Origin of the sequence: Pseudomonas idahonensis, assembly GCF_037903935.1 — a bacterium.
Classification (GTDB): Bacteria; Pseudomonadota; Gammaproteobacteria; order Pseudomonadales; family Pseudomonadaceae; genus Aquipseudomonas; species Aquipseudomonas danubii.
This window is the reverse complement of sequence record NZ_CP149586.1, coordinates 2,699,834-2,809,852: the sequence shown is the minus strand read 5'-3', so window position 1 is coordinate 2,809,852 and position 110,019 is coordinate 2,699,834. Positions and strand designations below refer to the sequence as shown.

Below are 110,019 nucleotides of genomic sequence, written 5' to 3'. Positions count from 1 at the left end.
CCCTCGGTGGCCGCGCGGATGGCCAGGTCCAGAAGGTCGAACTCATAGCCGCCCTGAGTATCGACCCCGGTGATCCGCGCGGCATCCAGCCAGTGCTTCCAGGTCAGGTAGCGCTGGTCCTCCCGGGCCAATACATGCAACAGGGTCATGCGCTTGAGATCGACGCCCTGCTCCGCCGATTCCCGGGCCAGCAGCGAAGGCGCGCAGACGGCGATGTGCCGCTCCTGGAACAGCAGCGAACTGTCCAGGCCATCCCACTCACCGTCACCAAAGCGGATCGCGCAATCCAGGGTCGCGGTTTCCGCCAGGCTGTCCTGCAAGCGCGTGGTCAGGCTCAGCTCCAGCTCCGGATGCTGCTCGCGCAAGCGCCCCAGGCGCGGCAGCAGCCAGCGACTGGCGAAGGTCGGCGGCGCATTGAGGTGCAAGCGATTGGTGTGGGATTTCTGTGCGATGCCGCGCAACGTCAACTCGATCTTGTCGAAGGACTGGTGCAGGGCCCGCAGCAGCACACGCCCGGCGCTGGTCAGCTCCAGGTGATGATGGCGGCGTTGCAGTAGGCTTTCCCCTAACTGCTCCTCCAATTGCCGGACCTGACGGCTGACCGCGCTCTGGGTGACGTTGAGCAATTCGGCGGCCCGGGTAAAACTGCCGGTGCTGCCGGCGACCTCGAAGGCTTTGAGCGCATTGAGCGCAGGCATCTTGCGTTTCACGACAGTCTCTCTGTGATGGCTGCAGGAAGCGCAGAGCATCGCATGCCATCGCAGGCGGAATCTATGGGACTAACATTCGTTTTAGTCATGCCTTGGCGATGAATAAATCGTTTGTCGAGCCAGGAGCAGATAGCAACACTGCAGGCACATTACAAAAACAACAACGAGTACTGCCCATGCCTCCTTTCCCGCTTGTCTCGATGATCGCCAAGGGCTGAAGCCCTAGCGTTCACCCCACTCTCAATTCTTTCACCCTTGGCTGCAGCCCTTGCCGCGGCCGGTTTCATCGCACCCGACAATAACAATCCGGGAGAAAACCCCATGCTTTACAAACGCTCTGGCCTACTGTGCAACTTCGCCCTGCTGGGCAGCCTCGCCACCCCCGCTCTGGCCGTGCAAGTCACCGACCACCTGGATCTGGGCGGCGCGGTTCGCGCGCGCTGGGACTACGACCCGGACCGGGATATCCAGACCTTCAACTTCGACACCGCGATCTTGAGTGCCAAGTACAGCTCCGACACCTGGATCGGCGCCGCCAAGTACCGCTTTTACGGCCGCGCCTACCCCTACCGCTACACCGACAAAGTGGGCGACATCGCTTTCGCCGAGAGCGCCTGGATTGGCTACCGGTTCAACCCCGAGCAGCAAGTGCAGGTCGGTCTGAACCAGATTCCCTTCGGCCTGCAACCCTATTTCGGCAGCACCTTCTTCGAAACCCTGGGCAACGTGGTGGGCCTGGAGGACATCGAGCAAATCGGTGCCAAGTACATCCAGCAGCACGGCGACTGGAACCTCCAGGCAGGCTACTACCTGCGCCCGGCCTGGCAGGGCAAGGGCACCAGCAACGGTCGCACCTATTCCAGCGTGGTGTCTTCGGCCGATAGCTACGTGGCCGACGGCAGTGACAACCGCGAACGCAACACCCTGGTGCTGCGGGTGGCGCGGGCCGTGCAACTGGGTGACTGGGCATCGGAAGTCGGCGTCTCGGGCCTGACCTCGACCCTGAAAAACAACGACACCCACAACGACGGCAGGCGCAATGCCTTGGCCGTCCACTACCGGGGTAAGAACGGCCCGTGGGGCGTGCAATTGCAGGCGGCGCGCCAGCAGATGTCGCCACGCAATCCGGGCACCGATGAGCTGATAACCCTGGGCGGCTACGACGGCACCTTCAACGTCGCCAGCCGCGGCAACCTGTATGTCGCCGACCTGAGTTACGACGTCGACGGCAAGTACCTGTTCGACCAGGTCAGCGGGGTCAAGCTGTACGCCAACTACAGCGCCTTCGACAAGTCGGCCAGCGCCTACAAAACGTCCCAGCGGATGATCCTCGGCAGCTCGTTCTCGCTGAGCAAGCTGTGGATCGCTACCGAATGGCTGTTCGGCAAGAACGATCCGTACATCGGCGGCAGCAGTTATGCCCAGAGCCTGGGAGCCGGTGGCAGCAACCAGTGGGAAAACCAGGTGTATGTGAATATCGGCTACTACTTCTGAATCCTTGCTGGCCCTTTCGCTGGCAAGCCAGCTCCTACAGTTGGCAGGAAAATATGAATCTCTCTGTAGGAGCCGGCTTGCCGGCGAAAGCGACCTCACGGACCTCTTGGCGGGCAAGCCAACCTCCGCAAAGGGCTCCTACAGGCTAAGATGGGCGCCCTAGATGAAGTGCCCTACAACAACAATAAACCTGCCCCGCCACTTCCAGCGCTCAGCCCGCCAGGCGCGGATCGCTACAGCCTGGCGTCAGGTGCGGAGTCTGCCCGCCATGCGTCAACTGCCCTCCCTGAACATGCTCCGGGTCTTCGAGGAAGTCGCCCACCACCGCAGTTTCAGCCAGGCCGCTGTGGTGCTCAACGTCACCCAGGGCGCAGTCAGCCGACAGATCAAGCAGCTCGAAGACTACCTCGGCGTGGCGCTGTTCAGCCGCTCCCCTCAAGGGTTGGCGCTGACTGAGGCCGGCGCGGCCCTGGCGCCGAACCTGGGCCAGGCCTTCGATCACATCGAGCGCGCCCTGCAAGCCCTGCGCGTCCCCAATCTGCGTCAACGCCTGCGCATCATCGCGCCGCCGACCTGGGCCACCCGCTGGCTGTCGGCGCACCTGCGGGACTTCTGCCAGCGCTACCCGGATATCAGCCTCAGCGTGACCCAGCACAACCATCACGACAGCCCGGCCGAAGTCGATTGCGAGATCCGTTTCGGCCTGCAGGCCGCCCCCCATTGCCAGAGCCAACTGCTAGTGATGGAGCGGCATATTGCCGTGGCCAGCCCGGAGCTGTTCAGCGCCGGCCAGGCGCCGGACCTCGGGCGCTTTCCGCTGTTGCACATCCTGCATGCCGGCAAGCGTTTGCAGGTCTGGGAGAACTGGCTGGCGGCCATGGGTCGCAACGACGTCGACGCCCGGGCAGGCCTGGAGTTCAGCACCTTGGACCAGGTGATCCACACGGCCCTGGCCGGTGGCGGGCTGGCGGTGATCGACCGGCAGATGATCGAGGGGGAACTGGCGGATGGACGCCTGCTGCCGATCACCTCGGTGGAGGTGATCGGCCCATATGGCTACTGGCTAGACGTGGCGAATGGCAAACAGGGGCTGTCCAAAGTGCAGCTGTTCACCCAATGGCTGGGGCGGGTGAGCAATCCCTGACGACGCGTGGTTTCTACGATGATGCGGGGCGATATCAGATCGGCGAGGCGACCTTCGGCAGGTCGTTTTTGCTGGAGCCAACAGCGCTGGCGCTGCACGCCTGACTCAAGGTCAGGGACTTGGTTTCTGGCGCCCAGGCCCAGGAAATCAGTGCTCCCAGGGCCAGGATCCCGGCGAGGATGCCCATGGTTGGGCTGAGGCCGATCCCGGCCACGCTCACCGGCAGCAGGAAGGTGCTGATGGCCGAGCCCAGGCGACTCACCGCGGTGGCCAGGCCAATGCCGCTGGCGCGCACTTCGGTGGGAAAACTCTCCGCGGGAAACACCCCCACCAGGTTGCTCACCGCCGACAGCACCAGGGTGAACACCCCGAACAGCAACACCATCAGCCACGCCGCGCTGCCCGGCAATACCGCCAGCAGCAACAGTGCCACCGCCAGGATAATGAAGGAGTTGATCAGGAACCCCCGGCGAGAAAACTTCACCGTGCACCAGATGCCAATCAGCGCACCAATGATCAGCAGCAGGTTGAGCATCAGTTCGGTGCCGAAGCCCTCGGCCAGGCCCATCTTCTGCAGGATCGACGGCAGGAAGGTGTAGATGGCGAAATACGGCATGACAATGCACACGAAGAACAGGCAGTTGAACGCGGTGCGCTTGCGGTATTCGGGGCTGAACAGCACAGCGTAGCCGGAGCGGCTCTGGCCGCTGGGTTGCTCGTCCAGCACCACGTTGGCTCCCAGGTGCTTGTGCACGATGGCCCGGGCCTCGGCAATGCGCCCGCGGTTGACCAGCCAGCGCGGCGATTCCGGGGTGCCGATGCGCGCCAGCAGGATCAGTCCGGCGGGAATCGCCGAGGACGCCAGCATCCAACGCCAGGCATCGTCGCCGAGGCTGAGCATGGCGGTGCCGACAAAGGTCGCGGCGACATAGCCGAAGGTCCAGATCACGCTGAACGAACCCAGCAGCACGCCACGCTGCTTCTTCGGCGCGAACTCGGCGAGCATCGCGTGGCCGACGCTGAAATCGCCGCCCAGGCCGATGCCGATCAGCACCCGGCAGGCAAACAGGCCCATGGCCGTCTCGGCATAGAACTGCATCACCGAGGCCAGGGTGATCAGCACGAAGCTGACCAGGAAGATCTTCTGCCGCCCCAGGTGATCGGAGATCCAGCCGAAGAACAGGCTGCCGATAAACAGCCCCATCAGCGCCGAAGCACCGATCAGGCCCTGCCAGAACGCATCCAGCTGCATCTGCGGACTCAGCAGGGTGAAAGCGATGCCGATCAGGCCGAGGATGTAGCCGTCGGTGAAGTGCGCGCCGAAGGTCAGGCCGGCAATTTTCAGGTGGAACCGGCCAATGGGCAGGTCATCGATCTTGACGGTTGCAGTGCTCATGTTCGTCTCCATTTATTGTTCTTGGATAAGAGATGAATCGAACCACGCAGGAGCCGGCTTGCTGGCGAAAGGCCCCTTGGACCTTGCGCCATTTCGCTGGCAAGCCAGCGCCTGCATCGGAGGGTGTGAGGGCTAGAGGCCGCCCATCAGCAGGTATTTGATCTCCAGGTAATCGTCCAGGCCGTACCTGGAACCTTCGCGGCCGAGGCCCGATTCCTTGATCCCGCCAAAGGGCGCCACTTCGGTGGAAATGATGCCTTCGTTGATGCCCACCATCCCTGCCTCCAGGCCCTCGGCCATGCGCCAGACCCGGCCGATGTCGCGACTGTAGAAGTAGGCCGACAAGCCATATGGCGTGTCGTTGGCCCGCTGCAGCACCTCGGCTTCGTCCTTGAAACGAAAGCAGGCCGCCACCGGGCCGAAGGTTTCTTCCTCGGTGATCCGCATCTGGTCGCTGGCCTCGGTAAGGATGGTCGGCTCGTAGAAGGTGCCGCCCAGGGCGTGGCGACGACCGCCGCAGAGCAGCCGAGCGCCCTTCTCCAGCGCATCGCCGACATGCGCCTCGACCTTGGCCAGGGCCGCCGCGTTGATCAGCGGGCCCTGCTCGGTATCGCCGTCCAGGGCACTGCCGACCCGCAGCGCGGCAACCGCCTCGGCCAGCCGGGTGGTGAACGCCTCATACACGCCATCCTGGATAAAGAAGCGGTTGACGCAGACGCAGGTCTGCCCGGTGTTGCGAAACTTCGAGGCCATGGCGCCCTTGACCGCGGCGTCCAGGTCGGCGTCGTCGAAGACAATGAACGGTGCGTTGCCCCCCAGTTCCAGAGAGACTTTTTTCAGGGTGTCGGCGGACTGACGCATCAGCAGCTTGCCGGTGCCGGTGGAGCCGGTGAACGACAGCTTGCGCACCACACTCGAAGCCTGCAGCGCCTGGCCAATGGCCTGGGCATCGCCAGACACGATGTTCAACACCCCGGCCGGGATACCCGCCTGCTCTGCCAGCACCCCGAGGGCAAAGGCCGATAGCGGGGTTTCTTCCGAGGGCTTGAGGATCATCGTGCAGCCGGCGGCCAGGGCCGGGCCGACCTTGCGCGTGACCATGGCCAGGGGGAAGTTCCACGGGGTGATCGCCGCGACCACACCGATGGCTTGCTTGGTCACGATGATTCGCGCGTCAGCCTTGTGGCTGGGGATCACATCACCGTAGGCACGCTTGGCCTCCTCAGCGAACCACTCCAGAAAGCTCGCGGCATAGACCACCTCGCCCATGGCTTCAGCCAGGGGCTTGCCCTGTTCGCGGCTGAGCAAGGTGGCCAGTTCGCGCTGCTGGCCGATCATCAGTTCGCTCCAGCGCTTGAGCCGCTGACTGCGCTCCTTGGCGGTGAGTGCGCGCCAGGCCGGCAGCGCGCGTTGGGCGGCGGCGATGGCCAGGCGGGTTTCCTCGGCGCCGGCCTTTTGCACCTGGGTGATCAGCTCGCCATTGGCCGGGTTGTACACCGGGTAGCTGGCGCCGCCACTGGACCAGTGGCCATCGATGAAATGGCCAGTACGGATCAATGCGCTCATGCCAGTGCCTCACTCAGGGAAAAGCGCTGCAGCCCCGGACGGGCCACGCGCAGGATACGTTTGCCGGCGGTGTAGTCGTTGATCACATCGCAGGGGGTGTAGTTGCGCTCCAGCTCGTGCAGCTCCTCGGCATCCAGGGTGGTCTCCAGGGCCGCCAGGGCACTATCGAACTGCGCGGTGGTGTCGGCGCCCACCAGCATGCAATCGACCCCGGGGTGCTTGAGCACCCAGGCCTGGGCCACCTGGGCGTTGGACAGACCGCGGGCGCGCGCCACGCGCTGTACCGAGCGGGCAATCTGCAACGAGGCCTCATCGCTGTACATCTGCTGGGTAAAAAAGTCCGTCTGGTTGCGGGTCGACTGCACGTCACCGGTAAGCAAGCCACGGGCCAGGGGGCTGAACACCGAGATGCCCAAGCCTTGGTCACGGCAGAATGGGATCATCTCGCGCTCTTCCTCGCGGTAGGCGCAGTTCAGTTGCAGCTGCATGTTGATCGGCTTGACCCAGCCATGGCGCTCGCAGGCCATGAGCAGCTTCGCCAGTTGCCCGGTGAGCATGGTGGAGACGCCGATGTAGCGGGCCTTGCCGGCACGGACGATGTCGTCCAGCGCCTGCATGGTTTCTTCCACTGGGGTGTTCACATCGAAGTAATGCAGCATGAACACATCGACGTAATCCATGCCCAGGCGCTTGAGCGAGGCATCGATGCTGTCGAGGATATGTTTGCGCGAATGACCGCTGGCATTGATCCCGCTGCGGGTGCCGTAGCCGACCTTGGTGGTGATCACCAGGTCCTCGCGGCGCGCCAGACGCTTGACGATGCGTCCCACCACCTCTTCACCGACGCCTGCGGAATAGAAGTCCGCCAGGTCGATGAAATTCACCCCGTGATCCAGGGCGTGAGCAACGATGGGCTCACTCTGTTTTTCATCGAAGATCCAGGGTTTCCAGTCCGGGGTGCCCATGTTCATGGTGCCCAGGCACAGGCGCGAGACTTGCAGGCCGGACTGGCCCAAACGAATGTATTGCATGCTGCGCTCCTCAGGCCTTGGGGGTGTAGAACGGGTTGCTGATCTGGTTCACCACGTCCGCCAGCTGGGCGCGCTCGGGCTTGCCGGTCAGGGCTGCGCGAATTGCCGTGCGGCAGGCGCGGTAGTTGTTCTGGTAGACCGCATCCAAGTCGTCGCAGTCCGGGTTGACCCAGTTGGCGGTGACGATTGCCCACTGGTTCTCGGCCTCGGCCGGCAAGGTGCCGTCCAGCAGCGCTTCGAGCACCGCCTTGGCGATCCCGGCCTGAGAGGCGCCCCAAGTGGCCTGGCCGTGCAGCTCACTGACAATGGCTGCCTTGTTCACGTACAGGGTCATGGGCTTGACCGGGATGTTCGGCTGGGCAATTACCATGAATGGGCAATGGCCCTGGCTCGGCGAAGCCAGGCTGCTGGCGAAGGCCTGCCCGGCAGGGCCGTTGCGCGGACCGATGAGGATATTGATATGGGCGGCATTGACGCCCGGGCCTTCAAAACCTTCACCAATGTAGAGGTCGAGTGGTTGCATGGATGCTTACTCTTTGAGGATGCAGGGAACAGGAACCGGATCAGCCAAGCTGAAACCGGACCGGGTGGAAAATGCAGGTAAAAGAGCGCAGCCAGAGATAGGTGCAGCGCGAACCGGGAAGCCCGGCAGGACGGGATGAAGTCATGGCCAAACGCTCTTTGTTGTTATGGATGAGCTGGTTTGGCGCTGTTGTATCACCGGATTTTCAGGCAGCCGTAACCATTAAAAGTCATGTGGCCATGAGCTTTAGTCATACCCCTGGTGAAGGGCGCTCCGCGGCGGACCAAGCGCCCGGCGACCTGCTCGCTCCCCCTACGCCAGCGTCACCCTGGACCTGCTGCCAGTCACGGGACCGGAACTGCCCGCCGGCGTCAAAGCCCTGTTGAGTTACCCATCGATCGGTTACCAGAGATCCCCCCAGGTCCTCGATCAGGTCCTTGCTGTGCCTTGAAAACATGCCGGACGTGGTAAATTCGCCCATCGGCCATCAGCGCCGCATGTTCAGAGACCCAGCCATGAACCAAGCGTTGTACCAGGGCGGCTGCCTGTGCGGGCAGATTCGCTTCGAGGCCCGAGGGCCTGCCGCCAATCCCCATACCTGCTCGTGCAAACTGTGCCAGCGCCACAGTGGCGCGCTGACGCTGGCGTGGGTCGAATTCCCCCGGGAACGGGTGACCTGGACCGGCCCTGGCGGCGCACCGGCGACCTTCAGGTCGTCGGACTATTCGAGCCGGGCCTTTTGCCGGGAATGCGGCAGCACGCTGGGGGCTGTCGATGACGAGCCGACCCTTGCCCTGCTGCTGGGCTGCTTCGATGACAACCGCGACCCAGCCCTGATGCCGGCCAGCCATTCGTTCAGCGACCGCTGGCCCGAGGGCTGGCAGCCCGCGCCGACAACGCAGGATAAAGGCGGACAGCATGAGTGAAGCACCTTCGCACTGCAGCTCCCCCCTCGCCTCGAACGTCTGGACCTGGTACGGCCAGGACGAATACCGAAGGATCATCCTGTTGGGCGAACTGGGCATGGCCCTGGAGTTTCTCGCCCTGGACGCCAAGCGACAACGGATGGAGGTCGGTTGCTGTGCCGAGTGCAATCTGTGGTCTGGCTATCTGGATTATCTCGCTGGTTTTGTGAAGCATTTTCCGCTGTATCTGGCGCCGCATTTGCTGTCGCGCTTGCAAGCACTGTTAAGCGGCTGTGAAGCACTGTGCCGGGAGGCCTATGGAATGACCCTGGAAGACAATGGCTTCGAACACCCGCAATGGCGACCGCTGCGAGAAGGCGCCGGCGAGGCACTGGAGATATTGGGTTGGCCGCAGGTACGGGAGCATATGCCGGAGCTGACCGAAGAATGCCGTGTGGCCTTGAAGAAATGGCCGGATTGACCGGCCCTGTCGACAAAGGCAACAGGACCTTGCCTGGCGATTTCCCGACGGACCTCTGGCGGCGTTCAGCTCGCCGCGTCTCCTGCGGAGCCGATCGCAGCCTGCGGCAGCGGCTACAGGACGCTGGGCAGGACCGGCTGGGAGAGGTCATTCGACGCATGCCGATAAGGCGGGGTGCGGGGCAAGGCGCGTTTGTGGGCCGTTCGCAGGTAGGCACGTTCGATCAGGTGGCGCACTGCGTCGGTGACGGGCTCGCCCATCAGGTAGCCATCGATTTCTTCGTAGCTGCAACCATAAGCCGTTTCATCCAGCTTGCCCGGGGCCAGTTCTTCCAGGTCCGCGGTGGGCGCCTTGTGCACCAGTTGGCCAGGAGCGCCAAGGGCGTCGGCCAGCAGGCGTACCTGGGTCTTGGTCAGACCCGACAGCGGGGCCAGGTCGCAGGCGCCGTCACCGTACTTGGTGAAGAAGCCCATCAGCGCCTCGGCGCCGTGGTCGGTGCCCACCACCAGGCCGTTGCTGAAGTTGGCCACGGCGTACTGCGCGATCATCCGCGCTCGGGCCTTGACGTTGCCCTTGGCAAAATCGCTGAGGGCCGCCGAGGGTTGCAAGCCGTCGATCTGTAGCTGATTCATCATTCCATCGACGCTGTCGGCAATGTTGCAAGTACTGACGCTGTCCGGGCGAATGAAGTCCAGGGACGCCTGGGCATCGCTTTCATCCGCCTGGCTTTTGTAGGGCAGGCGCATGGCGATAAATCGCGCCTCCTGCCCTGCCCCGCGCAGTTGCTCCACCGCCAGCTGGCACAGGCGGCCGGCCGTCAGGGAGTCGACTCCGCCACTGATGCCCAACACCAGGGTCGTGCAGCCGGACTCGCGCAGCACTTGCTGAATGAAGTCCACGCGCCGGGCGATTTCTAGGGCCTCGCCACCACGCACCAGTTGCCGGTCGATGCCCAGTTCCCGGGCGATGCGTTCTTGGGTTTGGTTGCTCATGTCAGGCCTCCAGGGGCGAGTTGGCAAGATCAACGTTGAACACCTGAGCCGCATAGCGCAGGAACGACGGGTCTTCACAAACGTTCTTGATCGGGTCGTCGGAGAACTTCACCACCGGTTCACCATGCACCCGCACCAGTTTCATCACGATGCTCAGTGGCTCCACGCCTTCGACGTCGCAGGCCAGGCTGGTACCCATGCCAAACCCGAACCTGGCCTGGCCACGCACGTGGCGCAGGATCGGCAGGCATTTCTCGAAGTTCAGGCCATCGGAGAACATCAGGTCCTTGGTCCGTGGATCGATGCCCAGTTCGCGGTAGCGGGCCAGGACCTTGTCGGCCCAGAGGATCGGGTCCCCGGAATCCTGGCGCAGGCCGTCGTAGAGCTTGGCGAAGTACAGGTCGAAGTCCTTGAGGAAAAAGTCGGTGCTGATGCAGTCGGTCAGGGCGATGCCGAGGCGTCCGCGATACTCGTGCACCCAATTCTCCAGGGCGGCGTTCTGGCTCTCCCGCAACCGCCCCAGTTGCTGGTGCACCATCAACCACTGGTGGGCCATGGTGCCGATCAGCGGCAGGTCGAACTCGTAGGCCAAGTGCGCATTGCTGGTGCCGACAAAGACCCCAGGGAAATCACTGCGCATGATCTTCACCACTTCGCGCTGGGCCTTGAACGACAGGCGCCGGCGGGTGGAGAAATCCGAAACGCGGAACTCGGCAAGCTCGTCGCGGCTGGCGTTTTTCTCCAGCCATTCGAACTTCTGGTAGAGCCGGCGAGTGACATCCTCAAGCTCCACCTCGGGGTACTTATCGCGGTTGCGCAACTCGCTGACCATGGCCAGCACCGGCTGCTCGAACATGATGCAGTGCAGCATCGGACCACGGACGCGGATGCTCAGTTGGCCGTCGACCGCCGCCACGTGGATGTAGCGCAGGTTGAAGCGGAACAGGCCGAGGAACTGTTCGAAGTCCGGGGTCAGGTACTCACGAAAACGCTTGTTGAACAAAAAGCGCTGCTCGCCTTCGCGCATCTGCAGGCCGGCGAGCTTTTCCAGTTCCTGGCGGATCTCGGGGATCAGGTGCACCAGGGACTCTTTGGAGCGGACGATGAACTGGTATTCCACATCGACATTGGGGTGCTGGTGCAGCACCGCCTGCATCATGGTGAAGGTGTAGTAGTCGGTGTCCAGCAGGCTCTGAATCACGCCGTTGTTACGGTCGAATGCACTTTCCATGATGACTCCTCAGGCCTTGGCCAGTCTGGCGGTTGCTTCGCGGGTCGCGGCAACCGCGATGCCCGCTCGTTGCATGTCGTCGATCGCCTGGGTAGCACCCTCGGCGCTGATGGCGCGACAGGCCGGCAGGTGAATGATCACCTTGAAGCCGGCCGCGGCCAGTTGCAGGGCGGTGGTCTTGACGCAGAAATCCAGGGCCAGGCCGCCGACGATGACTTGTTGCACGCCCTGGCTGTTGAGGTACTCGATGACCCCGGTGGAGAGCTTGCCGTGCAGGTCGTGATAGCAGGCGCCATAGGGGTGCAGGTCCGGCTCCACGCCCTTCCACACGAAGTAGTCGTAGTCGTAAGGCGTGGGCAACTCGTCCAGCAGGGTGAAGCCTGCGGTGCCCGGTACGCAGTGGCTGACCCAGGTCAGGTCGGCGTGTTCCAGGCCGGTGGGCTGGAGCATCTGTGCGTGCTCGGCCACCACCCAGGGAGCCTGAGGGCTGTGGGCGTCCTTGCTGCCGATACGCAGGCTGGCCAGGGTCGCCATGAAATTCAGCTCGCCGCCGATGCGATCGCCTTCGGCCACGGGCAACTCGTTCGGGCACAGCGGGGTAAAGCTCTTTTGTGCATCGACATCGAAGGAAGCGGTCTTCATCGTTTGGCTGTTCATGCTGGGTCTCTCCTCTGCATGGAGCACAAAGTACATGTCATGTACTTTCATGACAAGCCCCTATGGATTTTATTTTTATCAATCGATCTTCAATCAATCTGCAATAACAAGGTGCACAAGGAGGTTCTCCGCCGACAAAAGCGATGCTAAGGTACACGTCATGTACCAATCAAGGAAAAGCAGATGTTTGAACTGGCCCTCTATGGCGGCGCCTTCAACCCGCCCCACGCCGGACACGCCCAGGTGATGCTCGAAGCCGCTCGCCACGCCCGCCGGGTACTGGTAGTCCCGAGCTTTCGCCACCCGGATGGCAAGCGCATGGCCGATTTCGAGCAACGGGCCAACTGGTTGCAGGCGATCACCACGCACTTGCAGCCCGAGTGCCAGGCCGAGTTGGCGGTCAGCCGCCTGGAGCGGCAGCTGGCCCTGGCCGATCCGGGTCCGGTCTACAGCTTCACTCTGCTGCAACGCCTGGCCGACGACCTGGCCCTGGACGGCAAGCGCATCGCCCTGGTGGTGGGTGAAGACGTGGCGCGACAGTTGCCCAGGTTCCATCGCGGCGAAGAATTGCTGCAACGCTTTTCCATCCTCTGCATCGAGGAACAGCCCGGGGTCCGCAGCAGCGTATTGCGCCAGTGCCTGGCCCGCGGCGAAACACCGCCCAGCCAATGGCTGGCACCGGGCATGAATCCGCTAAACTACGGCCTCTACGCCGTCCACGGAAGTTGATATGCACGATCGCACCACCCTCCCCAGCGCCTACCTGCACACCATCGACCTGTGCCTGCTGCGCTACAACCGCGAGCGCTGCGAGCTGGAAATTCTCCTTCACCAACGGGACAGCGAGCCATTCGCCGGACACTGGGCACTGCCGGGCATCGTGGTCAACGGCGATGTCGAGGACCGCAGCCTGAATGACGCGGTGGAACGCCTGCGACGTTCAAGCAAAGTGGACATGCCCCTGGCCTGGCTGGAACAGGTGGGCACCGTCGGCGACGCCTTCCGCGACCCGCGCTGCTGGTCGTCCTCGACCTTCTACCTGGGGATCGTCAGCGACCCGGTGCAGCCCGGCCCGCAGCAGGGTTTCTTTGCCCTTGGCGAGGTGGCCAGCGGCGCCTTCAAACTGCCTTTCGACCACAACAACCTGGTAGCCCAGACACGGGAGCGGCTGTTTTCCAAATCCCTGTACAGCAGCCTGCCGCTGATGTTTCTCGGCCAGGAATTCAGCGCCCCCGAGGCGGTGAGCATCTTCTCCCTGGTGCTGCAGCGGCCAGTGCTCAAGACCAGCATCCGCCAGCGCCTGCTGAAGATGAGCGAGGCCGGTTACCTGCAGGAAACCGGGCGCAAGAAAAGCGGCGATGGCGGCCGCCCTCAGGCCACAGTGGAAAGCCTCAAACCCACCGAGTTGTACCTGTTCGATCGTTGTTTTCTGGAGTAATGCCGCCCATGAGTTCCGTCACCGAAAGCCAGTGCCTGCTGCAAACCCCGTACTTCAAGGTGGTCCGCGAAAACGGCTACTTCATCATCAAGGAAGCCCAGGCGGTGAACGGCGTGGTCGCCGTACCGACCCTGGCCGATGGCCGGCTGATGCTGGTGGACCTCAAGCGCCGGGCCATTGGCGGCCAGTCCATCGAGTTTCCCCGGGGCGCCATCGATGCCGGGGAAAGCGCCTGTGACGCCGCAGCCCGGGAACTGCTGGAAGAGACTGGCTGGCAGGCATCGCAGGTCCGCCAACTGGGCTTGCTGCACAGCAACACTTCGCTGATCGCCAGCGCGGTGGCGGTGTGTCAGGTCGAGATCGCCGACCAGCAGAGCGCCGCCACCGATGGCGAGGTGGACCATGTACTGTGGGTCAGCCGCCAGGAGTTGCTGGCGATGATCGCCGCCGGCCAGATCACCGACGGTCACACCCTGTCGGCAGCAATGATGTTGCTGGCCGCCGAGTCGGCCTGACGCCCCCACTTCTCCAGGGCGAAGTCGACAAAGCTGCGCAGCTTGGGCAGACGATAGCGGTCCTGGGCATACAGCAGGTGCATCGTCCGAAACGGCAACTGATAATCCTGCAGCACCGGCACCAGCCGGCCCTGCTGCAGGTCCTCCTCCACCAGCGCATCGGGCATCATCACCAGCCCCAGCCCACCCCGCGCCGCCCGGTGCAACCCGGACGAGGTGTTGGTCAGCAACGAGCCGGACACCGGAATCAGCACATCCCCCTCGGGCCCGCGCAACGGCCATTGGGTGGCGGTGGAGCTCCACTCGTCACCGGCCGGGTAGGCAAATGCCAGGCAGTTGTGCTGCTGCAGATCTTCTGGAACCTGCGGGGTGCCGCAACGCTCCAGGTACTCCGGAGCGGCGCAGATGGTCAGGGTGTAATCCTGCAGCGGCCGGGCAATCAGCGCTGAGTTGTCCAGGTTGCCCAGGCGCACGGCCACATCGAAGGCGCCGTCGCTCAAGTCGAAACGCTGATTGGCCAGGGTCAGTTCCACCTTGACCTGCGGACAGCGCTCCCGGAACTCGCTCAGGGCCGGAGCCAGGCGCTCGGTGCCGAAGGTCAGCGGCGCGGTGATGCGCAAGGTGCCGGAGGGCTCGCCTTGAGCCTGCTCCGCCAGGCGCTCGGAGTCCGCTACCAGGCCCAGTACCGCCAGACAACGCTGGTAGTACTCGGTGCCGAATTCGGTAAGGCGCTGGCGTCGCGTCGTGCGGTTGAGCAGGCGCACCCCAAGGCGCTGCTCCAGGGCCCGCAAGTGATTGCCCACCATGGTGGTGGACATTGCGCATTCCCGGGCGGCGGCCGTCATGTTTCCCGCCTCCACCACCTTGACGTACACCGACATTGCCTGGAACAGATCCATTATCAACCCTGACTTCAAGATGATTAAAGAAATGGCGAGTTTATCTAGCCTGAATGGCTAACGATACTGGCAGCACACCCCCTGAGATGGAGTCGCCCGCCATGACCGCCGCCTGCCTGATGAGCACCTACCAGCCCCTCGCCCTGAGCTTCTGCAAGGGCCTGGGCAGCCGCCTCTGGGACCAGACCGGGCGTGAGTACCTGGACGCCATCGCCGGAGTCGCGGTGACCGGTATCGGCCACTCTCATCCACGCCTGGTCAGCGCCATCCGCGAACAGGCCGGCCTGCTGCTGCACAGTTCCAACCTCTATGACATCCACTGGCAGCAGCAACTGGCCGCCAAACTGACCCAGCTGAGTGGCATGGAGCGGGTGTTCTTCAACAATTCCGGGGCCGAAGCCAATGAAACCGCCCTCAAGCTGGCGCGCCTGCACGCCTGGCACAAAGGCATCGAGCAGCCCCTGGTGGTGGTCATGGAAAACGCCTTTCATGGCCGGACCCTGGCCACCCTGGCCGCCAGCGACGGCCCGGCAGTGCGCCTGGGCTACGGCCAGTTGCCGGACGGTTTTCTCAAGGTGCCGTTCGGCGATCTGGCCGCCCTGGAATCGGTCGTTGCCAAGCACGGTCCGCGCATCAGCGCGGTGCTGATGGAGCCGATCCAGGGTGAAAGCGGCATCCAGCTGGCTGCGCCCGGCTACCTCAAGGCCGTGCGTGAGCTGTGCACCCGGCGCAACTGGCTGCTGATGCTCGACGAGATCCAGAGCGGTATCGGCCGCACGGGGCGCTGGTTCGCCTGTCAGCACGAAGGCGTGGTACCAGACGTGATGACCCTGGCCAAGGGCCTGGGCAATGGCATTCCCATCGGTGCCTGCCTGGCCCGGGGCAAGGCCGCCGAACTGTTCACACCAGGCAGCCATGGCAGTACCTTCGGCGGCAATCCCCTGGCCTGCCGGGCGGCCTGCACCGTGCTGGACATCATCGAGGAACAGCAGTTGCTGACTAACGCCGAGCAACGCGGCGCCCAGTTGCTAGGTCGGTTGCGGGAGGAACTGGCGGGACATCCGGCGGTACGGGAGATTCGCGGGCTGGGGCTGATGGTGGGTATCGAGCTGGTGCAGCCGGCCCAGCAGTTGGTGCAGATCGCCGCCCGTGATCATGGCCTGCTGATCAATGTCACCCGGGGCACGACCATCCGCCTGCTGCCCCCCTTGGTGATCGATGCCGCAGAAGTGGAGATGATCGTCGACGGGCTGCGCCAAACCCTCGAGGCGCTGTCATCGCGCCAGGGCTGACGCGATGACGCTGGGCAAGTTCCGGGGCGCGCAGCGCCTGCCCCGGGCTAGCCGGCTATGCATTTCAGTCGTCCAGCGGCTTGGGCGCCGCCGCCGGCTTGGCCGCCTTGCCGGCCTTGGCATTGGCCGGTTTGGCTTCCGGCTCGGGAGCCGGAGCTGGAGCCGCCGCCTGTTTCTCCGCCGCCGGCAGCTGGTCGACCGCGCTGAAGACTTCCTTGAGCTCGATGCTTCCGGAGTGCTCGAGCTTTTTCTCGCCGTCCTTGCCCACCAGGATCACCTTGGTCTGGGCCCCCGCCCCCAGCTTGAGGCTGCGGATCAGGGCCATGGTGGATTGCGGGTCGATGTCCTTGCCATCGCGCTGGCCGATGGTGTTGATCACCGTGTACAGGACCATGTTGCGTTCGTTGAAGGCTTGACGGGTCGCCGGCTCATCCAGGGATTTCTTCAGGCTCACCAGGGTCGGGTCCACGGTGCTGGGGGCGATCACGATCAATGGCCGTGACTTGCCCAGGTCCTGAGCCAATGGGCCGTCGTTGTCGGCCGCCAGGACCGGGCCGGCGACAGCGAGCAGAGTAGCGAGGGTCAATGGCCGAATGAACATGCGTCTCTCCTTATGTTTTCCACGCAGTAATGATTGCGCATTGCAGGAAAAGGTCCAGGCCGGGACTCAAAATCTGACATTTTTTTGCCCGGCCGGCCGGGCCTGCGCCTCGTGGTCTATAGGCGGCGGGAAACAAGGGCTACAGGGTTGGCAGCGATCATAGAAGTGCATTCCACGGTAAGGTTTTGTTGCATATAAGCGGGCTGTACGGAATATCGGAACAGCGGTTGCGCCGAAACTTTCACGCCCTCCTCCGGCAGCAGAATATGCCGTCTTTCATACCACCGTCCCTGACCAGCTCGTACATCAAGCGTATTGAACGGCAGCATTTTAAAGTTGCTTGCAAAGTGTCATTTTGCAAACGCCAGAAAACAGGCACAACGGTTCACTGACCTTTAACAACCTTTCTATCTCGGGGCTTTCGATGCTTTCAGCATCTCGCTGAACTCACCCAGCAATGCAAAGGGAACAACGCATCGAGGCACAGGCTGATATCAGCCGAAAGTTGCAACTCGCTCTGCAGTTCAATGCACAGAACAATGATCTGGAACAAATAACTCAATGAACGCCGACTTGTTCTTCCATTGCCGACCGAACTATAGTGCGGCGCGGCACGGACAGCCCGTTACACCACCCTTATTGCGCGGCAACTCGTTACATTCCTGAACGTTATCCAACGGCGGTTTTTTCGAATGAGCGTCCGACCCCGATGATCCCTCTCCTCGTCTGCGATGACTCGAGCATGGCCCGCAAGCAGGTGCTGCGGACCTTGCCCAGTGAGTGGCGGGTGTCCGTGACCCAGGCCTGCAACGGCCGCGAAGGCCTGGAAGCCCTGCGCCGGGGGCTGGGCAAGGTGGCGTTGCTGGACCTGACCATGCCGGTGATGGACGGCTACCAGGTCTTGAGTGCGGTACAGGAAGAAGGCATCGACGCACAGATCATCGTCATCTCCGGCGACGTCCAGGAAGAAGCGGTCCGTCGCACCCGCGAACTGGGGGCCCGGGCCTTCCTGAAGAAGCCCTTCGATCCCCAGCAGTTGCGTGCACTGCTCAACGAACTGCAACTGCTGGACAGCCCTGGCGCATCCCCCGTCGCCCCCCTGTCGCCGCCACCCCTGGTGACCTTTCGCGACGCGTTCCGGGAAACCGTCAACGTCTCCATGGGCTACGCCGCGGCGCTGATCGCCAAGGTCCTGGACGTGTTCGTGCACCTGCCGATCCCTCACGTCAATGTGCTGGAGGCCGGCGAACTGCAGATGCTCCTGGCCGATGCCAATCGCGCCCGGCAACTGACTGCCATCTGCCAAAGCTATATCGGCAGCGGCATTGCCGGCGAAGCGCTGCTGATGTTCTACGACTCGGAAGTGGCCGACATCGCCCAACTGATGGAACAGGGCACCGATCCCTATCAGGAAATGGAAGTGCTGATCGACCTGTCCAGCGTGTTGATCGGTGCCTGCTTGAGCAGCATTGCCGAGCAGTTGGATGTGTTCTTTTCCGTGGGTCATCCCCAGGTGCTGGGCGAACACACCACCATCGATGAATTGATCGTGCTCAACCAGCAACGCTGGAACAGGACCCAAGCGGTGGAGATCAGCTACAGCCTGGAAGAACAGAACATCCACTTCGACCTGTTGCTGCTGTTCACCGAGAGCTCCATGGCCTTGCTGGAACAGAAGCTCGCCTACCTGATGAATTGAGCCATGCCCAAACGAATGGATTTCAGTGAACTGCACTGGCTGCTGGCGGTGGTCCAGAGCATCGATGTGGGGATCGTGGTGCTCGATCTGGAGTGCCGGGTCCAGGTGTGGAACAGCTTCATGGAGAACCGCTCCGGCGTGCCCTCCAAGCAGGCCATCGACCAGTCCTTTTTTGAGCTGTTCCCCGAGGTCGAGCGACCCTGGTTCACCCGCAAGGTCGGGCGTGTGGTGGCCCTGGGCACACCGGCCTTTACCATCTGGAAGCAGCGGCCGTACCTGGTGCATTTCAACAATTACCAACCGATTACCGGCCAGGGCGAGTTCATGTACCAGAACACCACGCTGCTGCCGCTGCGTTCGTCCAACAGCGAGATCCATCATGTCTGCCTGGTGATCTACGACCTCACCGACGTGGCGATCAACAGCCTGGCGCTGCAGAAGGCCAACCAGCAGTTGCAGCACCTGTCACGCGTCGACCACCTGACCCAGCTGTTCAACCGTGGCCACTGGGAACAGCGCCTGGCGTTCGAATACAGCCGCCACGGCAACGCCATTGCCCTGCTGATGCTGGACATCGACCACTTCAAGTCGATCAATGATCGCTACGGGCACCAGGCCGGCGACGCGGTGATCAAACGCGTGTCGCAACTGATCCACGAGCATGTGCGCGACAGCGACGTGGCCGGGCGTTATGGCGGCGAAGAGTTCGCCATCCTCCTGCCCCACACCGATCTGGCCGGTGCCCACACCCTGGCCGAGCGCCTGCGCCAGTCGGTGGAAGCACAACAGGTGATCCACAACGGCCAGGCCATCGCCTTCACCATCAGCCTGGGCATCGCCTGCCTCGACCGTCCGGCCCGGGACCACCGTTGCCTGATCGAGTGGGCCGACCAGGCGCTGTACGCCTCCAAGCACGCCGGGCGCAATCGGGTCAGCACCTACGCGCCTTGAACAGCGGCACTCGGGCGCCTTGAACAGGGGCACTCAGGCCCCTTGAAAAAAAACCGCCGCCAAGGGATAAACTGCGCGCTTTTCCGGTCCATCCCCCGGTCTGCTACGCCTTTTCCAGCGCCACAAGGAGTCCTGCGCGCATGTCCCAGTCGAATTCGAACCTGTCCCCGCAACAGCAATGGCAGCAAGCCGTGCTGACCTATGCCCGCGACATCAACCGCTATGTCGAAACCGGCACCCGCGAGGGCTGGAAGGGCTTGAAGGAACCGAACATGCCCGACACCGAGCACCTGTTGCAGGACTGGCAAGCGGCCCTGGAGGCGAGCAATCAGTGCCCCCATGATGAGGCCGCGCGCCAGGCGTTCCGCCAGGACTGGCCGCCGGCACACTTCCCACTGACGCCGCGCCTGGAAAGCCAGGGGCGGATGATTCCGACCCTGGCCCTGTTGCCGGACGGTAGCCTGCTGGCACGCATCGGCGCGCCCTATGAGGCCGGCTTCGTGGTGCATATCGACGATGCGCGGATCCAGACCCTGGAGCAGGTGGAGTGCTTCGGCATGTGCCCGCAGCGGCGTTACTTCGCCTGGGGCCGGGCCGACGGCATCCAGGTCACTGACGGCTGGAACGGGCCTCAGGTCGCCAGCTTTCCCTGGCCCGCCCCTCACGCCGGCCTGCCGGCAGGTCTGGAGCTTGAAGACAGCGGACGCCCCTCTGCCACCAGCCTGATCCCTTTCCCCGACGGGCGCCGGGTGCTGCTGGTGAGTGCCGACGGCATCTTCGTCCTGGCTGCCGATGGCGCCACCCGCCTGCTGCGCAGCCTTGAGGACATCCAGCAGGACCTGGCCGACGGCGTCGCCGCCGAAGACCTGAGCATCGGCCTGAGCATGGAACATGGCGCGGTGTCGCCCGATGGCCAGTGGATCGCCATCGGCGAGCAAAGCGGGATGCACCTGGTGTTCGATGCAAGGTTGCAGCAGGTCGCGCAGATCGGCCCCGCCAGCGAGTACCCGCACTTCGCTCACTTCAACCAGCGCGGCGACCGCCTGCTGCTCAATGCTTGCCACTTCTATGGCGGCGCCAGCGTGGGGGTGGCGGTAGCCGACCTGCCGGGGCTCTCCACCGACTTCTACAGCGACGACCCGCGCACCCCGGTGCTGCAAGAAGGCGCCCGGGTATATGCCGCTGCTTCACGGGGCGACGAGTTCATCATCGGCGACGCCTACGGTTACCTGCGGGCCATCAGTGAAACCGGCGAAGAGCGCTGGCAGCACTACATCGGCTCGACCCTCACCGCCATGGACATCAGCGTCGACGGCAAGACCCTGGTGGCCGCGACCTATGCCGGGATCATCGTCCAGATCGCCCTGGATAGCGGACGACCGGACTGGCAGATCGGCACCGGCGAGCACCACGAACTGCGGCGCTGGCTGTTCTGGAAGGACTTCGCCAAGCCCCTGCTGTGGTGAGTGTGTTTTAAACCGGCGGGCGCGAGAAACTCACCTGCAGTTGCAGGTGATCCGGATCATCGATCGCCCGCAGGTACTCCTCGACACTGACCTCGCCAGCACTGGAGCGCGCCCCCGAGACCGGCACATGGCCGGCCAGCAGCTTGTGCACCAGGGCCACCGCAGCGCAACTGGGGATCTCCGGGCCGTGATCGTGGGTGGCGGTCAACTGCGCGTACATCGACAGCGGCTGACCGTCCTGGCCCAGGCCATGCACGTCCACGTACATGGCACTGAGGCCGTCGCCGAAACCTTCAAACCAAGTGCCGCAACGATGCAGACGCGCCGCCCAAGGCGCCGGGTCGTCGATCAGCCCGAGCTTCACCGCCTGAGCCAGCAGGGCGTTGGCCAGCCCGGCGATCTTCAGCCCGGCACCCGCCTTGAAGCTCAAGGTGTGGGCGCCATAACGCTCGGCGAACAGGTCCAGGTCCGGCACATCGACATTGGCCACCAGCCGCGTGCCCAGCCTGGGCAGCTTGCGCAAGGTCAGGCCCTGCCAGCCGATCACGGGGAGCGGCTGGCCGTCCTTGAGTTGCAGGATCGGCCGGCCGGCGTAGGCCAGTACACCCTGGATGGTGGACAAGCCGGGCATTTTCGCCGAGGAGGAAATACCGTGCTCGATCCGATCGATGCGGGAGAACCGCTCACGGTGCTCATCGATGATCGCCGTCGACAGGGTCGGCACCGAACTGCACCCGCTGAGGAGGGTCACCCCGGCGGCCCGAGCCGCTTCATCCAGGGTGCCGATACCGCGCACGAACTGGCGGCAGTCGGCCAGGTCGCAGTAGTTGACCCCAGCCTCGATGCAGCCCTGGGCCACCGCGTAGGACTGGCCCTGGAACGGCCCTGCGGTGTGGATCACCCAATGCACATCCAGGGCCTTGAGCGCCGGCACCCACTGCGGGCCCATGGCATCGCCGCACCAGCCTTCGCAGGGCTGTCCAGCCTCGGCTTGCAGCGCCTGAACCTTGGCCGCGAGCTTGCGCGGGTCACGCCCGGAAATCAGCAGATGCACCCCGGGCGTCTGGATCAGATAGCGGCAGACGATGCTGCCGAAATTGCCATAACCACCGACCACCAACACCCTGAGCGTCATTACCTGCATCCTTGAACCAAGCCATTGCGCAGCTGCCAAGCTGCCATTCGAGGCGCGGCAGCTTGGTGGATTTGCCAGGGATCGACAAGCCCCCGGTTGCCTGCGGCGGCCTCCTCAACCACCCTCGGCGAAGCGTCGTAATATTCAGTTAGAAAAAAAATGCCAATGCCGGTCCGGCATAATGCTATGCAAATTCCTCATCAACTCGGGCCTTGGAGCGTGTTAGCCTCGTCCTGCTATGTCGGCTTCGCATAATAAACTTGCCGGTTCACGCAACCGAGTGAGACCCAGACGCCTTGTTACCCCCCTTTGCTTCACCTTCATCTGCCCAACTAACGTTTCGCTGCGAGCCCTTCAATCATCGGCTCGCCAAGGGAACTGATTGCAAAATCTGACTCGACCTCAAGGTCGATCTCTCGATCCTATCTCGGAGCTGTTATGTCCAGGCTTTCCCATCAAGATTTGCGCCGCGGTTTCCGTGAACTGATCGCTTCCAACTCCTGCTACCACACCGCTTCCGTGTTCGACCCGATGTCTGCCCGTATCGCCGCCGACCTGGGTTTTGAAGTGGGCATCCTGGGTGGCTCCGTGGCTTCGCTGCAAGTGCTGGCGGCCCCTGACTTCGCCCTGATCACCCTCAGCGAATTCGCCGAACAGGCCACCCGCATCGGCCGCGTGGCCCAGTTGCCGGTGATCGCCGATGCCGACCATGGCTATGGCAACGCGCTGAACGTGATGCGCACCGTGGTTGAACTGGAACGCGCCGGCATTGCCGCGCTGACCATCGAAGACACCCTGCTGCCGGCGCAGTTCGGGCGTAAATCCACTGACCTGATTTCGGTGGCCGAAGGCGTCGGCAAGATCCGCGCCGCCCTGGAAGCCCGGGTCGATAACGAACTGGCGATCATCGCCCGGACCAACGCCGGGATTCTCCCGGTGCAGGAAATCATCAGCCGCACCCAGCAGTATCAGCGTGCCGGCGCCGACGCCATCTGCATGGTGGGCATTCGTGATTTCGAGCAACTGGAGCAGATCTCCGAGCACCTGAGTGTGCCGCTGATGCTGGTGACCTACGGCAACCCGGCCCTGCGCGACGACGCACGCCTGGCGGAGCTGGGAGTGAAAATCGTGGTGGACGGCCACGCCGCCTACTTCGCCGCGATCAAGGCCACTTACGATTGCCTGCGGGAACAGCGGCAGATCTTCACCCAGGCCTCGGACCTGAGTGCCACCGAACTGGCTCATACCTACACCCAGCCCGAGGACTACATCGTCTGGGCCAAGGAGTTCATGAGCGTCAAGGAGTAACACCGGCGATGGGCCGGGGTGAGGCGCAACGCCTCAACCCTGGGCCGATTTCAGCGCGCCTTCCACGCAGTCGAGGATCTGCCCGATGGTCCAGGGCTTGCGAATGAAGGACACCGGATAACGCACCCCGGAACTCTCGGGGGTCTCGAAACCCGACATGACCACAATGGGCAGCGACGGCCAGTGCTCACCGCACAGGTTGCTCAGGCTGGCGCCATTGAGCCGGCCGGGCATGGTGATATCGGTCAGCAGCAGGGCCACGTCCGCGGCATGTTGTTGCAGGAACTCCCAGGCCCGGTCGGCACTCTCCATGGCCTCGGTGGAAAACCCCTCGTCCTGCAGAATCTCGCAGAGGAACTCCAGCACCGTCGGTTCATCCTCCACCACCAGGATCAAACGGGAGGTGGCGTCTGGGTTGACGGACGAGGCTGGGCACATGGGGTAACACTCCCTGAAGGTTTGAGGACTCTACGGACAGGACCGCTGACAAGAGTTATGAGCGGCGGCTTGACGATAAATTCATTCCCGATGCGCGCGCAGTGTTTTTTTCGGACAGGTCCGAACCGGCTGGCGATAATGCGACCCCGATATCAGCGTAACAAGGGAGACAGGTCATCCATGGAGTTCGATCCCCAACGCCTGGCCCAGGCCCGCCACCTGGTGGTGTTCAGTGGCGCCGGAGTCTCGGCCGAAAGCGCCATCCCGACCTTTCGCGACGCCCTGACCGGGTTGTGGGAGAACTTCGACCCGGCGCGGCTGGCCACGCCCCAAGCCTTTCGCGAGGACCCGGCGCTGGTCTGGGGCTGGTATGAATGGCGCCGCATGAAAGTGCTCCAGGCCCGACCCAACCCGGCCCACCTGGCGATTGCCGAACTGGCCCGACGCGTACCGCGCCTGACCCTGATCACCCAGAATGTCGATGACCTGCACGAGCGCGCCGGCAGCTCCTCGGTGCTGCACCTGCACGGCAGCCTGCACCACCCCAAGTGCTTCGCCTGCAACCGCCCCTTCAGCGGCGAACTGCCAGAACCCCTGTTGCCGGAGCAGGGTTGCAGCCTGGAGCCCCCCCGTTGCACCGGCTGCAACGGCAAGATCCGCCCCGGGGTGGTGTGGTTCGGCGAAGCCCTGCCACCGCACATCCTCAAGGAGGCATTCAAAGCGGCAGGCGAATGCGACCTGCTGTTGTCGGTAGGCACCTCGGGTCTGGTGCAGCCGGCGGCGCAGATCCCCCAACTGGCGCTGGAGCAAGGTGCCTGCGTGGTGCACATCAACCCGCAGCCCCAGGCCTGTACGAAGCCTGAGGAATACAGCCTGGTGGGCAAGGCCGGAGAGATTCTGCCGCAATTGCTGCGTCAGGCCTTTGCCTGACTTCCTGGCGGTTCAAGCCGAGCCGCCGTTTCTGTTCAAGGACGCTTTCACATGCCGCAATCCCCCGACTCTTCATGGTTTGAAGCCGCCTGGGCACAACGAGAAGAACAACTCTACCCGGCGCTGTTCGGCGACCTGGGCCCGGGTATCTACCCGCTGGACATGACACTGTTCAGCGAGGTCTTTGGCCAGACCGCGGTCGACCCACGCTGGCTCAGCCACGGGGTCTTCGAGTCACCTCCCACTGCCACGCGCAGCAGTTGGCTGTATGTCACCTCAGGGCTGTCCAATGCCTGGGAAGATGCGCAACCCGAGACCGACGGCGAGTCCGGCATGGGCCAGGAACTGCTGCTGGAAACCCCTGAGCAGGCGCCCTGGGCCCTGCGCCTGCTGCGCAAGTTCTGCGCCTATCAACTGCTATTGGCCGCCGGCCGTTTCGGCGAACAGCCGCCGCTGGACGAATGGGACCGCATGCGTACCGGGCAACCCATCGACGGCGGCGACAGCCTGTTGCAGGCATTGCTGTTCATTCCCGCACCGGCCTTTGCCGGGCCTCATCAATTGCTGAGCGGACGCTTCGAATTCCTGCAGATCGTCGGCCTGACCCTGGACGAACACGCCTGGGGCCAGGGCGCGGGGTATCCGGCCCTGCAGCAACGCCTGGCCCAGGCCGGAGCCTCGCCAGTGATGGACCCGGCACGGGCCAGTGTCTGCTGAGGCTCGATGAAAATTCACCGCGACCGTGACGGATCGTCATTTTTCCAGCCACAGCGGGCCCGCTTGAGGTAGATTCAGACAGCGAACAATCTCGCGACGACGTTTGCTTTCTTGCCCTGCCGCTGGAAACCAAGCCCCGTACCGGTGGCTCTTTCACTGCCCCGCCGTTTTTCGCCACTGACCGCACATGGCGCGGTGGCGCCGATTTCAGGAAATGGATTAATGCCGCAAAGACAAGTGATCAATGCTTCGGTGAGCCCGAAAGGCAGCCTGGAGACCCTCTCGCAACGTGAAGTGCAACAACTCAGCGCCGCCGGTTCCGGCAGCATCTACACGCTGTTCCGCCAGTGCGCCCTGGCGATCCTCAACACCGGCGCCCACGTCGACAACGCCAAGACCATCCTCGACGCCTACCACGATTTCGAAGTGCGCATTCACCAGCAGGACCGTGGCGTGCGCCTGGAACTGCTGAACGCACCGGCCGACGCCTTCGTCGACGGCGAGATGATTGCCAGCACCCGGGAAATGCTCTTCAGCGCCCTGCGCGACATCGTCTACACCGAGAACGAACTGGACAGCCAGCGCATCGACCTGGAGAGCTCCCAGGGCATCACCGACTACGTCTTCCACCTGCTGCGCAACGCCCGCACCCTGCGGCCCGGCGTGGAGCCGAAGATGGTGGTGTGCTGGGGCGGCCACTCGATCAATACCGAAGAATACAAATACACCAAGAAGGTCGGCCACGAACTGGGCCTGCGCAAGCTGGACATCTGCACCGGCTGCGGTCCGGGCGTGATGAAGGGCCCGATGAAAGGCGCCACCATCGCCCACGCCAAACAGCGCATGAGCGGCGGCCGCTACCTGGGCCTGACCGAGCCGGGGATCATCGCCGCCGAAGCACCGAACCCCATCGTCAACGAGCTGGTGATCCTGCCGGACATCGAGAAGCGCCTGGAGGCCTTCGTGCGTATCGGCCACGGCATCATCATCTTCCCGGGGGGCGCCGGCACCGCAGAGGAATTCCTCTACCTGCTGGGCATCCTGATGCACCCGGACAACCGTGAACTGCCGTTCCCGGTGATCCTGACCGGTCCCAAGAGCGCAGCGCCCTATCTGGAGCAGCTCAACGCCTTTGTCCTGGCGACCCTGGGCGAAGCGGCGCAGAAGCACTACCAGATCATCATCGACAACCCGGCAGAAGTGGCCCGGCAGATGACCGAAGGGCTGAAGACCGTCAAGCAGTTCCGCCGCGAACGCAACGACGCCTTCCACTTCAACTGGCTGCTGAAGATCGACGAGGGCTTCCAGCGCCCCTTCGATCCGACCCACGAGAACATGGCCAACCTGCAACTGAACCACGCGCTGGCGCCCCACGAACTGGCGGCCAACCTGCGCCGGGCGTTCTCCGGCATCGTCGCCGGCAACGTCAAGGACCAGGGCATCCGCCTGATCGAACAGAAAGGTCCCTACAGCATCCACGGTGACCCGGCGATCATGCAGCCCCTGGACCAACTGCTCAAAGCCTTCGTCGAGCAGCACCGCATGAAGCTGCCAGGCGGCGCGGCCTATGTGCCGTGCTACCGCGTAGTGAGCTGATCCCCAGCCCCTTCGGTGGTTGAACAGCGCCGCGCGTTCCCTGGGAGCGCGCGGCTTTTTCTTGCCCGGCATTTGCCTCCCGCGCCAGGCCGGCCCCTGGGCTTTGTGCTAGCTGAAACCCGGCAAAGGATGGCCGGGCTCCGCTAGGATGTGGCGCCAACCATCAAGGAGTGATTCATGCCAGCACCAGACATTGCTGGTGGGCCAGCTGTTCGGTGAGCGGGACCAATGGGCCACGGCGCCAGACCTGACTTTTCACTCCCGCAGCGCCGCACAGGCACTGTGCGCCGGCCTGCACATCGAGCATTTCGAGGAAAGCGAAGGGCTGGGCAAGAGCCTGCGCGGTCCCAAGCACAACCACAGGTTCGACCTGATCCTGCGCAAACCCTGACGGACACCACCAAGGCCGCCGCCCCCCCCTTTCTCCATCCCCTCCCCCTATCCCCGGACAACGCCGCTGCACACGGCGTTGCCACCTGCAAAACGCAGCGGGTTTGACAGCCTCATGGCCACGTGAAATAGTTTTCAAATATTATGGAACGACATTCCATTTTTTATAAATACACCAAAAAAGGCCTGTCATCGTGAGCGAAGTTCCCGCCGCAACCCTCCCGCCCCTGGATTGTGACCTGCTGGTGATCGGCTCCGGAGCTGCCGGTCTGGCCTGTGCCGTGACCGCCGCCTGGCATGGGCTGAAGGTGGTAGTAGTGGAAAAGGATTCCACTTTCGGCGGTGCCAGTGCCTGGTCCGGTGGCTGGATGTGGGTGCCGGGCAATCCGCTGGCACGCCGCGCCGGCATCCATGAAAACCCGCAGCAACCGCGCACCTACCTCAGGCATGAACTGGGCGAAGGCTACGACGCCGGACGCATCGACGCCTTTCTCGATAACGGCCCACAAATGGTGGCCTTCTTCGAACAGCACACCGCCCTGCAGTTCGTCGACGGCAATGGCATTCCGGACATCCATGGCCAGGTGCCCGGGGCTGGCATCGAGGGTCATCAGGTGATCGCCGCGCCCTATGACGCCCGGGCCATTGGTCCCTTGCTGGCGCGCCTGCGCCGGACCCTGCGCGAGACCTCGTTCCTGGGCATGCCGATCATGGCCGGGGCCGACCTGGGCGCCTTTCTCAGCATGACGCGCTCGTTCAAGTCGCTGTTGCATGTGGGCAAGCGTTTTGTCCGCCATTTGCGGGACCTGGCGCTGCATGGTCGGGCCATGCACCTGGTGAACGGCGTGGCGCTGATCGGCCGGCTGGCGAAGTCGGCCCAGGACCTGGGAGTGAATCTGCTGGAGTCGTCGCCGGCCCGTTCGCTGCTACAGGACGAACAAGGGGTGCACGGCGCCCTGGTCGACACGCCTCAGGGGCCGCGGGAGATCCGTGCCCGTCGCGGCGTGGTCCTGGCGGCCGGCGGTTTTGCCCACGACCCGGTTCGACGCCAGGCGCTGTTTCCCCGGGCGCCTGGCCCCGACGAGCATCTGGCCTTGCCCCCCTTGAGCTGCTCGGGGGACGGCATTCGTCTCGGTGAAGCCGCAGGTGCCGTGCTGGCCACCGACCTTGCCAGCCCGGTGGCCTGGGCCCCGGTATCGCGAGTGCAACACGCCGACGGCAGCATCGGCCACTTTCCCCATATCATCGATCGGGCCAAGCCCGGGGTGATCGGGGTGCTGGCCAATGGCAAACGCTTCGTCAACGAGGCCGACGGTTACTACGACTACACCGCGGCCATGGTGGAAGCGGTTCCGGCCGGCGAGGAAGTGGCGTCCTGGCTGATCTGCGACCACTGCTTCCAGCGTCGTTACGGGCTGGGTTATGCCCGCCCCTTCCCCCTGCCCGTGGGCCATCTGGTGCGCAACGGCTACCTGCAACGGGCCGACTCCATCCAGGAGCTGGCACGGCGTTGCGGCATCGACCCACAAGGCCTGGCCGCCACGGTACAAGCGTTCAACCAGCATGCCCGGCAGGGTCAGGACCCTGAGTTCGGTCGCGGTTCGACGCCCTACAACCGCAAGCAGGGTGACGCCCTGCACCCAGGACCTAACCCCTGTGTGGCGCCTATCCAGCAAGGGCCGTTCTATGGGGTCAAAGTGCTGCCCGGCAGTTTCGGCACCTTTGCCGGGCTCAAGACCAGCCCCCAGGCCCAAGTACTGGATCAGGCCGGGGCAGTGATCCCGGGGCTGTATGCCGCGGGCACCGACATGGCCAGTGTCATGGGCGGTTTCTACCCGTCCGGGGGCATCAACCTGGGGCCGGCCATGACCTTCGGCTACATTGCCGGGCGCCATGCCGCAGGCGTCAGTGACTATGAGGTGATCCTCGAACCGGCCCTTGGCGCAGGTTCCGGACAATGCGCGGCGATGCATTGACCTGGCGCCGCTGGCTCATGGGCTCCAGCCGGGGCCCTGCTCCACCAGGGGTTGCGAGGCCTGCAACTGCGCCTCGATCTGCCGCGCCAGGTAATACACCCCGGCCATGACCCCGTGCTCAGGGTCATGCAACTGCTTGAGCCAGGCCTGATCGAAGGCCACGCCCAGGTCGCGCCGGGTCTGCGCCTGCAGGTCCTCGCGCTCATTGTTCTGGACCAGGGCCCGTACGCCCGCTACCCCCACGGAAATCAGCGCTCCGGCCACCCGCCCCACCGCGGCGGCCACGGCACCGGCCACACCGCGACTGGCGAACTGGGCCTGAAGTTTCTCACTGGTGACCTGGGCCACCTGAGACACGCCCGGCGCCGCCTCCCCCTGATCGGTCGCCGGCCCGGCATGAATCTGCTGCAACAGCGGGGCATAGGCCGGCAGACGGGCCACCGGCTCTACCTGCAACAGTTGCTGCAGCGAAGCGCGTTGCCCGGCCTGGGGCCCAAGATCGATGGCGATGATCCGCGCCAGATGCTGATCCAATTGCGGCACGGGCAACTGGTGACGCGCAGTGCTGAGCTGCACCTGCTGACGCAGCAACTGCACATAGAACTCCATGGCCTCGCCAGTAATGCCATCGGCATCGATCTCCAGCGCCACTGGTGCCAGGACCCGCTGCTGATACTGTTCCTGCAGGTAACCGGCCAGGCGCCTGGAAGCCTGTGCGTCATCGCCCCGGTCGTTCAGGGAATACCAACCGACCTTGAGCGCCAGCCATTCCTGGGTCCAGTAGCCACTGAACCAGGGAATGAAGTGTTCGTCGGTCTGCTGATAGATCCGCGTGCGCCAATGCTCCATGGAGCCCTGGGCATAGACTTCAGCCTGCTGGGTGGCGGAGCGTGAGGCGTTCAGCAGCTCCACGTCCACTTGACGCCAGACGGCCGGACTGACCGGCGCCTGGGCGACGGGCTCGGCGACACGGCTGGCACAGCCAGGAAGGAGCAGTACCAGCACCGCCAGCCCCAGGCTGAACAACCAGGACCTGGGGCGACAGCAACGCAGCGCCAGTGAGCACAAGGCAAGTCCCTCCCTGAAAGGCAAGGCCAGGCCAGACTCGACTGTCCGGCCTGGCCTACTTGCAGTATAGGTAGCGCCACTGCGCCGCCCGGAGCGTTTTGCCAGGCGCTCGTGCAATCGTCACCCACGACGCCTCCGGCATCGGTATATTGCCCGGGGCGCCTGCGCCACGGACCTGCCTCCCCCTACAAGGAACCTTCATGCTCTACCGCATCGCCGCTGACAGCCTGGTGCTGTTTCACCTGTCATTCATCGTCTTCGTGCTGCTGGGAGGCCTGCTGGTGCTGCGTCATCCACGGCTGATGCTGCTGCATCTGCCCGCCGCGGCCTGGGGTGTGGCGGTGGAAGTCCTGCACCTGGAATGCCCGCTGACCCGCTGGGAAAACCTGTTGCGCCACGCCGCCGGCCAGGATGGCTACGGGGCCGGGTTCATCGAGCACTACCTGATCCCACTGATCTACCCCGCCGGGCTGACCCCGGGCATCCAGCTCTGGCTGGGCAGCCTGGTTCTAGTGATCAACCTCTCGGTCTACGGCTACCTGGCACGGCGCTGGAGCCGTACCCGCCACGCCTGAAGCCTCCCCCCTTGTGACCGCAGCGGCGAACCGGCCCGCACCTTGGCGCTCTAGGACGGATCGGCCTCGCAGGCCTGGGTCAGCGCCTGCCAGGTGGCCTGGTCGGCGGGGATCAGGTGCTCGATGCGCAATGACGCCACAGTGATGTCCTGGGGCATGCCAAAGGTGGTGAAGGTGGAAAGAAAACGCAGTTCCCCCGTGGGCCCGCGCACCCGGGTGAGCAGCAACGGCGTGGCCAGGCTTGCAGCACCCGCCGCCTCGCCGGGGCACGGCAGGCTCGCCAGCAGCGCCGCCAGCCCTGGCTGTTGTGCCGCCTCCCGGGCCGCCCGCTGCCAAGCCACCTGGCGGATCTCTTCGGCATTGATCAGGCAGTCACCAAAACCACCGGGCAGCAGCAGGCTCGCCAGCAGATTGAAACCTTGCTCCAGCGCCGCCGGCGGCAGTCCCAAAAGCCCGAACAAGGCCGTGGTGGCGCGATTGGCGGCCAGTACCTGCCAGCCGCTGTCGATGACAATGGCCGGCGCCGGGTTGTTGGCCTGGAGCAGGTGCATCAGCGCGGCGCGCACCGGCTCCAGGCCCGGATCGTCCAACGGCAAGGCGGCATAACGGGGGGCATAGCCGGCGGCAAGATACACCCGGTTGCGTATTTCCAGTGGGGTATCCAGGGTGCTCAGCAAGCCATGCAGCAGCGCCGGGCTGGGCTGCGCCCGGCCCGTCTCGACGCAACTCAGGTGCCGTTGCGACATGCCCACCTGCAACGCCAGATCCAGCTGGCTCAAGCGCGCTTGGCGCCGCAGCTGGCGCAGTTGCGCGCCGACCGGCAGCGCTGGCGCGGGAACGCGTCCAAGGGGTTCAATCATCGGGTTCCATCATCCTTTGGGTGGGTTAGCCGTTGGCGGACAACTCAGCGAACAGGCTTGAAGAAGATCAGTTCGGGATCATCCTCGTCCAGGTTCTCGACCACCCCGCTGGGGCGGAATCCGGCCTTGGCCAGCAGCCCCTGGGCCGCCCGATTGGAACGGTTGGTGGAAGTGAACAGCTTGCTCGTCCGACAAGCCTTCTCGGCGGCGGCGAGCAGCCGTTGTGCCACCCCCTGACGCTGTTGCCCGGGCGCCACAACCACCAGGGAGACGAACCCCTGATCGAAAAAATCATGATTGAGCAGCACATAGCCGGCGATCCTGTCGCACGCCAGCTCAACCCACACCTGGCCCCGCCCGACCGCCTCGCGAAGCGCCTGGCCCCGGCTGGCATGGGATTGTGCGTAGGCATCAAAGCCGAGCATGGCCGGCACATCGTCGGGCCGTGCTTCACGGATCACCCTCGAGGTGCCTGGCTCAGGAGCCTGTTCGCTGTCGCTCATTGCTACTCATTCCTTGAAGCTGATTGTTGTCCGGTGCCGCCCAGCTGAGCGCTTGTGCCCCACGCCTGTCTATGACCTGGGAGGTCATTGAGTGGCCCGGGGGTTGCCACTTAGCCTGTTCGCTCCCCGTAGTTCAAGGAGTTTAATGGTGAGAAAAACACTCTGGCGCCTATGCCTGGCCTTGTTCGCCGGCCATGAACTGGACGCCGTGGCCCAAGCCGAGTGGCGCCTGCTGTATGGCTTGCGCGACCTCGATCCGACGCTGGGCCAGCAGTGGTTCATTGCGCTGCATGTACCGCTGTGCGTCGCACTGATGTGGCTGATCGGGCACCCGCGCCAGGCCATGCGCCGGACCAGCCGGCAACTGCTGGCCGCCTTTGCCGTGGTTCACGCCGGGCTGCACTACAACCTTCAGCAGCACCCGCTGTACCTCTTCGACTCGCTGCTGTCGCAAACGCTGATCGTCGCCTGCGGTGCCACCGGCCTGCTCTACCTGATGCTGGACCTGGGCCGGCAACGCTCCCCGTGCAACGACTGATCACCTCCCGGCTCAAGGAACCCACCATGCCCCGTCCCTACCTCGCGCTGCTGACCCTGCTGGCCTTCAGTGCCTACACCTTGTTCACCCTGCTCCAGGCACAGCAGTCGCTGCTGCAATTCGGCGTGCAACTGCTGTCGCAACCCGACACCGCACAGGTGGTCATCGACCTGTACTTGATGGCGCTGCTGGCTGGATTGTGGATGCTGCGAGACGCCCGGGCCCGCGGACGCTCGGCGCTGTCGGTGCTGCCCTACCTGCTGCTGACGGCGGTCTTGGTCTCCATCGGCCCGCTGCTGTACATCGTGGTCAACGGCTTTGGCCGAGGCTCGCCCCGCAGCGCCTGAGCGGCAACGGCCTCAGATCAGCCGCTGGATCTGCTTGTGCCGCCAGACCAGCTTGAAGTAGCCAGTCTGCAGCACCAGCATGCTCAGGTAGGCCACCGGGAACGCCATCCATACTCCCTGCAGGCCGAAGTGCGCGTCCAACAGATAGGCCATCGGCAGCTGCACCCCAAGGATGCAGAAAATCGAGATCGCCACCGGCATCAGCACCGTGCCGCTGGCGCGCATGATGCCGCCCACCACCGCCTGGAAGCCGAACACCAGGATGCTCCAGAGCATGATGTGCAGCAGGTGTTCGGCCTGCACCAGGGCTGTGGGGTCGATGATGAACAGCCCCAGCAGCCAGTGGGAAATCAGGTAGCCCAGCAGCACCAGGGCACCGGTCAGGCACAGGTTGATCGCCAGGCCCGTGCGCAGGATCGGGGTGATGCGCTCCAGGCGCCCGGCGCCGATGGCCTGAGCCCCGAGGATCGACGCGGTGATGGCGATCGACAGTGCCGGGAACTGCACATAGTTGACGATCTGGGTCACTGCGCCATAGGCCGCCGTGGCCTGGGACCCGTGGCGGTTGACCAGGGCCAGGATCACCAGTTCGGAGAGCGAGATCACCACCATCTGCACCCCGGTCGGCAGGCCGATGCGCAGCACTTTGCCGAGGATCGCCCGGTCCAGCTTCATCGCCGCGAACAGCGCCCGATCCGGCGCCAGCGGGTGCGCCCGACCGCTCAGGCGCCAGACCAGAAAGCCCATGGCCAGGATATTGCCCACCAGCCCGGCGAACGCCGCGCTCTGGATGCCCATCGGCGGCAGGCCCAGCCAGCCGCGAATCAGCGCCGGGGTCAGGAGCAGGCCCACCAGGGTCGACACGATCAGCGCCAGCAGCGGCGACAGGGTATCGCTGACACCGCGCAGCAACTGGGTAAAGAGCACGAACACCAGCAGCAGCGGCATGATCAGCATCATCACCCGGGCATAGCCCACCGCCTCGTCCAGCACATCCAGGGGCGTGCCCAGGCCCTGCAAGGCCGGCCGCGCAAACAGCATGCCCAGCACCGCCCCCAGCAGGCCGATCAATGCGCCGAGCAACAGGGTGCTGCCGGCCACCGCCTTGACCGTACCCAACTCCCGGGCGCCCCAGGCCTGGCCGATCAGCACCGACGCCCCCGCGCCCAGGCCGATCACCAGGGCAATGAAGAAGAACACGATGGGGAACATCCCCGACACCGCGGCCAACGCCTGGGTCCCCAGCATCTGCCCGATGTAGATGCCGTTGAGCGTGCCGGAGAACGACTGCAGGAAGTTCGACAGCACCATGGGCATGAGGAAGATCAGGTACACCTGCCAAAGCGGGCGCTGGGCGGGAATCGACATGGGGCAGGCAACCTCGGATCAAGAGGACGAAGGGCCGCGAAGCAGTCCGTGGCACGGGGCTCGCGTCGGTCCTGGAAGGTGCAGCAATGAAGGCCGCACGCGACGTTCCGGCAGCGCAGCGGCCCGAGGTTTATATCAGCGGTTGACGTCCACCACCACCCGCCCGCGGACCTTGCCTTCGAGCAGTTCACGGGCGACGGTCAACGCCTCTTCCAGGCCCACTTCGCGGGTGATCCGCTGCAGGTGCTGCTGGTCCACCTCGGCAGCCAGGCGCTCCCAGGCATGCACCCGTTCGTGGTAGGGACGGGTCACGCTGTTGATCCCCAGCAAGCTCACTCCCCGCAGAATGAAGGGCGCCACCGAAGCCGGGAAATCCATGCCCTGGGCCAACCCGCAGGCAGCCACCAGACCATCGGCGGCGGTGCCGGCACAGACGTTGGCCAGGGTGTGACTGCCCACCGAATCGATGGCCGCCGCCCAGCGCTCCTTGGCCAGCGGGCGTCCCGGCTCGGACAGTTCGGCGCGCTCGATGATACGGCTGGCCCCCAGCGCCTTGAGGTAGTCGGCCTCTTCCGGCCGCCCGGTGGCGGCGATCACCGAGTAGCCCAGGCGCGACAGCAGGCTGATGGCAAAGCTGCCGACACCGCCGCTGGCACCGGTGACCAGCACTTCGCCGTGCTCGGGGGTCAGGCCGCTGCGTTCCAGGGCGATCAGGCACAGCATGGCGGTGTAGCCGGCAGTGCCGATGGCCATGGCCTGGCGCGCGCTGAAGGCTTCTGGTAGGTGGATCAGCCAGTCCCCCTGCAACCGGGCCTTCTGCGCCAGCCCGCCCCAATGGCTCTCGCCCACGCCCCAGCCATTGAGCAGCACCTGCTCCCCCGGGCGAAAGCGCGGATGGCTGCTGGCTTCGACGGTGCCTGCCAGGTCGATTCCGGGGACCATGGGAAACTGCCGCACCACCGGGCTTTTGCCAGTGATCGCCAGGCCGTCCTTGTAGTTCAGGGTGCTGTAGGCCACCCGCACCGTGACATCGCCTGCAGGCAGTTGCACCTCCTCCAGTTGGCTCAGATGGGCGCGATAACCTGCAGTGTCTTTGTCGATCACAATGGCCTTGAACATCACGGGCTCCTGTTGGCAAGGGAGGCTGCAGCGCTGGCTGCAACGGCGTAGAACGCGAACGCGCCATCCTACGCAAGCCTTCGGAAGGCGTCCATGAACACCCCTGCCCGCCACAGGATTGCTCCGGTGGCCGGGCCGGCGCTAAAGGTCATTGATCGCCCCTCACCCCAGTCCCCGCCAGCGACGCTCGCAATGGCCCGGGCCGCACCCAGCGTCCCGTATCGCAACGTAGCCCAGCGCAACTGGCCTGCCAGAACGGCGATGAGGGGCGTATCGGGCGTGGCAAAAACGCAGCATGGAGCGTTACCATGCCGCGGCGTTTCTACCCTGACCGAACGGATTCTCGACCTTGTCTCACCTACTGGAAAAAGCCGCCGCACGCGGCGATCTCGCGGCCATCGAGCGCCTCCTTGATGCTGGCGCGGACCTTGAATGGCAGCACAAGGGCACCGGCCGCACGGCCCTGCTGGCCGCCACTATCGCCGGGCACCGGCCGGCCGTGGCGCTGCTGCTGGCACGCGGCGCGAATGTCCAGCAACCGTGCAAGGCCCTGGGCTACAGCCCCCTGGCCTGGGCCGCCAGCCAAGGTGATACCGCCATGGCCGAGTTGCTGATCGCCCATGGCGCAGCGCTCGAACACGCCAGCCCCGAACCGCAACGCACTGCCCTGATGAACGCCGCCCAGGCCGGGCACGAGGCAATGCTGAGCTTGCTGCTCAAAGCCGGCGCCGATCCCCTGCGCCTGGACTTCCAGCAGCGCAATGCCTGGTCCCTGGCCGAAGAGAAGGGCCATACCCAGATCATGCAACAGCTGGCGCAGGCCGGTGCCGGAGCACCGCCAGCGTCCGCAGCGGCCCCTTCCCTGCCCTGGCCGCCACTGGCAGCAGGCGATGACAACAGTGGCGATCCGGTCACCCAGGTGCGGGCCTATACCCTGGCGCTGGAGGCCTGGGAACAACGGGGCAATGCCCTGGGCCACGAGGCTGTCGACGCGGCCTTCTGGGCCGAACCGCAACAGCTCCTCGAACGTTTCTGCACCCTGCGGCCGCGAGCCTATCCCCGAGCCTCCTACGGTTACCCCACAACCTACTCCGAGGCCGACCAACTACTGGGCTGCCAGTTGCTCAAGCCCGCCCAGGCCGAAGTGCTGATGCGTGATCCAGCCTCCAGGGCGCTGTGCTACGAGCATCGCTTCCTGGTCAAACGGGGCGCGGGGCAATGGCGCATCGACAGCGTCAAGCGACGCCTGGCCGGCACCCCGAAATGGACCAACGCGATTCTGTGACGCCCCTGCAACTTGCACGCCCCTCTCACCCTTCAGGACCTGCACCCATGAAATACGACGACGCCTCCTGGCACTACGGCGGCGACTTTCCCGGCGACCTGCCCACCACGGCCGGAGCCACCCACATCGGCCTGTTCCTGGCCTGGATGCTGATCAACGACTTTGCCAGCGAGGAGCTGCTGGACGATGTCGAAGAGGAGATCGGCCAAGTCCAGGCCCGCACCCTCGATGGCCGCGAGTTCCTGTTGCGGATACTGGATGAAAAGCTCAGCGACGGCGATTTCAACGACGAAGGCAATGCCTTTGCCCTGGCCTACTACAAGGGGCGGGACAGCGGGCGGTTTTCCAGCGACTACGAACAGATCCTGGCCCCCGAGCCGGGCACCATCTACCGGGTGGAAAACAGCTGGAGCAACTACGACCGGCTGGCATCGGTGATGGACGAGCGACTTGCACACTGGCGCGCCACGGGGCGAGCGCAGTACATCGACTGAGCGCCGGACGCCGGCAATTGTGGTTAAATGCCGCCCCCGAAAATCGCCGGTTACCGTGATGACCCCTCAATCCCTCGCCACCCTCAACCAGCACTTGCTAACCGCCCTGGCCACCGCGCCCACCGAAACCCGGCGCCTGTTCCATGGCCGCGGCCGCTGCTGGCCGGGGCTGGAGCAACTGACCGTGGACTGGCTGCAAGGGGTATTGCTGGTGTCCCTGTTCAAGGCGCCGGAGCCTGAACAACTCGCAGCCCTAAAGCTGCTGCTGGTGGAGCTGGGCAACTCCGCGCAATGGGCCGCCAGCGGCGCCCGCAGCCTGATGCTGCAACACCGCTACCTGCCCGACAGCCATGGCGAATGGCTGCTGGGCCAGCCGGTGGATTCCTGCACCATCACCGAGGAAGGCCTGCGCTACCAAGTGGACCTGGGCAGCAAGCAAAACAACGGGCTGTTCCTCGACATGCGCTACGGGCGCAACTGGGTGCGGGCCCATGCCCGGGGCCAGAACGTGCTCAACCTGTTCGCCTACACCTGCGGCTTCTCGGTAGCAGCGATCGCTGGCGGTGCCGAGCGAGTGGTCAACCTCGACATGTCCCGAGCGGCCCTGAGCCGTGGCCGCGACAACCACCGGCTCAATGGCCACGACACCAGCCGGGTGAGCTTTCTCGGCCATGACCTGTTCAAGTCCTGGAGCAAGGTCAAGCAAGGCGGCCCTTACGACCTGGTGATCATTGATCCGCCATCGTTCCAGAAGGGCAGCTTTGTCCTGGGCAAGGACTATGCCCGGGTCCTGCGGCGCTTGCCGGAGTTGCTGACAGCCAACGGCTGCGTGCTGGCCTGCATGAACGACCCGGCATTTACCGTGGAGTTTCTGCTGGAGGGCATGGCCGAGGCAGCGCCGGGGTTGCGTTTTGAACAGCGGCTGGAGAACCCGCCGGAGTTTCCCGATGCCGATCCGCAGTGTGGGCTCAAGGCGCTGGTGTTTCGTCAGGGGGAATAGAGGGGCCATCGCTGCTGGGAAGGGTGATGTATCCGTGGCTGCGGGTGCGGCTACCTATGGTTTCGCCCTTACGGCGAGGGGGACGGGGTACATATCCGTTGCTGCGGTCACGGCCACTTAGGGTTTCGCCCTTACGGCGAGTCCCTTTTTACAAACGCCTAAAAAGGAACCAAAAACGCTTGCCGGTATGACTCACCCACATAGGTAACAAACCAGTTCAAGCACATAGGTAACAGTTTTTAACTGGCAGGGTCGATTCCGAGGATCTGACCATGCCGTGGCGAGAGCTGAACCCTATGGACCTTAAAGTGATGTTCATTGCGGACTATTTATTGGGACGCTTTAACTTCAGCGAGCTGTGTGCGGCACACAGCATCAGCCGAAAAACGGGTTACAAATGGGTAGCCCGTTACAACGCAGACGGTGTGCGTGGCCTGGATGAGAAGAGTCGAAGTCGACATTGTCAGGCGCATCTCATTCCCTTTGAAATCAAGGCCGCGATTATCGAGTTGCGCTCAAAAGGTCCTACAACGCCGGGGCCCAAGAAGATCCAGGCTTCTTTGGCCGAACGTTTTCCAGGACAGGAACCGCCCTCTAAAACCAGTATCTACAACATCCTCAAACAAGCAGGCCTGGTGACGCCTAGGCGGCTGCGTCAGCGTGTTGCGATTTATCCAAGTCCTTTGAAAAAAGCAGATGTTCCCAATCAGTTATGGAGTGCTGACTACAAGGGGCAGTACCTGACGGGAGGAGGTGTTTGGTGTTACCCGTTGACGGTTATGGACCATGCGAGCCGTTTCTTATTGGCCTGCGAGAGCATGCCCAGCACCAACTTCAAAGACGCCAAGACTGCCTTTGAGCGATTGTTTAGAACCTATGGGATGCCTGAGCGGATACGTACTGACAATGGAGTTCCTTTTGCCAGTGCAGGGCGTGCTGGGTTGTCGTTGTTGTCTATCTGGTGGCTACGTTTGGGCATTATTCCCGAACGAATCCAGCCGGGTCGTCCCGAGCAAAATGGTCGCCATGAACGGATGCATCGCACACTGAAAAGTACTCTGGCCAGCCCTCCGGAAATCGAATGGGGCGCTCAGCAAAAACACTTTGATCTGTTCATGCAGCACTACAATCATGAACGGCTGCATGAAGCACTTGGACAGAAAACACCGGCTTCTTGTTATTGCAGTTCGCAGCGTACTTATCCGGCTCGGTTACCCGTAATGAGATACCCGAGTCATATAGAAGCCTATGTTGTTGACTCTTGTGGTGTGGTCAACAGAGGTCGTCTCAGGATCTATGTCGGCAATGTTCTCAAGCGCGAAACTGTTGGCTTGGAACGCATTAGCGAGGGAGTTTGGGAGGTCATATTTGGTCCAATCAAGCTGGGCCGCTTTGATCTGAAAGACGCCAAGGATGGTTACATCAGGCTCAATACGGCAGTGCAGGCCTGATTGGGTGTTACCGATGTGCCTGAACTTTTCTGTTACCTATGTGGTTGTCCCGTTCATGCCCCTCCATGGGCCCCTCGCTGGGGCTCGGGGTTCCCTCTCTCCGGCATTGCTCCGGGGGCCGCCGCCAACCGGCCATCCATGGCCGGGTGGCGGCTAGCTCGGCATCCCTGCCGAGCTGCCCCCTACGCAACGCCTACGCTCGGCCGGCTGGGAAGGGGCCTGAAGATCAAGATCAAAAGCCAGAGCCAGAGCAAAGCGCGTGTTACGCGCTGTCCGTAGGAGCCGGCTTGCCGGCGAAGAGGCCCGTGAGTCATGCAGCGTCAGGGCGGACGCCTTCGCTGGCAAGCCAGCTCCTACGGGAGGTGGTGGAAGGGACGCCCCACTCCATCTTCAGGCCGGCCGCAAGGCCGCCGTCGCGCTCTTGATCTTGATCTTGATCTGAACGCCCCGTTAACCACGATGGCCGAACGCAGGCATTGAGCCGTGGGTAACCCGGCAGGGATGCCGGGTTAGCCGCCCCAGGCCATGGATGGCCTGTGGCGGCGGCCCACGGATCAATGCCGGAGTGAGGGCATGCCGAGCCTAGGCGAGGCACCGAGTGGAGGGGCAGAGCGTTTTGCTTACTTTTGCGCTCTTCAAAAGTGAGTCGCTGTAAGAGCGAAACCATAAGTGGCCGTGACCGCAGCAACGGATATGCCCCCAAAAAAACCCCCAAAGCCCCCCCTCCGCCTCACAACCCCATCCGATACTCAATAACCCCAGGCTTCTGCGCCACCCAGTCATACAACCTCTGCGCGCGCTTGTTGCTCTCCTGCGTATGCCAATACAACCGCCCACACCGCTGTTCCCGGGCAAAGGCCTGCACCCACTCGATCAACAGTTTCCCCGCACCACTGCCCCGCACTGCCGGAGCGACATACAGATCCTCCAGATAACAGAAGTCGGTTACCGCCCAGGTCGAACGGTGCAACACCGAGTTGACGAAACCGATCAGCTCCTCACCCTGCACCGCCACCGCGGAAAACACCGGCTCTTGCGGATCGCAGAAACGCTCGAAGGCAACCACACTGACCTGCTCATCCAGCGTCACCTGATAGAAGTCCTGATACGCCAGCCACAGCTGCAACCACTGCTGATAATCGCCAGGCTGAATCGGCCGTATCGTCACTGCGTGTTGTTGATCACTCATTGCACTCTCCTGTTGAAAACCCACTCCAGACGTCAACCCCTGGATGGTGAGGAGCGCCAGCTTATGGTTTGAATGGAGGGTTTTATCAGTCCATTTCAATCGCAAAGAGCAGACCACTTTTGCCACCGCTCGCGAACCTCGCACCTCGGACTGCTAATGGGCCCCACAGTGAATCCCACCCGCTTTCTACGCGAACAGAACGTGGACGACCCGAAGCTTCTGTGAGCGATTGCAAGGAGTGCCTGAGGACTCGGAGCCTTAGTCCCAACTGCCGGCGATGGCGCTGAGCTATGGGTTTTTCTTGACAGCAAAAATTCCCAGCGGCTATTGTCTGACAACCTGACTACCAAGGTTTCTCCATGCTTGAACTCCAGCGTCCCGACTCTCTCGTTGTGCGTGTGGTCAATGCGATCCGTACCGAGATCGACTCCGGCCGCCTGGCTCCCGAGTCGCGCCTGCCCACTGAGCAGCAACTGGCCGAGCAACTGAATGTCAGCCGCTCGGTGGTGCGCGAAGCCATTGCCCAGCTCAAGGCCGATGGCGTGCTGATCGCCCGGCGCGGCCTGGGGTCGTACATTTCCAAGACCCCTGCCGGCACGGTGTTCCGCTTCCCCCAGGCCGATGGACGCCTGCCGGATCTGGCGCAGATGTTCGAGATGCGCCTTTGGATCGAAACCCAGGCTGCGTCGATTGCCGCCCAGCGCCGCGATGCCGCCGATCTGCAGCGCATGCAGCAAGCCCTGCAGGAAATGCACGACAAGCGCAGCGATTTCGAAGCCGCGGGGTTGGCTGACGTGGAGTTTCACCGGGCCATCGCCGAGGCCAGCAAGAACGACTACTTCGTGGCCTTCCATGATTTTCTGCGCAGCCAGCTAACCAGCGCCCGCAAGGCCGCCTGGGAAAACTCGGCGCGGCGCATGGTCGGCGGCTCCGCCGATGCCACCCAGGAACACCAGGCGCTGTACCAGGCCATTGCCGCCGGTGATCGCCAGGCCGCCGCCGCTTGTGCCGATGCTCACTTGCGTGCCGCGGCCAAGCGCCTGGGCCTGGAGCTGCCAACCCTCGACTAACACGCAATACGCTTCAAGCCGCAAGCGCTAGCCTGCGGCTTTTTATCGGAATACTAAGTCTGACAACCTGATAACCAGACTTGAAACCGTTTGATCCAAGGTACCCAGAACCATGATTTATGACTTTTGCATCATCGGCGGCGGCATCGTCGGACTGGCCACGGCCATGGAGATCCTCAAGCGCCAGCCGGGCGCCTCGCTGGTGATCCTGGAAAAGGAAAATGTCCTGGCCCGGCACCAGACCGGCCATAACAGCGGGGTGATCCACGCCGGTATCTACTATGCGCCGGGCAGCCTCAAGGCCGACCTGTGCAAACGCGGCGCCGAGGCCACCAAGCAGTTCTGCAGCGAGCACGGAATCAAGTTCGAGGTCTGCGGCAAGGTGCTGGTGGCATCCAACGCCCTGGAAGTACAACGCATGGAAGCCCTGTACCAGCGCTCACAACAGAACGGCCTGAAGGTGGAGCGCCTGGACGCCGAGCAACTGCGTGAGCGTGAGCCGAACATCATCGGCCTCGGCGGGCTGTTCCTCGACGCCACCGGCATCGTCGACTACCGCGAAGTCTGCGAAACCATGGCCCGGGTGATCCGCCGCGACGGCGGAGAAATCTGCCTCAGCCAGACCGTGACCGCGATCCAGGAAAACGCCGACAACGTCACGGTCAACAGCCATGGCGGCAGCTGGCAGGCGAAGAAACTGGTGGTCTGTGCCGGCCTGCAATCGGATCGCCTGGCGACCCTGGCCGGGGTGAAGATCGACCACCAGATCATCCCCTTCCGCGGCGAGTACTTCCGCCTGCCGGCCTCGAAGAACAACATCGTCAATCACCTGATCTACCCGATCCCCGATCCGGAGCTGCCATTCCTCGGCGTGCACCTGACCCGCATGATCGACGGCAGTGTCACCGTCGGCCCCAATGCGGTGCTGGGCCTGGGCCGGGAGAACTACAAGAAGTTCTCCATCAACTGGCGTGACGTGGCGCAGTACGCCAGCTTCCCCGGGTTCTGGAAAACCATCTGGCAGAACCTCGGTTCCGGCACCACGGAGATGAAGAACTCGCTGTTCAAGTCCGGCTACCTGGAGCAGTGCCGCAAGTACTGCCCGTCCCTGGAAGTCTCCGACCTGCTGCCCTACGAGGCGGGGATTCGTGCCCAGGCGGTGATGCGTGACGGCAGCCTGGTGCACGACTTCCTGTTCGCCCAGACCCCACGCATGTTGCACGTATGCAACGCGCCCTCGCCCGCCGCCACTTCGGCGATTCCCATTGGTTCGATGATTGCCGACAAGATTTTCCAGACCGACTGAAACACAGACGTGGCACGCCTTGTTGCACAGCGCCGCAGCGCTGTCTGCGGGGCCCCGTGCCGCCGAAATACCCCTCGGCAGTCCCTTTGGGGCACACCGAGCAAGACCCGCGTCAACTCGACAATAAATACAATGATTCATGAGGAAGTACGGAAATGAGCGCAGTTGAAACCGGCATTACTGCAGCGGAAACCCCACAACAAACCCAGAAACGCCTGCGCAAGGTCGCGGCGGCCACCATCTTCGGCTCGATGCTGGAGTGGTACGACTTCTACCTCTACGCCACCATGGCGGCCATCGTCTTCTCGAAGATCTTCTTCGATAACAGCAACCCGAAAAGCGCCACGCTGATGGCCTTCTCCACCTTTGCCATCGGCTTTATCGCCCGTCCCTTCGGCGGCATCCTGTTCGGCTACCTGGGGGACAAGTTCGGCCGCAAGCAGGTGCTGGTGCTGACCTTCTGCCTGATGGGCGTGTGCACCGCACTGATCGGCCTGATCCCCAGCTACGCCTCCATCGGCATCTGGGCACCGATCCTGCTGGTGGCGATCCGCATCATCCAGGGCCTGGGGGCCGGCGCCGAACTCTCCGGCGCGGCGGTCACCTCCTATGAACACGCCAGCGAAGGCAAACGCGGCAGCCAAGGTGCCTGGCCGGCGCTGGGGCTGAACCTGGGCCTGCTGCTGTCGTCGCTGACCATTTACCTGTTGACCATCAACGGCAACGAGTTCCTGCTGGCCGGCGGCTGGCGCATTCCCTTCGTGTGCAGCATCGTCCTGGTGGCGGTCGGCCTGTGGGTGCGCAACAGCATTCCGGAAACCCCGGAGTTCAAGGAGCTGAGCAAGGAAAGCCAGAAGGCCAAGCCCTCGCCCCTCAAGGCACTGTTCAAGAACGACCTCAAGGGCCTGGCGGTAGTGTTCTTCGTCGCCATTGGCTACAACGCCCTGAGCTACATCTTCAAGACCTTTTCCCTGGCCTACCTGACCCAGTACAAGAATGTCGATGTGCACGTCACTTCACTGTCGGTGACCATCGCCAGCCTGATCGCCATCGTCGCCGTGCCCTTCTTCGGCTGGCTCTGCGACAAGTGGAGCAGCAAGACCGTGCTGATTCTGGGCGGGGTGTTCTCGCTGCTGTTCGCCTACCCGTTCCTGGCCCTGCTCAATACCGGCGAGAGCCTGATGATCTACATCGCCATCGGCGTCGGCACCGGCATCCTGGCACCGATGATGTTCGCGCCTCAGGGTTCGTTCCTCAGCCGCCAGTTCCCCACCGCAACCCGCTCCTCGGGCTTCGGCACCGGGCGCGAGATCGGCACCGCCATTGCCGGCGGCCTGGCGCCACTGGGCGCCCTATCCCTGGTGACCGCCTCGGCCACTCACTCCACCGACGGCGTGGTGATCATCCTCGCGGTGTCCGCCGTGCTGGTGATGGTGTTTGCCCTCTTCGACCAGGGGCGCAAGCACTCGGCGTTCAAGAACTGAAAAACCGTTGAGCCGCCCACAGGTCGCACTGGGGCGGCTCAGGCCAGCAGCACCTCGATCCCCAGCTGGCGATAACCTTCGATATCCACCTCTGGCACTTCCTGCTCGGTCACCAGCCGCTGCAGACGGTTGCAGGGCGCCACCACAAAGGGCTCCATGGCGCCGAGTTTGTCGGCGGTGGTCACGGCGATGACTTCGGCGGCGCAGTCGAACATCGCCTGCTTGATCGGCACTTCATCGAAATGCAGGGAGCTGATGCCGATCTCCGGGTGAATCGCACAGACCCCGGTGAACATCAGGTCGGCCTTGATCCCCTGGATCATCCGCAGTGCTTCATGCCCGCTGGCGGACAGGGTTGCCGGATTGAGCTGGCCGCCCACGAGAATCACCTTGACCCCAGGGTATTCGGCCAGGGCCACGGCAATCATTGGCGAAGCGGTGACTGCGGTCAGGCGGATATCGGCCGGCAGGGACTGGGCGATGTGCAAGGTGGTGGAGCCGGAATCGAATAGCACCGTCTGGCCGTCCCGCACCCATTGCACGGCAAACTGCGCCAGACGCAGTTTCGCCTCGTTGGTTTCGCCGACCCGAGTGAAGTAGTCCTTGCCGCTGTCCTTGGGTCGCGGCAGCGCACCGCCATGCACCCGCTGCACCAGGCCATTGGCATCCAGCTCGGCGAGGTCGCGGCGGATGGTGTCTTCTGAAACCGCGAAGTGCCGGCTCAGCTCAGCGGCCATGACCTTGCCGTCGCGCTCCAGCAGCAGAAGGATCTTTTGTCGACGCAGGGAGGGCAGCTCGGCTGCCGGGTGCAGGTTTTGCATGTTCTTGCCCGTTTTTGCGTGTTTTCGCGAGATTAGCCAAGCCCTCTCGCGAAAACAAGCAGCCGCGCTCAGGAGATCAATTGTGGGGGCCGTACGTTGTACAGCGCCGCCTCACCCAGGCGCTCGCGCACCAGGGCCTGGGCCTGCCGGGTCATCTGGTCCAGATGCCGGTCGCGCTTCTTCTCCGCTTCCAGCATGGCCTTGCGCCCGTGCTGGGCCAGCAGGTAGCTGTGAATCTGCCGCACTTCCACCGATTGGTAGATCGGCGCCACGTCCAATACCGCCAGCAAGCCATCGCTGCCATGGTCTCGGGTATTCATCAGCACTTGCGGACCGCGGGCGCCCAGCAGCTGAAAGCCCAGGGCCTCGAAACACTCCACTTTGGCCACCTGACAGGCCAGCTCGGCATGGGGATAGCGAGCACGCAGCGCCTCCAGCATCTGCCGGGCAATGCCCTGGCGCCGATGGTTTTGCCGCACCGCCATATAGGCCACGGCACAGGCCTGGGGATCGTCCTTGAGCGGCAGGTACAGGGTGAAGCCCAGCACCTGCTCAGGGTCCTGAGTATCGGTGGCCACCACCAGCTCTACCGCGATCCCCCGGGAACCGTCCATGGCCTGCAGGTACAGGTGCACTTCGTAGCCGACGCCGTACTGGTACAGGTTGTACAGCGGGTTGCTCGGGGCAATGGCCACCGCGCTGATGTCGGTGATGTAGTCCACGACCATTTGCTGGATCTGGCTCTGGATGGCTTCGGGCGGCGGGGCTTGGAACAGGGTGATGCTGGACATCGAGGCAGTGACTCCGAGGGTTGAGGCGTGCCCGCAACGGCGGGCGTGGCAATCATACCGCGTCACGGCAAGGCACAGGCAGCCAACAAGATGCTCGAGTCGGGCTCAAGCCTCGTTGAGAAAGATACGGAGATGCTGCTTCAGAGGCACCGGCAAGGCCGGCCGGTTGCGACGACATCAGGGATATCGCCGCAACCCATGCAAGATACGGCTGCACGGTGGCAGCCGCTGTGCCCCATCCGACGAACGCGGACGGGGCCGAGGCTTACAGCGCCATGTCGGCCGCTGGGTTGCTCTCTGGCTTGGCCATGCTGGCCGGAGCCTGAGGTGCAGCGCCCTTGACCGCTGGTGGCGGGGTCAGTTGCAGCACTTCGGCGGTGTAGGCCCATTCTTTGGCCACACGCTCAGGGCTGTCGTTCAGGGCAGTGCCGTAGCTCGGTACGATCTGGTGCAGTTTTTCCTGCCAGGCCGGGGTCGCCACTTTGTCCTTGAACACCTTCTGCAGCACGCTGAGCATGATCGGCGCGGCGGTCGAGGCACCTGGGGAGGCGCCCAGCAGGCCGGCGATGCTGCCGTCCTGGGAAGCGACGATCTCGGTGCCCAGTTTCAGCACGCCGCCCTTCTCTTCGTCACGCTTGATGATCTGCACGCGCTGACCGGCCTGCCACAGGCGCCAGTCTTCTTGCTTGGCGTTGGGGAAGTATTCCTTCAGGGCGTTGAAGCGATCGTCATCCGACAGCATCAGTTGGCCGGCCAGGTATTCCACCAACGGGTACTGTTCGATACCGACTTTGGTCATCGGCCAGAAGTTGTGGGTGGTGGTGCTGGTCAGCAGGTCGAAGTACGAACCTTCCTTGAGGAACTTGGTGGAGAAGGTAGCGAATGGGCCAAACAGGATGACCCGCTTGCCGTCCAGCACGCGAGTGTCCAGGTGCGGAACCGACATCGGCGGAGCGCCCACCGAAGCCTTGCCGTAGGCCTTGGCCAGATGCTGCTCGGCAACGCTGGCGTTCTCGGTCACCAGGAACGAGCCACCCACCGGGAAGCCGGCGTATTCGTTGGCCTCGGGAATGCCCGACTTCTGCAGCAGGTGCAGGGCACCGCCGCCGGCGCCGATGAACACGAACTTGGCGTCGGTTTCGGTTTTCGAACCGTCTTTGAGGTTCTTGTAGGTCACGCGCCACGAACCGTCTTCATTGCGCTCGATGTCCTGCACTTCGCTGGACAGCTTGAGGGCAAAGTTCGGCTGGGCTTGCAGGTGCGCGACGAACTGGCGAGTGATCTCGCCGAAGTTGACGTCGGTGCCGATCGGGCTCCAGGTCGCAGCGATCTTCTGCGCCGGATCACGACCTTCCATCATCAGTGGTACCCACTTCTTGATCTGCTCGGCGTCTTCGGAGTACTGCATGCCGCTGAACAGCGGGCTGGCCTGCAGGGCCTCGTAGCGTGCCTTGAGGAACTTGATGTTGTCATCGCCCCAGACAAAGCTCATGTGCGGCGTGGAGTTGATGAACGAACGCGGGTTCTTCAGCACACCGTTCTTGACCTGCCACGACCAGAACTGGCGGGAAATCTGGAACGCTTCGTTGATCTCGATGGCCTTGGCGATCTCGATCTTGCCGTCCTTGCCTTCCGGGGTGTAGTTCAGCTCAGCCAGGGCGGAGTGACCGGTACCGGCGTTGTTCCAGCCGTTGGAGCTTTCTTCAGCCACGCCATCCAGGCGCTCGACCATCTCCATGGACCAATCGGGCTGCAGCTCATTGAGCCAGACCCCGAGGGTCGAACTCATGATGCCGCCACCGATCAGCAGCACATCCACTTTCTTCGGCTCAGCCGCGTGCGCGGACGTGAGGCCTATCGACATCGCCAGCCCGATCAGGGCCGTGTTCACTTTCTTCAACATTCTGTAGTACCTACGATAGAACGCCATCCGCCGCCCCATCCTCGATCCTGCGAACTCAGTGCATTGCGAAACAGGCATTTCGCAGGTCCTGGATGAACGCATTCAAAAGAACTGGAGGGTGGGCACACAAGGCCGACGAGACTGGCTCGACCTCAGTTTTATATCGCTCCGGCGCTGACTTCTTGTCGTTTTTGGCTTCAGCTACTTGAGTGACACTTGTTTCTCAGGACACGTCACGGGACGTAGACCAACGGGCAATAACGCCCCACTCCTTTCACCGACACCGGACTCGATTCGACGCACAACACTGACACCCGTCTACACGGGGCCAGCAGGACAAAGAAGGGTCGGGGTCAACCAAAGGAGGTAGACGAACACTGCCTGACATTGCATTCGGCGAGTTTGCCCAGACACTCCCACGCGCTTGCAAGGACCCGAACAGGCCACTTGAAGCAAAGCATAGGGGAGGTATTTCTGCACAAACGATGAACCGATTCAGCGCAAGAATATCATTACGGCATCAGCCTGTCTTGGCCGGAGCGGCTGCCCTGGCCCTCGAAAAAACCGCGACGCACCAGGGTCTGTACGAAAGCTGCCGAGCAAAGATCAGGCAAGGCAAAAACAGGCGAGGAAGCGGAGTGTAGGGGCCTACATGAGCATTCCGAGCCTGTTTCTACGTAGCGCCGAAGGCGCGTAGTGCGCAGCATGATCGAAGCGCAGGTAGTTTTCGTACAGAGCCTACGACACTCGCCACAATCAATGCGTCACAAAGACGCTGGCCGGTCACTACGCCTCGGCACTGCACTGAGCCTTGGCGGTCAGCAATGGCACAGGCATCATGACCGGCTGCAAGACCTGCCAGACCATCGTCAAGGACAAGAAGAACAACCATGCACGAGACTTCCCTGCAAGACACCACCGCCCCCGAGGGCGTCTGTTTCGGCTGCGGCAGCAGCAACCACCACGGCCTGCAGATCAAGAGCCACTGGCATGAAGACGGCGTGCATGTGATCGCCGAGCACCTGCCGCAATCCCAGTACTGCGGCTGGCCGGACCTGGTCTACGGCGGCCTGATCGCCATGCTGGTGGACTGCCACTCCAACTGGACCGCCATGGCCTACCACTACCGTAACGAACAACGGGAACCGGGCAGCCTGCCGCGCATCGACTGCGTCACCGGCAACCTGGGCATCAAGTTCATCAAGCCCACGCCCATGGGCGTGCCCCTGACCCTGCGGGCCAAGGTCGAGGGCGACGTGGGGCGCAAGAGCCGGGTGATCTGTGAGGTGTATGCCGGCGATGTACTGACTGCCATTGGCGATTCGGTGTTTGTTCGGGTCGACACCGGACAGCTGGCCGCCGCCGCTCATGGTCGTGAAAGCTGATCTATCAATTCGACTGACTATAGCTCGACAGAGTCAGGGTTATCAGGAAGCCACTGTGACGACTAAGAATGATGCATTCTTTGAAACTGTTTTGTCAGACCCTGTTGAACGAGAACTCCTGTTGAAGCTCTGGCTCATGCGTGCCGAATTCATCGCCGCCGAATTTGAGTCCGGCCAGCAGATACTCGAGCTTTATCAGCTCATTCTTTCCTGCACTCTGAGGCAAGACTGGCGCGGGGCTTGCCATGACACTTCGGCAGCCTTTTACGTGCTTGCCCGTGAGCTGGGTCTTTCTCCCAGCCTCCACATAGGTACTGTGCAGGCTCCAGGCGGGCGCTTTAGCCATTCCTGGGTCGAGTTCGACGGAAAGATTTTTGACACTGCCATTTGCTTTCCCAACGAGAACGCGATTCCAGCAGGACCACCAATCTTTGGTTCGTATGGCCTATCCGACGGTGAGCCGCACCAACTGGTGTTCGCAGTTCAGAACCACCCGTTTGATGACCCAGCAAATCGGATTGCAAAACTGGATTTATACAACTACGGACTGGAACAAGACACTCCACACATGTTGTGGTCGGTGATTCAGTACCTGGGGCGTAATATCGGACTCGACCTTGCCATTCACGATCTGCAAACAAAATATGGCCAGGTAGTCAGGCAGATCCACAAGTAGCCTGAACCCGCCACCTGCGAACAAGCGTCGGCTCCCTGTAAAATCCACCCTCGCCCCCTCCCTAGAAAGGACTCTGCATTTGACCATAGACATCGAGGACCTCCAGCGACGCCTGGCCAAGCCGACGCTGCAACTGATTCCCGGCAGTTTTCGTCCGACTCACAGCGATGAGGAAAGCTGGCTGGGCCGAGTCTTTCTGTTTCGCGAAGACGAAGAGTTGCCGCGCAACCGCGCCGGTGAAACCCTGCTGCCCTTTGCCCAGCTCTATCTCCCGGCCCTGCCCTTTCACAGCCCGCTGCTGGAAGGCGTGCGGGTGCTGAGCGTGTTTGTCGCCAATCCCTTTCCCGAACCCTTGGAGCCCATGGGTGAACGCTGGCTGATCCGCGAATACCGCGACGACGAGGTGCTGGTGCGCAAGGAGCTAGTGGCTCCCGGAGCCTTCCTCAAACCCATGCCGATCAAAGCCGAAGCCGTGGCCGAGGACTTTCCGCTGTGGGACGGTGGCGGCATCCCCGATGAGCTGGAGCAGGCCATTCTCGACCTGGAACGCAGCGGCCGCATCGAGTGTTACTACGACCTGATCAGCCACTGCTATGAACACAAGCTGGGGGGCTATCCGTCCTACTGCCAATCAGGGATCGATGTCGGAGACGGTTTCGAATTCGTGATGCAGATTGCCTCCGACGCCAAGATCGGACTCAACGTGGTGGACGGCGGCAAGTTGATGTTCTGGAAGCATCGCGACACGGGCGAATGGGCGCTGTACTTCGACTTCTATTGAGACCGGCCGGTGAATAGCGATTTCATCTTCCCACGGATGAAAAGCCCGGGCGCCGGGTGCATCATGAGCGCTGTCATTTTTCGGGAGACCTTCATGCCCCTGCGTCCATTGCTCTTGCCCGCCGCCGCTCTGGCGCTGGGCCTGCTGGGTTCGGCCAGCGCCATGGCCGATGATCGGTCGCAGTTGATCGAATCGATCAACGCCTACCGCAGCCAGCCGCAACGTTGCGCCAACCAGGCCTCCTCGGAGCTGCCGCCGCTGGCCAGCGATCCGCGCCTGATCCTGCCCGTGGACAACGTCGGTGACCTGCAACAGGCCCTGGCACGGGCGGCCTATCCCATGGTCAATGTGCAGGCCATCAGCCTCTCCGGCCCCCGGGACGCCCAGGCGGCGATGCAGGCCGTGCGCGAGAGCTTCTGCCAGGTGGTGCTGGACCCGCAGTTCGTCGATATCGGCGTCAATCGCCAGGCCAACCAGTGGCGCATCGTCCTCGCCCGGCCGTTGCTGGCCGCCCGCCTCGGGGATTGGCAAGCCGAGGGCCAGCAACTGCTGGCACAGATCAACAGCGCCCGCAGCCAGCCCCGGCAATGCGGCGGCCAGAGCTTTGCCGCCAGCGCACCGCTGGCCTGGAACGCCACCCTGGGCAGCACCGCCGAAGCACACAGCCGGGCCATGGCCAACCAGAACTATTTCGATCACAAGGACCATGACGGCCGCACCCCGGGTGATCGCGCCGAACTGGCCGGTTATGCCGGGCAACAAGTGGGCGAGAACATCGCCGCCGGCCAGGACAGCGCGCGCAAGGTGCTGGACGGCTGGCTGGCCAGCCCCGGGCACTGTGCCAACCTGATGAACCCGGCCTACCGCGAGCTGGGTGCAGCTTATGCAGTGGACCCGAAAAGCGATGCGGGCATCTACTGGACTGCAATGTTCGGCGCGCCTTGAGGCGCCGGCTCCAGACAGGGCCTGCCGACCACAGTGGCCGGCCAGTCCCCGTCAGGGTTCGAGCCCGGCCATGAACGCAAACGCCCCGATCAACCGGGGCGTTTTTTTTCAGCCAATAACGACCTTACTGGTTGGTCGCCACCTGCCCAGCATCACCCTGGCTCACCAGCGCCTTGAGGGATGCGTCGAACTGCTTCAGCGCATTGACCTGCAGCTCGATCTGCTGGTTGATCTGCGCGGCAATTTCCGGTGCCGCCTTGCCCCGGACCCAGACCGAAGGCAGCTCCTTGGCCTGAATGCCTTCGGCCTTGCCGATGTATTGCAGGTTGGCGTCATAGAACTTGGCGATGAACCGCGCCTCCACCTTGCGGTTGGCCTTGGTCACCAGTTGGTTGTAGGTATCGAGCATGACCACCACGTCAGGCCGGGCCTGAACCACGGCATCGAGGCTGTCATACAGGGTCACGGTACCAAAGTGTTTCTGCAACGACGCCGTCAACCAGTTGATCGCCCGTTGCGGGTCGGAGCTGTCGACAAAGGCGGCACTGATGCGCGGGTCGAGCCCGGCATTTTTCGCCCCGTTCAGCGCCACCGAGTGGTAGTGCTCCAGGTACTCCAGGGTATTGAGGGTGTTTTCGCTGTACAGCAACCCTACCGACTGGGCGTGCCGCAGATCGGCGCTGCTGTCGGCCATGGGCAAGAAGTGGCAGGACATGTCATCGGCGGCGAAGGCTGTCGCAGAAGCACCGGTTCCCGCGATCAAGACAACCACAAGGGTCAATAGAGTCGAGATTCTCATCGGGTGTTTCCTTCTGCAGCCAGCACGGTGTAAGCGCCATCTTCCTCCTTTGCTGGAAAAACGGAACCTGCACTTTTTGATGATAACTATCGATTGCAGCAATGGTTGACAATAGGCACCGATACGCCTGCGAAGGTGCAACCTCGATCACCCGCCACGACCTGCAAGACCCTCATTTTCTGGCATACAGCTGGCCACCGCCGCTATAGAATCAAGCCCCCTTTTTCTGCAACACGAGTCCGAACCATGGATGCTCACTCGATATTGACCTACACCCTGGTGGCGGCAATCGCCATCGCCAGCCCCGGCCCTGCCACCCTGGTGGCGCTGCACAACAGTGTGGCCTACGGTGCCAAGTCGACCCTGTGGTCGTCACTGGGCAATATCAGCGGGCTGTTCTGCATGTCTGCCGCGGCCATGCTCGGCCTCGGCGCGCTGATCGCCAGTTCCGAGTGGGTCTTCAACGCGGTAAAAATCGTCGGTGCCGGCTACCTGTTCTACCTCGGCGCCAAGCAGTTGTTCAGCAAAAGCCAGCTCCTGAGCCCGAGCAGCGCCGAGCACAACAAGCTCGCCCCGCCGCCACGCCTGAAGCTGTTCAAGTCGGCCTTCCTGACCGCCGCCACCAACCCCAAGGCGACGATTTTCTTCACCGCGCTGTTCCCCCAGTTCATCGACCAGCACGCCGCGCTGCTGCCGCAGTTCTTCATCCTGACCCTGATCTTCATGGCGCTGTCGCTGGTCTCCCTCAGCGTCTACGCCCTGCTGGCCTCCCGGGCCAAGGGCGTGCTGACCCGCCCGGCGCTGTCCAAGTGGGTCAATCGGGTGGTGGGTTCGACCTTCATCTTCTTCGGCACCACTATCCTGGCGATGCGTCGGCAAACGGTCTGATCAGACGCCTGACCGGGCACCTGATCTGCCTTGCGGGGAGTGAAGCGACCTTCAACCCTTCTTTTTCTGCAAGGCCTTGAGCCGCGCACTGGCCCGCTGCACCGCGGCCATCTTTTCCGGGCGCTTCATGCGCTTCCATTTGCGGATGTCCTCCTTGGTCCGTCCGCAACTCACGCACAGGTCGCCGCTGAGCTGGCACAGGGCGATGCAGGGGTTGTCGATTTCCTTGGCCATGGCTCAACCCCGCCCCGGACGCAGGCGCTTGAGGCGTTGCGCCCAATCACCGGCGTTGACCCTGCGGCACTGTTCTTCGCTGTCGAAGAACACATGGGCGGCCAATGAGTCCAGGCACACTTGGGCCTCGTTCAACGCTCGGGCCGTCAACTCGATCATCAGTGGGCCCTGGCCCGCGGCCAGAGCGCGCTCCTTGTGCGCCTGGGTGTCGAAGACCCAGACCACCACCAGGCTGGCGGGAAAGGCCGCGTAATCCGCCTCGTGGGTCAGCCAGGCAAAACCCTCGATCTGCGCCTTGGCGCTTTCGCAAGCCTCGGTCAGGGTGACGGCCAGCAGACGCTCCATGGCGGCCTGCTGGCGTTTGTTCAATGGCATGACGACCCTCGAGAGGCAAAAAAGGCCGCACACGATACCTCAAGCTTCTCCCTCGGGACGCATCTTTGCGTCTAGGCTTGTGCCCTCCTTCATACCTTCAAGGAAGACAGGTCATGTCACGCCCCTCTCTCACCCTGCTCCTGGCCGCCATCCAGCTCGCCTGCGGCAGCGCCATGGCCGCCACGGGCGCCCCGGTGGCCGACGCCATCTGGTTCAACGGCCCGATCATCACCCTCGACGACAAACACCCCAATGCCCAGGCCGTGGCGGTGAAGGACGGCAAGATCCTCGCCGTGGGCGAGCGCAAACAGGTACTGCAGAATCAAGGTCCGACCACGCAGATGATCGACCTCAAGGGCACCACCCTGCTGCCGGGCTTCATCGACCCCCACGGCCATGTATCGATGGTGGGTTTCCAGGCCGCCAGCGCCAACCTGCTGCCACCGCCGGACGGCACCAACGACACCCTCCCCAAGCTTCAGGAAACCCTGCGCAACTTCGAGCAGCAGTCACCGATCCCCAAGCAGTTCGGCGTGCTGTTCGGTTTTGGCTATGACGACTCCCAACTCCAGGAACAGCGGCACCCGACCAAGGACGACCTGGATGCCGTGTCCAGGGACGTGCCCATTGCCATCGTCCACCAGTCTTCGCACCTGGGGGTGCTCAACAGCAAGGCCCTGGAACTGGCGAAGATCGACGCCTCGACCCCCGACCCGGAAGGCGGGGTGATCCGCAGGGTCGAGGGCAGCCAGGAACCCAACGGCGTGCTGGAAGAAAACGCCTTCTTCAATGCCCTGATCAAGATCTTCCCCAAGCTCACTGCCGACCAGGCGGTGGACATGCTCAGCGCCGGGCAACAGCTGTACATCAGCTATGGCTACACCACCCTGCAGGACGGCCGCTCCTCGCCGGACCAGGTCAAGACCGCAATCAAGGCCGCTGGCGACGGCAAGCTGCTGGCGGACATCGTTTCCTACCCCGATATCCTCACCCCGGGCACCAAGGAACTGTTGGTCGCGCCCTGGTATCACCCGACCAACCAACCGGTGAGCTATGACCGGCACTTTCGCATCGGCGGGGTCAAGCTGACCCTGGACGGCTCGCCCCAGGGCAAGACCGCCTGGCTCAGCCAACCCTACTTCAAGCCGCCTCAAGGTCAGGACGCCAGCTATGCCGGCTACGGCGTGGTCAAGGACGACGACGCCCTGACCATTTACAAGCAAGCCCTGGCCAATCGCTGGCAGATCCTCTCCCATGCCAACGGCGACCGGGCCATCGACCAGTTGCTGAGCTCGATGCGCGCCGCGGAAAAAGCCTACCCCGGCGTCGATGTGCGCCCGGTGCTGATCCACGGCCAGACCCTGCGCCAGGATCAGGTGGCCGAACTCAAGCAACTGAAGATCTTCCCGTCACTGTTCCCCATGCACACCTATTACTGGGGCGACTGGCACCGCCAATCGGTGCTGGGGCCGGAGCGCGCAGAAAACATCTCGCCCACTCAATGGGTGCTCAAGGCCGGCCTGAAGTTCACCACCCACCACGATGCCCCGGTGGCCCTGCCAGACTCCATGCGGGTGCTGGCGACCACAGTCAATCGCACCACCCGCAGCGGCTATGTACTGGGACCGGAGCAGCGAGTGACGCCTCTGCAAGCGCTCAAGGCCATGACCCTGTGGTCGGCGTACCAGCACTTCGAGGAGGACCGCAAAGGCTCCATCACCCCCGGCAAACTGGCGGACTTCGCCGTGCTGTCGGCCAACCCGCTGACCGAAGCGCCCGAAAACCTGAGCGAGATCAAGGTGCTCAAGACAATCAAGGAAGGCCGGGTGATCTATGAGCGGCCGGCCAAGGTGACGCCGTTGCCAGCGCCGCTGGGCATGCATGGCGATCCGTCATTACCGGCGCCCCAGGGCATCAAGGCCGTCGCCCAGGGAGATGGCGACCTTGGACCGGCACTGGATGTGATCTACGACCAGCTAACACCCGCGCAGCCCTGAAACCGCGGCGACACGGCCCTTTTACAGGCACACGCTTGCTCGCGAACCCGCGCTTGCCGATTGAATGCGACGCTCACCGGTTCATCACGAGCAAGCTCGCGGCTACAGGAGCTTGCTGCCCAAGGCGCTGGACAGGACTTCGTCGTGCCCATAGATGTCCGGCGCATACAGCAGTTGCCCATGGCTGTCGGCCTGCACCGTCCAGTAGCTGAGCAGGATCGGCACCGGCCTGGCCAGGCGGAATTCATGGGTCAGGCCGGTGGCCAGCAGTTCGTTGGTGCGCAGTCGCTCCGCCGGGCTCAGCAACCAGTCGCGCAGTTGCAGCGCCTGTTCGACCCGCACGCAGCCGGAACTGAAGGCACGGGGCCCCTTGCTGAACAGCGCCTGGCTCGGGGTGTCGTGCAGGTACACGGAGAACGGATTGGGAAAACGGATGGCGATGCGCCCCAAGGGGTTGCGCGGACCCGCCCCCTGGCGCAGAAGAATATTGCCCGGACGCTCCCAATCGACATCCTCGGGCGCCAGGGGCTGGCCATTGGCATCCAGCACCTGCAGGTTCTGACGATTGAGGAAGCCCTGGTCACGGCGGATTTCCGGCAGTTTGTCTTCCTTGAGAATGGTCGGCGGCACCGTCCAGGTGGGGTTCAGGGTCAGGCGCGTGACCTGGGACTTCAACAACGGGGTCTGACGCTCGGCACGGCCGACCTGGGTGCGGGTCTGCCACACCACCGCATCGTCCTGATAGAAGGTCAGTTGCGCGGCCGCGACGTTGACCAACACGATATTGGGTTCGAAATCCTGAGCCAGCCAGCGCAGGCGTTCAAGGTTGATGCGCAGTTGCTCACGGCGCTGGGCCGGGCTGATATTCAGCTCCTTGAGGGTGCCCGCGCCAATCACGCCATCAGCCTGCAGCGAATGACTGAGCTGGAAATTTTTCACCGCGTTTACCAGGTCACTGCTGTAGGTATTATCGGCACTGACCTCGGGGCTTGGCAGAAAGCCGCCCAGGTACAGGCGCTGGGCCAGTTCCGGGACTCGCTTGTCCTGCATGTCCGGACGCAACAGCGGGCCACCGGCTACCGCCTGCCAACTGGGTAATGGTTGCTGGCGTTCACGGGCATAGACCTGGCGCAGGTTGCGGTACTGCTCAAGGTTCGGACGGGCCTGATCGAAGGCGCCGGCGAGGTTGTCCAGCCCGGGCACGGCCATCGCCAGCAACGCCGCCTGGCGATCGTCTGCCGGCGGCTGGGCCCGCCACAAGGGCTCGAAGCGGCTCTGTGACAGGCGACCGTAGTGCAGATCCTGCAAGGCTTGCAGGTACTGATGACTGATCGCGATATCGGTGCACAGCTCATCCCCTGCTGCGCTGCTCACCGGCAGCCGATAGCGCTCCGGGTCCAGGCCGTCATCGATCACCTGGGCCAATTGCGCCTGCAAGCTGGCCAGCCGGTGCTCGGCGGACCACACCGGCTGTTCGCCGTTCTGGCGGTAGAACGCCTGCAACAGCAGTTGCGCGGAAGCATCCAGGCGTGGACTCAGTGCCGGGCAAGCCACCGCCAACTGGGTCAGCGTCAGTTGCAGCGCACTGGCCGGCGCCAGCGCAGGGTCCTCGGCCAGCGCGACCAATGGCGCAGCGAGCAGGCACAGGCTCAAGTAACATGCGGTTTTTTTGAACAACTGCTTTACTCCAATCCGTGGCCTTCAGTGCGTTGGCCAACCGTTACGGCAGATGGGGAACAATCAGGCCTGGGATCTAAACATATAGACCAGACTGCCGGGGGAACGACAGGACGTCAGGAGCCAAAGTGATCATGGGGATGCTCTAAACATGTTGAACTTCTTGTGCCGAATCTGCCTGGCGACTATCGCTCTGGGCGCCTTTTGCAGTCCTTCCTTCGCCGCCAGCAAACCCGCTCCCGCGCTGTACAGCAGCCTCGCTCACGCCGCACCGGAACTCAATCCCCAGGCCCTGAAAAGTGCCCTGAACGCCATGCAATGCGCGGTCAACAGTGGTGCCCGACAAGCCCGGCACCTGGCGGTGATCGACTACTCGCAACCGTCCACCGCGCGGCGCCTGTGGATCTTCGACCTGCGCAGCAAAAAACTGGTGCTGCGCGACCTGGTGGCCCATGGACAGAAGTCCGGGGAAAACTTCGCCACCCAGTTCTCCAATCGCCTGGGCAGCTATCAATCCAGCCTGGGCCTGTTCCGCACCCAGGAGAGCTACGAAGGCACCCACGGCTACTCCTTGCGCATGGACGGCCTGGAGCCCGGCTTCAACGACCGGGCCCGGGACCGGGCCATCGTGATCCATGCCGCCGACTACGTGAACCCTTTGTGGAGCCAGCGCCAGGGCCGCATCGGCCGCAGCCAGGGCTGCCCGGCGGTGCGACCCCAGGTGGCGCGCCAGGTGATAGACAAGCTCAAGGATGGCCAGTTCATGTTTTCCTGGTATCCGGACCAGCGCTGGCTGAAATCCTCGCCCTACCTCAATTGCCAGCCGCGTCAGGTGGCGAGCATCCTGAGCAGCAACGGCGGCTGATTGCTCGGTGGCGCAATGCCGATCAGCGAGGGCGCCCGTAACCGGGTTAGACTCGCTGCTCGTCCCTCTAGCACTTGAAGCCGCCCCATGACGCCACCTGCAATCGATCTGTTCCCTGACTTCATCCCGGCCCCCGACGCCCTGTTCAACCACCTCAAGGACAGCGTGCTCTGGGATGAACGCATGCGCGCACGCAAGACCGCCAGCTTCGGCGCGCCCTACGACTACTCGCAGATCACCTACCCGGCAGTGCCGATGCCCGAGGCGCTGGAGCAGCTGTGCGGGCCGATCGAGCAGCTGCTGGGCTTTCGCCCCAACAATTGCCTGCTCAACTTCTATCCGGACGGCCAGTCCTCCATGGGCTTCCATTCCGATGCCAACGAGCAACTGGTGGAAGGCACCGGGGTGGTGATCGTCTCCCTGGGTCACGCCCGGGCCATGGTCTTTCGCCACAAGGAAAGCGGCGCCACCTTCGACTACAGCCTGGCCAGCGGCTCGCTGCTGCACATGTCGGACGAACTGCAGAAACACTGGCTGCACGCGATCCCCAAGGCCCCGAATGCCGGCGAACGCATCAGCCTGTCGTTTCGCCAGCTCAAGACCGCGTAGTGCTGGACTCGGTCAGGATCGGCCCTTGACTCAAGGGCCGCGCCATCGACAATGCCCGGCTGTGATCACCGCTCGAATAGAGGCCCCATGCAGTTGCTTCCCTGGTCCTACCCCTGCCCCGAAGGCTTCACCCTGCGCGGCCTGCGCTCAGAACCTTCGGGTAAACCGTTGCTGCACTTCCTCCACGGCAACGGCTTCTGCTCCATGGCCTATCGTCCGCTGCTGGCCTTGCTGGCCGAATCCTTCGACCTGTGGCTCAGCGACGTCCAGGGCCATGGCGATAGCGATCATGGCGGCCCATTTGTGGGTTGGAACCGCACCGCAGAACTGGCGGCCGAAGCCTTCGAGGCCGGGCTCAAGGCCTACGGTGACGTGCCCCGCTACGCCGTCGGCCACAGCTTTGGCGGCGTGCTCACCAGCCTGATCGTGGCCGAACGCCCCCAGCTGTTTGCCAAGGCAGTGATGCTCGACCCGGTGATTTTCAGCCCGTCGATGATCAGCTCCCTGAGGCTGCTCTCGGCCCTGGGCCTCAACCGTCGCCATACCCTGGCTCGCAAGGCCGCTGCTCGCCGCCAGCATTGGCCGGACCGCGCCTCGGCCAAGGCCGCCCTGGCCAACCGGGGGATCTTCAAGGGCTGGAGCGACGAGGCCCTGAACGCCTACGTCGAGCACGCTCTGAAAGACGACGGTCAAGGCGTAGCGCTCAAATGCTCCCCTGAACGCGAGGTGGACATTTTCAGCAGCTTCCCGCGGCGCCTGTGGCGATCCCTGCGCCGGGTGCAGACCCCGACCCTGGTGATCCACGGGCGCGACAGCTACCCCTACGTCGCCCGCTCGATCAAACGCTGGGCCGCCCTCAACCGGCACCTGAGCACCCAGGTGATCGACGGCCAGCACTGTTTCATGCAAGTCGACCCAGTGACCAGTGCCCGCTCCATCGCAGGCTTCCTGCAAACCGAAGCCCATTGAAAGCCGCGGGCCAGGCGCCCGCAAATAGATGTCATCGTGATATCATCGGCGGGTTTTCCAGACCGGCCGTGCCTCCTGCCCCCCTGGAAAACCCTGGCAAAGGCGCCGATCAGATGCGCCTACCGCCGACCTTGTGTGCAAAAACCGACGGTGCCGTGAAGCCTCGCTCCATAGCGCACCGCACAGATGCAAACCGCGACTCGCTTCGCCGGTTGTACTTTTTGCCGCCACAAGGAACACAGTCATGCTCTTGAGAACGATGAATATTTCCCGCCGCGCAGGGTTCAGCTTCGCCCTGATCGCCCTGCTGGCACTGGGCCTGGGGGGCTTCTCGTTGCTGGAAATGCGGCGCATGAACCAGCAATCCCTTGAGGTCGACCAGAACTGGCAGCCATCGATTGTCTCCGCCAACGCCCTGGCCCTGACCAGCACCCAGATCCGCACCATCACCCTGCGCATGCTGGTGGTCCGTGACCACGACGATGTACAGGCCCTGCTCAAGCGCGTCGGCGAACTCGACGAGGAACTCAATCGCCAGCAAGGCGTCTACGAAAAGCTGATCACCGAGGCCGAGGAGCGCTCGGCCTATGAACGCTTTCTCAGCGCCAAAGCGGCCTACATCAAGGAACAGCACCGGGTGGTGGAACTGGTGCGCCAGGGGCACAAGGAAGCGGCCATCGATGTCGTCGACGGCGGTTCGTTCCTGACCCATGCCGACGCCATGCTCAAGGAGCTGCTGGACATCATCGACACCAACACTCGGGGTGGCGTCGCCGCCGCGCAGCTGAGCAGTGAGGTGTTCCAGGGCGCCATTGCCATGGTCGTGCTGATCATGCTGATCGTGGTGGCCCTGACCATCGCCCTCGCCCTGCTGCTGACCCGCAGCATCGTACGCCCACTGGGCCAGGCCGTGGCCGTGGCGGAAACCATCGCCAGCGGCGACCTCGGCCAGAGCATCACAGTCAGCGGCAAGGACGAACCGGCACGCCTGCTGCAAGCCCTGCAAACCATGCAGGCCAGCCTGCGGGGCACCCTGCAGCGGATCGCCGATTCCTCCAACCAACTGGCCTCCGCCGCCGAGGAACTGCATGCGGTCACCGAACACTCCAGTCAAACCCTGCACCAGCAAAGCAATGAAGTGGAGCAGGCTGCCACGGCAGTCAACGAGATGACCGCCGCCGTGGAGGAAGTAGCGCGCAATGCGGTGAGCACCTCCGAAGCCTCCCAGGAAACCGACCGCACCGCCCACCACGGCCGCGAGCAGGTGCAACACACCGTGGACTCCATCGGCCAACTGGCGGCAGACGTGACCCAGACCTGCGAACAGGTCGAGCACCTGGCAGTGGACGTGCGCAATATCGGCCAGGTGCTGGAAGTGATCCGCTCGATTGCCGAACAGACCAACCTGCTGGCCCTGAATGCGGCCATCGAAGCGGCCCGGGCCGGGGATGCCGGACGGGGGTTTGCCGTGGTCGCCGACGAAGTGCGGGCCCTGGCCCATCGCACCCAGCAGTCGACCCAGGAAATCGAAAGCATGATCAACACCATCGAGGAAGGCACCGAGGGGGCGGTCAGCGCCATGCGCAACAGCAACGAGCGCGCCCATCTGACCCTGGAAGCCGCCCGCGCCTCGGGGCTGGCCCTGGACCAGATCACCCAGGCCATCACCGCGATCAACGAACGCAACCTGGTGATCGCCAGCGCCAGCGAGGAACAGGCCCAGGTCGCCCGGGAAGTGGATCGCAACCTGATCAACATCCGCGACCTGTCGACCCAGACCTCGGCCGGGGCCAACCAGAGCAACGCCGCCAGCCAGGAACTGTCGCGGCTGGCGGTGGATCTGAACGGGCTGGTGACCCAGTTCAAGCTCTAAAAAAGCAATTGTCAGCGGCAAGTTCAAAGCTTCGAACGTGCCGCTTCAGAACGCGTAACGGGCGATCACTTGCCGGACCTTGGCCAGCGCCTCGGGCAAATCGGCCAGGTCCACCGAGCCCAGGGCCAGGCGAATGGCATGGGGCACCGGCCCGGCGCAGACAAAGGGCTCGGCGGTGGACACCGAGACGTTCTCGCGCAGCAACGCCATGGCCACCTGATCGGCGCGTACTTCCTCGGGCAAAGGCAGCCAGAGGAAGTACGAGTTGGGGTGGCCGATATGCTCCAGCCCTGCCAACAGCTCCCGAGCCAGACGCTGACGGGCCTGGGCGTCCTGGCGTTTTTCCTGCTCCAGGCGCGCCACGGTGCCGTCCTCGATCCAGGCACAGGCCATGGCGGTCATCACCCCGGGGGTGTTCCAGGTAGTGGCGCGGATCGCGCGTTCGAGCAAGGGCGCTCGGTCTGCGGAGGTCACCACGTAGCCGACCCGCAGCCCGGCGGCCACACTCTTGGAAAAACCCGAGATGTACACCGTGCTTTCCGGGGCCAGGGCCGCCAGGGGCGCAGGTGGATCGTCCGCCAGATAGGCATAGGCCGCGTCCTCAATGATCAGCAACCCATGCTGGCGGGCCAGGGCCACCAGACGCTGGCGCCAGGCCAGGTCAAGCACCCAGCCCATGGGGTTGTGCAAAGTCGGCATGGCGTACACCGCCCTTACCCGCCGACGCTGGCACAAGCGCTCGAAGGCATCGAGGTCCGGGCCTTCTGCCGTCAATGGGATGGCCAGCAACTCCAATCCGTGCGCATCCGCCACCACCTTGAACCCCGGGTAGGTCAGGGCATCGGTGGCCACCACGTCGCCGGGCTTGAGCAGGGCCATGACCGTGGTCGCCAGGCCGTGCTGGGCCCCACTGACAATCAGCACCTGCTCGCCCTTCACCGCCAGACCGCGACCCGCCAAATGCTGCGCCACCGTGGCCCGCTCATGACTGCGGCCGGCGTGGGGTTGATAACGCAGCAGGGCCTCCAGGTCTCCGCAGGACGCCAACTGACGCAGGGCTGCGCGCAGTAACTCTGCCTGCCCGGGCAAGGACGGGTAGTTGAAGTTCAAATCCAGGGTTCCGGCCGCCGTGGCCTGCTGATCTACACCCTGTCCGGGCGGTAGCGCGGTTTCCCGGACAAAGGTGCCACGCCCGGTTTCGCCGCTGATCAAGCCCATGGCTTCCAGCTCGGCATACACCCGCGAGGCGGTTACCAGCGCCAGCCCTTCCCTGGCCGCCAGCTCTCGATGGGTGGGCAGGCGGGTGCCAGGGGCCAGCACACCGCGACGGATATCGGCGGCAAACACATCGACTAACTGCTTGTAGCGGGCGCGGGCCATTGACGCTGTATCCATGACAATTTTTTGATTGTGCTGATTTTCAATCCTAGGATGAGCTGGACGCAAGCCCCACCCCGGGCCTGCCCCTGCCAATCGTAGTGAGCACTTGTTGAATGGAACGGACATCGCACCTGCAATCCCCCCCGCTGGAAAATACCGCCGGCGGCTGGCTGAACGGCTTTATCGGGGTACTGATCTTCAGCGGCTCACTACCGGCGACCCGGGTCGCGGTGCTGGAGTTCGACCCGCTGTTCCTTACCGTTGTCCGCGCCACCCTCGCTGCGGTCCTGGCCCTGTGCATCCTGTTGCTGTTCAAGGAACGACGCCCCAGCAGGCAGCAATTGCTGCCCCTGACCATCGTCGCCCTGGGCGTGGTGCTGGGCTTTCCCTTGCTGACCGCCCTGGCCCTGCAGTACGTGACCTCGGCTCACTCCATCGTGTTTCTCGGCCTGCTGCCCCTGGCCACTGCGGTATTCGGCGTGTTGCGCGGCGGTGAACGACCGCGTCCGGTGTTCTGGCTGTTCTCGGTGCTGGGCAGCCTGCTGGTAGCGGGCTATGCCCTGTCCCAGGGGCTGTCGGCGTCGCCCCAGGGCGATTTGCTCATGCTCCTGGCGGTGCTGGTGTGCGGCCTGGGTTACGCCGAGGGCGCGCAACTGTCCCGGACCCTGGGAGGCTGGCAGGTGATTTCCTGGGCCCTGGTTTTGTCGTTGCCGGTCATGGCGGTCCTGACCCTGTTCAGCGCTCCGGCCTCCTTTAGCGGCATCAGCCTGCCGGCCTGGTTCAGCCTGGGTTATGTCTCGTTGTTCAGCATGTTCATCGGTTTTGTCTTCTGGTACCGCGGACTGGCCCAGGGCGGGATCGCCGCCGTCGGCCAACTGCAGTTGTTGCAGCCATTCTTCGGCCTGGCCCTGGCCGCCGGCCTGCTGCATGAACAGGTCAGCCTGGGCATGCTCGGGGTCACAGTGGCAGTGATCCTGTGCGTGGCCGGAGCGAAGAAGTTTTCCAGATAGCAGTCAGATTCAGTGGCAGTGGCTGATCTGCCCTGCCACTGATGGTAAAGGGAAATGAAACCGGAGCCGCGAACGGCCCCGTTCAAGTCGGAGAGATAGTGGCAAGCGCACCGATAGCGATGGTCAAGGCTAAAAATCCAAACAAGAAAAACGCCATCTTAGTCATCAGGCCTCCTGAACATTAGGTTTGCGGTGCAGCGGACCGGGTCTCCAGCCAGGAGACCCAGTGGGCGCGCCATTTTCAAACCTCGGCTGTTCTGATAACAGATGCAGATGAGCGAGAAAAATACGGATCAGAAACCTCAATCCCGTTACGCAGCACTCAGGCTAGAGCCTGTAGCAGCGACTATCGACGGGCCAGTTTGTAGCGCACACAGTCGTCGTAAAAGCTTTTGCGCAAGGCTTCGGGCCTGATCCGCGAGGGGCTGTCGTAGGTCTGCTCGGTGATCCCCAGGGCCATCATGCGCATCCAGCCCTTGCTGAACTTGTAGACCTGGATCTTCTGCCGCGCCGCGTACAGCGACACCCCGGACAATTTCAGCTCCTGGGCCCTGGCGGCGGTACCCGCGCCCCAGCTGCAGACATAACGGTCATTGGCCTGCAGCTTCCCGGCCTGGGCCATCCCGGCCCCGCCCAGCAGGGCGCAGGAAGTCAGCGTTATCAACACATGGCGCATTTATCGGTCACCTAACCACCTGAAAATAAAGTGATTTTGCCGATACCTCGGCCAGGGCGGGGCCAGCAGATTGCCTTATCGATCAAGGCAAAGTGCCTGCCACTGCTGGCCAGTCATGCGGTACAGGCGCACCGCACTATGCCAGCGGCTCGTCGCTGGGGGGCGCACGCCCGGCTTCGGCCAGCAGCCACTGGCGCAACAGCGCGACATTGGGTCGCTCCAGGGCCGCTGCCGGATAGACCAGATAGTAAGCCAGATCACTGGCCACACCCTGGGCAAGCGGCGCCAGCAGGCAGCCCTCGGCCAGTTCCCGGCGGACCAGCGAGCGGCGTACCAGGGCAACCCCCAGACCCGCCTTGGCAGCTTCTATGGCGCCATTGCTGTCGACGAACACCCGGCCCCGGCCGCCGTCGATCTGCCCGGCCCCGGCCGCCGCCAGCCACAGCGGCCAGTCGTGACGATGCTCATCATGCAACAACGGCAGCCCTGCCAGCTCGGCGACCGTCAGGCCAGCGTCCTGCCCCAGCAGCTGCGGGCTGCACACCGGGGTCAACTGGTCATCGAGCAAGCGTTCGCTGAGCAGCCCCTCATAGCGACCAAAGCCGTGGCGCACCGCCAGATCGACGCCATCGCGGGCCAGGTCTACCTGGCGGTTGCAGGCGCTGATCCGCACATCCACCCCAGGTGCCTGCGCTTCGAATCCCGAGAGCCGCGGCACCAGCCACTGTGTGGCGAAACTCGGCGTGCAACTGAGCACCAATACCTCCAGACGCCCACTCCCGACCATCTGCGCCGTGGCCTCGCGCATCATCCGAAAGGCCGTGCGCAAGGTCGCGAAGTACTCCTCACCGGCCGCGGTCAGGATCAAGCGCCGGGGGCGGCGCAAAAACAGCGCGAGACCCAGCACCGACTCCAGTTCCTTGACCTGCAAGCTGACGGCGCCCGGGGTGACATTCAGCTCCCTGGCCGCCAGGGTCACGCTCAGATGACGCGCTGTGGCTTCAAATGCGCGCAGTGCCGCAAGGGGCGGCAAGGCCATGCTCATGATTTAGCTCTCCTCAACCATGGAGCGAAAAACGCTCGTTTGTCCGCGGTCGCAACTCGCAGAATAATTCGACACAGCAGCCATTCAAATAGCCAAGGCGTCCGTGCATCGACGAGCAGGACTCAATCATTGAAACACGTAGGAGTAAGCGGCATGACCAGGCAAAAAGTCATGGGAGTGATGGAATGGGGGCAATTGCTGGTGCTGTCGATCCTCTGGGGCGGCTCGTTCTTTTTTGTCGCGATTGCCGTCAAGGAGCTGACGCCACTGACCATCGTCATGCTGCGGGTGAGCCTGGCCGCCCTCGCCCTGCTGACGCTGATCCGTATCCTCGGCCTGTCACTGCCCCGGGACCGACGAGTGTGGCTGGCGTTCTTCGGCATGGGGCTGCTCAACAACGTGCTGCCCTTTGGCCTGATTGTCTGGGGCCAGACCCATATCGCCAGCAGCCTGGCCGCCATTCTCAATGCCACCACGCCCCTGTTCGCGGTACTGGTGGCCCACGTCCTGACCACCGATGAAAAAATCAGCGGCAACAAACTGGCAGGGGTGCTGGTCGGCTTTGTCGGGGTGGCGATGATGATCGGCCCCGATGCCCTGGCGGGCCTCGGGGATCATCTCGGGGCACAGTTGGCGGTACTGGGTGCGGCACTGTCCTATGCCTTCGCCGGGGTCTTCGGCCGGCGCTTCAAGGCCATGGGCGTCGCCCCACTGCTCAGCGCCAGCGGTCAGATCTGCGCCTCCAGCCTGCTGCTGATCCCCCTGACGCTGCTGCTGGAGCGGCCCTGGAACCTGCCACTGCCGAGCCTGGCCACCTGGGGCGCGCTACTGGGAATCGCCCTGCTGTCCACCGCCCTGGCCTATGTGCTGTTCTTTCGGATTCTCTCCAGCGCCGGCGCCACCAACCTGATGCTGGTGACCTTCCTGATTCCCATCAGCGCCATTGTCCTGGGCTGCCTGGTGCTGGGCGAGCAGTTGCACGCCAGGCACCTGCTGGGCATGGGCATGATCGCCTTGGGCCTGTCGGCCATCGACGGCCGGCTGCTCAGGCGCGTCAGGGCACGCAAGCAGGCACCGTTGGATAGCGACAGTTTTCTCGGCAAGGACATTTGATAGCGGCCGGTATTCCCGCGAGGAATGCACGGATAAAAATCGCGCATTTTATTTATCGCCCGGGATCTCTTAGCGTGTCCGTTCCCCCATTGGAGATCCCGCCGTGACCGACGCCCGTCCACGCCTGTACGTCGATGCTCAGTTCACCAGCCCCTATGCCCTGTCAGTGTTCGTGACGTTGCGGGAAAAGGGCATCGACTTCGAACTCATCCCCCTTGACCTCGATGCCGGTGAGAATCGCGCCCCGGACTATGCCCGGCTGTCCCAGACCCAGCGGGTGCCGACCCTGGTGCATGACGGCTTTGCCCTGTCCGAATCCTCGGCCATCACTGAATACCTGGAGGAGCTGTTCCCCGAACCCGCGATCTATCCCCAAGACCGACAACAGCGAGCCAAGGCCCGCCAGGTCCAGGCCTGGCTACGCAGCGACTTGCTGCCGATCCGCCAGGAGCGCTCGACCCTGGTGGTGTTCTATGGCTGCAAGGGCGAACCTCTGTCGCCACCCGCCGAAGCGGCGGTGGCCAAGCTGATCGATACTGCGCAAGCGCTGTTGGCCGATGGCCGTGACTGCCTGTTCGGCCAGTGGTCGATTGCCGATGTCGACCTGGCGCTGATGCTCAACCGACTGATCCTCAACGGTGACCCGATGCCCGCAAACCTGGTGGACTATGCCCGGCGCCAATGGCAACGGCCGGCAGTCCAGGAGTGGCTGCAATTGCCGCGGCCGGCGCTGTAGCGGCCTGGGGCGGATACGTTTGATGAGCCGCCAATGCAAAAACCCTCCCGCAAATCCGGGAGGGTGCCTGGTTCAGTGACGCAAACGACTCAGGACGCCATTAAGGGCTGCTGCTCATAGTTCTTGGCATAGGCGTTCTCCACGCCGGGAAGGATTTCCACTATCGAGAAGTAGCGGTCCCAGAACGGCGTCTCCCGCAACTCCTCCACCAACAGCTCATAGGCATGGTGACTGCTGGCTTCCCACAGCCACAGATCGGTGACCCGCGCCGAGTAGAACTCGATATCGAAGAAGCGCAGCGATACTTCGGCCGAATGCCGTTGCAGAATCGGCTCCATCTGGGTACGCAACAGGCGAAAGCGCTCCTCGACCGGAAACCCCAACCACTCCGGGGTGGTTTTTACCAGCATGAATACGCTGAGCACGGTGACAGACATGGTGTTGACTCCTGACAGACAAAGGGTTGATGAGTGCTGCTTGCCCAAGCAGAATACGAGTCATCAGTCACCTTTGAAACTCGCATTGCCGCCATGTCAAAACACCCTGCCAGTCCTCCTCTGACCCCGCGTAAAACCCCGAGCCAACGCCGTTCGGCGCACACCGTCGAGGCTATTCTGGAAGCGGCTGCTCGCATTCTGGAAACCCAGGGACTCACCGCCTGCTCCACCAACGCCGTGGCGCAACGGGCCGGTGTCAGCATCGGCTCGCTGTATCAGTACTTTCCCAACCGCGATGCCCTGACGGTGGCGCTGATCGAGCGCGAGACCGCGCAGTTGCTCAGCGATGTCCACGACGCGAGCAGTCACGGCAGCGCCCTGGAGCGCATCCGCGCCATGGTCCAGGCCGCAGTGGCCCACCAGTTGCGCCGGCCGGAACTGGCCCGAGTGATCGATTTCGAAGAGCGCCGGCTGCCGCTGCAAGAGCGCCATCAGCGAGTGGCCCAGGTCATTCATCAAACCCTGGTGCAGGCCCTGCAATTGGCCGATGCACCTTGGGTGCTCGATGACGTGGTCACGGTGGCCCACGACCTGTTCGCCCTGACCCACGGCATGATCGATGCCGCAGGTGAGCGAGGTGAAACCGACGCCCTGGACCTGGAGCGCCGGGTCATGCGCGCCATCCGCGGCTATCTGACGCTTGCCGGAAAATGATCGACCGACGCGGCGACACACATGACGGCTGACGCATGCAGGCAAACATATGCTGGGCATCATCGGCCTTGCCCAAGGGCACGCCGTGATGTGGCAGGCCGCTCAGCGCCAGAAAAGTACCCGTGCGCCGATCCGGCTGGTATGGTGCGCCCCTTGGAAATACACCGCCCGACCCTGAGGAACCTGACCTTGAGCAGTGAAGCAAAAATGACCGGTGACCTGTTCGAAGTCGACAAGCGCCTGGCCCTCAAGCCCATCGTCGACTTCAACAGCTACCTGCGCGCCGCCTTCGCCGACGGCCCCTGCACCTGTGGCCGCTGCGTTGCCAGCCAGGGTGACGAAACCGGCTATGAATACCAGCACAGCTTCAACTTCGCCGGCCGCGTGGCCCACCGCCGCTTCGCCAGCACCGCTGGCAGCGACGTACTGCTGGCCCTGAAGAAAGCCTGGCTGTCCTTCACCAAGATCGAGCTTGCAGTGAGCGGCGAGCTGGACCTGGCGACGGTCAAGGACTTCGTCGAGCCCGAACTGCACAAGCTGCTGGTGCCGCTGTTCGTCGCCAGCGGCCTGACTCGCGAAGTGGATGGCCAGTTGCAGATTCAGGCGCAAGTGGCGGCTTGAGACAACCGTCACGCCTCTGCCGCAAGCACAGAGGCGTGCGACCTAGAGCCAGCGCCGCACACGCTGTCGATACGCCGCAAAATCCGCACCAAACAACCGCCCGAGCGCCCGTTCTTCGGGAGCGATCTGCAAGCGATTCATGTACAGGACAAACCCCAGGACGCCCAGCAGCACCAGGGGCGAGGCCAGGTACAGCCCCCAGGCCAGCAACCATAGGGCAAAGCCGACATACATCGGGTTGCGGGTGTAGCGGTAGATGCCTGACGTGACCAACGCTGAGGCCGCTTCGGGTTTCAAGGGATTGACCGTGGTCCGGGCACGCCGGAACGAGATCCCGCCCGCCAGAACGAACAGCAGCCCCGCCCCGATCAGCGGCAGCGCCAACAACAGGCGTGTGCCCCATGCCAGGTCAAGTCCCGGCAGCCCCAGCAATGCACCGCCCATCAGCCCGCCGAACACCAGCGCCACCAGCGGGGGCGGAACCTTGTTTTCCAGTGCCAGCAGCATGATTCTTCCCTCGACATGTTGCGCAATAGACAGGCGACGGATCTCTGGCCCCAGAGGTTGCCCGTCACCCGCCACAGCTTACCGTCGCTCAATAATGCGACAAAACATTCCTGGGAAGCCGGCACTGCCCACTTGAGCATCAGCGCGCATTTGTACATCCTCCGGGCCTCGACCTGATTGTCCCCGTCCACTCTGAACCCCCAACTGGACTGGTTCCAGCGCGAATGGCCCTGAAACCTCGGAATCCCTCACAACATGCAAATACCCCATCAAGGCAGTTGCCTGTGCGGCGCGGTCACTTACCGAGTGTCCGGCGCACTGAAAGCCGTCACCCATTGCCACTGCCGCAAGTGCCAGAAAGGCCATGGCGCGGCCTTTGCCTCCTACGCCAGCACCCCGCGCGCGAATCTGCACGTCAGCGACGCCGGCACAGCCCTCAAGGGCTATGAGTCCTCCCCCGGCGTACTGCGCCAGTTCTGCTGCCACTGTGGCTCATCGTTGTTCTGGCAAAATGTGCGAGGCGAATACTCCGAGTGGATTTCAATCGCCATCGCCACCCTGGACACGCCATTCACGGCCCCCAAGCAGAAGCACCATTGCGTGGCCATGAAAGCCAGCTGGCACCAGATCTGCGATCAGTACCCGCAAGTACCCTGACTGCTCGACCCGCCATTAGCGCGCCGCCAGATCCTTGGGTTTGTAGAACAGGAAATGGCCGATTTCGGTGGTCTTGATATAGCTCTTGGCCCACTGCGGTAAAACGCTGCGGTCGTGAAAGTACAGGGCGCCACCGGTGCGGTCCTGGAGCTGCTGATTCAGCGCCTTGCGCGCAATCTCCTTGGCCAGGCTATAGCGCCCCTCCTCTTGCACCTGATCCGGGCGACCGTCGCACCACCAGGAGAACTGGCACGGACTTTTTTCCGAGCCCTGCTTGACCACTTCGCACACGGTAGACGGAAAACCTTCATGGCCCAGGCGGTTCATGACCACATCGGCCACCGCTTCCATATCGGCAGACTCCCCTCCTTTGGCTTCCCAATACAGAGTTCGCGACAGACAGGTGATGGCATCGTCCACCGGTGCCTGTCCGGCAGGGTCAACGGCCTGGACTTCAGGCTTGGTGATGGCTGCCGCCTGGGGCTCGGCCTTGGGGCTCTCTTTGTCCGCGACTTTCTGCTCCAGGACCTGAGCCTTGTCCTTGGCCACTTCCTGGACCACCGATTGCGGCTCGGCGGCCAGGAGCTGGGCGATATAGAGCATCAGACCGTAGCAGGTAAGCCTTGCGATGAAGTGCATGATCGACTCTTCCAACAAGTCATGGACCCTGTGTCAGCGCCAGCCCTGAGCCATTGAGCCACAGCGCCGCGCACCGAGGCCGGCGCACGGGCTCGTAGGCGACTACCGACGGGTCATGAGCGGGCCATATCGAGTCGACCATGGCGCCACTAAAACATTCCCTTGAAAAACGCTGACCGGACCAGGGACGCTGGACCTCGGCGCAGCGCCCCGGCTCAGCACCTAGAACTTGTAGCCCAAGCCCACCATGTACACGAACGGGTCGACATCCACATTGACCTTGGAGCGAACCCCAAGCTGGCTGTTGTTCACATAGGCATCGGTATTGATGTCGATGTAGCGCATCTGTGCGTTGAGCATCAGCCGATCGGTGAGCATGTAGTCCATGCCCACTTGTGCCGCCCAGCCCCAGGAGTTGCCGGCGCGGAAGTTGTCGAAGCCTGCGGCTGAAGCCCGGCTGCCGACCTTTTCATCGTAGATCCAGGTGTAATTGATCCCCGCCCCTACGTAGGGCTGGAACGCCGATTTGCTGTGCATCGGGTAGTACAGCAGGCTCAGGGTCGGCGGCAGGTGCTTGAGGGAACCGAGCTTGCCATCGGCAATACCGCCAGCGGTGCCACTGAGGCTCACGTTGTGTTCAAAGGGGGTCGCCGCCAGCAGTTCCACCGCCAGGTTATCGGTCAGCATGTAGGCGAAGTTCAGGCCCAATTGGGTATCGCTGCCCAGGCTGGCCTTGCCCCCCAGGCTGGTGCCGGCCAGGGCGCCGCGATCGACCTTGACGCTGGAGCTGCTCTCACGCGGGTCCACCGTCACAGCGCCGGCGCGGACAATAATGTCGCCAGCCTCGAAGGCCTGGGCCGTGGAAACGGCCAGGGCAGACAACAGCAGGCTGGTACTCAGAAGGGTCAATTTACGCATGCATCACTCCACTACTCGAACAACGGCCAACCCGCCAGCCGTGATCACGGCGGGCTGTGCCAGGGAGGCTTGAGTATCGAGAAGCAGGTGAACGCGCACATCTGCCGAATGACATAGGCCGAGGCCGATCAGGCGCCGGATGCGTTGCGGGGTGTTTCGTGAATCAAGGCCGCGGCCGGTCGCCTGCGGCCAATCGCGGCCGGAGCCCGGTCAGTCCAGCAAGCCGGCGTTCTTCAGCAGTTCGCCCAACCCCTGGGGAACCAGCGGCGTATGCTCGGTGAAACTGGCGCTGCCCTGCCAGCGGGCCACAAAGGGCGCGCCGTCGCTTTCCTGGGCGTCAAGTTGAGCGCGCTGATAGACCGTCGCATCCTCGAAGCAGGCGTCGTACACCTGGACGATTTCATGGCCGGGTTTGCCGGCGAACATGAACAGGCTTTCCAGGGTGCCGATCAGGCGCAGGTTGTTGATCGACTGCCCCAGTTCCTCCTGCACTTCGCGAACAATGGCCTGGGCGCTGTGCTCACCAAAGTCGATCCCACCGCCCAACGGCCGGAACAGCGTCTGTTGCGTGTCGGCATCAATGAACTGATTGACCAGGATCTTGCCCTGGTGATGGAAGACACAAAGCGCCAGGGCGCGGATACGGGGTTCAGCCAAGGGATGAAGTCCATTCAAAGGGGGCAAGGCGCGGCATTAGAACATGGCGCAATGAGCATCAGCCAGCGTAGAAATACTTAACCGCCAGCGTCGGCACCTCCTCCATCGCCGACCACAATTGCTCGTCCAGCTCGCCACCGATCAGCTCATATTGCTCGTCACTCAGCAGCTCGGGAATGTCCCACAGCCGCTGCAGTTGCGGGTGATCCTCAAGAGGCCCGATCAACTGCCGCTGGCGGCTGACCACGGCATGGGTGCTACGCGCGCCAATGGCAACCAGCGCCTTGAGCGCCAGCTCGCAGCAATGCTCGCCCCAGTTGCAGAAGAACTGCAGGAAGCCCCCGTTGTAACCGTCCGCTTCCAGGCGCCAGAGCGCCACGATCAACTGATCGTCCTCTGGCAATTGCTCCAGTTGCCACTCCAGAGCCTGCAGTCGCCCCATGGATTCCCGGCACAGGTGCTCCCAGATCCAGTCGAAGGCATCGATGCCGACATCCGCGTCTCCCAGGTGCGGCCAGGACACCGAGATCCCATGCGGGTGAATCCGAAAATCCGCACGCTGCTCGGGTGTGGCGCTTTGCAGCTGGCTGTAACGGCTCAAGGGTTGGCGCAGGACCAGGCCGTCGGCCCAGCTCAGGCAGAGCGCGTCATCTTCGAAGTGGACATGGAGGATGGGAGGGAATCTCAAAACGCTACCTATTTTTTCCTGAAGGTCTTGGACGACGGACAAACAATCACTTGCTCTGCAGCGCGAGAGTGCCGCGACGTAATTAAATTTGCCGCATCACTGTGTCTGGACGGCGGCAGGCTTATCGAATTCAACCGGGACCCGCCTTCTCGCGCTGGAGCATCCGGTTGCAGGCCGTCATCAGCATCCCGCTCAACAGCCCGATCAGCAGGAACGGAAAGAAACCATGGGTCAGCAGCGGCACCCAGAAACCCAGACCCGCGGACCAGCCCTGAGGATTGACCATCAACCCCTGTGCCCCGGACAGCAGCCAGACCACCAGACCACTGAGGCCGCCACCGATCACGTAGCGCCAAGGGGTGACCAGTACCCGCTCCACCAGCCACAGCATCGGCCAACAGACCAGCACACTCAGCCACGCGCCGATCAACCCGCCGAAGAAAAACATCGGCAGGCTTTCCACGCCCTTGGGATAGAGCGCCGTAGCGATGCTGCCCAGGGTCAATGCACCTGACAGTGGCACCATCAGCACCCGTGACCATCCCTGGCGCTCTGGCCCTTCACCGGCAACCGGCAATGCCTCGATCCCGCGCACCAGCAGAGTAAAAAGCCCCCCCAGCGCCAGCCCGCCCAGCACCGCCAACAGCAAGTGCCTCGTTGCAGCCCCCAGCAGAACCGCGGCCGCCAAGGCCTGCACCAGGCTGCTGAAAAAATGTCGACCGGGCAGCGCCGGGCAACGTCGGTCACCCCATAGCAACAGAGGAATACCCAGGACAATGGCGATGACACTGCCATACACAAAACCGGAGAACAGCTGTGAAGCATTCCAGCCATTGACCAGCCCCTTGGTGACGGCATAGATCAGCCCGCCGCACAGGGGGACGGCAAACAACCGGAGTTCGGAATTGGGTTTCATTGGCTTGCACCTGGAAAACTGGCAGGGTCACGGAGCTGAACAAGCGAGGGCTTTTACACAACTGTGGCGCAGTAATCCACCGCAGGATAAGGATTGACCGACATTCGCAGCACTGTGGCTTACAGAACAGCAACGAGGTATACAGCAGGACAAAAAAACAGCACCACACTCACTGTCGAAGATCACGGACCGATGCTATCCGCACAACAAGCCTGCAATGCCGTACTTGCCCTCCATGACGGCACCCTCAGGGATGGCAAGCCCGAACGCTTTGCCATTCAATCCTGCGAGCTGTCCGCCAAGGGTGATTACTGGGCGGTGCGCTGCAACAGCGAGGACTATGTGGTGCACGGCATGACGCAATACTGCTATGTCGGCGTCAATGCCCATCTGGTCAATGTACTCAGCGGAGAAATCGAGACGGTCGCCAACTGCTTCAGTGTTGAAGAGTACCTGCAAGACAAGTACGACCTGCGTGCCGCAGCAGGCCAGTGCTATGTACTGACCCCGGCATTCGGTCGTGACGACAAGCCGGCAATGATCAACCTGCGACAAAAGCTCGACTGCTCCTATCCCGAGGCCATCCGGTTGCTGACCGATGAACAGCGTCACTGGTTCACCGGCATACGCCGGCACCTTGAGGTGGTGCAGCAACTGCTCGCCCAACAGAACATCGCGACCTGCGTCGAGATGGTTCCTGAAGCGACCGGGGCGATTGCCATTGGAGTCGAAACCTGGCACCGGGATGCCGCCCTCAAGGCATTACGCGACAGGCTGCATTGATCGACCACTTCCAACCCACGACGCAGGCATCTGACCCCATGAGCGGCAACCTGTATGGCTACATCCACTGCTTTGACCCTTCGCCGGCTGCCGAAGCGCACAATCGCGCGGTGCTGCAAAGCCTGCCAGTAACGGGGGCGCAGATCACCAGGGCGCTTTTCAGCGTGCTGCCAAACAGCCGGGGGCATTGCTACTACGGGCATATGATGCACTTCGCCACCTCCCCCAAAGGCAGTTACATCTTCGATGATGCGTGGCTAGACGAGTACGAAGCCCTGCTGGAGCGCTTGTTCTGGGACAACTCTGAGGTGGTGCATACCTATTGCGGCGAACGTCGGACCTGGGACTCCAGTAAAACCCAAGGGCTCGCGCAACCCACAGGCTTGAAGATCAGCAACAGGAAGGTCTTCCCCTCCTACCACCACCTGGAGCCCGTCCAGGACTGCGATGTGCCGAAGCCGGGCAACCGCTGAAGCTGCCAGCGCCCGCTTGATACTTGCGCTATTGGGCTACACAGGACTCGCGGCGAGCGGCGCCAGACTGGGCCAGTCGGCCCTCAACAACCCGTGCTGCACCAGATCATGATGAGCCCCCAGCCAATACCCCGCCTGCCGTGAAAGCCCTTCGCGAACAAACCCCATCCGCTCCAGCAACCTGAGGCTCGCCAGGTTCTGCGGGTGCACCTGGGCCTCGATACGGTTCAGCGCCATCTGCTCGAAGCCCCAGCCAACCACGGCGTGCAGCGCCTCGGTCATCAGCCCTTGCCCTTGCGCTGCACGCGCCAGCTCGAAGCCGATGGCGCAGCTGCGCCACGGGCGGTTCCATTTGAACAGGCCACAAGTGCCCAGCAGGCCGGGTTCGGACTGGCGCTCGATGCCCCAGCGAACGCCCGGGTTGGGCAAGCTCCGCCAGCTGGCGAACAGCGTCAGCAATTGCTCGGCCTGCTGGTCATCAGTCATGGGATCGGTGCCGAACCACTGCATTGCATCGGCGTCGCTGTGAATGGCGAACAACGCCGGCACATCGGCCGGGCACAGTTCCCTGAGGATCAGGCGCGGGGTGCGGATAACGGGAAAGTCGCTCATATCACTCCCCGCCCTAGCCTGCCAGCGGCTTGCCCATGAGCTGCGCATACTCGCTCTTGATCTGCTCAAAGCCGTACTTGTGCTCCAGGCGCTTCACGGTGAAGTGTCCCCGGGCCATGTCCTGGTAGAAATCGGTGAACAGCGCATTGATGGTGGCCCCAGTAACGGCGCCGATCACGGGCACCGCCTGGGCCGCAAACTTGCTGGAGATGGTCACGCCATAACGGCTGGCGACCTTCTCGATCAACAGCGCCAGCCACTTGCCCACCTGCCCCGGCGACAACCTGCCAGCCGCGCCCACCCCCTGCTTGGCGGCAATCGCCGCCAGTTCCTTGGACAGTTGCTGCATGGCCTGGGTGGTGAAGCTGCGGGTGAGGTAGTAGCCAGTCTCCGTGGCGTCATCGGCCTGGCTGTTGCCGCCCATGGCGAACACTTCGATGCAGGCTTGCTTGGTGGCCAGGTCGTTGAGGTCGAAGCCTTCGCTGCGGGCCACATCGGCCACCGAGCGCATCATGATGGTGGTGGAGATGGGCAACTCGACAAACAGCGCGGCAAAACCAAAAGCCCCGCCCACCGCACCGGAGGTGGCGGCATAGACTTTGTGCAGCAGCGTCGAGGCCTGTTTTTTTGGCGTGTTTTCCAGGCTCCACAGCGCCGCATCGGCGGAGGTCTGCAGCGCGGCCACCACCGCATCGTTGATTTTTCCGGACACCCAGTTGGGCAAGGCCTTGACCGCGCTTTCAATGGGCGAGCCGAGCACGCCGGACAGGCGCGCCGTCAGCGAGGGTGACTCCAGCAAGCTCACGGCACGCTTGAGGTCCCCATAATCCTGCGGATTGTCTTTGATATTCACGCACTTCTCCTGCCGTTAAACCGCCCACGACGTGCAAGGTAATGGGTTTGCAACGCTCGGGAAAGTGAGGCCGGGGCCTGCCCGCGAAAGGACTGCAACGTCCTCTCGCGGGCAGGCCCCGGATCATTGCCGTCAATCCTGCAACCAGACCCGCACTTCCCGTACCGCGCCGTCAATGAACACCAGGTTGGCGACCTGCCCGGCCTCGATCAGGTCCTGTCGGGCGCATTGCAGGGATTCCAGCAGCGGCCCGCGCTCCACCAGCTCAACGCGCGCCACCGCGGCCTTCATCGACTGCCGGGCATCGGACTTGGCCTTGCGAATGGCGGCCAGCGTGGCACTGACCGCCTCCAGCAGCGGTTCGACAAAGTCCTCGGCCGCCTGCGCCTCGGGCCAGCTGGCCCGGTGCACCGAACCCGGCTGCCAGCAACGCCAGACCTCCTCGCAGACAAAGGGCAGAAACGGTGCGAACAAGCGTTGCAGGACACTCAAGGCCGCCGCCAGGGCGTTGCGCGCCGAGTGCCCCTCGGGCCGATAGGCACGACGCTTGACCAGCTCGACATAGTCATCGCAGAACCACCAGAAGAAGCCCTCGATGCCCATCAGCGCACTGCTGTAGTCGTAGCCCTCCAGAGCCACCTGGGCGTCCAGGGTCACCGCTCCCAGGCGTTGCAGCATGGCCTGATCCAATGGCTGGTCGACACGGCCTTCGGGGTCTCCCGGCACCGCGAAAACCAGCTTCGACAGGTTGAACAGCTTGAGCGCCAGACGCCGGCCGATCTTCATTTGCTGCTCTTCAAAGGCGGTGTCGCTGCCCGGGCGCCCGAGGGCCGCCCAATAGCGCACGCCGTCACTGCCGTATTGCTCCAGCAAGGCTTGCGGCGTGACCACATTGCCCCGGGACTTGGACATCTTCTTGCGGTCCGGATCAAGGATCCAGCCCGACAGCGCCACGTGCCGCCAGGGCACGACGGCCGCCTCGAAATGGCTGCGCACCAGGGTCGAAAACAGCCAGGTACGGATGATGTCGTGGCCCTGGGGTCGCAGATCCATGGGATAGACGCGCTGGAACAGATCCTCGTCCTCCTCCCAGCCGGCGGCGATCTGTGGGGTCAGGGAACTGGTGGCCCAGGTGTCCATGATGTCGCGCTCGCCGATAAAGCCATGGGGCTGGCCGCGTTGCTCGGGGCGGTAGCCCGCTGGCGTGTCCAGGGTCGGGTCCACCGGCAGTGAGGTTTCGTCCGCCAGGATCGGCCTGGCGTAGTCCGCTACGCCCTGGGCATCCAGCGGATACCAGAACGGAATCGGCACGCCGAAGACCCGCTGGCGGCTGATCAGCCAGTCGCCATTGAGGCCGCCGACCCAGTGCTCGTAACGACTGCGCATGAACGGCGGATGCCACTCCAGGGACTGGCCGCGGCCGAGCAACTGCTGGCGCAGTTCAGCGCTGCGCCCACCGTTGCGCAAGTACCACTGGCGCGTGGCGACAATCTCCAGAGGCTGGTCGCCCTTCTCGAAGAACTTCACGGCGTGCCGGATCGGCCGCGGTTCGCCAAGCAAAGCGCCACATTCACGCAACATCGGCAGTATCAACTTGCGTGCCTGGGGCAAACTGCACCCCGCCAGGGCCTCATAGGCCTGACGCGCGCCCGGCGTGGTCAGCCAATCGGGCGCCTGGGCCAGCAGCCGACCGTCCGGCTCGATGATCGAGCGGGTGGGCAACTGCAGCTCGCGCCACCAGAGCACATCGGTCAGATCGCCAAAGGTACAGACCATCGCCAGTCCACTGCCCTTCTGCGGGTCGGCCAGGGCGTGGGCCAGCAACGGCACTTCGACCTCGAACAACGGCGAACGCAGGTGTTGGCCGAAGCGTTTCTGGTAACGCGGGTCATCCGGATGCGCCACCAGCGCCACACAGGCCGCGAGCAATTCGGGGCGGGTGGTGGCAATCCGCAGGTCTTCACCCTCGACGCCCTGGAACCGCAGGTCGTGATACGCCCCCGCCACCTCCCGTTCCTCAAGTTCAGCCTGGGCCACGGCGGTCTGGAAGGTCAGGTCCCACAGGCAGGGAGCCTGCTGGCTGTAGAGCTCTCCGCGCTGGTAGTTGCGCAGCAAGGCGCGCTGGCTGACCCGCTGCGCACGCTCATCGATGGTGGCGTAGGTCAGGCCCCAGTCCACCGACAGGCCCAACTGCATGAACAAGCTGCGAAAGGCCTGCTCGTCGAGGGCGGTCAAGCGGTGGCACAGCTCGACAAAGTTGCGCCGGCTGATCGTCGCATAGTCGGCACGCCGCTCGGCGACCCGGGCCGGTGGCTGCAACTGCGGCTGGTAAGGCGCCTGGGGATCGCAGCGCACGCCGTAGTAGTTCTCGACCCGGCGCTCGGTGGGCAAACCGTTGTCGTCCCAGCCCATGGGATAGAACACGGCCTTGCCGCGCATGCGTTGAAAGCGCGCGATGATGTCGGTGTGGGTGTAGCTGAACACATGGCCGACGTGCAACGAGCCCGAGGCCGTGGGTGGCGGTGTGTCGATGGAGTAGACCGCGTCCCGGGTGGCACTGCGATCGAAGGCGTAGGTGCCCTCTTCCAGCCAGCGCTGGGACCAGCGTGTTTCGAGGTGTTCAAGCGAGGGTGTGGCGATGGGGCAAAGCGTTGGGGTTACACGTTTAACGGTGACATAGCATCCTCCTGTTATCACCCGGTGGCGCCGCAAGAATCGGCGCCGAAGGGGAAATTTATAGAGGATCGCGCCGGATTAGTAAATTGCCCAAGCGCCCCTTTTTTGCATCTTCGTTCAATCGAACTGCAGGTCCGCAGCCCATGCCGGGTACTGGCTTTGCAAGCGCAGCAGGCATTGCTCCAGCAGTCGCGCATCGTCCGGCAAACGCTGAGAGAGGCTGTCCCAGCCCCTGATCCGCAACTGCAGCGGCATGTCCACCAGTCCGGAAATGGCATCCCAGAAGGCATCCCAATTACAGCCATACCACTGAGGGAAACCCAAGGCATCACGCAAGGCCAGGTGCAGCTCACGGGCCGTGCCAAGGTCACGCACATCAATTTCCAGCCACGGCAGGCGCGTCATGTTCTGTGCCTCTGCTCCGGTTCATGGGCCGCCAGCATAACCGATGCCATCGCCTGCGGACGCTTACGCAAGCGGTTCAGCCAAGCAAGCACGGCAGCGTTCACGGCAATCCCTTGCCAGCTTCGGCCAGCCCCTGCCACGGCCCTGCTCCGGCAACGCCACGGACACCGCACAGAAAGGCACAGCACAAGACTGCCGGATCATGGCCCGACTTTTGCTCCGTCTGCCGCTACCAACCAGGGAGTCGTCACATGACAGGAAGCATCTCAAGCACCACGTCACTCGTCGCTATGGGCCTCAAGGGAATCACCCGGGCTTTGGAGAGTGGCACGGTGAAGTCCATGAAGATTCAAGTCGAAAACGCAACGCCGCAAATCCAGGCGCAGATCGACGCCAACTTTCTTGAGTCGCAGGCTTCGAACGCAAAGCTGATAGCCCAATACAGAACCACCCCTACCTGGGCGACCTTCGACGACAAGAGCAACAGCGTCGAACTGCCCGATGTGGCATCGCTCGACAAGAGCGACGCCACCCACGTGCTCAAGGGCCTGCAATACCTGATGGAAATCGGCCGCCTGGACGGCAAGACCCTCATCGCCAGGAACGCCGGCCAGTCCACGGACAGCCCCTTGCTCTACCAGGATTGGCTGCAGGCCAGGATCGGCGTTGATGCCCATGCCTGAGTAGCGCGACCCGCTCTGCGGCCGGCCTCGCTGAAGCCTCGGCGTAACCTAGTGACTGATGTACTGCTGGGTCTTGCTGTCATAGACATAGGTGAGGTTGTCGGCCGCCACCAGCGGGCGGACTTTTTCCGGCCCCTGGAAGGTGGTGCCGCTGACCTTGACCTGCACCTGCGGCAGCGACTCCTGGCCGGCGACGAAACTCAGCTCACCGTCGCTGCCGATGCACGGCATCACCGCGCCGTCGTCGCAGGCCGCCGAATTGTCCTCGCCGGTGCGCACCTGGCCGACATGGGACCAGATCCAGCCGTCGTCTTCGGGTTTCTTGTTCGGGTTGAACACGAACAGCGTGTAGCCCTTGGTGACGATGCCGTCCTCAAAGGTGGCCGTGGGCACCGCCAACAGCAGGCGCCCGTCGGCAGTGCGGTGTTCCAGGGCCTGGCGCTTGGTGTCCACTTCCTCGGGCTTTTCCCGGCCGCCAAAGAAGCCGATCTTGCGCTCGATACTGAGTATGGAATAGGCCGGCGTCTGGCCTGGATGAGTGAGTTCGAAGGTGGCATCGGCCAGCCGCACCTGGACGTCGGGCGCGGCAAAATCCTCGCCCTGGCGGGCGGCACTGTCCCGGGTATGCCAGACAAACGCCGCGTAGTAATGCTTGCCGTCGAAGTCCAGCTCCTTGCCGTACCAGAACGTGGCGGTGACACCGTCCTCCAGCTCCACCTCCTCATTCGCCGCGGGAACCTCGACGTTCTGCATCACCGCCAGCACCGCGCCTGGAGGAATCGGTGCCTCCTTGGCCTGGACCAGCGCTGGCGCCGCCAGGGTGAAGGTGGACAACAGCAGGCCTGCCAGGCCTTTGCCCAAGCAGCCTTGCATGAGCGAACCGGCCTTGATCGTGATTTTCATCGCTTGAACGTCCCTGTGAGCCTGTAGAGAACCGCGGACTGCGTCGGCGGCGTCGTGCATGACGCGACGATCATAAAGGCAGGCTTTCGGCACCGACAAGATGCTGGCAAATGGCAAGTGCGGGCACTCATTGCGGGTCTGGACTGCTCGTGGGCGGCACCAGCGGGCTTTGCTACTCCCATGGCTTGCATGAAACATATGGATTTCCGTATATTCGATTTCCCATATATTCAAGCCAGCACCATGATGACGCCTGCCGACGTATTCAAGAGTCTTGCCGACGAAACCCGCGCCCGCGCCACCCTGCTGATCGCGCACCAGGGCGAACTGTGCGTCTGTGAGCTGATGTGCGCCCTGAACGACAGCCAGCCGAAGATCAGCCGCCATCTGGGCCAACTGCGCAGCAGTGGCCTGTTGCTGGATCGCCGCCAGGGGCAGTGGGTCTACTACCGCCTGAATCCGGAGCTGCCCGCCTGGGTGCACCAGATCCTGCAAGTGACCCTGCACGCCAACGCCCACTGGCTCCAGGACAACGCTGCGCGCCTGCAGAACATGGATGGACGCCCGGTCCGCGCTGCTGCCTGTTGCTGAATCCGCTAACCAGAGAGCCTTTGACGTCCGCCGCAGCGGAAGGAGCAACCCATGCGAGTCCTGTTCATGTGCACGGCCAATAGCTGCCGCAGCATCCTCTGTGAAGCCCTGTTCAACCACCTGGCACCCGAGGGATTTGCGGCCCTGAGTTCCGGCAGTTTTCCCAAGGGTCAGGTGCTGCCCCGCAGCCTGGCTACCCTGGAGCAGGCCGGCATCGCCACCGCCGGCCTGTACAGCAAGGGCAACGACGCCTTCGCCGACAACCCGCCCGACATCGTGATTACCGTCTGCGACAAGGCCGCGGGCGAGGCCTGCCCGGTGTACTTCGGCCCCGCACTCAAGGCCCATTGGAACCTGGAAGATCCCTCCGACGTCCGGGGTGACGAAGCCTGCGTCGACGCCGCCTTCCGCGCCACCCTGGCGCACATCGAGCTGCGTTGCCGGGCCTTCCTGGGCCTGCCTTTCAACCACCTCAGCCGTGAGCAACTGCAGCACGAGTTGAACCGTATCGGCACACTCTGAGCCGGAGGCCACATGTCAGAACACCTGTCAGAACACCTGCCCAACCTCGACCTCTCCCTGCTCGATGGCGAGCACGCCAGGCCCGAGCACAAACCGCGCATCCTGCTGCTGTACGGCTCGACCCGGGAGCGCTCGTTCAGCCGCCTGCTGGTCGAAGAAGCTGCGCGCCTGCTGCAGCACTTGGGTGCCGAAACCCGGATCTTCGATCCGTCCGGATTGCCCCTGCCCGACGACGCTCCCGTGGACCACCCCAAGGTTCAGCAACTGCGGGATCTGGTGCAATGGTCCGAAGGCCAGGTCTGGTGCTCGCCGGAGCGCCACGGCGCAATGTCGGCGGTGTTCAAGGCACAGATCGACTGGATTCCCCTGGAGCTCGGTGCCGTGCGCCCGACCCAGGGCAAGACCCTGGCGGTGATGCAAGTGTGCGGCGGCTCGCAGTCCTTCAACGTGGTCAATCAGCTGCGGGTGCTGGGCCGCTGGATGCGCATGTTCACCATCCCCAATCAATCCTCGGTGCCGAAGGCCTACCTGGAATTCGACGAATCGGGGCGCATGAAACCCTCGGCCTACTACGACCGGGTCGTCGACGTGATGGAGGAGCTGGTGAAGTTCACCCTTGTGCTACGAGACCAGCAAGCGTTCCTGGTGGATCGCTACTCGGAGCGCAAGGAAAGCGCCGAGCAACTCATGGCCCGGGTCAACCAGCGTTCGATCTGAGAGCACGATCCCCCTGCCCTCTCGCTGAGTCCCGGACATTGCGGCCCACTTGAAGCGCCGGCTCAAGCCAGCAATTCGCTGATCCATTGCGTCTGGCGGACGACCTCTTGCACCTTGTCCTCGGGCACGGCCTGGGCTTGAGTGAAATTGGCCAGGGTGCGCTGCTTCAGCCGCAGCAGGCGCTGCCACTTGGCCAGGAACGCCGGGCTGCGGGCCTGCATCTGCAGCGGACCGAAGTACAGCTCCCGGGCACTGTACTGCACTGGCCCGACGCGCTCGGCGACGATGATTTCGTAGTCGAAGCGGTTCTCTCGCAGCACTTCCTCGGCGAGGATCTGGTAGTCATGTTCCATCAACCATTGGCGCAACGGCTGCTCGCCGCCGTTGGGTTGCAGGATCAGACGCTCCTCGCCGCTCAAGCGCGCCTGGCCGCTGTCGAGGATGTCACGGATAGTCTCGCCGCCCATGCCACAGAGGCTGATCGCGGTGATCCCGTCTGCCGGTTCGATCGCGGCCAGACCGTTGGCCAGGCGCACGTCGATCTGCTGCTCCATGCCGCTCTCGCGCACCGCGCGCTGGGCCGAGCGAAACGGCGTCAACGCCACCTCCCCTGCCACCGCTGCAAAGATGGCGCCGCGGCTGATCAAGGCCAACGGCAAGTAGCCGTGATCCGAGCCGATATCGGCCAGCCGCGCGCCGGCCGGCACATGCGCCGCCACACGCGCCAGGCGCATGGACAATGTCTGTTGCTTCAACTGCTGCCCCTTTTCACCACGAACGTCCGCCAGCCAGGGCCGGATCGGGGGGCGATTCTGGCGGGCAATGCCGGGCTTTTCAAATTTATGCGACCGGGACCTGGGATGCGCTGCAGAAAAGGCCCGCTCCGGACGGGGTCGAAAGCACCGTCCTGCATGGCGGGTTTCTGAGCGGAAGCCGACCTTCGTTGCTGGCAGCGTGCACCCTGGTCAGTGATAGACTCCGCGCCCATTTGGGGGCTTAAAAAATGCTCTGTCCAGAATGTGAACAAGGCGAAGTGACCAAGGTTCAAGTGCGGGCAACGCAGGAGATTCTGTACGTTTGCCAAGAGTGCGAGTCGCTGTGGCTCACTGCCGAGGTCATGGCTACCGAGCCGTTCAACTGTTTCACTTCCTACATGGAGGAGCTGGGTTTACCGCCGCTTTGGAGCTCGCTGTATGTCCTTGAGCCCGAAAAGATCACCGGCCGTCAGGCACGAAAATACCTGCGCTCGGTCGGCTCGATCTAGGTCGATCGAAGCCAAACCGCAATAGCGCACCCGCCACACTCACAAGCCCTGGGGCAAAAGGCTAACGGGCGCACTAAAGCAAAAAAGATGGGTGCCAACGATGAATTACCAACTCTGGATGGAACCGGATGACTGCCAGACATTCTGCCTGGGCGGCCCACAGGGAAGCACCGCCCGCAAACTGCTTCACCCCGACGCCCAGCTTGTGTGGGAAGTTGAAGCCCACAGCCACTTCGAAGCAATGACCCAGTACTACGCGTACATGGAGTGGGGCGAATACAAGACCGACCTTGCCGGACAGGAATAAAAGTAGAGGTTGGCGCATTAGTGCAGAGTTTGTCCCCACGGACCGAAGCCGTTTCAAGCAGCAAGGATAATGCTCAGCGGATCGGCATGTGGGTGGCCCCCGACGCAAGGGGCAGCGGCGTGCTCAGCCCGAGAAAAGATAGCGTCGCGCAAGTCGGCCAGATAAAGGTCCGTCGGGCTTCAAGCGGACGGATCAGCTCTCAGTGACAACCACTGCGTCGTCATTGGCCTCGGTGGCCAGCTTCGCCCGATCAGCCTTGCTGATGTACTTGGACTTTTTTTGCGGAGCCAGTTTGGCGTTGGCCTTCTTGGCGTGAGCCTTCAATAGCTGCTGGATTTTCTTGCGACGATTCATGTGGGGCTACCCGGCTTTTTAAGTGCAGGAATGATATCAGCCGCCACTCGACGGGGCTGGTAACTCTTTGCCGATCCAGCGAATGATCCTCAGCGCCCTTCCTCGGCGATGCCTGTTGCTTCAACCACCGCCCCTTCGGTGGGAGGCGGCAGTTGAACGTCACACTTAGCTCCCAATGGCCATCACGAGCACACCCAGCAGTAGGCAGGCGCTGGCCACGATGGTCAGTCGCAAACGCATCGGCAGGTACCAGGCCGGTAGGTGCATGACCTGCGAGAGCTGCCGGTCATGCCACCAGTGCGCGAAGAATCCGCCAATCAATAACAGCCCGCCCCATGACAGCGGCAGCAAGGTGGCGACCCAGCCCATCAGCGCAGGGACGATGCTCCAAACAAAGCGTGTGTGACGCTGCTGCGCGTTCATACCGGGAGCGATCATGGCAAAGCCCCAATGCAGGGCTCCGACAAAACTCAGGATCACCGCCCCGTAACTGACCAATGCCTGGCACCACAACAGCCGCTGTCCGTGCGCAACCACGGCCAGCAACGCCAGCCCGAGAAACGGCAGCAAGCCGCCATAACCCAGCAGGGCAACGGGCTTGGGTGGCGATACAGAAGACAAAAGGTTCATCTGGATTCCTCTCAATTAGGGCACTGAAAACTGTAGCCGCAAAAGCGCCCTCTGAATGGCCGTCGCGTTGACTCACCGCAACCGGCTGGCCACTGCCGGCCCCTCAGAACTTCGCCTGCATCCCCACCCGCAGCGTACGCCCCGGCGCCGGCATGAAGCTCTGCGCCAGCGGGTCCAGGTAGTAGCGATCCGTGAGGTTTTGCAGCGACACATTGAGGCTGGCGTCTTGCTTCAACTTGTAGTTGAGGAACAGATCGAACAGCGCCACTTCGCGGTAGTTCAGCTGTGGCGTGGTGGCGCCGGTCTGCCAGGGCTTGTCGGCGGTGACGGTGGGCCCCGAGGTGTAGGTAATCCGCGTGCCGAGGGTCAGGCTCTGGTCGAAGAAGCGCAGGCCGGTGGTCAGGTTGCCGGCAAAACGCGGTGGGTTCTGGGTGTTGGTGTAGGACCCCATGAAGCTGCCCGGGGTGCAATCCGGGGTGTCGGCGGTTTTCCGGTAGGGGTTGCTGGTGGCGCGCAGGGTGGCGGCGAAGGCCGCGTCGCAGGTTTCGGTCTTCAGGTAGTAGGTGGACGACAGGTCGGCAAACACCCGTCCGGCATCGTAGTGGGTCTGCAGTTCCAGGCCGCGGGTGGTGTAGCTGTCGGTATTGCTGAAACGCATCAGGCCCCACAGGCCCGGGCTCGGATCGTAGTAGCGGGTGATGTAGTTTTTGATGCTGTTGTTGAAGTAGGCGAGCTTGATCGCCGCCGAATCGTCATCCACGAACAGCCCCTTGTGCAAGGTGCTGGCGCCGATCTCCCAGTTGCTTGAGCGCTCGGGCTTCAGGCCCTTGCCCGGCGTGGTCTGCTGCACACCGTAGCCGGTTTCGAACAGCGAAGGCATGCGAAAGCCCTGGGTGTAGGAGGCATAGACGAAGGTGTCTGGCAGCACCTCGATATTGATGCCGAAGGCCGGAGCAAAGGCGCCACCGCTGTTGCTGTCCTTGCCCGAATAGTTGTAGCCGGTGACCACCCGGCCTACTTGCGCGTCGCCCACTTCCGTCTCGGTCGCGCCGAATTGGTTATAGGGCGTGCCTTCGAATGGATAGTTGGTGTTGTTGAAAACAATGCCGTTGTTCAAGCGTGGGTCGGTCGCATCGGTGTACAGCCCGTTCTGGTCCGGGAACCACATCAGGTAGCCATAGTCGCCGGGCCTGGAGACGGTCACGTACTTGTGTTCGCGCTCCTCTCTGCGCGCCGTGGCATTGGCCACATGGTCCTTGCTGCGATAGTGGGTGTAACGACCGCCGCCCCACAGCGTCAGGCGCTCCACCGGCTGGTATTCCAGCTTGCCGTTGAAGCTGAACTCCTGCCGCGAGCCTTCGCGCAAGCTGCGGTTGGCGTTGATGTCGTCCTGGGTGGTGACCACGCCCTTCTGCGGGCGCAGTTCTTCCAGCTGGAACGAGCCGCCCAGGTCCAGCTTCAAGTCGCCGTAGTCGGTGCTAAAGCGCGAGGTATTGGCCAGACCGCCGCCCGTGCGGCGGTTGGCCTGGCGGGCCCAGGAACGGTCCGTGCGATAGGCCTGGGAAGCCGGTGCCGACCAGGCGCTCAGTTGGCTGGTCTGCGCATCGGTCAGCCACAGGTCGGCAGTCAGGTCCAGTAGCGGGTTGTCCGCGGGCAGGTAGTTGTAGCGCGCGGTGTAGGTGTCGATCTGGGTGTGGCCCAGAGGGTACTGGTAGATGCCACCGGTGCCGAAACGGAAGATGTCCGAGGGCATGATCTCGCCGATGCGCCCGTCATAGCGCCGGTAGCCGAGGTCGAAGCTGTGGCCGTCCGCTGGGCGCAGGGTGGTCTTGAGCAGCCACGATTGGGTCTTCGACGAGGAGTTCAGCACCTCTTCCCCGGCGTTGTAGGTGGTGGCCACACTGGTCTCTTCATCGCCGTAGCGGTCAAAGGTGCGGTAGCGATCCTGGCCCTTCTTGCCGGCGAAATAGTTGCCCTGGTTGCGCTGGGCGTAGGCCGCCACTACATCGAACAAGTCATGGCTGTAGGCAAACGCGGCACTGCCGGACTCCGCGTCCGAGCCGAACAGCCCGCCACGGCTCTGGTGCGGCTCCGCGTCCAGGTCCTCGGTCTTGGAGTGGGGGTCGCGACGGGCCGGCGCCACGCCGTTGTTCCAGACATCGCCCTTGAGCCGCAGGCCGACATTCTGACCGTCCTTGAGGATGTCGCCGACGCCGAGGGTGCGCATCTTGACCGTGCCGCCGATGGCGCTGGAGGTCAGGCTCGGGCCCTTGTCGATGGCGATGTCGCTGATCATGTCCGGGTCGATGTAGCTGCGCTGCTGGGTGCCGGCATAACCGCGATAGACATCCAGCGCCTGTTGCGAACCGTCCACTGTCACCGCCACTCGGCTCTGGCCCTGGATGCCGCGAATGTTCACATCCAGGCCGCCGCCATTGCGGCTGTCGCCGACCTGCACCCCGGGCTGGCCCTTGAGCACGTCGCCCACCGACACCACGCCAAAGCGCTGCATGTCGTCGGCGGAGATGTACACCGACGAACGCGGTGCCCGATACACCTCTTGCTCGTCAGGGTTCTCGCCCTTGACCTTCTGCGTCGGCAGCGACACCGCATCAAGGCGCAGGCGCAAGGCATAGCCGCCGTCGGCCTGACGCACGTAGCCCAGGCCGGTGCCCGCCAGCAGCTGGTTCAAGCCCGCTTCGGTAGTGAAATCCCCTTGCAGGCCCTGGCTGGTCTTGCCCGCCGTGAGCAGCGCACTGCCGGCCATGCTGATCCCCGCTTCGGCGCCAAAACGTGACAGCACCTGGTCCAGGGGACCGGCGCCGATGCTGTAGTGACGTTCGCCGGCCGCCAGCACCATCTCGCTGTAGAGCGGTTGCAGGCTGAGCAACAGCAGGCCGAAGGTATGGGTACGCAAGACACGAGCGGGGAAAATCATGCAAGGCTCCTAAGGATCGAAACCCACCTGTGCCGGTGGGTGATACCTGAAGGCCAAGCCAGATCGAAAAAACTATCGCGCAGGTGAAAAAAAACTTTCAGGCCGGCACCACCGTCACCCAATAACGGGTTCTGCGCTCGATGCGCACCGGCAGGGTATTGGCCACCAGGGCCAGGGCGGCATCGGTGTCGTCCAGCTGGAAACTGCCAGTCACCCGCAAAGCGGCAACCGCTTCGCTGCAACGTAAAAAACCCGGGCGATAGCGCGAAAGCTCTGCCAGCAACTGATCCAGGCGCATGCGCTCGGCGGGCAGGATGCCGCGCATCCAGGCCTGGGCCAGAAACACATCGATGGAAGTCGGCCGCCCTGCTCCCTGGCCATCGACCCGGGTTTGCCAGCCGGCCTGCAATGGCAGCGGGGTCGACGGCTGCCGGGCACTGACCTGCACCAGCCCGCGCAGCACGGTCACCTGAGTGCCCTGGCGATCATGGCGCACCAACAGATGGGCGCCGTGGCTGTACAACAGCGCATCCGGCGTTTGCAGTTGCAGGGAGGCCGATCCGGCCGGGGTATCCAGGGCCAGTTCGCCCTCGATCAACTGCACGCTGCGTTGCCCGGCACCCAAGTCCAGATTCACCGCACTGGCGGTGTTCAGCCACAGCGAACCGCCGTCAGCCAGGGCCCAACGTCGCCGCTCACCGATGCCGGTGCGATAACCGGCCAAGGCTGAACGCACCAGGGTGGAATCCGCCCCCTGCCAGGACACGCCTCCCAGCAGTCCCAGCGCCAACAGGCACTTGAGCACCTGCCGCCGCCGTTGCGGATCGGCGCCCGCCGCCTGCAAGGCCCGGCGCGCCGTGGCATCCGCCAGCAGATGGGCCCCCGGCTGCAACATCAGCGGCAAACCGCTGACCCGCTGCCAGGCGTACTCATGCTCGGCACTGGCCTCGCGCCACTGCTGCAAGGCCTGATGGTCCGCGGCGCTCATCAGCCCGGACTGCATCCGCACCAGCCAATCAATGGCGCTGTCCCGCACCCGGGGATCGACCGCGACGCCACTCATTCAAACAGGCTCGCATAGCAGACGCTGAACGCCTTGCCCATGGCCCGCTGCACCTGGGCCACGGTCAGGCCCAACTGCGCGGCGATCTGCGGGTAGGTCAAACCATCGAGCTGGGACAGAAAGAAAATCTGCCGCACCCGCGACGACAAACCCACCAGCAGCGAATCCAGCTGCAGCAGGGTCTCGATCATCAGATGCCGCTCTTCCGGCGAAGGCTCCTCCCCCACCGGTCGTGCCGCCAGCGCCTCCAGGTAAGCCCGCTCAATGGCCTGACGACGCCAGCGATTGATCAACAGACCATTGGCGATGGTGGCCAGAAACGCCATGGGCTGGCGCAGCTCACGCACATCTTCCTGGGACCGCAGCACGCGGATAAAGGTGTCGTGCGCCAAGTCCTCGGCATCGGCGCTGTGCCCCAGGCGCCGATGCAACCAGCCGCGCAGCCAGCCGTGATGATTCGCATACAGCTGAGCGACAGGCGAAGAGAGGCTGTGGTTGTGCATGGGAGATTCGCATTAATGATAATGCTTCTCATTTTATGGTTTGCAAATGGGAGTTGTACAGCACGGCACGTTGCGATTGCCGTAAAGAGCCTGGCCCGACTTCACGGATCAGGCCACTGGGATCAGGTGCCAAGCGTGCATTGCAGAGCGTTTGAGGGCTTGTCCGGCATTTCCCGCAGGCGCGCGCCATCAAGACTTGCCGCGGCGGATCAGGAGGTCTGTCGATCGATATCGCGGCGAAGGACCACGGCGGTGGTGATGTCCTCGACCGATTCGTGGCTGGCCACGGCATCCCGGACTCGGTTCAGATCATCAATGGTGCGTGATTCGATCTCGATCACCAGGTCCAGCTGGCCACTGACCGAGGAGATGCGGCGCACCTGCGAGTGCTGGGCCAGCATGTCCAGCAGGCTGATGGCCGGGGTGCGTTTCAGGCACACCAGAAACATGGCGCGAATCACGTTGGCGTCGATTTCGCCAATGTCCGCCCGGTAGCCGCGGATCACGCCATTGCGCTCAAGGTTGCTGACGCGCTCGCTGGTGGCGCTTCTGGACAAGCCGATTCTCGCGGCCAGGGCCTTCAGGGCGATCCGCGCCTCTTTAGAAAGAATGTCGAGTATTTCCCGATCTTTCACGTCCAGCTCGCGCATTGAAACTCCTCACATTGACTGCCGATTTTGTGTCGGTCGATTCCGACAATATGCAGGCCAAAGCCGACCGCATACCTACTGCCCTCGAAGATTTCGCATGCCAAGCTAACTGAAAAAAATAACTAGGAAAACCACTACCATGACTGACCTTTGCCACCCCGCCCCGCAGTTCTCGCCCCGCGATGCCGAACAATTGGCTGCGCAGCTTTTCAATGTCAGCGCGAGCGCCTCGCCTCTGGACGGCGAGCGAGACTGCAACTTCCGGCTGAACACAGCGACCGATGCGGGATGGATTCTGAAAGTCGTCAACGCCAGCGAACCGCGCATTGAAAGCCAGCTGCAGACCGCCATCCTCAGCCATCTGGCCGATCACAGCCCCGAGCTTGGCGTACCGCAGTTGAAGAAAAGCCTGGCCGGCGATTTACTCGCCTCGGCCGTGGCGCCCTCTGGTGAAACCCACGCGGTGCGCCTGGTGAGCTGGTTGCAAGGAACGCCGCTGGCCGAGGTCCCGCGCACCTTCGAACTCATGCGCAGCCTGGGTCAATCATTCGCCGACATGGACCATGCCCTTCAGGGCTTCATGCATCCCGGCGCGGTCCGCGATCTGGACTGGGACCTGCGGCACGCCGCCCGTTCCCGCGCCCGCCTGCACTTCATCAAGGACCCCGACAGACGCGCCATTCTGCAGCGCTTCATCGATGATTTCGAAACCAGGGTCGAACCCAAGCTTGCGCGCTTGCGCACCCAGGTCATTCACAACGACGGCAATGACTGGAACATCCTCGTCAACCCGCAAAACCACCAGCAGGTCTCCGGCATCATCGATTTCGGCGATGCGGTGCACACGGTGCTGATTGCCGAAGTCGCCATCACCTGCGCCTACGCCATTCTCGACATGCAAGACCCAATAGGCGCGGCCGCCGCCCTCACCGGCGGCTTCCATGAGCGCTACCCGCTGCAGCCGCAAGAGCTGGACGTGCTGTTCAATCTGATCGCCATGCGCCTGGTCATCAGCGTCACCTTGTCGGCCTCGCGCCACCAGCAGACCCAGGACAACCCCTACCTGGCCATCAGCGAAGCCCCGGCCTGGCGCCTGCTGGAAAAGATGGATCGCATGAACCCGCGCCTGGCGACGGCGATCCTGCGCAAAGCCTGCGGTTACGACGCGATAGAAGGTGCCGGGGCCATTCGCCGCTGGGTGGATGAAAACCGCCAGTCCTTCGCGGACATCGTGCATCCCTCGGCGGCGACCCTGAACAAGGCCATTGTGCCGTTCGCCGATGCCGCCCATGAAATGACCATCGCTTCCGCCGCGCAGCGCCCGGCAGAGGCGACCCAGTGGTGGAATGATTTCTCAGCTGAACATCAGGTGCCGCTGGGCATCGGGCCCTGGGGCGAAGCCAGGACCATCTACACCGACAGCGCCTTTGAATCGCGCTTCATTGCAGGAGAGCGTCGGATCATGCACCTGGGTGTCGACTTGATCATGCCGGCCGGAACGCCGCTGTACACACCGCTTGCCGGTGTGGTGCAGAGCGTCGAGGTCGAGCCTGAACCGCTGGGCTATGGCGGCTTGATCATGCTCAAGCACTCGCCTGAAGGCTGCCCACCCTTCCTGACCCTGTGGGGGCACATGGCCCACGAAGCGCTGACACGCCTCAAGCCCGGCGACCATCTGGCCGCTGGCGCGCTGGTGGGCTACATGGGCGCGGACACGGAAAATGGCGGCTGGCTGCCCCATGTGCATTTCCAGATGTCCACCGACACCCAGTTGAAGGCGAGCGAGTTCATCGGCGTCGGTGAGCGCGCCTATCTTGAGGTGTGGGCCGACCTGTTCCCGGATGCTTCGACCCTGGCCGGAATTCCTCCGGAAACCTATAGCCAGGAAGGCAGGAGCAAAGCGCAGATCGTGGCCAAGCGTAAGCAACTGCTGCTGCCCAACTTGTCGATTTCCTACTCGGACCCGATCAAGTTCGTACGCGGTGATGGGGTCTGGTTGATCGACAACTTTGGCCGGGCCTATCTGGACTGCTTCAACAACGTCTGCCACCTCGGCCACTGCCATCCCGATGTGGTGCAAGCCCTTGCGCGTCAGGCTTCACGGCTGAACACCAACACCCGCTACCTGCACGACAACATCGTGGAATACGCCGAGCGGCTCACCGCAACATTGCCCGAGGGCCTGGCGGTCGCCTCCTTTGGCTGTTCCGGCAGCGAGGCCAACAGCCTGATGCTGCGCATGGCGCGCAATCACACCGGGCGCAACGATGCCATCGTGCTGGATTGGGCCTACCACGGCACCACCCAGGAGCTGATTGATCTGAGCCCTTACAAGTACAAGCGCAAGGCCGGCAAGGGCCGTGCAGAGCATGTATTCGAGGCGGCCGTGCCGGACGTTTACCGCGCAGCGGATGACTGGCCATTCAAAGAGCTGGGCAAGCGTTTCGCGCAAAGTGTCGCCGAGCAGATCGACAGCATGCGCCGGCAGGGCCGAGCCCCGGCGTTCTTCTTGGCGGAGTCGATTCCCAGTGTCGCCGGGCAGCTGTTCTTTCCGGAAAACTACCTGCAAGAAGTCTATGCAATGGTGCGGGCCGAGGGCGGTCTGTGCCTGGCCGATGAAGTTCAGGTCGGCTTTGGCCGAGTGGGCAGCCACTGGTGGGCCTTTGAAACCCAGGGCGTGGTGCCTGATGCGGTGTCCATGGGCAAACCCATAGGCAACGGCCATCCCATGTCGGCGGTGGTGACCACCCGCGAGATCGCCGACAGCTTCAACAACGGCATGGAGTACTTCAATACCTTCGCCGGTAGCCCGGTTTCATGTGCCGTGGGGCTCAGCGTTCTCGATGTGATCGAGCGCGACAACCTGAAACTCAACGCACTGACGGTGGGCAATTACCTGCTTGATGGCTTTCGCACACTGCAGCGGCGCTACGATGCCATTGGCGATGTACGCGGGCTGGGGCTGTTCCTCGGGATCGAACTGGTCACCGATCGCAAGAGCAAATCTCCGGCCACGCAACTGGCGAAAAAGGTCGCCGATGGTGCCCGGGAGCGCGGCGTGCTGATCGGCACCGAAGGCCCCCATGACAACGTTTTGAAAATGCGCCCGTCGATGATTTTCAGTCACAAGAATGCCGACTTCCTGCTCGAGGTGCTGGACGACAGCTTCAAGGCGGCCCTGCGCTAGAGCGCCCGGATCGGCGCACGAGTGACAGCCTGCGTGCCTGGCCGACATAGTGTCGGCCAACTCCGGCAATGTGTCCGGCTGGCGGACACCTTGCCGGGTGCTTTCCAGAACGGCCTATGCAAAGCTTTTCCCGAGGCCTGGGTGAAGAGCCCAACAACAATAATTAATAATTCTTCAAAGGTGCCATCCAATGCTAACCAGAACGCTCAAGGGTCTGCTTGCTGCATCCACCGTCGCGGCCGCGGCGCTCCTCTGTCCTACAGCCGTTCAGGCTGATGATTTGCAGTCGATCCAGGACTCCAAAGAGATTCGCATTGCCATGAGCGGGCAATATTCGCCCTTCAGCTTTGCCAACGAGCAGAACCAGATTGTCGGCTTCGACGCCTCCATCAGCGAAGCCCTGGCCCAGCGGCTCGGGGTGAAAGTCAGCATTGTCACCACGCCCTTCGACGGGATCATTGCCGGGCTCCTGGCGAAAAAATATGACGCCATCATCGCCTCCATGACCATTACCCCGGAGCGCCAGAAGGCCGTGGATTTCGTCGGCCCCTACTACCACGCCGGCCGTACCATCGTGGTGAAGGAAGACTCGCCGATCCACAGCCTGGATGACCTGAAGGAGGTGAAGGTCGGCGTCACCCTGGGCGATGCCCACGACAAATGGGCCAGGACGCGCGGCAACCTGAAGGTCAAGACCTACAAAGGCCTTCCCGAGATGCTGGTCGACCTGGACGCCGGGCGCCTCGATGCGCTGGTGATGGACAGCGTTCCGGTGCTGGTGGCCGTCAAGGAAACCGGGCAGAAGGTGCGCATCATCACCCCACCCGACAGTGACGGTGGGGTTGAAGGCATGGGCATTGCCCTGCGCAAGAACAACCCTGAGCTCAAGGCCGCGATGCAGCAGGCGCTGAACGACATGCTCGCCGATGGCAGCTACGAAAAGATCTCGATGCAGTGGATTGGCAAGGACATTCGCTGACTCATCTGCAGCCTGGCTCGACCTGGGGTCGGGCCAGTCACTCCGACCTTTTCGAGCCTGCCCATGGATCTGACACTTATACAGCGCACCCTGCCGTTTTTTCTGGAGGCGGCCTGGGTCACGGTGCACGTTTCGCTGCTGGCACTGCTGCTGGGTTTGCTGGTTGCCGTCGTGCTGGTGGCGGCGCGGCTGTCCGGCTTTTTTCTGCTTCGCTGCCTGGCCAGGGTCTACATCAGCGTTTTTCGCGGCACACCCTGTCTGGTCCAACTGTTTCTCATCTACTTTGGCGGCCCGCAAATCGGCCTTGAGCTGGAGCCGTTCTCCGCAGGTGTCATCGGCCTGGGCCTGAACATCGCGGCCTACATGGCCGAATCCATTCGTGGCGCGATCAGCAACATCGATCCCGGTCAGGTCGAAGCCGCCCGCTCAATCGGTTTCGGCAAGGGCCAGACCCTGTGGCTGATCACCCTCCCGCAAACCGCCAAGTTGATGATCCGACCACTGGGGGTCAATGCGGTCGCGCTGATCAAAGGCTCGGCCCTGGTGTCGACCATCTCCGTGGTGGAACTCTCCTACACGGCGCAGCGTTTTATCAGTTCCACCTACAAGCCATTCGAGATCTTCATGGTGTCGGCCATTTTGTACATCGCCATGGTCTACACGGTCAGGCTGATGGTGGACCACCTCGATAAACGCTTCGCGGCCAAGTGAGACACCTCCATGCCAAGCCTTGACCTGAGTATCGTGCCCCCCTATTCCGAGCTGCTGGCCACCGGGCTCTGGTGGACCATCGTCTTGTTCCTCTGCTCCAGTGTGCTGAGCCTGATCGCAGGAATAGCCTTTGCCCTGATCGTGCTCTACACCCCGAAACTGGTCTCCCTGCCCATACGTTTCCTGACCTGGCTGCTGATGGGCACGCCCCTGCTGCTGCAGCTGTACCTGATCTATTACGGCCTGGTGCAAGTGGGGATCGATATCCCGGCGCTGATGGCCGGCATCATCGGCCTGAGCCTGCATTTTGCGGTCTACAACGCCGACGTGATTCGTGCCGGGGTCCTGTCGGTCGACCCCGGGCAGATTGAAGGTGCGCGCTCCATTGGCCTGAGCCGCAGTCAGGCCCAGCGCTACGTGATTGTGCCGCAGGCACTGCGCAGCACCCTGGCGCCGCTGGGCAACAACCTGATTGTGCTGCTCAAGGACACCTCCCTGGTGTCGATCATCGGCATTGCCGAGCTGGTCTACAGCGCCCAGCGCGCCGTGAGCGAAACCTACAGCCCGTTCGAATTCTATCTGGCCGTCGCGGTGATTTATTACGCGGTCAATCTTGCTCTGGAAGCCGGCCTGCACCTGCTTGAAACCAAGGTAGAGATGTCACGATGACCACAGAAAAGTTCATGGTTGAAGTCAAGGGCGCGCGCAAGGCGTATGGCGCACTTGAAGTGCTCAAAGGCATCGATCTGTCTGTCGCGCGCGGACAGATCATCGCCATCATCGGCCCCAGTGGTTCGGGCAAAAGCACCCTGCTGCGCTCCATCAATCACTTGGAAGTGCTGAACGAAGGAGAGATCTGGCTGGAAGGCGAACACGTCAACCGCCCCTTGAAAGGTCGCGCATTCGAACAGCACATCAACAGCGTGCGCCAGCAGATGGGCATGGTGTTCCAGCACTTCAATCTGTTCCCGCACCTGACCGTGCATGAAAACATCGCCCTCGGGCCGATCAAGCTCAAAGGGCTGAACAAAGCCGCCGCTCGCGAGCTGGCCATGGAGTACCTGTCGAAAGTCGGCCTGGCCAACAAGTTCGACGAGTACCCTTCTCGCCTGTCCGGCGGACAGAAACAGCGCGTGGCCATTGCCAGGGCCCTGGCGATGCGTCCCAAAGTCATGCTGTTCGATGAAGCCACCTCGGCCCTGGACCCGGAGCTGGTGGAAGAGGTCAACCAGGTGATGAAACAACTGGCCGCCGAGCACATGACCATGTTGATCGTCACCCATGAAATGCGCTTTGCCGGTGAAGTGGCGGACCGGATCGTCTTCATGGACGGTGGCGTGGTGGTCGAGGAAGGCGCGCCGCAAGAGATCCTGCAAAACCCGACTCACGAACGCACCCGGTCGTTCCTGAAAAAGCACCTGCACGCCTAGAGCAATGGCGCCCGCGCTTGCCGAAGGTGCTGTTGCGCCAGGGGGCAACGGCGCCGCCGTAAACGCGCTACCGTCTCGACGCGGTGCTGTCTAAGACGCAGCTGCGCCCACCCTCACTCATAGCTCAAGGTGAAGGTCAATGAAGCAGCCAACGGCCCCTTGCCAATGCTGTGCTCGCGCAAGGCATTGGGAAGCGCCTTGAGGTAAGCCAGAAAGGTCACTGACTGCTTGCCGTCCTGGCTGATGCGGCCAATGGAATGCGCGCGTCCCAGGGGCAAGGGCTGCGCCGCTGCATCCTCCAGGCCAATCACCAGGCCTTGCGGACTGCCGCTGTCGAGCTCTAGAAAGCCCTGTATCTGCTGACTTTCATGACCACCCAAGGTCACCTTGACCTCGGTCCTGCCGGCGTTTGAATCACAGTCAAGCAGGTTCAGGACAACGGCCTTGCTCGCGGTCCTGCCTTCGCGATAGAGCTCCTGCTGACTCACATCCTCGAAGTCCAGAGTCCGGGTTTCGGAGCCAGGCTCGAGGGTACAGGTCTGATCCATCAGCTGGCCGCTGAAAAAGACGTTGTCTGCCGCAGCCGCCGGAGCGCCAAAGCCCCCCGCGAGCCAGGCACAGCACAGGCACAAATAGCCGTTGAGCAATCGCTTCATGACTTCACCTAATACAGCTCGACCAGCAACAGCCCGGAAGCATTGAACTGGCTCAACGCAAGCTGCGCTCCGACCTTCTTCACCGGCACCGCCTCGAATGCCGGTGGCTTTTGCAGACTGTCGAGGCTGATCTGCCGAGGCTGGTTGAGCTCCAGTTCCCGCTCCCCCAGAAACAGCTTGATGGCCAAGCCACTGACAGAGGTGCGCAGCAACGCCGGGTTGAAGTCTGCCGCTGAGCCCTTGAACGTCAGGCGCATCTTCCAGATCGAATTTTGCGCCACCAGCCCCGGACACTTGATCTGATAGGGAATCGGCTGACGATAGTGCTCGCCGTCGATCTTGCGCAGCAGCACGTTGCCGAATGACACCCTGATGGGCGCGTCCTTGTCGCTGACCGTGCATTGCGGAGGCGCGATCAAGACGCCGGCGAAATCCATGTTCCCCGCCGCCCGGCCCACACTCGGCAGCCCCAGCCACAAGAGGCAGCAGAGCAGCACCAGGCACCCGGTTTTGCTGCGCCACAACCGGCTCATGAAAACGCCCGGCCTCCTGCGACCGGCCCCCAGCTCCCGGCCCATCCAAGGCTGCGCTGCAAACCTTGCGCCCAGCCACTGAGCCTGCGCAGCGACAACCCCGAACGCGCCCTGTGGCGTCACGCCCGCCTCAGCTCGCATCGGCCACCGGCCTGGCCAGGCACTGCCCCGCCGTGCAGCGAAACTCCAGTTGCGGCCGCCCGCCAAAGTCGTTGACATACGTCAGCACCGGCGTATTGCCCAGGGTCCGGGCGCCGACACTCAGCTCCTGGCGTCCCCAGGGCGCCAGCATCACCGGCTGAAAGTCTGCAACGGATGCCCCACCCACGCGGACCTGGGCATCAACCAGGGTCACGTAGTAAGCCGTCGGGTTATGCGCCACGTAGCGCTCGCCCTCCCGGGACAGCGTCAGTTGCTCCTGCCAAGGCACCTGATTCTGTCCGCCGCCCCTGACGAGGGCCTCGGGACGATAGAACAGCTTGATCCGTGTCTGCAGGGCAATCTGCAAGGCATTGGGCTTGTCGGTGCGCGGTGGAATCTCACGCAAGTTGAAGTAGAACAGCGACTCCCGGTCCTGGGGCAACTGCCCCACCTGCGCCAGCCTCTGGATCTTCACCTGACTGCGGGCGCCGGCTTCGAGCCGTTGCACCGGAGGCAGCACGGTCAAGGGGCCGCCGATCTTCTCCTCCTTGTCGTTTTCCAGCCAGGCCTGGGCCAGATACGGCAGCTGGGGATTCTGGTTGCTGATGCCCACGCTCACCGATTTCTCGCTGCCATTGAAGATGATTCGCGTACGGTCAAGGGCGATGGCGGCGTGTACCGACTCCAGAGCCAAGAGGCTCAGGGCGATTACAAGCAGGCTTTTTTTCAGGTCGAACCATGGCATGCAAGCCACTCCTTATTACGGGTTGCTAGGGGATTGGATTTCGCGGACCGCAAGGGGCCGGCAGACAAATTGCGCTTGCGGGTCATCCGCATTGACCTGCTCCGTCAGGGCGAAGTCGCATTGGGCCTTGCCGTCCCACTGCACCGACATCAGGTCACCGACCTGCATGCCGGTGAGGTACACCAGGCCGTCTTCGCCAATGATTCCGGTTTCCTGGCCTCGTGCGTTGTACACACCGCTGCCAAAAGGCGGCGGGCTCGCGTCTGGCAGGAGGATGCGGACCATGCCCTTGCTCCCGGAAACAATGCCGAAGCGCCGGTAGCCAATCGCGCCCTCGGTCAGCGTGGCCTGGGTCACCGAGCGCCCGGCTTCCAGGTCGTCAGCCAGTTGATCCAGGTTGATGCTCGCCTGATTGCGGTAATAGCTGTTCATATCAGCCACCACCGCCTTGCCGAATCGGTTGGAATAGGTGCTGGCGCCGTTGCCCTGCACCGGCACCCCGGCCACGCCATTGGTATCGAGCAGCAGGCGAGTACCGCCCAGGGTGGTGATCCGGTGCAGCGCCGCCCCTTCGGCGGTCAGGGTCGCCCCGCCCTGCACTGCAAGACCGGCAGAACGATAGCGTCCGGCCTGATAGCTGGCGCTGGCGGTGACATCGGCCAGGCTGCCCTCGTGGTTCAGGTAGCCGCTGGCCGTGTTGCCATCGCTGGCGGTACCGGCGCTGAGCATGTAGCTGTTGCGCTCATCCGGACGGTCGTAATAGCTCAAGCTGTGACCGCTGCTGCCACGGTTGAGCGTGGAGTTGTAACTGACCGAGCCGCTGTCGCCCCAGGGAAGACTCAGGGAGAGATAGGCGCCTTCATCGACCGCGCCATGGCTCTGACTGCGGTAGGCGGTCAGCGACAGGCCCAGGTTCTTCAGCCCGCCCAGGTTGAAATATCGCGACAGCGACAGGCTGTAACGGTCGCTCGGCGCATTGTTCCAATAGGTCTGGTGGTTGTAGTTGAAGTACAGGCTCAGGTTCTGATCACGAAAATTCTTGCTCAGTGTCGCGGTGTACATTTCCTTGCTCTGATTATTCAACCGGCCACTGCGACGAGCCTCGATAAAGTCGTTCATGGTCATGAAATCTTCCTCGGAGAAACGATAACCGGCGAACGTCACCTGGCTGTCGTAATCCTCGAAGCGCTTCGAATAGCTGGCGCGATAGGATTTGCCCTGGCGCTGGCCGATTTGTGCCAGGCGGGCATTGGACTGAGTCACGTCAACCGCCAGGGCGCCGAAGGCCATCAGGTCACGACCCACGCCCACGGCCAGCGAGCGATAGTCTTGCGCCCCCAGCGCTCCGCCATACAGCGACCAGCCATTGCTCACCCCCCAAGAGAATTCGCCGCTGGCGAACTCTGGGCCATCGGGCTCGTGCTCCCAGTCCGAAGGTCGGCCGGCGGACACTTTGTAGCGCACCGTGCCCGGGCGGCTGAGGTAGGGAATGCTGGCCGTGTCCAGCTGGAACTCCTGAACGCTGCCGTCCTGCTCTTCGACACGCACATCCAGCTTGCCGCTCACCGCATCGCTCAGGTCCTGGATGCGAAAGGGCCCCGCCGGCACTTGGGTGTCGTACAGAATGCGCCCCTGCTGCGTGACCAGCACGCGCGCGTTGGTCCGCGCGACACCGCTGACTTCCGGCGCATAGCCGCGCAGGTTGGGCGGCAGCATGTTGTCGCTGGTGGCCAGACTGGCACCGGTGTAGCGCACGCTGCCAAACAGGTTGGAGTCCAGATAGTTTTCTCCCAGGCTGAGGTGGGCGCGCAACGCCGGAATCGCCCGCGATGCGTAGTAGCGGCTCCAGGCGAATTGCCGCTGGCTAGGCTTGCCGGAGGTCTTGTGCACCTGCCCTTGCCAATCGGCCCGCAGGCGCCAGGCGCCGAGGTTGAAACCGGCGGTGCCATTACCCGTCAACTGCTGGTCGCTGGCCTGAGGTCCGGCGTAATCCATGGTCTGGGCATTGAAGTTGTAGTCAAACAAAAATCCGCTAATGCCCTCGTCCCAGCGCGAAGGCGGGTCCCAGTTGCTTGCCGTGTATTCAAGGGCGTCCTGGGGAATGTTCAGATACAAGGCCGAGGCGCCCAGGTCGCCACGCACCGTCATGCCTGGAATGCTGCTGATATCCAGACAATTGCCCTGGTGCCACCAGGCAAGTTGATTCATCCGCTGTTTTTTCAGACCCAACTCGGCCACCAGTGCCGGAGAGATGCAGGCCACACTGCCCTTGGGGTCATCCTCCGGGGCGATGTAGTCCACGGAAGTTTCCGGCAACGAGTCGCGGTTCACGTGAACGACCAGGTTGTATTGCCCCGGCAAAATGAAGTTAGCCTTGGAAAACAAGCCGAGATCGAGATTTTGTTGATCCTTGAGATCAAGGATGTCCGTATTGAACTGAAACTCTTCGGCTGCACTAGCCAAGCTGGCCATAGACCACAACGTAGTGAAGAGCCATACCCGGTGTTGAACCACGTAATTAACTTCCCTTTACAACGACAACCACTTCTTTCGCTCGCTTCCCTTGGCCATAAAACAGCATCGATCGACCACTGTGCCCAACACTGTCACGAACGACATTGGATATGTACGCAGGCAACATCCAAGTGTTGAGTACTGATTAACGAGAGTCATGTTCGAGCGCCATGGCAGTGCATGGCCTATAACGTCGAAACAACGAAAAACCGAGAAGATTGGCGGCGATCCAATCGAGACAAGATCGGCAGTGCGCCTGGAATACGCGAACTTGCGTATCCAGGCCGCACCTCATGCAAAGTTACTGATACGCCAGGGTAAAGTTGGCGACAGTATCAAAAGTACCCGCGACCACAGTGGCCGGCTTGGCCTCACCGCCTTCGGTTTCGGGAGCCAGCATGTCGCCTTGCAGATAGGCCGTGAAGTTCAGCGCACTTTCACCGTCGGAAAGATTCTGCGGATCGGAGGACGAGCCGAGCTTGATCAGCGTGCCATTGCGATCGGCGATCGCCAGGCTTGCGCCCTTGGCAGTACCGCTCTGGAAGCCCAGAAGATCGGGGTTGGCCGCCGAAGGCGCGCCGGTGAAGGTCACGGTGGCACTTTTCAGCGAGCCCAGGTCGCAGCCGTTGAGCTTGATGGAGAACGGCTTCAAAGCGGACTTTCCACCATTTTTCAGCGCGCTGTTGGAGATCGAGTCGAACTCCACCACCTGCTCCAGGGAGCCACTGGAAATCGAGCATGGAGAGTCGTTGATGTTGCCCTTGAAGTTGACCTTGCCACCGCCCTGGTCCGCCGCCATGGCCAACACCGAAGTGCCACTGAGTATCACTGCTGCTACAGCTGCCGCCATTTTGCTGAATTTCATTTTAGAATCCCTACAAGTACACATTTGATATGTTGGCACCATGCATCACATGGATAGACCACAAGGCAAAATCCATGACATGCCACTTGTCGACTAAACCGCAGCCAACTAGTGAGTGTCGGGAGTTATTATATTTACCGACCAAGAGAATTAAGATAAGAAAGGTTCGATAAGCGCATAGGAAAATTCCGAGTCAACTTCTAGCTTGTCTTAATGCATCTACCCAGCGACTCAGGGCGCATAAAAAAAGCGCCCAGGCTAGTGTCAACCTGGGCGCCGCTTGAAAAATACTGTTTCAACCCGAGATTAATATTCCGTAAGGGTCAGAACGCCATATCCGGTATGAGTGCCAGTGGATATGGGCTTTGAAGTTTTCTGTACCATCACCTCGATTTCGAGCAGCCCTTTAGTGGCTAGTCCATTGAGTGGTGTTTGCTGGAATGGCATGAGCGGGATATAAACGCCACTGCCCGAGCGAGCATAAAATGCCAGATCAATTCCCGGATTTGATGTGGCCAGTGCACTGCTCTTTTCCCCGGGATTACCTATCAGGCCAATAGACAATTTGGCCGGATCAAGCTGACCGGAGTCACAGCGAAGGGTCAATTTGCTACCCGCGTTATAACCGTAGATAAGATTGTTCACCGCAATACTCTGAACCTTGCGGCTATCAATCGGCTCTTTTATCTTCAGCCCCAGGAAATTTTGCCCATCGTTGAGATCACAGGTCGCGGGAACGGACAGAATGGTCGGTGATTTCAACGACAGCGTGTACAGCGGTTGAGGACTCCAGCGCCCCGGTTGCGAGTAGCGAAAGAACGAAAAAAGCTCGCTGGGCGGAAGGTATACAGCCCCACTGAGCGCCTTGCGCCGAAGACGGAAGGTGACTTTGCCCTGGTTGCCCGCGTTTGCCCAGCGCAAGGGCGTGACACCATTGTCGGAAGGCCCAGCAGTGGCGCCCGCATTGAATTTGTCCCTGAAGGGGACGTAGCTTTGCGGCGCACTATTGCCCGTTACGAATATTTTCATGTCGATGTCTTCGGTCAATCTGAAGAAATCATTATCGACACGGGACAAGGTCTGACTCAGCTCAGCCCTGAAATAGCTGGCCCTCTGCTCGCCACTATCGGAATAGCACCAACCGTCGTAGTCACTGGGAATGGTTTGATAGGTCGTTTCATATAACGCGCCCTTTTCATTGGAGGTAAAAGCGCCGTTCTTTATTTCAATACTCAGCTGATTGTTGCCCCAGCAGGCACCGTCCGGCGTTCCAGGGGGAACAGGCTCGGCCCAGGACTTGACCGAGAAGAATATTGCCGCAAGAGCCAGCCACGACATTGGCAGGCACAGACTCATCTTGCTTGTTGTATCCAGAGTGGAAATAGCCACGGGGAGCTTACTCCTGAGTGATAACGAGCACCGCGTTGGCAGTGAAGGCACCCGGTCGCAAAACGCTGCCGGGCTTGGCATCCAGCACCGCCTCCAGCGTGGGTACAGAGGCGTAGTTCACCGAGAACTCGCTGTTGAGGGGCTGTCGCTTGCCATTCACCAGAAAGCGCACGCCGAGATTGCTGGTACTGGTCTGCAACACTTCAGCGTTGAAACCAGTCGTACCGAAAAACTTCAACTTGAGTGCAGGTGACTGGGAGGGATTCTTGCAAATGATCTGGTAAGGAATTTTCCTGCCGCCCTCGCGACCATTGATCTCATCAGTCCTGACCTCGGCAAAATCTATCCTTGTTTGAAGAACATTCACGCTGCAGTTGGCAGAATCGAACACTTCAAAGTTCACGAACACATACAGTCCACCCGGAGTAGCGGCCTGAGTGTTTCTCGCCACCAGGAGAGCAGACAGGCCGAAAAGCACACACCCGATCAGGCTTGTCCGTCTCATGAACGGACACTGTTTTTTATGACGGCGCACACACCATCTCGGCAGTCGAAACTCAATTGCCCACGCCCGCCAAAATCATTGATATAGACCAATGTCGGCCGCTGGACGCCCGGACTGAACTTGCCCTCAAGACGATGCGCACTGTAAGGCGGTATTTCCATGGGTTTGAAGTCCGTGACAGGAGAGGTGCCGGACTCATCACTGAAGGCCTCGATGAGGGTCACATGATAGGGAGTGGCATTGTTCAGTTGAAAGCGTCCGCTTTCTTCTTTGGACAAGGTCAGGGCGGACAGCCAGGGACTGGTGAGGCCGACCGTGAGCGGGCGTATTCTTTGCGGCCGGTAAATGACTTTTATCCGCCGTTGCAAAGCGATCTGGATGACCTCTTTGTCTTCGCCGCGCGGGGGAACTTCACGCACATTCAGATAAAACAGTGTTTCCCGGTCCAGGGGCAGATCTGCCACGCGCGGCAGCGCTTGGATGTTCAACTGATTGCCCTGCATGGGCTCCAGCCGCTGAATCGGCGGCAAGGCCACCACTGGCGAGCGTTCGAGTTTCTGTCCTTGAGCATCCTCGATCCAGGATTGCGCAAGATAAGAGCTATCGTTGGAGCGGTTATGCACCATGACCACGGCACGGGTCTTGGGCGCCTGAATGATGATTCGCGAACTGCCAAGGGTTAGCGCCGCCATCGCTTGGGCGTGAAAAAAAGCAAAAAGCAAAGCAATGACAGTGGTGGATTTAGTCATGATCAAAGTTGCAGTCCAGACGTTTTAATACCGGCAAATTCTATTCAACAGGCAAGACCTTTATCATTGCGAAATTTCCTACATAACTACGGAAAGTCTCTGCAATAACTTGGTAACTTGCCTGAGCAGGATGCACAGATACCCGCAGTTCAAACTGCACTGCCGAATATCAATATTGCCGCTTTGCCATCTTTCAGAGAATCAGCCCATGGCGCTTGGCGAACTCTGCCAGGCCAACTTGCGAGCCCTGACCAAGCTTTTGCAACAAGCGAGCCTTGTAGGTGCTGACGGTCTTGTTGCTGAGAAACAGCTTCTCGCTGATGGCCTTGTTGGAATAGCCCTGAGCCAAATACTGCAGCACGATCATTTCCCGATCGGTCAGTGAGCCAATCAGCTCGGTCTCGGACAACTGCTCGGCAGCCGGCTTGGAAACATCGTTCACCAGCGAAGGATAAAAGGTATAGCCGGCCAGCACCGCATTCAGCGCCACCACCAGGTTGCTCAGGTCTTCTTCCTTGTTGACGAAGCCTCTAGCGCCAAGCTGGATACAGCGCTTGCAAAAGCTTTCGACAGACTGCGATGTCAGCACCAATACCTCGGTGGGCAAGCCCAGCGCCTTGATCCGGGACAGCACCTTGAGGCCATCGAGTTTGGGAATGCCGATATCGAGAATCACCACACTCGGAACATGCTCGCGCACCAGTTCTATCGCATCCAGCCCGTTATCGGTTTCGCCCACCACCTGCATATCGTGCTTTTCCAGTAGAACCTTCACCGCCAATCGAACGACGGGATGATCATCCACTATTAATACGCTGTGCATAATGTCATTTCACCTTATAACTTGCCGCCAGGCAGCAACTGCGAGGGCGCAAATTCCTCGGATTTGACCCGACTTACAAGTGGTTATTGACGATCATTGGAAAATTCAGACGCTCTGGTTTTTTCATTAGGAAATTTCCTACAAGGCATGAGGATACATCTAATGGACCCGTATCAAATGGCTTAAGCAAGATATCCGACGAGTCAACAACACGAGCCAGCAATGCAACACCTGAACGTTCTAGTTTTGGAAGATGAGCCCCTGCAACGCCTGGTCACTATCACCGCGTTAAGGAAGGTAATACCCGGCCAGATTCATGAAGCCATCAGCGGCAGTCAGGCATTGGCGCTGTTGGAAAGTTGTGAAGCCATCGACATTGCCATCTGCGATTTGAAAATGCCCGGCATGGACGGCCTGGCTTTCCTTCGTCACGCCAGTCACAGCGGCAAACTGCGCGCGGTCATCCTCTGCAGCCAGATTGACCTGGCGCTGCGCAACACCACCGTGTCCATGATCAAGCGCCTGGGTCTGCATTTTCTTGGAAGCCTGAGCAAACCCTTCAACCTGGAGCGTCTGACCACCTTGCTGAAGCGATACCAGTCCCTGCGGCATGACCTGGCCAGCCCGCTCAAGAGCATCGCTCTACCCACGCTGGGTGATGTGTTGCGCGGTCTGGACAACGGAGAGTTCGAGCCCTACTACCAACCCAAGGCGGCACTCGATACCGCTGCCGTGCTGGGCGCCGAAGTCCTGGCTCGCTGGAACCACCCCCAACTGGGGGTGCTGCCGCCGTCACACTTCCTGAACATCATGGAAGACCACAACCTACTGGATCGACTGTTCTGGCAATTGTTCGATCAAGGTCTGGCGCTGCGGCGCAAACTGGCAAGAAACGACCTACCGCTGAATTTTTCCTTCAACTTGCACCCCTCACAATTATCCTCCGCGACTCTGACTGAATCCGTAACGTCCTTGTTGGCGCTCTTCCAGGTGCCTTCAAGTTGCATCACCTTTGAAATCACCGAAACCTGTGTGATGGGCGCTTGCGCGTACAGCTTGGAAAATATGGTGCGCCTGCGGCTCATGGGCTGCGGTTTGGCCATGGACGATTTCGGCGCCGGCTTCGCGTCTCTGGAACGGCTCTACGAACTGCCCTTCAACCAAATCAAGTTGGACCGCAACTTCGTGCGCAAGATGAAACATCACCCCGCAAGCAGCGCCATCATCCGCTATACCTTGGCCCTGGCGGGCTCCCTGGGAATGTCAGTGATCATCGAAGGAGTGGAAACCCCTGAACAGCAGGAGCAACTATTGAAGTTGGGAGGCTCGATTGCCCAAGGTTTTCTATTTGCCCGCCCCATGCCGGAAAGTCACTTCATCGCCTATTGCAACAAGCCCTCAAGTCCCCCCACTAACGACATAAATTGATAGGCCAAAGCAACCCGCGACAGCTACTATTTTCACTCTGTATTTTCAGCGCTCTCGACTCAACTAAGCCTTCCTCACTTTCTGAAGAGACCATGCACTCACGACTTATCTGGCTACTTGCCTGCTTGGTGACCATTGCCGCTCAGACGGCAGCGGCCCAGCCACCCCTATTGCCCAATGCGCTGTATAGCGAGGTGCGCCTCGATCACCACGAACTGGTACTTGAACAAGAGGACTGGCACTGGCTACGGCATAAGTCGGAGTTGAAAATCGGTGTGGTCGCACAAGAGTCGCCTCCCTTCAATGTCGATTACAACGACAGTCACTACGAAGGCATTACGGCGGACGTCAGTTCATTGATCGGGCAGATGCTCGGAGTCGGCATGAAGGTGGTTCCCTTCGCCACCCGAGAACAAGCCCTACAGGCCCTGCAGGCCTCCGCCATCGACTTGATGGGCAGCTACAACAGCCCCGGGCAATCCAGCGATGCCGTCAGCTTCACCCGACCGTTCGCCGATGGGCGGTTGGCCTTGTTCAAGCGCAACGCCGAACTGCGCCAGTCCCCGGCAAACCTGGCCGGACTGCGGGTTTCCGTCGTCAAGGAACACAGCGGCGAAGCGCAGGCGCGCTTTCCTCGTGCCCGCTTGATGATCTACCCCACCCATAACGAAGCCATAGCTGCGGCGGCATTTGGCCATGCCGACATGTACCTGGACGATGTACTGAGCGCCTACTTCCAGATCAACCGTTCTTACTACGGCTTCCTCAAGTTCGAGCGCTTCGCTGACCTTGCCACGGGTGGTTATGGCTATGCGATCAACAAGGACAACGACCGTCTTCAGCGCATCCTTGACCGAAGCATCGAGGCCATTGGCAAGGAAAAACTGAGCCATCTGAGTCAACGCTGGGTCGGTAGCGGTTTCGTGCCGACCAACGAAAAAATTGTTCTGACTCCAGAAGAATCACGCTGGATCGGTCGTCACCCGGTGATACGCCT

114 protein-coding genes (2 of these 114 only partly in view) are annotated in these 110,019 nt (G+C 62.6%); 58 read left to right on the top strand and 56 right to left on the bottom strand.

Going from position 1 to position 110,019, the window contains the following annotated elements; translation table 11 throughout:
* On the bottom strand, nucleotides 1–710 hold the 5' portion of the coding sequence (locus tag WIN67_RS12870) for a LysR substrate-binding domain-containing protein (protein WP_236186867.1). The gene continues 232 nt to the left of window position 1, outside the view; the window shows 710 of its 942 coding nt (coding positions 1–710); its start codon is at nucleotides 708–710; the stop codon falls past the left edge of the window.
* 321 nt (nucleotides 711–1,031) lie between these two features.
* On the opposite strand from WIN67_RS12870, the gene WIN67_RS12865 reads away from it, so the two are divergent.
* Entirely contained in the window at nucleotides 1,032–2,204 is a 1,173-nt protein-coding gene (locus WIN67_RS12865) for a hypothetical protein (protein ID WP_306392812.1), read from the top strand.
* Between the two features lie 268 nt (nucleotides 2,205–2,472).
* On the top strand, nucleotides 2,473–3,348 hold the full coding sequence (locus tag WIN67_RS12860) for a LysR substrate-binding domain-containing protein (protein ID WP_273923964.1): 876 nt from the start codon (nucleotides 2,473–2,475) through the stop codon (nucleotides 3,346–3,348).
* A gap of 34 nt (nucleotides 3,349–3,382) precedes the next feature.
* On the opposite strand, the gene WIN67_RS12855 is transcribed toward WIN67_RS12860, so the two are convergent.
* The 4 genes from WIN67_RS12855 to fae all read right to left on the bottom strand — a co-directional run bounded on the left by WIN67_RS12855 (nucleotide 3,383) and on the right by fae (nucleotide 7,864).
* Entirely contained in the window at nucleotides 3,383–4,744 is a 1,362-nt protein-coding gene (locus WIN67_RS12855) for an MFS transporter (RefSeq protein ID WP_306383113.1), read from the bottom strand.
* Nucleotides 4,745–4,876: 132 nt separating this feature from the next.
* Nucleotides 4,877–6,310 carry an NAD-dependent succinate-semialdehyde dehydrogenase gene (locus WIN67_RS12850; protein ID WP_339071401.1) on the bottom strand — a complete coding sequence of 478 codons (1,434 nt, stop codon included), beginning with the start codon at nucleotides 6,308–6,310 and terminating at the stop codon, nucleotides 4,877–4,879.
* Entirely contained in the window at nucleotides 6,307–7,341 is a 1,035-nt protein-coding gene (locus WIN67_RS12845) for an aldo/keto reductase (protein ID WP_306383111.1), read from the bottom strand. The genes WIN67_RS12850 and WIN67_RS12845 overlap by 4 nt, the downstream gene beginning before the upstream one ends.
* Nucleotides 7,342–7,351: 10 nt before the next feature.
* Nucleotides 7,352–7,864, bottom strand: a complete 513-nt coding sequence (gene fae, locus WIN67_RS12840; protein ID WP_267269854.1) for a formaldehyde-activating enzyme — start codon at nucleotides 7,862–7,864, stop codon at nucleotides 7,352–7,354.
* Nucleotides 7,865–8,379: 515 nt separating this feature from the next.
* On the opposite strand from fae, the gene WIN67_RS12835 reads away from it, so the two are divergent.
* Nucleotides 8,380–8,790, top strand: coding sequence for a GFA family protein (locus WIN67_RS12835; RefSeq protein WP_267269853.1), 411 nt, complete (start codon nucleotides 8,380–8,382; stop codon nucleotides 8,788–8,790).
* The gene (locus WIN67_RS12830) at nucleotides 8,783–9,250 is read left to right on the top strand and encodes a hypothetical protein (protein WP_339071400.1); all 468 of its coding nucleotides are present in this window, start codon (nucleotides 8,783–8,785) and stop codon (nucleotides 9,248–9,250) included. The genes WIN67_RS12835 and WIN67_RS12830 overlap by 8 nt, the downstream gene beginning before the upstream one ends.
* Nucleotides 9,251–9,363: 113 nt before the next feature.
* Here WIN67_RS12830 and nadE read toward each other — a convergent pair whose 3' ends face one another.
* From nadE to WIN67_RS12815, 3 genes are read right to left on the bottom strand one after another with little or no spacing between them, the layout of a single operon-like run.
* A complete protein-coding gene (nadE, locus tag WIN67_RS12825) occupies nucleotides 9,364–10,242 on the bottom strand; it encodes an ammonia-dependent NAD(+) synthetase (protein WP_339071399.1) in 879 nt (292 codons plus the stop codon).
* 1 nt (nucleotide 10,243) lies between these two features.
* Nucleotides 10,244–11,473 (bottom strand): nicotinate phosphoribosyltransferase, encoded by a 1,230-nt coding sequence (gene pncB / locus WIN67_RS12820; RefSeq protein ID WP_339071398.1) that lies wholly within the window; start codon nucleotides 11,471–11,473, stop codon nucleotides 10,244–10,246.
* Nucleotides 11,474–11,482: 9 nt separating this feature from the next.
* On the bottom strand, nucleotides 11,483–12,130 hold the full coding sequence (locus WIN67_RS12815; protein ID WP_110595813.1) for an isochorismatase family protein: 648 nt from the start codon (nucleotides 12,128–12,130) through the stop codon (nucleotides 11,483–11,485).
* Between the two features lie 183 nt (nucleotides 12,131–12,313).
* Here WIN67_RS12815 and WIN67_RS12810 point away from each other — a divergent pair, with 183 nt between their 5' ends.
* From WIN67_RS12810 to WIN67_RS12800, 3 genes are read left to right on the top strand one after another with little or no spacing between them, the layout of a single operon-like run.
* Nucleotides 12,314–12,859 (top strand): adenylyltransferase/cytidyltransferase family protein, encoded by a 546-nt coding sequence (locus WIN67_RS12810; RefSeq protein ID WP_102879874.1) that lies wholly within the window; start codon nucleotides 12,314–12,316, stop codon nucleotides 12,857–12,859.
* 1 nt (nucleotide 12,860) lies between these two features.
* Entirely contained in the window at nucleotides 12,861–13,568 is a 708-nt protein-coding gene (locus tag WIN67_RS12805) for an NUDIX hydrolase (RefSeq protein WP_123393192.1), read from the top strand.
* An 8-nt stretch (nucleotides 13,569–13,576) separates the two neighbouring features.
* A complete protein-coding gene (locus WIN67_RS12800; RefSeq protein ID WP_102879876.1) occupies nucleotides 13,577–14,083 on the top strand; it encodes an NUDIX hydrolase in 507 nt (168 codons plus the stop codon).
* Here WIN67_RS12800 and WIN67_RS12795 read toward each other — a convergent pair.
* Complete coding sequence (locus tag WIN67_RS12795; protein ID WP_102864313.1) at nucleotides 14,035–14,982, bottom strand: LysR family transcriptional regulator; 948 nt, start codon at nucleotides 14,980–14,982, stop codon at nucleotides 14,035–14,037. The two genes, WIN67_RS12800 and WIN67_RS12795, sit on opposite strands and share 49 nt — an antisense overlap.
* 101 nt (nucleotides 14,983–15,083) lie before the next feature.
* Here WIN67_RS12795 and WIN67_RS12790 point away from each other — a divergent pair, with 101 nt between their 5' ends.
* Entirely contained in the window at nucleotides 15,084–16,274 is a 1,191-nt protein-coding gene (locus tag WIN67_RS12790) for an aspartate aminotransferase family protein (protein ID WP_213666144.1), read from the top strand.
* Between the two features lie 64 nt (nucleotides 16,275–16,338).
* Here the strand turns inward: WIN67_RS12790 and WIN67_RS12785 are convergent, their stop codons facing one another.
* Nucleotides 16,339–16,875 (bottom strand): DUF4174 domain-containing protein, encoded by a 537-nt coding sequence (locus WIN67_RS12785; protein ID WP_339071397.1) that lies wholly within the window; start codon nucleotides 16,873–16,875, stop codon nucleotides 16,339–16,341.
* 709 nt (nucleotides 16,876–17,584) lie between these two features.
* Here WIN67_RS12785 and WIN67_RS12780 point away from each other — a divergent pair.
* The 3 genes from WIN67_RS12780 to WIN67_RS12770 all read left to right on the top strand — a co-directional run bounded on the left by WIN67_RS12780 (nucleotide 17,585) and on the right by WIN67_RS12770 (nucleotide 20,991).
* On the top strand, nucleotides 17,585–18,574 hold the full coding sequence (locus WIN67_RS12780; protein ID WP_102864310.1) for a response regulator: 990 nt from the start codon (nucleotides 17,585–17,587) through the stop codon (nucleotides 18,572–18,574).
* A 3-nt stretch (nucleotides 18,575–18,577) separates the two neighbouring features.
* On the top strand, nucleotides 18,578–19,525 hold the full coding sequence (locus WIN67_RS12775; protein ID WP_102864309.1) for a sensor domain-containing diguanylate cyclase: 948 nt from the start codon (nucleotides 18,578–18,580) through the stop codon (nucleotides 19,523–19,525).
* 140 nt (nucleotides 19,526–19,665) lie between these two features.
* Nucleotides 19,666–20,991 carry a hypothetical protein gene (locus WIN67_RS12770; RefSeq protein WP_339071396.1) on the top strand — a complete coding sequence of 442 codons (1,326 nt, stop codon included), beginning with the start codon at nucleotides 19,666–19,668 and terminating at the stop codon, nucleotides 20,989–20,991.
* A 7-nt stretch (nucleotides 20,992–20,998) separates the two neighbouring features.
* Here WIN67_RS12770 and WIN67_RS12765 read toward each other — a convergent pair whose 3' ends face one another.
* Nucleotides 20,999–22,126 (bottom strand): saccharopine dehydrogenase NADP-binding domain-containing protein, encoded by a 1,128-nt coding sequence (locus WIN67_RS12765; RefSeq protein ID WP_110595820.1) that lies wholly within the window; start codon nucleotides 22,124–22,126, stop codon nucleotides 20,999–21,001.
* 438 nt (nucleotides 22,127–22,564) lie between these two features.
* Between WIN67_RS12765 and WIN67_RS12760 the strand changes: the two genes are divergently transcribed.
* Nucleotides 22,565–23,434: an oxaloacetate decarboxylase gene (locus tag WIN67_RS12760; protein WP_339071395.1), complete on the top strand. Its 870-nt coding sequence runs from the start codon at nucleotides 22,565–22,567 to the stop codon at nucleotides 23,432–23,434.
* Between the two features lie 33 nt (nucleotides 23,435–23,467).
* Here WIN67_RS12760 and WIN67_RS12755 read toward each other — a convergent pair whose 3' ends face one another.
* Nucleotides 23,468–23,872, bottom strand: a complete 405-nt coding sequence (locus tag WIN67_RS12755; protein WP_339071394.1) for a response regulator — start codon at nucleotides 23,870–23,872, stop codon at nucleotides 23,468–23,470.
* Nucleotides 23,873–24,052: 180 nt separating this feature from the next.
* On the opposite strand from WIN67_RS12755, the gene WIN67_RS12750 reads away from it, so the two are divergent.
* From WIN67_RS12750 to WIN67_RS12730, 5 genes are all read left to right on the top strand, one after another.
* A complete protein-coding gene (locus tag WIN67_RS12750; protein WP_339071393.1) occupies nucleotides 24,053–24,802 on the top strand; it encodes an NAD-dependent deacylase in 750 nt (249 codons plus the stop codon).
* Nucleotides 24,803–24,853: 51 nt separating this feature from the next.
* On the top strand, nucleotides 24,854–25,519 hold the full coding sequence (locus tag WIN67_RS12745; protein ID WP_339071392.1) for a suppressor of fused domain protein: 666 nt from the start codon (nucleotides 24,854–24,856) through the stop codon (nucleotides 25,517–25,519).
* A 222-nt stretch (nucleotides 25,520–25,741) separates the two neighbouring features.
* On the top strand, nucleotides 25,742–27,115 hold the full coding sequence (gene ppnN / locus WIN67_RS12740; protein ID WP_339071391.1) for a nucleotide 5'-monophosphate nucleosidase PpnN: 1,374 nt from the start codon (nucleotides 25,742–25,744) through the stop codon (nucleotides 27,113–27,115).
* A gap of 199 nt (nucleotides 27,116–27,314) precedes the next feature.
* The gene (locus WIN67_RS12735) at nucleotides 27,315–27,506 is read left to right on the top strand and encodes a hypothetical protein (protein WP_146232636.1); all 192 of its coding nucleotides are present in this window, start codon (nucleotides 27,315–27,317) and stop codon (nucleotides 27,504–27,506) included.
* 193 nt (nucleotides 27,507–27,699) lie between these two features.
* Entirely contained in the window at nucleotides 27,700–29,481 is a 1,782-nt protein-coding gene (locus WIN67_RS12730) for an FAD-dependent oxidoreductase (RefSeq protein WP_339071390.1), read from the top strand.
* 15 nt (nucleotides 29,482–29,496) lie between these two features.
* Here WIN67_RS12730 and WIN67_RS12725 read toward each other — a convergent pair whose 3' ends face one another.
* Entirely contained in the window at nucleotides 29,497–30,549 is a 1,053-nt protein-coding gene (locus WIN67_RS12725; protein ID WP_249735869.1) for a hypothetical protein, read from the bottom strand.
* A gap of 200 nt (nucleotides 30,550–30,749) precedes the next feature.
* Between WIN67_RS12725 and WIN67_RS12720 the strand changes: the two genes are divergently transcribed.
* Nucleotides 30,750–31,124 (top strand): DUF2784 domain-containing protein, encoded by a 375-nt coding sequence (locus WIN67_RS12720; protein ID WP_102864296.1) that lies wholly within the window; start codon nucleotides 30,750–30,752, stop codon nucleotides 31,122–31,124.
* Between the two features lie 50 nt (nucleotides 31,125–31,174).
* On the opposite strand, the gene WIN67_RS12715 is transcribed toward WIN67_RS12720, so the two are convergent.
* Nucleotides 31,175–31,984: a helix-turn-helix domain-containing protein gene (locus WIN67_RS12715; protein WP_110653763.1), complete on the bottom strand. Its 810-nt coding sequence runs from the start codon at nucleotides 31,982–31,984 to the stop codon at nucleotides 31,175–31,177.
* Nucleotides 31,985–32,028: 44 nt separating this feature from the next.
* Nucleotides 32,029–32,487: a GNAT family N-acetyltransferase gene (locus tag WIN67_RS12710; protein ID WP_102879890.1), complete on the bottom strand. Its 459-nt coding sequence runs from the start codon at nucleotides 32,485–32,487 to the stop codon at nucleotides 32,029–32,031.
* A 148-nt stretch (nucleotides 32,488–32,635) separates the two neighbouring features.
* On the opposite strand from WIN67_RS12710, the gene WIN67_RS12705 reads away from it, so the two are divergent.
* On the top strand, nucleotides 32,636–33,025 hold the full coding sequence (locus tag WIN67_RS12705; RefSeq protein WP_339071389.1) for a DUF6713 family protein: 390 nt from the start codon (nucleotides 32,636–32,638) through the stop codon (nucleotides 33,023–33,025).
* A 26-nt stretch (nucleotides 33,026–33,051) separates the two neighbouring features.
* The gene (locus WIN67_RS12700; protein WP_339071388.1) at nucleotides 33,052–33,372 is read left to right on the top strand and encodes a DUF2834 domain-containing protein; all 321 of its coding nucleotides are present in this window, start codon (nucleotides 33,052–33,054) and stop codon (nucleotides 33,370–33,372) included.
* 12 nt (nucleotides 33,373–33,384) lie between these two features.
* Here WIN67_RS12700 and WIN67_RS12695 read toward each other — a convergent pair whose 3' ends face one another.
* Both WIN67_RS12695 and WIN67_RS12690 read right to left on the bottom strand, forming a co-directional pair.
* Entirely contained in the window at nucleotides 33,385–34,740 is a 1,356-nt protein-coding gene (locus tag WIN67_RS12695) for an MATE family efflux transporter (RefSeq protein ID WP_110653766.1), read from the bottom strand.
* A 135-nt stretch (nucleotides 34,741–34,875) separates the two neighbouring features.
* On the bottom strand, nucleotides 34,876–35,859 hold the full coding sequence (locus WIN67_RS12690) for an MDR family oxidoreductase (protein WP_102879893.1): 984 nt from the start codon (nucleotides 35,857–35,859) through the stop codon (nucleotides 34,876–34,878).
* A gap of 349 nt (nucleotides 35,860–36,208) precedes the next feature.
* On the opposite strand from WIN67_RS12690, the gene WIN67_RS12685 reads away from it, so the two are divergent.
* From WIN67_RS12685 to WIN67_RS12670, 4 genes are all read left to right on the top strand, one after another.
* Entirely contained in the window at nucleotides 36,209–37,144 is a 936-nt protein-coding gene (locus WIN67_RS12685) for an ankyrin repeat domain-containing protein (protein ID WP_339071387.1), read from the top strand.
* 47 nt (nucleotides 37,145–37,191) lie between these two features.
* Nucleotides 37,192–37,638, top strand: a complete 447-nt coding sequence (locus tag WIN67_RS12680) for a hypothetical protein (RefSeq protein WP_110653769.1) — start codon at nucleotides 37,192–37,194, stop codon at nucleotides 37,636–37,638.
* A gap of 58 nt (nucleotides 37,639–37,696) precedes the next feature.
* Entirely contained in the window at nucleotides 37,697–38,638 is a 942-nt protein-coding gene (locus tag WIN67_RS12675) for a class I SAM-dependent methyltransferase (RefSeq protein WP_339071386.1), read from the top strand.
* Nucleotides 38,639–38,910: 272 nt separating this feature from the next.
* Nucleotides 38,911–40,089 carry an IS481 family transposase gene (locus WIN67_RS12670; RefSeq protein ID WP_339069461.1) on the top strand — a complete coding sequence of 393 codons (1,179 nt, stop codon included), beginning with the start codon at nucleotides 38,911–38,913 and terminating at the stop codon, nucleotides 40,087–40,089.
* Nucleotides 40,090–40,819: 730 nt separating this feature from the next.
* On the opposite strand, the gene WIN67_RS12665 is transcribed toward WIN67_RS12670, so the two are convergent.
* The gene (locus WIN67_RS12665; protein WP_123393160.1) at nucleotides 40,820–41,278 is read right to left on the bottom strand and encodes a GNAT family N-acetyltransferase; all 459 of its coding nucleotides are present in this window, start codon (nucleotides 41,276–41,278) and stop codon (nucleotides 40,820–40,822) included.
* A 359-nt stretch (nucleotides 41,279–41,637) separates the two neighbouring features.
* Between WIN67_RS12665 and WIN67_RS12660 the strand changes: the two genes are divergently transcribed.
* From WIN67_RS12660 to WIN67_RS12650, 3 genes are all read left to right on the top strand, one after another.
* A complete protein-coding gene (locus WIN67_RS12660; RefSeq protein ID WP_123393159.1) occupies nucleotides 41,638–42,348 on the top strand; it encodes a FadR/GntR family transcriptional regulator in 711 nt (236 codons plus the stop codon).
* A 112-nt stretch (nucleotides 42,349–42,460) separates the two neighbouring features.
* Entirely contained in the window at nucleotides 42,461–43,654 is a 1,194-nt protein-coding gene (gene lhgO, locus WIN67_RS12655) for an L-2-hydroxyglutarate oxidase (protein ID WP_339071385.1), read from the top strand.
* A gap of 155 nt (nucleotides 43,655–43,809) precedes the next feature.
* Complete coding sequence (locus WIN67_RS12650) at nucleotides 43,810–45,138, top strand: MFS transporter (RefSeq protein ID WP_268562288.1); 1,329 nt, start codon at nucleotides 43,810–43,812, stop codon at nucleotides 45,136–45,138.
* A 38-nt stretch (nucleotides 45,139–45,176) separates the two neighbouring features.
* Here WIN67_RS12650 and WIN67_RS12645 read toward each other — a convergent pair whose 3' ends face one another.
* The 3 genes from WIN67_RS12645 to mqo form a co-directional block, all read right to left on the bottom strand.
* Nucleotides 45,177–45,959 (bottom strand): DeoR/GlpR family DNA-binding transcription regulator, encoded by a 783-nt coding sequence (locus tag WIN67_RS12645; RefSeq protein WP_268562287.1) that lies wholly within the window; start codon nucleotides 45,957–45,959, stop codon nucleotides 45,177–45,179.
* A 68-nt stretch (nucleotides 45,960–46,027) separates the two neighbouring features.
* Nucleotides 46,028–46,750: a GNAT family N-acetyltransferase gene (locus tag WIN67_RS12640; protein WP_213666130.1), complete on the bottom strand. Its 723-nt coding sequence runs from the start codon at nucleotides 46,748–46,750 to the stop codon at nucleotides 46,028–46,030.
* Nucleotides 46,751–47,015: 265 nt separating this feature from the next.
* Entirely contained in the window at nucleotides 47,016–48,653 is a 1,638-nt protein-coding gene (gene mqo / locus WIN67_RS12635) for a malate dehydrogenase (quinone) (protein WP_102879903.1), read from the bottom strand.
* Nucleotides 48,654–49,543: 890 nt separating this feature from the next.
* On the opposite strand from mqo, the gene WIN67_RS12630 reads away from it, so the two are divergent.
* The 4 genes from WIN67_RS12630 (at nucleotide 49,544) to WIN67_RS12615 (ending at nucleotide 52,440) form a co-directional block, all read left to right on the top strand.
* On the top strand, nucleotides 49,544–50,038 hold the full coding sequence (locus WIN67_RS12630; RefSeq protein ID WP_268562286.1) for a PaaI family thioesterase: 495 nt from the start codon (nucleotides 49,544–49,546) through the stop codon (nucleotides 50,036–50,038).
* Nucleotides 50,039–50,093: 55 nt separating this feature from the next.
* Entirely contained in the window at nucleotides 50,094–50,714 is a 621-nt protein-coding gene (locus WIN67_RS12625; protein ID WP_339071384.1) for a lasso peptide biosynthesis protein, read from the top strand.
* An 85-nt stretch (nucleotides 50,715–50,799) separates the two neighbouring features.
* Nucleotides 50,800–51,495, top strand: coding sequence for a hypothetical protein (locus tag WIN67_RS12620; protein ID WP_339071706.1), 696 nt, complete (start codon nucleotides 50,800–50,802; stop codon nucleotides 51,493–51,495).
* A 93-nt stretch (nucleotides 51,496–51,588) separates the two neighbouring features.
* A complete protein-coding gene (locus WIN67_RS12615; RefSeq protein ID WP_102880092.1) occupies nucleotides 51,589–52,440 on the top strand; it encodes a CAP domain-containing protein in 852 nt (283 codons plus the stop codon).
* Nucleotides 52,441–52,564: 124 nt separating this feature from the next.
* Here the strand turns inward: WIN67_RS12615 and WIN67_RS12610 are convergent, their stop codons facing one another.
* Complete coding sequence (locus WIN67_RS12610; RefSeq protein ID WP_339071383.1) at nucleotides 52,565–53,239, bottom strand: ATPase; 675 nt, start codon at nucleotides 53,237–53,239, stop codon at nucleotides 52,565–52,567.
* A 246-nt stretch (nucleotides 53,240–53,485) separates the two neighbouring features.
* On the opposite strand from WIN67_RS12610, the gene WIN67_RS12605 reads away from it, so the two are divergent.
* Nucleotides 53,486–54,127, top strand: coding sequence for a LysE family translocator (locus WIN67_RS12605; protein WP_265074639.1), 642 nt, complete (start codon nucleotides 53,486–53,488; stop codon nucleotides 54,125–54,127).
* 51 nt (nucleotides 54,128–54,178) lie between these two features.
* Here WIN67_RS12605 and WIN67_RS12600 read toward each other — a convergent pair whose 3' ends face one another.
* A complete protein-coding gene (locus tag WIN67_RS12600) occupies nucleotides 54,179–54,361 on the bottom strand; it encodes a DUF1289 domain-containing protein (protein WP_102879910.1) in 183 nt (60 codons plus the stop codon).
* A gap of 3 nt (nucleotides 54,362–54,364) precedes the next feature.
* Nucleotides 54,365–54,736: a hypothetical protein gene (locus WIN67_RS12595; protein WP_102879911.1), complete on the bottom strand. Its 372-nt coding sequence runs from the start codon at nucleotides 54,734–54,736 to the stop codon at nucleotides 54,365–54,367.
* A gap of 113 nt (nucleotides 54,737–54,849) precedes the next feature.
* Here WIN67_RS12595 and WIN67_RS12590 point away from each other — a divergent pair, with 113 nt between their 5' ends.
* The gene (locus tag WIN67_RS12590; protein WP_110595844.1) at nucleotides 54,850–56,733 is read left to right on the top strand and encodes an amidohydrolase; all 1,884 of its coding nucleotides are present in this window, start codon (nucleotides 54,850–54,852) and stop codon (nucleotides 56,731–56,733) included.
* Nucleotides 56,734–56,835: 102 nt separating this feature from the next.
* Here WIN67_RS12590 and WIN67_RS12585 read toward each other — a convergent pair whose 3' ends face one another.
* Nucleotides 56,836–58,410 (bottom strand): L,D-transpeptidase family protein, encoded by a 1,575-nt coding sequence (locus WIN67_RS12585; protein WP_267269835.1) that lies wholly within the window; start codon nucleotides 58,408–58,410, stop codon nucleotides 56,836–56,838.
* Between the two features lie 151 nt (nucleotides 58,411–58,561).
* Between WIN67_RS12585 and WIN67_RS12580 the strand changes: the two genes are divergently transcribed.
* The 4 genes from WIN67_RS12580 to WIN67_RS12565 all read left to right on the top strand — a co-directional run bounded on the left by WIN67_RS12580 (nucleotide 58,562) and on the right by WIN67_RS12565 (nucleotide 62,726).
* On the top strand, nucleotides 58,562–59,275 hold the full coding sequence (locus WIN67_RS12580) for a murein L,D-transpeptidase catalytic domain family protein (protein WP_123393144.1): 714 nt from the start codon (nucleotides 58,562–58,564) through the stop codon (nucleotides 59,273–59,275).
* Nucleotides 59,276–59,362: 87 nt separating this feature from the next.
* Nucleotides 59,363–59,884: an alpha-ketoglutarate-dependent dioxygenase AlkB family protein gene (locus tag WIN67_RS12575; RefSeq protein WP_123393142.1), complete on the top strand. Its 522-nt coding sequence runs from the start codon at nucleotides 59,363–59,365 to the stop codon at nucleotides 59,882–59,884.
* Nucleotides 59,885–59,971: 87 nt separating this feature from the next.
* On the top strand, nucleotides 59,972–60,853 hold the full coding sequence (locus WIN67_RS12570; protein WP_300240094.1) for an alpha/beta fold hydrolase: 882 nt from the start codon (nucleotides 59,972–59,974) through the stop codon (nucleotides 60,851–60,853).
* Between the two features lie 244 nt (nucleotides 60,854–61,097).
* Entirely contained in the window at nucleotides 61,098–62,726 is a 1,629-nt protein-coding gene (locus tag WIN67_RS12565) for a methyl-accepting chemotaxis protein (protein ID WP_339071382.1), read from the top strand.
* Nucleotides 62,727–62,771: 45 nt separating this feature from the next.
* Here WIN67_RS12565 and WIN67_RS12560 read toward each other — a convergent pair whose 3' ends face one another.
* The gene (locus WIN67_RS12560) at nucleotides 62,772–64,106 is read right to left on the bottom strand and encodes a PLP-dependent aminotransferase family protein (RefSeq protein WP_110595847.1); all 1,335 of its coding nucleotides are present in this window, start codon (nucleotides 64,104–64,106) and stop codon (nucleotides 62,772–62,774) included.
* Nucleotides 64,107–64,219: 113 nt separating this feature from the next.
* On the opposite strand from WIN67_RS12560, the gene WIN67_RS12555 reads away from it, so the two are divergent.
* Entirely contained in the window at nucleotides 64,220–65,116 is an 897-nt protein-coding gene (locus tag WIN67_RS12555) for a DMT family transporter (RefSeq protein WP_102879919.1), read from the top strand.
* A gap of 346 nt (nucleotides 65,117–65,462) precedes the next feature.
* Here WIN67_RS12555 and WIN67_RS12550 read toward each other — a convergent pair whose 3' ends face one another.
* The gene (locus WIN67_RS12550; RefSeq protein WP_110595849.1) at nucleotides 65,463–65,792 is read right to left on the bottom strand and encodes a hypothetical protein; all 330 of its coding nucleotides are present in this window, start codon (nucleotides 65,790–65,792) and stop codon (nucleotides 65,463–65,465) included.
* Nucleotides 65,793–65,928: 136 nt separating this feature from the next.
* A complete protein-coding gene (gene gcvA, locus WIN67_RS12545; RefSeq protein ID WP_110595850.1) occupies nucleotides 65,929–66,837 on the bottom strand; it encodes a transcriptional regulator GcvA in 909 nt (302 codons plus the stop codon).
* A 153-nt stretch (nucleotides 66,838–66,990) separates the two neighbouring features.
* Between gcvA and WIN67_RS12540 the strand changes: the two genes are divergently transcribed.
* Both WIN67_RS12540 and yfcF read left to right on the top strand, forming a co-directional pair.
* Complete coding sequence (locus WIN67_RS12540; RefSeq protein ID WP_339071381.1) at nucleotides 66,991–67,950, top strand: DMT family transporter; 960 nt, start codon at nucleotides 66,991–66,993, stop codon at nucleotides 67,948–67,950.
* 103 nt (nucleotides 67,951–68,053) lie between these two features.
* On the top strand, nucleotides 68,054–68,686 hold the full coding sequence (gene yfcF / locus WIN67_RS12535; protein ID WP_339071380.1) for a glutathione transferase: 633 nt from the start codon (nucleotides 68,054–68,056) through the stop codon (nucleotides 68,684–68,686).
* 89 nt (nucleotides 68,687–68,775) lie between these two features.
* Here the strand turns inward: yfcF and WIN67_RS12530 are convergent, their stop codons facing one another.
* Nucleotides 68,776–69,123, bottom strand: coding sequence for a darcynin family protein (locus WIN67_RS12530; protein WP_249735867.1), 348 nt, complete (start codon nucleotides 69,121–69,123; stop codon nucleotides 68,776–68,778).
* Nucleotides 69,124–69,216: 93 nt separating this feature from the next.
* Between WIN67_RS12530 and WIN67_RS12525 the strand changes: the two genes are divergently transcribed.
* Both WIN67_RS12525 and WIN67_RS12520 read left to right on the top strand, forming a co-directional pair.
* Entirely contained in the window at nucleotides 69,217–69,837 is a 621-nt protein-coding gene (locus tag WIN67_RS12525; RefSeq protein ID WP_339071379.1) for a TetR/AcrR family transcriptional regulator, read from the top strand.
* Nucleotides 69,838–69,978: 141 nt separating this feature from the next.
* Nucleotides 69,979–70,458, top strand: a complete 480-nt coding sequence (locus tag WIN67_RS12520) for a hypothetical protein (protein ID WP_372853318.1) — start codon at nucleotides 69,979–69,981, stop codon at nucleotides 70,456–70,458.
* Between the two features lie 42 nt (nucleotides 70,459–70,500).
* Here the strand turns inward: WIN67_RS12520 and WIN67_RS12515 are convergent, their stop codons facing one another.
* Nucleotides 70,501–70,962, bottom strand: a complete 462-nt coding sequence (locus tag WIN67_RS12515; protein ID WP_339071705.1) for an isoprenylcysteine carboxylmethyltransferase family protein — start codon at nucleotides 70,960–70,962, stop codon at nucleotides 70,501–70,503.
* A 258-nt stretch (nucleotides 70,963–71,220) separates the two neighbouring features.
* On the opposite strand from WIN67_RS12515, the gene WIN67_RS12510 reads away from it, so the two are divergent.
* Nucleotides 71,221–71,622: a GFA family protein gene (locus WIN67_RS12510; RefSeq protein WP_110595852.1), complete on the top strand. Its 402-nt coding sequence runs from the start codon at nucleotides 71,221–71,223 to the stop codon at nucleotides 71,620–71,622.
* A 15-nt stretch (nucleotides 71,623–71,637) separates the two neighbouring features.
* On the opposite strand, the gene WIN67_RS12505 is transcribed toward WIN67_RS12510, so the two are convergent.
* The 5 genes from WIN67_RS12505 to WIN67_RS12485 form a co-directional block, all read right to left on the bottom strand.
* Nucleotides 71,638–72,261 carry a cell wall hydrolase gene (locus WIN67_RS12505; protein WP_339071378.1) on the bottom strand — a complete coding sequence of 208 codons (624 nt, stop codon included), beginning with the start codon at nucleotides 72,259–72,261 and terminating at the stop codon, nucleotides 71,638–71,640.
* A gap of 222 nt (nucleotides 72,262–72,483) precedes the next feature.
* Nucleotides 72,484–73,179 (bottom strand): OmpW/AlkL family protein, encoded by a 696-nt coding sequence (locus tag WIN67_RS12500; RefSeq protein ID WP_102879926.1) that lies wholly within the window; start codon nucleotides 73,177–73,179, stop codon nucleotides 72,484–72,486.
* 210 nt (nucleotides 73,180–73,389) lie between these two features.
* Nucleotides 73,390–73,836, bottom strand: a complete 447-nt coding sequence (locus WIN67_RS12495; RefSeq protein WP_339071377.1) for an NUDIX hydrolase — start codon at nucleotides 73,834–73,836, stop codon at nucleotides 73,390–73,392.
* A 58-nt stretch (nucleotides 73,837–73,894) separates the two neighbouring features.
* On the bottom strand, nucleotides 73,895–74,524 hold the full coding sequence (locus WIN67_RS12490; protein ID WP_110652995.1) for a DMP19 family protein: 630 nt from the start codon (nucleotides 74,522–74,524) through the stop codon (nucleotides 73,895–73,897).
* 130 nt (nucleotides 74,525–74,654) lie between these two features.
* Nucleotides 74,655–75,440, bottom strand: coding sequence for a hypothetical protein (locus WIN67_RS12485; protein ID WP_339071376.1), 786 nt, complete (start codon nucleotides 75,438–75,440; stop codon nucleotides 74,655–74,657).
* A 93-nt stretch (nucleotides 75,441–75,533) separates the two neighbouring features.
* Between WIN67_RS12485 and WIN67_RS12480 the strand changes: the two genes are divergently transcribed.
* Together WIN67_RS12480 and WIN67_RS12475 are read left to right on the top strand one after the other, a co-directional pair.
* Complete coding sequence (locus WIN67_RS12480; protein ID WP_339071374.1) at nucleotides 75,534–76,223, top strand: hypothetical protein; 690 nt, start codon at nucleotides 75,534–75,536, stop codon at nucleotides 76,221–76,223.
* 38 nt (nucleotides 76,224–76,261) lie between these two features.
* Entirely contained in the window at nucleotides 76,262–76,696 is a 435-nt protein-coding gene (locus tag WIN67_RS12475) for a hypothetical protein (protein ID WP_213666115.1), read from the top strand.
* Nucleotides 76,697–76,732: 36 nt separating this feature from the next.
* On the opposite strand, the gene WIN67_RS12470 is transcribed toward WIN67_RS12475, so the two are convergent.
* The 4 genes from WIN67_RS12470 to WIN67_RS12455 all read right to left on the bottom strand — a co-directional run bounded on the left by WIN67_RS12470 (nucleotide 76,733) and on the right by WIN67_RS12455 (nucleotide 81,242).
* Nucleotides 76,733–77,308, bottom strand: coding sequence for a GNAT family protein (locus WIN67_RS12470; protein ID WP_339071373.1), 576 nt, complete (start codon nucleotides 77,306–77,308; stop codon nucleotides 76,733–76,735).
* Nucleotides 77,309–77,321: 13 nt separating this feature from the next.
* On the bottom strand, nucleotides 77,322–78,161 hold the full coding sequence (locus WIN67_RS12465) for an EcsC family protein (protein WP_306398404.1): 840 nt from the start codon (nucleotides 78,159–78,161) through the stop codon (nucleotides 77,322–77,324).
* A 132-nt stretch (nucleotides 78,162–78,293) separates the two neighbouring features.
* Nucleotides 78,294–80,858 (bottom strand): valine--tRNA ligase, encoded by a 2,565-nt coding sequence (valS, locus tag WIN67_RS12460; protein WP_339071371.1) that lies wholly within the window; start codon nucleotides 80,856–80,858, stop codon nucleotides 78,294–78,296.
* Between the two features lie 96 nt (nucleotides 80,859–80,954).
* The gene (locus WIN67_RS12455; protein ID WP_265074625.1) at nucleotides 80,955–81,242 is read right to left on the bottom strand and encodes a barstar family protein; all 288 of its coding nucleotides are present in this window, start codon (nucleotides 81,240–81,242) and stop codon (nucleotides 80,955–80,957) included.
* Nucleotides 81,243–81,583: 341 nt separating this feature from the next.
* On the opposite strand from WIN67_RS12455, the gene WIN67_RS12450 reads away from it, so the two are divergent.
* On the top strand, nucleotides 81,584–81,925 hold the full coding sequence (locus tag WIN67_RS12450) for a hypothetical protein (protein WP_249735863.1): 342 nt from the start codon (nucleotides 81,584–81,586) through the stop codon (nucleotides 81,923–81,925).
* 48 nt (nucleotides 81,926–81,973) lie between these two features.
* Here WIN67_RS12450 and WIN67_RS12445 read toward each other — a convergent pair whose 3' ends face one another.
* Nucleotides 81,974–82,828, bottom strand: coding sequence for a hypothetical protein (locus WIN67_RS12445; RefSeq protein WP_170003719.1), 855 nt, complete (start codon nucleotides 82,826–82,828; stop codon nucleotides 81,974–81,976).
* Nucleotides 82,829–83,071: 243 nt separating this feature from the next.
* On the opposite strand from WIN67_RS12445, the gene WIN67_RS12440 reads away from it, so the two are divergent.
* Genes WIN67_RS12440 through arsH form a run of 3 tightly spaced genes read left to right on the top strand, consistent with a single transcriptional unit; the run spans nucleotide 83,072 to nucleotide 84,658 of the window.
* Nucleotides 83,072–83,419 carry a metalloregulator ArsR/SmtB family transcription factor gene (locus WIN67_RS12440; RefSeq protein ID WP_102880097.1) on the top strand — a complete coding sequence of 116 codons (348 nt, stop codon included), beginning with the start codon at nucleotides 83,072–83,074 and terminating at the stop codon, nucleotides 83,417–83,419.
* Nucleotides 83,420–83,470: 51 nt separating this feature from the next.
* Complete coding sequence (locus WIN67_RS12435; protein WP_102879935.1) at nucleotides 83,471–83,941, top strand: arsenate reductase ArsC; 471 nt, start codon at nucleotides 83,471–83,473, stop codon at nucleotides 83,939–83,941.
* A 24-nt stretch (nucleotides 83,942–83,965) separates the two neighbouring features.
* Nucleotides 83,966–84,658: an arsenical resistance protein ArsH gene (gene arsH, locus WIN67_RS12430; RefSeq protein WP_110653047.1), complete on the top strand. Its 693-nt coding sequence runs from the start codon at nucleotides 83,966–83,968 to the stop codon at nucleotides 84,656–84,658.
* Nucleotides 84,659–84,720: 62 nt separating this feature from the next.
* On the opposite strand, the gene WIN67_RS12425 is transcribed toward arsH, so the two are convergent.
* Nucleotides 84,721–85,413, bottom strand: a complete 693-nt coding sequence (locus WIN67_RS12425; protein ID WP_339071369.1) for a tRNA (adenine(22)-N(1))-methyltransferase — start codon at nucleotides 85,411–85,413, stop codon at nucleotides 84,721–84,723.
* A 278-nt stretch (nucleotides 85,414–85,691) separates the two neighbouring features.
* On the opposite strand from WIN67_RS12425, the gene WIN67_RS12420 reads away from it, so the two are divergent.
* Both WIN67_RS12420 and WIN67_RS12415 read left to right on the top strand, forming a co-directional pair.
* The gene (locus WIN67_RS12420) at nucleotides 85,692–85,922 is read left to right on the top strand and encodes a hypothetical protein (protein WP_146232966.1); all 231 of its coding nucleotides are present in this window, start codon (nucleotides 85,692–85,694) and stop codon (nucleotides 85,920–85,922) included.
* Between the two features lie 100 nt (nucleotides 85,923–86,022).
* Nucleotides 86,023–86,229 carry a hypothetical protein gene (locus WIN67_RS12415; protein ID WP_102879938.1) on the top strand — a complete coding sequence of 69 codons (207 nt, stop codon included), beginning with the start codon at nucleotides 86,023–86,025 and terminating at the stop codon, nucleotides 86,227–86,229.
* A gap of 192 nt (nucleotides 86,230–86,421) precedes the next feature.
* Here WIN67_RS12415 and WIN67_RS12410 read toward each other — a convergent pair whose 3' ends face one another.
* From WIN67_RS12410 to WIN67_RS12385, 6 genes are all read right to left on the bottom strand, one after another.
* Nucleotides 86,422–86,583 carry a DUF2986 domain-containing protein gene (locus WIN67_RS12410; RefSeq protein ID WP_339071368.1) on the bottom strand — a complete coding sequence of 54 codons (162 nt, stop codon included), beginning with the start codon at nucleotides 86,581–86,583 and terminating at the stop codon, nucleotides 86,422–86,424.
* A gap of 165 nt (nucleotides 86,584–86,748) precedes the next feature.
* On the bottom strand, nucleotides 86,749–87,213 hold the full coding sequence (locus WIN67_RS12405; RefSeq protein ID WP_047303602.1) for a DUF3429 domain-containing protein: 465 nt from the start codon (nucleotides 87,211–87,213) through the stop codon (nucleotides 86,749–86,751).
* A gap of 103 nt (nucleotides 87,214–87,316) precedes the next feature.
* A complete protein-coding gene (locus WIN67_RS12400) occupies nucleotides 87,317–90,151 on the bottom strand; it encodes a TonB-dependent receptor (RefSeq protein WP_339071367.1) in 2,835 nt (944 codons plus the stop codon).
* 97 nt (nucleotides 90,152–90,248) lie between these two features.
* The gene (locus WIN67_RS12395) at nucleotides 90,249–91,214 is read right to left on the bottom strand and encodes a FecR domain-containing protein (protein ID WP_339071366.1); all 966 of its coding nucleotides are present in this window, start codon (nucleotides 91,212–91,214) and stop codon (nucleotides 90,249–90,251) included.
* Complete coding sequence (locus tag WIN67_RS12390; RefSeq protein WP_110595868.1) at nucleotides 91,211–91,717, bottom strand: sigma-70 family RNA polymerase sigma factor; 507 nt, start codon at nucleotides 91,715–91,717, stop codon at nucleotides 91,211–91,213. The genes WIN67_RS12395 and WIN67_RS12390 overlap by 4 nt, the downstream gene beginning before the upstream one ends.
* Nucleotides 91,718–91,926: 209 nt before the next feature.
* On the bottom strand, nucleotides 91,927–92,367 hold the full coding sequence (locus WIN67_RS12385) for an Lrp/AsnC family transcriptional regulator (RefSeq protein WP_102879943.1): 441 nt from the start codon (nucleotides 92,365–92,367) through the stop codon (nucleotides 91,927–91,929).
* 139 nt (nucleotides 92,368–92,506) lie between these two features.
* Here WIN67_RS12385 and WIN67_RS12380 point away from each other — a divergent pair, with 139 nt between their 5' ends.
* The 5 genes from WIN67_RS12380 to WIN67_RS12360 all read left to right on the top strand — a co-directional run bounded on the left by WIN67_RS12380 (nucleotide 92,507) and on the right by WIN67_RS12360 (nucleotide 98,674).
* Nucleotides 92,507–95,554: an aminotransferase class III-fold pyridoxal phosphate-dependent enzyme gene (locus WIN67_RS12380; RefSeq protein WP_339071363.1), complete on the top strand. Its 3,048-nt coding sequence runs from the start codon at nucleotides 92,507–92,509 to the stop codon at nucleotides 95,552–95,554.
* Nucleotides 95,555–95,744: 190 nt separating this feature from the next.
* Nucleotides 95,745–96,533: an ABC transporter substrate-binding protein gene (locus WIN67_RS12375; protein WP_102879945.1), complete on the top strand. Its 789-nt coding sequence runs from the start codon at nucleotides 95,745–95,747 to the stop codon at nucleotides 96,531–96,533.
* A gap of 63 nt (nucleotides 96,534–96,596) precedes the next feature.
* Nucleotides 96,597–97,244: an amino acid ABC transporter permease gene (locus WIN67_RS12370; protein WP_102879946.1), complete on the top strand. Its 648-nt coding sequence runs from the start codon at nucleotides 96,597–96,599 to the stop codon at nucleotides 97,242–97,244.
* 9 nt (nucleotides 97,245–97,253) lie between these two features.
* On the top strand, nucleotides 97,254–97,913 hold the full coding sequence (locus tag WIN67_RS12365) for an amino acid ABC transporter permease (protein WP_339071362.1): 660 nt from the start codon (nucleotides 97,254–97,256) through the stop codon (nucleotides 97,911–97,913).
* A complete protein-coding gene (locus WIN67_RS12360) occupies nucleotides 97,910–98,674 on the top strand; it encodes an amino acid ABC transporter ATP-binding protein (protein ID WP_102879948.1) in 765 nt (254 codons plus the stop codon). Before WIN67_RS12365 ends, WIN67_RS12360 begins: the two co-directional genes overlap by 4 nt.
* 113 nt (nucleotides 98,675–98,787) lie before the next feature.
* Here WIN67_RS12360 and WIN67_RS12355 read toward each other — a convergent pair whose 3' ends face one another.
* From WIN67_RS12355 to WIN67_RS12315, 9 genes are all read right to left on the bottom strand, one after another.
* Nucleotides 98,788–99,330, bottom strand: a complete 543-nt coding sequence (locus WIN67_RS12355; protein WP_306392706.1) for a fimbrial protein — start codon at nucleotides 99,328–99,330, stop codon at nucleotides 98,788–98,790.
* Nucleotides 99,331–99,338: 8 nt separating this feature from the next.
* On the bottom strand, nucleotides 99,339–99,863 hold the full coding sequence (locus WIN67_RS12350) for a fimbrial protein (protein ID WP_265074618.1): 525 nt from the start codon (nucleotides 99,861–99,863) through the stop codon (nucleotides 99,339–99,341).
* Between the two features lie 130 nt (nucleotides 99,864–99,993).
* Entirely contained in the window at nucleotides 99,994–100,749 is a 756-nt protein-coding gene (locus WIN67_RS12345) for a fimbria/pilus periplasmic chaperone (RefSeq protein ID WP_273906483.1), read from the bottom strand.
* Nucleotides 100,750–100,764: 15 nt separating this feature from the next.
* Nucleotides 100,765–103,221 (bottom strand): outer membrane usher protein, encoded by a 2,457-nt coding sequence (locus WIN67_RS12340; RefSeq protein ID WP_110595873.1) that lies wholly within the window; start codon nucleotides 103,219–103,221, stop codon nucleotides 100,765–100,767.
* Nucleotides 103,222–103,564: 343 nt separating this feature from the next.
* Nucleotides 103,565–104,128, bottom strand: a complete 564-nt coding sequence (locus WIN67_RS12335) for a fimbrial protein (RefSeq protein WP_110595874.1) — start codon at nucleotides 104,126–104,128, stop codon at nucleotides 103,565–103,567.
* A gap of 306 nt (nucleotides 104,129–104,434) precedes the next feature.
* Nucleotides 104,435–105,517: a hypothetical protein gene (locus WIN67_RS12330; RefSeq protein WP_306383066.1), complete on the bottom strand. Its 1,083-nt coding sequence runs from the start codon at nucleotides 105,515–105,517 to the stop codon at nucleotides 104,435–104,437.
* 7 nt (nucleotides 105,518–105,524) lie between these two features.
* The gene (locus WIN67_RS12325; protein WP_339071361.1) at nucleotides 105,525–106,022 is read right to left on the bottom strand and encodes a fimbrial protein; all 498 of its coding nucleotides are present in this window, start codon (nucleotides 106,020–106,022) and stop codon (nucleotides 105,525–105,527) included.
* Nucleotides 106,019–106,771 (bottom strand): fimbria/pilus periplasmic chaperone, encoded by a 753-nt coding sequence (locus WIN67_RS12320; RefSeq protein ID WP_339071360.1) that lies wholly within the window; start codon nucleotides 106,769–106,771, stop codon nucleotides 106,019–106,021. The genes WIN67_RS12325 and WIN67_RS12320 overlap by 4 nt, the downstream gene beginning before the upstream one ends.
* Nucleotides 106,772–106,964: 193 nt before the next feature.
* A complete protein-coding gene (locus tag WIN67_RS12315; protein ID WP_102879957.1) occupies nucleotides 106,965–107,594 on the bottom strand; it encodes a response regulator transcription factor in 630 nt (209 codons plus the stop codon).
* Between the two features lie 222 nt (nucleotides 107,595–107,816).
* Between WIN67_RS12315 and WIN67_RS12310 the strand changes: the two genes are divergently transcribed.
* Nucleotides 107,817–109,022 carry an EAL domain-containing response regulator gene (locus WIN67_RS12310; RefSeq protein WP_110652976.1) on the top strand — a complete coding sequence of 402 codons (1,206 nt, stop codon included), beginning with the start codon at nucleotides 107,817–107,819 and terminating at the stop codon, nucleotides 109,020–109,022.
* A 92-nt stretch (nucleotides 109,023–109,114) separates the two neighbouring features.
* Nucleotides 109,115–110,019: the 5' end (the start) of a transporter substrate-binding domain-containing protein gene (locus tag WIN67_RS12305; protein WP_339071359.1), read on the top strand. 2,743 nt of this gene lie beyond the right edge of the window; only the first 905 of its 3,648 coding nucleotides appear in the window; the start codon lies at nucleotides 109,115–109,117; its stop codon lies off the right edge, out of view.

What these genes read in the sequence shown, in the direction of transcription:
- WIN67_RS12505 (WP_339071378.1), bottom strand. Translation starts at nt 72,261, where the DNA reads ATGCACTTCATCGCAAGGCTTACCTGCTACGGTCTGATGCTCTATATC.
- WIN67_RS12450 (WP_249735863.1), top strand. Translation starts at nt 81,584, where the DNA reads ATGAAGATTCAAGTCGAAAACGCAACGCCGCAAATCCAGGCGCAGATC.
- WIN67_RS12595 (WP_102879911.1), bottom strand. Translation starts at nt 54,736, where the DNA reads ATGCCATTGAACAAACGCCAGCAGGCCGCCATGGAGCGTCTGCTGGCC.
- WIN67_RS12695 (WP_110653766.1), bottom strand. Translation starts at nt 34,740, where the DNA reads ATGTCGATTCCCGCCCAGCGCCCGCTTTGGCAGGTGTACCTGATCTTC.
- WIN67_RS12760 (WP_339071395.1), top strand. Translation starts at nt 22,565, where the DNA reads ATGTCCAGGCTTTCCCATCAAGATTTGCGCCGCGGTTTCCGTGAACTG.
- WIN67_RS12470 (WP_339071373.1), bottom strand. Translation starts at nt 77,308, where the DNA reads ATGAGCGACTTTCCCGTTATCCGCACCCCGCGCCTGATCCTCAGGGAA.
- WIN67_RS12800 (WP_102879876.1), top strand. Translation starts at nt 13,577, where the DNA reads ATGAGTTCCGTCACCGAAAGCCAGTGCCTGCTGCAAACCCCGTACTTC.
- WIN67_RS12815 (WP_110595813.1), bottom strand. Translation starts at nt 12,130, where the DNA reads ATGAACAGCCAAACGATGAAGACCGCTTCCTTCGATGTCGATGCACAA.
- WIN67_RS12700 (WP_339071388.1), top strand. Translation starts at nt 33,052, where the DNA reads ATGCCCCGTCCCTACCTCGCGCTGCTGACCCTGCTGGCCTTCAGTGCC.
- WIN67_RS12375 (WP_102879945.1), top strand. Translation starts at nt 95,745, where the DNA reads ATGCTAACCAGAACGCTCAAGGGTCTGCTTGCTGCATCCACCGTCGCG.
- WIN67_RS12530 (WP_249735867.1), bottom strand. Translation starts at nt 69,123, where the DNA reads ATGTCTGTCACCGTGCTCAGCGTATTCATGCTGGTAAAAACCACCCCG.
- WIN67_RS12835 (WP_267269853.1), top strand. Translation starts at nt 8,380, where the DNA reads ATGAACCAAGCGTTGTACCAGGGCGGCTGCCTGTGCGGGCAGATTCGC.
- lhgO (WP_339071385.1), top strand. Translation starts at nt 42,461, where the DNA reads ATGATTTATGACTTTTGCATCATCGGCGGCGGCATCGTCGGACTGGCC.
- WIN67_RS12310 (WP_110652976.1), top strand. Translation starts at nt 107,817, where the DNA reads ATGCAACACCTGAACGTTCTAGTTTTGGAAGATGAGCCCCTGCAACGC.
- WIN67_RS12385 (WP_102879943.1), bottom strand. Translation starts at nt 92,367, where the DNA reads ATGCGCGAGCTGGACGTGAAAGATCGGGAAATACTCGACATTCTTTCT.
- WIN67_RS12560 (WP_110595847.1), bottom strand. Translation starts at nt 64,106, where the DNA reads ATGGCCCGCGCCCGCTACAAGCAGTTAGTCGATGTGTTTGCCGCCGAT.
- WIN67_RS12745 (WP_339071392.1), top strand. Translation starts at nt 24,854, where the DNA reads ATGCCGCAATCCCCCGACTCTTCATGGTTTGAAGCCGCCTGGGCACAA.
- WIN67_RS12410 (WP_339071368.1), bottom strand. Translation starts at nt 86,583, where the DNA reads ATGAATCGTCGCAAGAAAATCCAGCAGCTATTGAAGGCTCACGCCAAG.
- WIN67_RS12770 (WP_339071396.1), top strand. Translation starts at nt 19,666, where the DNA reads ATGTCCCAGTCGAATTCGAACCTGTCCCCGCAACAGCAATGGCAGCAA.
- WIN67_RS12525 (WP_339071379.1), top strand. Translation starts at nt 69,217, where the DNA reads ATGTCAAAACACCCTGCCAGTCCTCCTCTGACCCCGCGTAAAACCCCG.
- WIN67_RS12335 (WP_110595874.1), bottom strand. Translation starts at nt 104,128, where the DNA reads ATGAAATTCAGCAAAATGGCGGCAGCTGTAGCAGCAGTGATACTCAGT.
- pncB (WP_339071398.1), bottom strand. Translation starts at nt 11,473, where the DNA reads ATGGAAAGTGCATTCGACCGTAACAACGGCGTGATTCAGAGCCTGCTG.
- WIN67_RS12325 (WP_339071361.1), bottom strand. Translation starts at nt 106,022, where the DNA reads ATGAGACGGACAAGCCTGATCGGGTGTGTGCTTTTCGGCCTGTCTGCT.
- WIN67_RS12500 (WP_102879926.1), bottom strand. Translation starts at nt 73,179, where the DNA reads ATGCGTAAATTGACCCTTCTGAGTACCAGCCTGCTGTTGTCTGCCCTG.
- WIN67_RS12755 (WP_339071394.1), bottom strand. Translation starts at nt 23,872, where the DNA reads ATGTGCCCAGCCTCGTCCGTCAACCCAGACGCCACCTCCCGTTTGATC.
- WIN67_RS12370 (WP_102879946.1), top strand. Translation starts at nt 96,597, where the DNA reads ATGGATCTGACACTTATACAGCGCACCCTGCCGTTTTTTCTGGAGGCG.
- WIN67_RS12415 (WP_102879938.1), top strand. Translation starts at nt 86,023, where the DNA reads ATGAATTACCAACTCTGGATGGAACCGGATGACTGCCAGACATTCTGC.
- WIN67_RS12405 (WP_047303602.1), bottom strand. Translation starts at nt 87,213, where the DNA reads ATGAACCTTTTGTCTTCTGTATCGCCACCCAAGCCCGTTGCCCTGCTG.
- WIN67_RS12780 (WP_102864310.1), top strand. Translation starts at nt 17,585, where the DNA reads ATGATCCCTCTCCTCGTCTGCGATGACTCGAGCATGGCCCGCAAGCAG.
- WIN67_RS12570 (WP_300240094.1), top strand. Translation starts at nt 59,972, where the DNA reads ATGCAGTTGCTTCCCTGGTCCTACCCCTGCCCCGAAGGCTTCACCCTG.
- WIN67_RS12715 (WP_110653763.1), bottom strand. Translation starts at nt 31,984, where the DNA reads ATGATTGAACCCCTTGGACGCGTTCCCGCGCCAGCGCTGCCGGTCGGC.
- WIN67_RS12670 (WP_339069461.1), top strand. Translation starts at nt 38,911, where the DNA reads ATGCCGTGGCGAGAGCTGAACCCTATGGACCTTAAAGTGATGTTCATT.
- WIN67_RS12435 (WP_102879935.1), top strand. Translation starts at nt 83,471, where the DNA reads ATGCGAGTCCTGTTCATGTGCACGGCCAATAGCTGCCGCAGCATCCTC.
- WIN67_RS12400 (WP_339071367.1), bottom strand. Translation starts at nt 90,151, where the DNA reads ATGATTTTCCCCGCTCGTGTCTTGCGTACCCATACCTTCGGCCTGCTG.
- WIN67_RS12510 (WP_110595852.1), top strand. Translation starts at nt 71,221, where the DNA reads ATGCAAATACCCCATCAAGGCAGTTGCCTGTGCGGCGCGGTCACTTAC.
- WIN67_RS12440 (WP_102880097.1), top strand. Translation starts at nt 83,072, where the DNA reads ATGATGACGCCTGCCGACGTATTCAAGAGTCTTGCCGACGAAACCCGC.
- WIN67_RS12775 (WP_102864309.1), top strand. Translation starts at nt 18,578, where the DNA reads ATGCCCAAACGAATGGATTTCAGTGAACTGCACTGGCTGCTGGCGGTG.
- WIN67_RS12690 (WP_102879893.1), bottom strand. Translation starts at nt 35,859, where the DNA reads ATGTTCAAGGCCATTGTGATCGACAAAGACACTGCAGGTTATCGCGCC.
- WIN67_RS12445 (WP_170003719.1), bottom strand. Translation starts at nt 82,828, where the DNA reads ATGAAAATCACGATCAAGGCCGGTTCGCTCATGCAAGGCTGCTTGGGC.
- WIN67_RS12590 (WP_110595844.1), top strand. Translation starts at nt 54,850, where the DNA reads ATGTCACGCCCCTCTCTCACCCTGCTCCTGGCCGCCATCCAGCTCGCC.
- gcvA (WP_110595850.1), bottom strand. Translation starts at nt 66,837, where the DNA reads ATGAGCATGGCCTTGCCGCCCCTTGCGGCACTGCGCGCATTTGAAGCC.
- WIN67_RS12455 (WP_265074625.1), bottom strand. Translation starts at nt 81,242, where the DNA reads ATGACGCGCCTGCCGTGGCTGGAAATTGATGTGCGTGACCTTGGCACG.
- WIN67_RS12805 (WP_123393192.1), top strand. Translation starts at nt 12,861, where the DNA reads ATGCACGATCGCACCACCCTCCCCAGCGCCTACCTGCACACCATCGAC.
- WIN67_RS12810 (WP_102879874.1), top strand. Translation starts at nt 12,314, where the DNA reads ATGTTTGAACTGGCCCTCTATGGCGGCGCCTTCAACCCGCCCCACGCC.
- WIN67_RS12860 (WP_273923964.1), top strand. Translation starts at nt 2,473, where the DNA reads ATGCGTCAACTGCCCTCCCTGAACATGCTCCGGGTCTTCGAGGAAGTC.
- WIN67_RS12575 (WP_123393142.1), top strand. Translation starts at nt 59,363, where the DNA reads ATGACGCCACCTGCAATCGATCTGTTCCCTGACTTCATCCCGGCCCCC.
- WIN67_RS12365 (WP_339071362.1), top strand. Translation starts at nt 97,254, where the DNA reads ATGCCAAGCCTTGACCTGAGTATCGTGCCCCCCTATTCCGAGCTGCTG.
- WIN67_RS12395 (WP_339071366.1), bottom strand. Translation starts at nt 91,214, where the DNA reads ATGAGTGGCGTCGCGGTCGATCCCCGGGTGCGGGACAGCGCCATTGAT.
- WIN67_RS12650 (WP_268562288.1), top strand. Translation starts at nt 43,810, where the DNA reads ATGAGCGCAGTTGAAACCGGCATTACTGCAGCGGAAACCCCACAACAA.
- WIN67_RS12855 (WP_306383113.1), bottom strand. Translation starts at nt 4,744, where the DNA reads ATGAGCACTGCAACCGTCAAGATCGATGACCTGCCCATTGGCCGGTTC.
- WIN67_RS12565 (WP_339071382.1), top strand. Translation starts at nt 61,098, where the DNA reads ATGCTCTTGAGAACGATGAATATTTCCCGCCGCGCAGGGTTCAGCTTC.
- WIN67_RS12540 (WP_339071381.1), top strand. Translation starts at nt 66,991, where the DNA reads ATGACCAGGCAAAAAGTCATGGGAGTGATGGAATGGGGGCAATTGCTG.
- WIN67_RS12830 (WP_339071400.1), top strand. Translation starts at nt 8,783, where the DNA reads ATGAGTGAAGCACCTTCGCACTGCAGCTCCCCCCTCGCCTCGAACGTC.
- WIN67_RS12355 (WP_306392706.1), bottom strand. Translation starts at nt 99,330, where the DNA reads ATGAAGCGATTGCTCAACGGCTATTTGTGCCTGTGCTGTGCCTGGCTC.
- WIN67_RS12340 (WP_110595873.1), bottom strand. Translation starts at nt 103,221, where the DNA reads ATGGCCAGCTTGGCTAGTGCAGCCGAAGAGTTTCAGTTCAATACGGAC.
- WIN67_RS12520 (WP_372853318.1), top strand. Translation starts at nt 69,979, where the DNA reads ATGGTGCGCCCCTTGGAAATACACCGCCCGACCCTGAGGAACCTGACC.
- WIN67_RS12350 (WP_265074618.1), bottom strand. Translation starts at nt 99,863, where the DNA reads ATGAGCCGGTTGTGGCGCAGCAAAACCGGGTGCCTGGTGCTGCTCTGC.
- WIN67_RS12785 (WP_339071397.1), bottom strand. Translation starts at nt 16,875, where the DNA reads ATGTTCATTCGGCCATTGACCCTCGCTACTCTGCTCGCTGTCGCCGGC.
- WIN67_RS12610 (WP_339071383.1), bottom strand. Translation starts at nt 53,239, where the DNA reads ATGAGAATCTCGACTCTATTGACCCTTGTGGTTGTCTTGATCGCGGGA.
- WIN67_RS12665 (WP_123393160.1), bottom strand. Translation starts at nt 41,278, where the DNA reads ATGAGTGATCAACAACACGCAGTGACGATACGGCCGATTCAGCCTGGC.
- WIN67_RS12555 (WP_102879919.1), top strand. Translation starts at nt 64,220, where the DNA reads ATGGAACGGACATCGCACCTGCAATCCCCCCCGCTGGAAAATACCGCC.
- mqo (WP_102879903.1), bottom strand. Translation starts at nt 48,653, where the DNA reads ATGTTGAAGAAAGTGAACACGGCCCTGATCGGGCTGGCGATGTCGATA.
- WIN67_RS12345 (WP_273906483.1), bottom strand. Translation starts at nt 100,749, where the DNA reads ATGCCATGGTTCGACCTGAAAAAAAGCCTGCTTGTAATCGCCCTGAGC.
- WIN67_RS12485 (WP_339071376.1), bottom strand. Translation starts at nt 75,440, where the DNA reads ATGAAACCCAATTCCGAACTCCGGTTGTTTGCCGTCCCCCTGTGCGGC.
- WIN67_RS12580 (WP_123393144.1), top strand. Translation starts at nt 58,562, where the DNA reads ATGTTGAACTTCTTGTGCCGAATCTGCCTGGCGACTATCGCTCTGGGC.
- WIN67_RS12550 (WP_110595849.1), bottom strand. Translation starts at nt 65,792, where the DNA reads ATGCGCCATGTGTTGATAACGCTGACTTCCTGCGCCCTGCTGGGCGGG.
- WIN67_RS12845 (WP_306383111.1), bottom strand. Translation starts at nt 7,341, where the DNA reads ATGCAATACATTCGTTTGGGCCAGTCCGGCCTGCAAGTCTCGCGCCTG.
- WIN67_RS12360 (WP_102879948.1), top strand. Translation starts at nt 97,910, where the DNA reads ATGACCACAGAAAAGTTCATGGTTGAAGTCAAGGGCGCGCGCAAGGCG.
- WIN67_RS12680 (WP_110653769.1), top strand. Translation starts at nt 37,192, where the DNA reads ATGAAATACGACGACGCCTCCTGGCACTACGGCGGCGACTTTCCCGGC.
- fae (WP_267269854.1), bottom strand. Translation starts at nt 7,864, where the DNA reads ATGCAACCACTCGACCTCTACATTGGTGAAGGTTTTGAAGGCCCGGGC.
- WIN67_RS12320 (WP_339071360.1), bottom strand. Translation starts at nt 106,771, where the DNA reads ATGACTAAATCCACCACTGTCATTGCTTTGCTTTTTGCTTTTTTTCAC.
- WIN67_RS12645 (WP_268562287.1), bottom strand. Translation starts at nt 45,959, where the DNA reads ATGCAAAACCTGCACCCGGCAGCCGAGCTGCCCTCCCTGCGTCGACAA.
- WIN67_RS12605 (WP_265074639.1), top strand. Translation starts at nt 53,486, where the DNA reads ATGGATGCTCACTCGATATTGACCTACACCCTGGTGGCGGCAATCGCC.
- WIN67_RS12380 (WP_339071363.1), top strand. Translation starts at nt 92,507, where the DNA reads ATGACTGACCTTTGCCACCCCGCCCCGCAGTTCTCGCCCCGCGATGCC.
- WIN67_RS12765 (WP_110595820.1), bottom strand. Translation starts at nt 22,126, where the DNA reads ATGACGCTCAGGGTGTTGGTGGTCGGTGGTTATGGCAATTTCGGCAGC.
- WIN67_RS12865 (WP_306392812.1), top strand. Translation starts at nt 1,032, where the DNA reads ATGCTTTACAAACGCTCTGGCCTACTGTGCAACTTCGCCCTGCTGGGC.
- WIN67_RS12600 (WP_102879910.1), bottom strand. Translation starts at nt 54,361, where the DNA reads ATGGCCAAGGAAATCGACAACCCCTGCATCGCCCTGTGCCAGCTCAGC.
- WIN67_RS12850 (WP_339071401.1), bottom strand. Translation starts at nt 6,310, where the DNA reads ATGAGCGCATTGATCCGTACTGGCCATTTCATCGATGGCCACTGGTCC.
- WIN67_RS12675 (WP_339071386.1), top strand. Translation starts at nt 37,697, where the DNA reads ATGACCCCTCAATCCCTCGCCACCCTCAACCAGCACTTGCTAACCGCC.
- WIN67_RS12795 (WP_102864313.1), bottom strand. Translation starts at nt 14,982, where the DNA reads ATGGATCTGTTCCAGGCAATGTCGGTGTACGTCAAGGTGGTGGAGGCG.
- WIN67_RS12660 (WP_123393159.1), top strand. Translation starts at nt 41,638, where the DNA reads ATGCTTGAACTCCAGCGTCCCGACTCTCTCGTTGTGCGTGTGGTCAAT.
- WIN67_RS12750 (WP_339071393.1), top strand. Translation starts at nt 24,053, where the DNA reads ATGGAGTTCGATCCCCAACGCCTGGCCCAGGCCCGCCACCTGGTGGTG.
- WIN67_RS12475 (WP_213666115.1), top strand. Translation starts at nt 76,262, where the DNA reads ATGAGCGGCAACCTGTATGGCTACATCCACTGCTTTGACCCTTCGCCG.
- WIN67_RS12790 (WP_213666144.1), top strand. Translation starts at nt 15,084, where the DNA reads ATGACCGCCGCCTGCCTGATGAGCACCTACCAGCCCCTCGCCCTGAGC.
- WIN67_RS12640 (WP_213666130.1), bottom strand. Translation starts at nt 46,750, where the DNA reads ATGTCCAGCATCACCCTGTTCCAAGCCCCGCCGCCCGAAGCCATCCAG.
- WIN67_RS12710 (WP_102879890.1), bottom strand. Translation starts at nt 32,487, where the DNA reads ATGAGCGACAGCGAACAGGCTCCTGAGCCAGGCACCTCGAGGGTGATC.
- WIN67_RS12615 (WP_102880092.1), top strand. Translation starts at nt 51,589, where the DNA reads ATGCCCCTGCGTCCATTGCTCTTGCCCGCCGCCGCTCTGGCGCTGGGC.
- WIN67_RS12630 (WP_268562286.1), top strand. Translation starts at nt 49,544, where the DNA reads ATGCACGAGACTTCCCTGCAAGACACCACCGCCCCCGAGGGCGTCTGT.
- WIN67_RS12720 (WP_102864296.1), top strand. Translation starts at nt 30,750, where the DNA reads ATGCTCTACCGCATCGCCGCTGACAGCCTGGTGCTGTTTCACCTGTCA.
- nadE (WP_339071399.1), bottom strand. Translation starts at nt 10,242, where the DNA reads ATGAGCAACCAAACCCAAGAACGCATCGCCCGGGAACTGGGCATCGAC.
- ppnN (WP_339071391.1), top strand. Translation starts at nt 25,742, where the DNA reads ATGCCGCAAAGACAAGTGATCAATGCTTCGGTGAGCCCGAAAGGCAGC.
- WIN67_RS12315 (WP_102879957.1), bottom strand. Translation starts at nt 107,594, where the DNA reads ATGCACAGCGTATTAATAGTGGATGATCATCCCGTCGTTCGATTGGCG.
- WIN67_RS12390 (WP_110595868.1), bottom strand. Translation starts at nt 91,717, where the DNA reads ATGCACAACCACAGCCTCTCTTCGCCTGTCGCTCAGCTGTATGCGAAT.